The following is a 115343-nucleotide window of genomic DNA, read 5'->3' on the forward strand; positions in this document are numbered from 1 at the left end:
TTTCCCAGGAGCGCCAGAAAATGCCCCTCACCCGCCAATTTACTACAGTTTTGCAGGCTACCTTGGTCGCCTGCTTGAATATCTGTTCGCGCCGATTGGTTTTAACTGGCAGATTTGCATCGCTCTGGTACCTGGTTTGGCAGCACGTGAAGTGGCGGTTGCCGCTCTGGGAACTGTCTATGCACTATCCCAAACTGGTGAAGAATTAAGTCACTCACTAGAACCACTAATCTCGCACTCATGGAGCCTGCCAACCGCCCTCTCTCTATTAGCTTGGTATGTCTTTGCACCACAGTGCATCGCAACGCTCAGTGTAGTTAAACGAGAAACCAATACGCTACGTTACCCAGTTTTGATGGCAGCTTATTTATTTGGTCTGGCTTACTTTGCCTCACTAATTACTTACCAGGTAGCGAAGCTTTTTACAGGAGTTTAAATATGCAAACAGCCATCACCATTGCTATTCTATTGCTCGCAACAGCTTATCTATTTTTCAAATGGATCCCCGCCTCCTTACGCAAAAAAATACATGCGGGATTAGCAGAGCGCCACCCGCAATTAGCAAACCAGTTTGACAGCACTATAAAAAATTGTGCAAGTGGCTGCTCTTCGTCGTGCAACAGCTGTGAAACGTCAACAATTATTAAGTCCGATCTTGATGTAAAACCAATTAATTTCATTCGCAAATAGCAAGTAAAATACCAACAAGACTACGATTTAATACAAATTAAGCTATAGCTTACAATGATAAGCTCATGTATCCTTTTGCCGTATTAACAGAAGCCCATTCTGGCTCCGAGATCATTTTCAGGAACGCGCAAAAACATGCTTAGCTGTGCATATGATAAGACCGAAAAAGGCCGCGAAGAAATCGCAACCAGGAAACATCAATTAGCGAATCGATTACGCACTTTACTAGTGATGATTGATGGAAAAAAAAGTGCTGCGGATTTACTTAAAAAGTTGGCTGCAATAGGTTTAGATGAAAACAGTATTCAGGAGCTGATCGATCTGGAAATGATTGCTCCCACGCTTGAGCTCGAGCCTGAGCCTGCGTCTGCGCCTGCATCAGAAAGCGACGAGTCAGACGTGGCAGTCAAGGAGGAAAATCAGCCCCCCATCGCCCAATCAGATAACGTTTCCACTGAGGAAACAGAAGCCGAACAATTCCAGGCAATTTACAATTTCTTTAACGACACCATCAAGAGCGCTTTAGGATTTCGCGGCTTCACTTTACAGCTTAAAGTCGAGCGGGCAAAATCGATCGATGACTTTAAAAATCTGCGTCACGCATACCTTGAGGCAATACTAAAAGTCAAAGGCCGTGAGATGGCGCGCAGTTTGCGGGATAGGCTTGATCTCTTGCTGCATGAGAGTGAAAAAATTAAGCGAGATAGTCTGAGTACGGATACCATCTTCGATTACAAGTAAGTAGTGATTGATTAAAAAAGCCCGGAAAATTATCCGGGCTTTTTCGTATCACAAAAAGCTTATCACTCTTATTCGATGCCTTGGCTAGCCAGATATTCTTCATAGCTACCTCGGAAATCAATGATTTCGTTTTCTTTAATTTCCAGAATACGGTTCGCCAAAGAAGAAACGAATTCTCGGTCATGTGAAACGAAAATCAAAGTTCCAGCGTATTTTTCAAGCGCAATATTGAGAGACTCAATTGATTCCATATCCATGTGATTGGTTGGCTCATCCATTAACAATACATTGTGACGACCCAACATCAATTTACCGTACATCATGCGGCCTTTTTCACCACCAGATAATACTTTGACGGATTTTTTCACATCATCGCCGCCAAACAATAAACGACCCAGGATAGAACGTACCGCCTGATCATCATCACCTTCTTGCGTCCATTGACCGATCCAGTCCGTCAGATTTTTATCTGTTGCAAATTCTTCGGTCGGATCTTGCGGCATGTAGCCGACATTTGCGTTCTCCGCCCATTTAACGGTACCGCGATCCGCATCTAAGCCTGCGATTTCCTTGCCACCGATGCAGCGCAGCAAAGTGGTTTTACCGACACCATTGGAGCCGATAATTGCGATGCGCTCACCAGCCTCAACCATGAGCTCAACATTTTTGAACAAGGTACGATCGTAAGCTTTGGTAATTCCCTGCACTTCAACGGCAAGGCGATGCAATTTCTTCTCACCATCAAAACGCACAAATGGATTTTGGCGACTAGATGGTTTAAATTCTTCAATTTTGATCTTATCAATCTGTTTCGCGCGTGAAGTTGCTTGACGCGCCTTCGACTTGTTTGCAGAGAAGCGACGGACGAAGTCTTGTAATTCAGCGACTTTGTCTTTTGCCTTGGCATTATTGGCCAACTGTTGAGCGCGCGCTTGGGATGATGCGAGCATGTAATCATCGTAATTGCCTGGATAGATTTTCAACGTGCCGTAATCCATATCTGCCATGTGCGTACATACCTGATTCAGGAAGTGACGATCATGGGAAATGATAATCATGGTCGAATTACGCTGATTCAAAATATCTTCTAACCAGCGAATCGTGTTGATATCGAGGTTATTGGTCGGTTCATCAAGCAGCAAAATGTCTGGATTTGAGAACAGCGCCTGCGCCAATAAAACGCGCAATTTCCAGCCAGGTGCAACTGAACTCATCGTCCCCTGATGTTGGTCTGTCGGAATGCCCACGCCCAGCAATAACTCGCCTGCGCGAGCTTCCGCAGTATAGCCGTCATATTCAGCGAACTTCGCCTCTAAATCAGCCGCCTTCATGTAATCGTCATCAGTTGCTTCTGGGTTGGCGTAGATCGCGTCGCGTTCAGCCATAGCAGCCCACATTTCAGTATGGCCCATCATGACGACATCAAGCACACGCATATCTTCAAATGCAAACTGATCCTGGCGCAATTTACCGAGACGTTCGTTTTGATCCAGCATGACGGTACCAGAGGATTGCTCGAGGTCACCACCCAGAATTTTCATGAAAGTCGATTTGCCGCAACCATTGGCACCAATTAAGCCATAACGGTTGCCTTCGCCAAACTTGACGGAGATGTTTTCAAACAGCGGCTTAGGGCCGAACTGCATGGTAATGTTAGCGGTAGATAGCACAGAAAACCTTTTGCGATAAAGATATGAATTAACCTTAAATTATAACATCGCTTGCAGCCAGGATTTTAGTCCCCCAAAGGAGAGTGGCAAAATAAAGCCGTGATTTGAAATCACTCAACGTTTTATCTTAAGTGAAGTCGACTCAAATTCAAGTATCGACAGGAAAACACTGAGACCCTGCCGCAATGCTCAAGCAATCCGTGGATTTACTACAAAAATATTATCTAAATTGCAGTTAAAAACCTCATCACCAGTTTGATTCGAGCGTTGCCTGATGCTTTGCCTGAGCTTTTCTTTGAGCGCGATAAATTCCTGTATCGCCAGAAAATAAATAACTAACAACACAAGCCAAGGCGGCGTAAACGCCAATATCAGCACCAAATAGTTCTATCGCCATAAATGTGGATGCAATTGGCGTATTCGCAGCACCAGCAAAAACCGCCACAAACCCCAAACCAGCCAGTAAGGCAAACGGTAAATGCAGGAAAGGCGCCAGAATATTTCCCAAGCTAGCACCAATGTAGAATAAAGGCGTCACCTCACCACCTTTAAAACCGGTTCCAAGAGAGGCGATGGTAAATAAACCTTTAACCGCAAAATCGTACGAGGCAAGCGGATGCGCAAACGCATCAACAATGCCCGGTATTCCAAGACCAATAAACCGATCAGCGTTAAAAAAATAAGCTACGCTGGCAACAACGATACCGCCAAGAAACGGTCGCAATGGCGCATAACCGATTGAGTCTTTCATCAAGGTACTCAGACCATGCGTCAGCGTAGCAAACACGCGTCCAGTCAAACCAAACACCGCTCCGGCAAATAATATTGCCAAAACAATCCAGGCGTTAAAGCCAGGAATATTAGCGATATGATAATGCGTATGATGAACACCCCATAATAAACCTACCTGGTCGGCGACCACGGCAGCGATCAGACAAGGCAACAAAGAATCAAATCGCAATCTGCCAATCGCCAACACCTCAAGTCCGAAAATCGCACCGGCCAGTGGCGTACCGAAAACCGAAGCAAAACCTGCACTAATCCCAGCCATTAACAAAATTCGCCTGTCCTCGGACTTGAGCTTAAATACATGCGTCAGCTGATCTGCTAATGCGCCGCCCATTTGCACGGCGGTTCCCTCACGCCCAACTGATGCCCCAACCAAATGAGAAATCACGGTACCTGCGAGCACCAAGGGTGCCATGCGCAAAGGAATCACTTTTTTGGGGTCATGGATTTCATCGATCAATAAATTATTCCCTGCCTCCACTTGCTGACCAAAACGCAGATACAGCCAACCGACAAAAAAACCAGCAAGAGGCAAAGCCAGCATCAATTCACGATGCGCAATGCGCGTGGCAGTCGCCCATTCCAGCGCAAACAAGAAAAACGCAGAAGCTGTGCCCGCCAACAAGGCAACCAAGGCTGCCAATGGTAGCCATTTAACTAAATAAATCAATAAATGGTGACGCTCAAAAGCTTCTGAATTTTCCATGTAATTTCTACAGACGATAAGGACTCACTGGCAGCAGCCTTGGTAGCCATGATTAAGATTGAAGTATCACAGCCAAAGCTGTCGCAACAGATAAAAGCAACGCTAATTCCTTTTCAATAAACATATTTTTTGAAAAAGCTTCGGAATCAATAATGCCTATCACACTACCATCATCGGCCAATAGTGGCAAACAAGCTTCTGACTGCACTTTGGGATCGCAAGTGTAATACTCGCCCCCTGCAGCCAGATAAACGCCAACGTCGTTAATAATCCGTGCTTTTCCTGTCATACCAACTGTGCTGTTATTACTCATTGCTGCAAACTCTTGCGTCAAAGGAAATTCAGCACGTGAAGCTGCTCCGAAATAAGCCAGCTTCACCAAGACCGTGTCACCTTGTTGGTTCTGACGCTTCTGGTAAACACCAAACCATTGACTTGCACTTTGCTGCTGATAGAAATCGACGATACTTTGCAATTGACCAAGCATCTGGACGTTGGCTGCTGTTTTACCGCCGAGTATCACTGACAAATCATAAGGCTCCGCTGCCAATTGATCGAAGATAGAACAAGAACCGCCCTCACCCAATTCTGGCACCTGGTATTGCCATTTGATGTTCTCTGGCGACGCTTGAGCCAAGTTATTTAATTGACTCTGGTATCCGGCAAATAGCGTAGAAAAATCTGAAGGCAAGTCTTGTTTTTGAATCCCGCTCCGGGAGAGGTATTGGTCGATTAACATAGGGGTTCCGGCAACTAAAATGCGAGTCAGTTTAGCAGATAGACGCAACGCCGTCAGAACATCTCGCGCGATGCGTAGTTGGATAAAAAAACGCGGTACTAAGACCGCGCTTTTTAAGGCAACACATCAATATATCAGGGGGCGACTTGAAAAACTCGCTCATCTCGCCAGATCAGTTAAACGTTTTCCCTTCCTCCGCCAGCCTTGCCAGTAATGGCGCAGGCTTCCAGGCGTCACCATGGCGTCCTTTGGCATATTTCGCCATTGCCATCACCACATTTGGCAAGCCAACTGTATCGGCATAGAACATTGGACCACCAGTATGCAATGGGAAACCATAACCAGTCAGGTACACCATATCGATATCAGAAGCGCGTGTTGCAATACCCTCTTCCAATATATACGCAGCTTCATTAACGAGTGAATAAATCAAGCGTTCAACGATTTCCTGGTCAGAGATTTTTCTGCGCGTAATTCCCAGATCTGCTGAGTGTTTGACGATCATATCATTCACGACTGATGATGGATAAGCCTTACGGTCACCGGGTTTATAGTCATACCAACCGGCGCCAGTTTTTTGCCCGAAACGCCCCATCTCACACAATAAGTCGGCCGTTTTGGAATAAGTTATTTGTGGCTTTTCGACATAGCGACGTTTACGGATATACCAGCCGATATCGTTACCAGCCAGATCACCCATGCGGAAAGGACCCATAGCGAAACCGAGTTTTTCAACTGCCTTATCAACTTGTTCAGGCGTACATCCTTCTTCCAACAAGAAGCCCGCCTGGCGGCTGTACTGTTCTATCATGCGATTGCCAATGAAGCCGTCGCAGACACCAGACACCACCCCCGTTTTTTTGATTTTCTTGGAAATGCCCAAGATAGTCGCCAGAACGTCATTTGCAGTTTTTTTGCCGCGGACGATTTCCAGCAATTTCATCACATTCGCCGGACTGAAAAAGTGGGTGCCGATGACATCCTGAGGACGCTTAGTGAAATCAGCGATTTTATCCAGGTCCAAGGTTGATGTATTGGAGGCCAGAATCGCGCCCTGCTTCATAACTTCATCGAGTTTTTTAAAGACTTGCTCTTTGACGCCCATGTCTTCGAACACCGCTTCAATCACTAAATCGGCTTGAGCGATTTCTTCATACGAAAGCGTGCCGGTGATCAAGCCCACGCGCTGCTCGAATTTTTCCTGCGTGAGTTTGCCTTTTTTGAGGGTGTTTTCGTAATTCTTGCGTATCGTTGCCAGACCTTTATCCAAGGCCTCTTGCTTCATTTCCAAAATTTGTACCGGAATGCCCGCATTAGCGAAGTTCATTGCAATACCGCCGCCCATGGTACCAGCACCAATGACTGCGACTGATTTAATCGGGCGAACCGGTGTATCGTCCGGTACGTCAGGCAGCTTACTAGCGGCACGCTCACCAAAAAACGCGTGACGCAACGCCTTGGATTCCGTCGATTGCACCAGCTCCAGGAACAAATCACGTTCGAGCTTCATGCCATCGTCAAACCTCTTGGTAACGGCAGCGGCAACGGCTTCGACACATTTCAGAGGTGCGGGGAAAGGCCCTGACATGGCGCGCACGGTATTGCGAGAAAATTGCAAAAAGGCTTCGTAATTTGGATAATCGACTTTGATGTCGCGTACCTTCGGTAACGGGCGAACTGCCGCAACTTTATTCGCGAATGCAAAAGCGGCTTGCATCAGATCGCCCTCAACCACCTCATTAAAGAGCGCGGTTTTTGCCAGCTTCTCGGAAGCTATTGGCGTACCTGAAACAATCATATTGAGTGCCAGCTCCAAGCCAACAACCCGTGGCAAACGCTGCGTACCGCCAGCGCCCGGCAAAATACCTAATTTTACTTCTGGTAATGCGATTTGCGCACCCGGGCTGGCAAGCCGATAATGGCAACCCAACGCCAATTCCAGACCGCCGCCCATGCAAACGCTATGAATCGCCGCAATCACCGGCTTTTCGGATGATTCCAGCACGTTAATCACCGTGTGTAAACTTGGCTCAGCAAATGCTTTCGGAGAGTTAAATTCTTTGATATCAGCCCCGCCAGAGAAGGCTTTTCCAGCACCGGTAATAACGATCGCTGTAATCGCATCATCGTTCAATGCCAGCTTCATGCCTTCAACGATCGCATGTCTGGTCGCAAAACCTAGTCCGTTGACCGGAGGATTAGTTAGGGTAATGACGGCAATATTGCCTTCTGCTTTGTATTCTGCGCTCATGTCTCTTCCTAAATATATGCAGTTTGAATACCGTGTTTGTCAGTCTAAAAACACATAAAGACGGTGATCAAACATGGCGGTGTACGCAAATCAGGTTTTACTATAACTCAAAATAGTACGATCGTATTATTTTTATTTGAAATCTGTTAAAAACGGGCAAATCTCTACGCAAAGATCCACTAAACTTCCAGCCACTCCTGCCGGATTTTGTCATTCGCCATCAGATCTTCTGGAGTTCCTTCAAAGACAATAGAACCGTGCCCCATAACGTAGACGCGCTGAGAAATCTGTAAAGCGATTGCTAATTTTTGTTCCACCAGTAAAACAGAAATACCCCGGCGACGCAGTTCCTCAAGATATTCAGCCACCAATTTGACGATCATTGGCGCCAGGCCTTCGGTAGGCTCGTCGATCATGATCAAATCAGGATCTCCCATTAATGTGCGACACAAGGTCAACATTTGTTGCTCACCGCCAGACATGACCCCCGCCATCGTATTTCTACGCTCTTTAAGGCGTGGAAACATCTGGTACATATCGTCGATACACCACCGCGCCGGTGTATGGGCAAGCTTACCGCTCTTCTGTCCAAGTAACAGGTTCTGTTCTACCGTCAGTGTAGGGAAAATATCGCGATTTTCCGGTACATAGCCTATACCTTTATGCGCAATCTGAAATGCTTTAAAGCCGTTGATCTGCTGCGACTTAAAATGAATTGCACCTTGCGTTTGCACCTGTCCCATAATCGATTTAACGGTCGTCGAACGGCCGACACCATTACGCCCAAGCAAGCTAACGATTTCGTTTTCATTGACCCGTAAATTAACGCCATGCAAAACGTGACTTTTCCCATAGAACGCGTGTAAATCTTTGACTTCGAGCAGTGCACTCATGCGGCATTCTCCATCGGCGCGTGCCCGCCCAAATAAGCATCTTTCACTTGCTGATTTTGACGAATATTTTGCGGCGTATCGCAAGCAATGACCTCACCATAAACTACAACAGCGATTTTGTCGGCCAAGCCAAATACCACGCTCATGTCATGCTCTACCATTAATAATGTCTTGCCTGCTGTCATTTTACGGATCAACTCAACGGCGGCATCGGACTCTGAACGACTCATCCCAGCCGTTGGTTCATCAAGCAAAATAACTTCTGCGCCACCGGCGACAGTAATGCCGATTTCCAGCGCCCGCTGTTCGGCATACGTCAGCGATCCGGCAGTGACATTGCTGCGGGCTTGCAAACCAATTTGCGCCATCACATTCATTGCCAACTCGTGCACATCTTTCAAACCGTTTAAACGTTGCCAAAATGAGTACTTGTAGCCCAAAGACCATAAAACGGCACAGCGCAAATTTTCATACACACTGAGGCGATGGAAGATATTGGTGATCTGAAAGCTACGGGACAGGCCACGCCGATTTATTTGATATGGCGCTAAACCATCAATACTATTTCCATTGAGTAAAATCTCACCAGATGTAATGCCAAAACGCCCCGAAATCAAGTTAAACAAGGTCGATTTTCCGGCTCCGTTCGGACCTATTATCGCTACGCGTTCGCCTTTAACAACCTGCAAGCTTGCACCCCGAATAATTTCGGCTGAACCGAAGCTTTTGCGAACATCCTTTAATTCCAGCGCAAACTGACTCATTCATCCCCCTTTGAGGTAGTCACTTCTATTTCAGCGAGCGCGGTATTCCATGCAAACAGGAACCTGGATTGCGTATAGAGAAATCCCAGTCCTCCCATCAAACAAAAAAATGCAGCGATGAACCACGGTGTACTTTCAAATGCGTTAAATGCGACTCCTGCGATCTTCACAACTGGATCCTGATCGCCTCCGAGTGAGCGCTGATACAACATCTCAACCGCAAGAATGCTGCCTGCAGTAATCAATAGCACAGCAGAAAATATCTTCCAGAACGAAGGCCAGATTTGTCGAAACTTCCCAAATTTAAACATGCGATAGTAAGATGCGCAAATACCAGCAATACCGCCAGGGGCAAACATCACAATCAAAATAAAAAATATCCCCAAATAGAATTGCCAAGCTTTAGTAAAATCAGACAGCATCACCGTTAAGAAGACACCGACCACTGCGCCTATCATTGGCCCAAAAAAATAACCAATGCCGCCGATAAAGCTAAATAGCAAAACGGCACCAGAGCGTAGCGCGCTGACATTCTCAGCCGTCACTATTTCAAAATTAATCGCTGACAAACCACCTGCAATGCCAGCAAAAAAGGCGGAAAGTATCAAGGTCAGGTAACGCACCCATTGCGTGTCGTAGCCAATAAATTCAGCCCGTTCCGGGTTATCTCTGACCGCGTTAATCATTCTCCCCAATGGCGTCTGGGTAAACGCATACATTGCCACAGTACTGATGAAGAGCCAGAACGCGATTAAATAGTAGACCTCAATTTGTGGCCCGAAAGTAATCCCAAGAAAAGCATCGCCCATTACCCTATTCGTTGTGATTCCGCCTTCTCCTCCAAAAAATTTAGGGAACATCAAAGAACAGGCAAATACCAACTCCACCATGCCAAGCGTGATCATAGAAAATGTCGTACCAGATTTTTTGGTCGTAACGTAGCCAAATAACAGGCCAAAAAACAATCCCGCGATACCACCAATAAGAGGAATAATACTTACTGGAATAGTCACCACACCGGTGGCCGCGAAATTCATCGCATGAATAGCGAAGAAAGCGCCTAAACCAGAATACACGGCATGCCCGAACGACAGCATGCCGCCTTGCCCCAATAGCATATTGAAGGACAAACCAAAAATCATCAACGTACCCATCTGCGATAACAAGGACAGCGATGCCCCCTGATTAAAGATTTTTGGGGCAAGGACCAGCAAAACTGCGAAACTAAACCACACCAACAACGTCCCGCCTAAGCGAGAAAGTATGTGTTGTTTCATGATCTACCCCTCTCTCGTACCCAATAAACCACGTGGCCTGAAAATCAGGATCAGTACCAGCAACAGATAAGGCATTACTGGCGCTACCTGAGAAATGGTTAAACTTAAAAGGGAATACCATGGTGAATTCATTTGCACGGCGATACCAATAACTTTCAGGACACTAGCGAGAGAATAGTCAAGAGCGACGGCAAAGGTTTGCAATATGCCGATGAGCAGAGATGCAATAAAAGCGCCACCCAAGGAGCCCATCCCGCCAACGACGACCACGACAAAGATGATGCTACCCAGCGTTGCGGCCATGCCAGGTTCAGTCACAAACGCATTCCCGCCAACCACACCCGCCAGCCCCGCCAATGCGCAACCACCGCCGAACACCAGCATAAAAACGCGCGGGACGTTATGACCGAGCGCCTCAACTGCATCTGGATGCGTCAGGGCCGCTTGAATAATTAAACCGATTCGGGTTTTAGTCAGCAATAGATAGATCGCAAGTAGCATCACCATCGCAACCAACATCATAAATGCACGGTATTTAGGAAAGGTCGTTGTATAGAGCGTAAAAAGAGGACCATCGAGTTCAGCCGGAATCGCATAGGGGATACTAGCTCTACCCCAGATGAGCTGGACAACCTCAAGAATCACGTATGACAAACCAAAAGTAAATAAAAGCTCCGGAATGTGACCATATTGATGGACTTTACGTAATCCAAAACGCTCGACCAAACTCCCCAATATGCCGACGGCAACTGGCGCCAGGACTAATGCAGACCAGAACCCGAAATGCGCACTCAGCATTGCAGCAAAATAAGCACCCAGCATATAAAAACTGGCATGGGCAAAATTAAGCACCCCCATCATGCTAAAGATTAAAGTCAAACCCGAGGACAACATAAACAATAGCAGCCCATAGCTTACGCCGTTGAGCAAAGTAATCAGAGTAAATTCCAAGGTACACAATCCTCTTTAATGAACGTACCGCAAATCGTCCGGAAACCGTCTGCACAATTGCAGCATCGACTGACAAAAAAGAGCGGCATTTTACTTCTGACGCCACCCTTTTTTGAATTGGACTTAGCCAGGTCGCTTCATCTGACAAGACGAAGGCTGTGAGGCAACATAGGAATCGATTTTGATATCTGTCTTCCACCCGAGGCCGGTGTTTTCCTGATCAAAAAAAACGTCTTTGCCGTTGGTTTTCACCCAAGTTGCTATGTACAAAGGTTGCTGCAATTGGTGATCCATTTTGCGCATGCTGACATCGCCATTGAGGCTCTTGAAATTTGCTCCCTCCAAGGCAAATGCCACTTTCACCGGATCGATTGATTTTGCTTGCTTTACCGCTTGCGACATGGCGGTCAGGATTGAATAGGTTGCCATTGAATAGTAGTCGTCTTTGTATTTGGCTTTGAAACCTTGAACAATATCCTTACCTACAAAGCCTTCATTGTTGGTGTTCCAGTAGGCGACATATTTGACGCGATCAATACCCGCCGGACCCATTGCAGTAGGGACGCCGGTTGTGGATGCGTAATAAGTAAAAAAGTTCGCTTTTAGATCAGCATCTTTTGCAGCTTTAATCAGCAAAGCGAGATCTGCACCCCAGTTACCGGTAATAACGGTGTCAGCGCCAGAGGCTTTAATTTTGGCAATGTAAGGGGAAAAGTCTTTGACTTGACCGATAGGATGCAAATCGTCGCCAACTACTTGAATATCAGGGCGTTTGCGAGCCAAATATTCTTTTGCAGCACGACTCACTTGCTGTCCAAAAGAGTAATTCTGCCCAATAACATAGACTTTCTTTACGCTTTTATCGTTGACCAGATAACTGGTTAAGGCTTCCATCTTCATGTCAGAATTGGCATCAAAACGGAAATGCCAGAAACTACATTTGCTGTTTGTCATGTCAGGATCAACGGCGGCGTGATTCAGATACACAATTTCTTTACCAGGATTGCGCTCATTATATTTATTCACTGCGTCCATTAAAGCCAGCCCTGCGCCTGATCCATTGCCTTGAGTGATGTAGCGAAAGCCCTTGTCAATCACCGTTTTAAGTACGTTTAAGGATTCTTGCGGGCTAGCCTTATTGTCAAAGCCTACCACTTCAAATGTATTGTTACCAGCCCACTTTTCAGCATTCGCTTTATCAGCAACGTACTGGAATGAGTTCAGAATATTTTGACCAACTGGAGCAAACGGGCCAGATAAAGGATCGATATAAGCGATTTTGATCGTTTCCGCCATTGATAATGGGGCAAGCAAGGTCAATGAAACTGCAACAATTGAAACACGAAGTGGGAAGGCCATTTGTTTCTCTCCAATGATGGTATTGTGGAAAACGATATTCACCCTGCTGAACTACTGACATCTACGATCTTCTATTCGCTACACTCCTGAAACTGAACATCCAAACATACAAAAAAACAGGCGTTGCTGAAAAAAATGTGATTTTCTTGCAGCAACGCCTTTCAGCCTTATGCCGTGGGCAATCGATGATCTTTAAATTGTTCCCTGAGTTTATTTTTTAAAATCTTCCCTGTCGCCCCCATAGGCAAAGCGTCGATGAACACCACATCATCAGGTGTCCACCATTTCGCGACACGTCCCTCAAAAAATTCAAGTAAAGTTTCTTTTGTCAGTTCGGCACCAGGTTTTTTGACGACCAATAACAAAGGCCTCTCGTCCCATTTTGGATGAAACACACCAATACACGCCGCCTGCAATACGGCAGGATGTGAAACGGCCACATTCTCCAGATCAATTGTACCGATCCATTCGCCCCCGGATTTGATCACGTCTTTGCTTCTATCTGTGATTTGCATATAACCATCAACGTCGATGGTAGCGACATCCCCAGTCGGAAACCATCCGTCTTGCAATACATTTCCGCCCTCGCCTTTAAAATAAGAAGAAATAATCCACGGCCCCTTGACGAGCAAATTGCCGTAAGTCTTTCCATCCCAAGGCAATTCTTTACCGGCGTCGTCGACGATTTTCATATCTACGCCATACAGGACGTGCCCTTGCTTTGCCAATATTACTTCTTTTTCCTCTTCACTCAGATCATTGTGTCGGGAGAGTAAAGTACATGCGGTTCCCAGCGGCGACATCTCGGTCATTCCCCATGCATGCACAACTTCCACGCCATAAGTGTGGCGCAAAGTTTTCATCATGGCTGGCGGGCAAGCAGAGCCGCCAATAACGGTCCGTTTGAAACTGGAAAATTTCAAATCATTCTGACCGACATAGGTCAACAAGCCCAACCACACGGTTGGAACGCCTGCTGAAAAAGTAACCTGCTCTTGCTCGAATAATTCGTAGAGCGATTTACCGTCGAGATGCGGTCCGGGGAAAACAAGCTTAGCGCCTGTGAGTGGACCGGAATAAGGCAATCCCCATGCGTTAACATGGAACATTGGCACCACTGGCAAAATTGAATCACGCGCTGATACGTTAAGGCCATCTGGCAACGCCGAGGCATAAGAATGCAAGATCGTTGATCGGTGCGAGTACAAAGCTCCTTTTGGATGCCCCGTTGTTCCAGAGGTATAACAAAGACTGGATGCAGAATTTTCATCAAACATCGGCCAGACAAAATCATCATTATTGTCATTAATCAAGTCTTCATAGCACAAGAGATTCGCGATTTTGCCATCCGTTGGCATACGATCGCGATCACACATCATGACAAATGCTTTGACGTTTGGACAAAGCGGTGCGATGGCGTGAATAATGGGTAAAAAAGTGATGTCAAAAAACAGATACTGATCTTCTGCATGATTGACGATGTAAGAAATTTGTTCTGGATGCAGACGTGGATTCACGGTATGCAAAACCGCCCCAGAGCCAGAGACGGCATAATAAATTTCCAGGTGACGATAGCCATTCCAAGCCAAAGTTGCGATGCGATCGCCGAGTTGTACTTGTAATTTTTTTAGTGCATTAGCCAACTTTTTTGTACGCTGGTGACATTGCGTGTAGTTGTAGCGGTGCATGTCCCCTTCCACCCGCCGCGATACTATCTCATTTTTTCCAAAGTATCGATCTGCATGTTCGATAATGCTGGAGATCAGCATAGGTTTGTTCATCATCTGACCCAATACCGGACTCATTGCATGCACTGACATTTGCGCTCCTCAAAAAAAATGCTGCTGGTCTGTCACTCGTCTTTTTATCACGTTCCGTCATTGTTTAACCTGATCTCACACGATACTTACCACCAATGCACTATCCGCCATCGTGTAAGTCAGAACGGCCTACCGATTTTTGTACGACCGTTCTAATTCGTCAATCACTATTTTTGCCGCGCAGCAGCATTTCCAACTATAAAACACGCCACATACTGCAATTACCTCATTAAAACAGTGATGATAACGATATTGCAACGCGCAAAAAAGCGTCTCAAAAAGTGCTCAAAAATGTCACATTCAGTTTAACAAAAGGTAAAAAGGCGAGAATAAAACGATATCGTATCGCTCTACCTCGCCTTTCTTAACGCAAAGATGACTTCACGCCTTTATCTGAGTTTTAAGTGCGTTTCGGTCGCAAATTGGTACCAGCGCCAGTGACTGGTGCCCCGGACTCCAATACAAAATTCGCCTCCTTATCTGTTCCTAAAGCCGCAACCAAATATGGCATGACTTCTTTCAAAGTCGCCATCAAAGTCCATGGTGGATTCAAAATGAACATGCCACTACTATGCAAGCCAAAACCATCTGGCGTAGGACCACTGATGGATAAAGTAACGTTTAACCAATCCTTGCTTGGCAGGCGTTTTAATTTATCAGGCAATTGACGGGATTCCTGACGATTTAAGGATGGATACCAGATTGCATAAGTGCCCGATGGGAAACGCTTTAATGCGTCTTCAAGTGCTACCTTGACGCGGCGATAGTCATCTTTGACTTCATATGGCGGATCAATTAACACCAACCCGCGGCGCGATGGTGGTGGCAATAAAGCTTTCAGGCTCTCAAAACCATCTCCATCAGAAATAATCACACGTTTGCCACGCACCGTTGGACGGCGGCCCTGCTCTGCAGCGTGTGCATCAAGTTTTCTGAAATTTTCACTCAGAATTTTGATTTCACTCGGATGCAATTCAAATAAACGTAAGCGATCCTGTTCACGCATGACTTTGTCAGCGCAGTAAGGTGAACCCGGGTAATACCGCATCTTGCCACTAGGATTTAAGGCTTTCACTAAATCCATATAGTCAGCCAAAGCAGGTGGCAAATCTTTTTTATCCCATAGCGGGGCAATACCAGTTTCAAATTCCGCGTTTTTGCTTGCATACCCGCTGTCGAGGGCATACAAGCCTGCACCTGAATGCGTATCCACATAGGTATACGCTGCATCCTTCTGATTCATATATTGAAGTAGTTGGATCAACACAAAGTGTTTGAGCACGTCGGCATGATTGCCAGCATGAAACCCATGGCGATAGCTGAGCATGATGAAATTCCTATAAAAAAATGAAAGGCAACTTGCTGCTGCAAGTTGCCGTGATAATAACGACTAAGACTTTTAAGAACTCAAACAAAATTGCAGCAAAGAAAGCTAAAAGACATAAAAAAATCTAGCTCCGGACCTGCGTATTGGCGAGAGTTCTCCTTATTTTTATTGTTAAAAATGAAGTCAATCGACGCGTTTTCCAAGAATAATTAAATCTCGTTCTATACCATCCAGCGTTGCAACACGAGGCATATTTGCCCATGTGTCGAAGCCAAATGTTTCAAACAATTTAAGACTGGGAGTGTTGTGGCCAAAAATAAAGCCTAATAAAGTATGCACACCAATTGTGGGCGCATGAGCTATCGCCTGCGTCAGAAAGCGTCGCCCTAATCCCTGGCCACGCGCGTCCTCATGCAAATAGATCGATAACTCAGCCGTTCCTGCATACGCTGGACGACCATAAAAATTGGAAAAAGAAAGCCACCCGGTAATTTTACCATCTCGCTCGCTCACCCAGAGCGGACGTCGGTCTGGCGTATGTTCATAAAACCAGGTGTGCCGGGATTCGACAGACACAGGTTCAGTATCAGCAGTCACCTGCCGCGATGCAATCGTGGAGTTATAGATTGCAACAATTGCGGGTAAATCCTCGAATCTGGCGATCCGGTAAGCAAATTCTTCAGACATCATGCATTAAATGGTATGTGTGGCCCGACTGGAACGCAAAGCACCGCCAAGGGCATCCTCAACACGCAAGCGTATACGTTTACCACTTTCGTCATCCGGAAAGTGAACACCGATACCTTGTGACTTGTTATTACCAGCACCTGCCGGCGTAATCCAAGCGACCTTACCAGCAATCGGGTACTTGGCTGGATCATCCAGCAAAGTCAGAATAAGGTAAATTTCTTCACCAATTCTGTAATTCTTGTTGGTTGGCACGAAAATCCCACCATTTTTCAGGAAGGGCATGTACGCGGCAAACAAAGCAGCTTTTTCTTTAATCGCCAGCGATAACACCGATGGGCGATTGGGAGCATTGGGGATACCTGAATCTGATGATAAATCGGACATTTTGTGCTTCCGCGGGGTTTAAGCGAAGAGTGCAGAATACTCCAGCAACATATCTTCTAAAAATAACTTGGCTGACAAAGGATGACTAGCAATTGCCTGGCGTTCATTCGTATTCTTGATGATTTTCAATAAAGAATCCGTATCAATCCTTGCTGCCAAGGCCTTTAATTCTCTTTCATAGCGAGGATAATACCGGATTCTGCCACTTTGTTTAAAAGAAAATATATCGTAAAGCCAACGCTGCATCCAGGCAATCGTGATTGGCATCTCCATTTTTTGCATTTTATCAGCCAATTTAAGACTATTGTCTGCACCTGGTTTGCTCAGTTGCCGCAAAAACTCATCTAACTCTGCACGATTATCAGATTGCGACATCTCCAGCGCAGCAAGTGGTGCTCCACCTTGCTGTGCCAGCCACATATCTGCATCTTTTGCGCCTTGCGCTTGCATCCACCCCAGCGCCTCCTCACGCTCGGGCATGCCCAAGGCAAATTTATGACAGCGTGAAAGTATCGTCGGCAATAATTTATCCAGACTGTTGGTGACAAGAATAAAGACAGTATCCGCACTTGGTTCCTCAAGCGACTTCAGCAAAGCATTTGCGGCAGGAACATTCAATGCCTCAGCGGGATACAAGACAATGACGCGCTTACCTTGTCTATGTGTAGAAATATTCATAAAATCAGACAGCCCTCGTATCTGATTAATAACGATTTCCTTTGAGGGTGTTTTACTCGCCTTGGTAGTCTTACTCGTCGTTTCGGATTCAGCTTCGTTTGATGATGCTTCTTCTTCATCCATTAACTCGGGACGAACCCGTCTGTAATCTGGATGGCTATACTGGCTAAACCAGCCGCAAGACCCGCATGTTTGGCAAGCATGGCCGTCAGTATCAGGATGATCACACAATAAAGACTGCGCCATGTGCTCAGCGAACAAGGTCTTACCTATACCCTGCGGTCCATACAGCAAAAAAGCATGCGGCATACGTGCGCGTAAGGACTGGAAATAATCCCATGCCTGATTTTGCCAGGTAAATAACGGGTTACTCATGCGACCTTCATGGAAGAAGCTAACAGAACATCGATCAGCACATCTAGCTGCTGGCGAATCTCAGCTATCGTTTGCGTCGAATCAATAATACGAAAGCGATCAGGAAATTCTGCCGCACGGCGCAAATACTCATTGCGGGTATCTGCAAAGAAATCAGCCTTTTCTTGCTCAAATTTATCCAACTGACGCGTTGCATCCAAACGAGCACGCGCCACATCCAACGGCACATCAAACAACAAGGTTAAATCGGGCTGCAAATGCGGATGCACCCATTGCTCCAGCGCGTTGAGTTTATCAAGGGACAAATGTCGACCACCGCCTTGATAAGCAAAACTAGCATCGGTAAAACGATCAGAAATCACCCAATCGCCGCGGGACAATGCGGGCTCTATCAATTGCGCAATATGTTCACGGCGCACGGCAAACATCAATAAAGCTTCTGTTTCCAGATGCATTTTTTGTTGCAGTAAAACTTCGCGTAGAGTTTCGCCTAAAGGTGTGCCACCCGGTTCGCGAGAACTGAACACCTTAACATCATGCACTGCCAGGGCTTGTTGCAAACGTTCAGCGACGTAGGCAATATGAGTCGATTTTCCGGCACCGTCAATGCCTTCAAAGCTGATAAATTTTGCGGTAGGTTTCATTCTTGCATTCTATTTTTAGCGTTGATACTTGTTTACTGCCCGATTATGCTCACTCAGATTATCCGAAAATACGCTAGTGCCATCACCACGTGCGACAAAATATAGCGCTTCACTTTGTGCTGGATTTAAAGCAGCAGTTAAGGAAGCCAGCCCAGGCAAAGCAATTGGCGTCGGTGGCAAGCCAGCTCGTGTGTAAGTGTTATAAGGTGTATCAGTCAATAAATCTTTTTTGTAAATTTTACCTTGATAGCGCTCACCCATGCCGTAAATCACGGTGGGATCAGTTTGTAACAACATGCCGCTTTTCAGGCGATTAGCAAATACCGCGGAAATCATAGAACGTTCCGACTTTTGCCCGGTTTCTTTTTCTATAATGGAAGCCATGATCAAAGCTTCATATTTATTTTTATAAGGCAATCCAGCGGAACGTGCTTCCCATGCATCATCGAGGCGCTTCGATTGTGCCGCGTATGCTTGTTGATATACCTGAAGATCGCTCGTACCTTTTGCAAATAAATAGGTATCAGGAAAAAATAAGCCTTCGGGAAGAGCGTAGTCGGCGTTGAGCTTTTTCATCAGATCCCGGTCAGACCACGATTTGGTGTCATGCTTTAAATCTGGACTTGCATCAATCGCTTTTCGCATTTGCGCAAAAGTCCAACCTTCGATCACCGCTACTGCGCCCTGTGAAAACTCTCCATTGACGATTTTATCGAGCAGTTGCAGTGGTGTTTCTCCTGGATCCAATTCATACGAACCGGCCTTAAGTTTGCTTGCTTTACCACTCGCACGAGCTAACAACTCAAAAAAAATGGCAGGGACCGGAACGCCAGCTTCCTGTATTTGTCTCGATGCACTTCGCACACCGCTACCGGCTTTGATTGTAAATTCTACGGTTTTGCCATCTGTATCTAAGGCCTGACCTGACCAGTAGATCAAACCACCAACCATAGCCGCAAGCAACAACACCAGCAAAATAAAAAGATTTTTAATCAGACTCATAGAGCGTATTGAGGAGGGTTGTCGTTAATTATCGATATGTACGTTAATTTTTTACGAGCTGCGTACTAAATATTGCATATTTAAGCATCTTCTTTCGCGCTGACGGGATCAACTGTCCACGTTTAATTTTTTGAAAATAAACTAAAAGCAACGAAACATACTCACTAAATGATATATTTAAAAACAAAAGAAGCTGGCTTCAGCTAACTTTTCGGCTGGCTACTATAATTCACCTATCCTGGCGCGAGCGCTATTGTAAAGCCAACACATGATTAAGTTAAAGCACTTACGAAAAAGTGCACATTCTTATTATGGCCGTAAGTAATTATTATCTTGTTGGTCTTAAGTTAATTCGAAAGTACTGTATTTATGTCGCAAAATTTTTTTACCGAACAACAGATTGAGCTGATTAACGGCAAAATCACTGGATTGACATCGATCTGGAACACGCCAACGTTTGCTAGTGGATACATCACGATTGTGGCCGATTCAGGCCTCATACTCTCGACAGGAGACGATGCAGCGAGTTTTTTACATAATCAATTAAGCAATGACGTTGAACATCTGAACACAGAAATAGTGCGACGCGCAGCCTATTGCACGGCAAAAGGCCGGATGCTGGCAAGCCTGCTTTACTGGAAGACGGAAGACGGTATTACATTGCAATTACCAAAAGAATTGCAACCAGCGATTCAAAAGCGCCTGACCATGTTCATCCTTCGTGCGAAAGCGAAACTGGCAGATGTCAGCGATCAGTCGATTTGCTTCGGGATTGGTGGTGCGCAAGCTAACGCAAGTTTGCACAAATACTTCCCGACTTTACCAGCACTGCCTAATACAAAAATCAGCAATAAGTTTGGCACATTGATACGTTTTCACAATGACGGTCAAAATCCTCGTTACGAATGGATATGCGCAATTGCGCTCGCCTCAGGGATTTGGCTGGAATTAAAATCTCTTTTACAAGTCACCAATACCGACGATTGGTATCTGGCGGAAATTGAAGCGGGCGTTCCACACATTACAGCGCGCACACAAGAAAAATTTGTACCTCAAATGATCAATTTCGAATTGATTGGTGGTGTCAATTTCAGAAAAGGATGCTACCCAGGCCAGGAAATCGTCGCGCGTAGTCAATATCTCGGCAAACTGAAACGTCGCATGGCGCTGGCAGAAATTGCCAGTTCAGAGTTAGCAGAAGGCACTGAAGTATTCAACGAAACAGATTCAGAACAATCGTGCGGCCTAGTCGTCAATGTTGCCAGCATTGATGCACATCGTAGTCTTGCCTTGGTCGAGATGACATTAGCGGATCAGGAACAAGGAGGCATACATTACGGCACCCCTGATGGTCCTGTCGTCAAATTATTACCTTTGCCCTACGAAATAACAGACATTACACGCTAATCAGTCGATTATTTTCAACCGTGCCGTTGGCACGGAATTTTTGTGATGCTATTCGCATCCTGAATTTATCCAACGCCACAATCTTCACGATGAAGTTAAGCACATGAATTGTTACGTCTATTTCAAAGCAAAAATAGAGCACGAGGCTGCAATTATCATTGAAGAACGCAAGTTAAATGAAATTTTGCGTCAGCGTTTTAACTATATGCCGCGTTTAGAAAGAAGGCCGGATACCACGAATGGCTTACATACGTGGATGGAGGTTTATGAGGACATATCTGATACATTTGAGCAAGATCTGAAATTAGCTCTGATGCAAACAGATTTACCCAATTTGCAGTACAGTGAACGCCATGTAGAATTTTTTTTGAATGTAGATGTATGTGCCTGATTGTTTTTGCCTGGAAATTACTCCCTTGCAGCCCATTGGTCGTGGCGGCTAATCGTGACGAGTTCTACGACCGACCTGCAAGTCCTGCAGAATGGTGGTCAGATTCGCCGCAGATTTTTGCCGGCCGCGACCTGCGATCCGGTGGCACGTGGCTGGGGATTCAAAGCGACCAAGATGGCAATCCAGCGAAAAAATTTGCAGCAATAACGAATATACGTGCACCATCAGAAAAGCGCGATGATGCCCCTTCGCGAGGAGAGTTAGTGTCCAATTTTCTGCGCTCTGATTTATCAGCACAGGAATATATTGCAAGCCTTCAAGGCAAAGTCGACGACTACAATGGATTTAATCTTTTAGTTGGCGATCAGAATGATTTGATCTGGTTTTCCAATCGACATCTCGACAATCCAAAAAATGGCGTACCATTACCGCCTGGCATTTACGGCATCTCCAACGCGGCCTTGGATACCTGCTGGCATAAGGTAGTTCGTACCAAAGCAGAATTTGCCAGCCTTATTTGCCAGCTCGCGCCTGAAGACGCGTTCTTTGAAATGCTGGCCAATACGACCCAAGCGCCAGATTGCCGCTTACCGGACACGGGAATTTCATTTGAAATGGAGCGACTGCTCTCGTCGCCGTGTATCGTCTCAGATGGTTATGGCACCCGTGTATCTACACTGGTCAAAATTCACGCTCATCATCCGGCAGAATTTCACGAAAAAATCCTGCGTTAACTTTCTGTTTCAGATCAGTTTGTCAAAACGACCTGATCGGAGATCGCCATAAGTAAAAGGCGGCGAGGCATTTCAATGCGCATGGCAAGATTGCATAAGCAGAAGATAACGCGTGCAGTCCCTCGGGTGAGGTAGTTCCGGGCTGATAACCCAATACCTGCAAAAGTGGTAAAGCCAAACCTGCCGCTAATGCCAGATTCATTTTATTCGCCCAACTCCAGGCGCCGAAATAACTCCCCTCATAGCGCTCGCTGTGCCCTGCTCTATGAATTACCGCGGCCAACAAAGCGGGGGGCAACGCCAAATCAGCCCCCAGAGAAAAACCAGTAAAGACGCAAATCACCGCGAATGGGATTAAATCGTATGAGGACAGGTTATATGCCCAGATAAAACTCCCTATGGTGATCAGCATCGACAACAACCATGCATCTCGTTCATGTGTTCGCTTAGCAAACGCGCTCCAAAAAGGCATAGAAATCACCGCCGAAATGAAATAAATCAGCAGAAGATAGCCAGACTGCTCAGCAAGATGTAACTGATCTTTGGTATAAAACAAAAACAGTGTCGCGGGTATGGCAGCAGCGATACCGTTGAGGACAAAAACACTGAACAAACTACGAAAATCGGGATTTTTGAACATCACACGCCAGCTCAATGAGGCGCTCACCACATCCTGACGATGTACAACGGCAGGTATCCATCTGAACAAACTAGCCGCGCCTATCAACAAGCTCAGACCTAGCAACAAAGATAGCCAGGTGAAAGTGACCAGCTGCCCAAGCACAGCAACACTCAGAACTCCGAGCAAACCGCAGCATTCACGCACCGCACTCAAACGCATACGCTCGCCGGGCAACTGCGTCAAAGCCGCACCCCACGCCTGATAAGCAATACTAGCAAGGCTAAATCCAGCGTAGACGACAATTAAAGAAACAAAAAACCAACTAAATATTGCCACCCCCTGCTCTTCTGGTGGGTGAAATAAGGCAAAGAAGCCGATCAACAAAAGTGGAATCGCATACAAAATATAGCGTCCATAGCCCTGCCCTTGCGACCGCTTATCAATCAGCGAACCGATATACGGATCGAAAAAAGCGTCAGCAATACGCGAAATTAACAGCGCTGTTCCAACCGCACTTAAAGAAACACCAAAACGTTCCGCATAAAACTGCGGGACATACACATAAATGGGCAAAGCAATAAACGCCAGCGGATAAGCGAGCAAACCATAGGCTAATAGTCGTGAAAACGGCAAAGTCATCATTGGTCAGTGCTTTCTGAAAAGCCCTCAAATACATTGCACAAAAAAAACAAAAATTAAATGAAGGAGTAAATAATTGGCGATTATTTTTTTGTTGAGTGAACAGCCGTTGAATAAAAAAAGCGCGTTCATTATTTCATGAACACGCTTTTTTTGTCGCTAACCTATTTTTGAGAAAATCTACCGCATAAATATTGTAGCTTTAAGCGTTAACTAAGTTCTTCCAAGCGCAACTTAGTCACCTGTCCAAACACCGTCGATAACTGTTCAATCTTCTGTATCGCTGCAACGATATTTTTCTCTTTGGTCTGATGCGTCAGGATAATGATATCCGTGCGAGTTTCGCCATCACCTGGTTCTTTTTGCAGCATCGCATCGATAGAAATACTCAGGTCAGCCAGAATACGAGTCACGTCCGCCAGCACGCCGGGACGGTCTTCCACATGCATACGCAAATAGTAACTGGTCACGATTTCTGACATTGGCAAAATTGGCAGATTGCTGATAGAACCCGGCTGGAAAGCCATGTGGGGAACTCTGTGTTCAGGATCAGCCGTTGCCAGGCGCGTGATATCGACCAGATCGGCAATCACTGCAGAAGCGGTCGGTTCAGAACCAGCACCTTTACCAGAATACAACGTCGCACCGACAGCATCGCCTTGTACCAGCACGGCATTCATCGCACCTTCGACATTGGCAATCAAACGTTTTGCAGGAATCAAAGTTGGATGCGTACGCAGCTCAATGCCATCGACAGTACGCTTCGTAATACCCAACAGCTTGATACGGTAGCCCAATTCTTCCGCATAACGGATGTCAACCGCTTGTAAGTTCGAGATACCTTCAACATGCGTAGCATCAAACTGCATAGGCACGCCAAATGCAATCGAAGCCATAATACTTGCCTTATGTCCAGCGTCGATACCCTCGATATCAAAAGTCGGATCCGCCTCAGCGTAACCCAATGCCTGCGCTTGTTTTAACACGGTATCAAAATCCAGGCCTTTATCGCGCATTTCTGACAGGATAAAGTTAGTGGTGCCATTGATGATGCCAGCAATCCATTCAATACGATTGGCTGTCAAACCTTCGCGCAGCGCCTTGATGATAGGAATACCACCAGCAACAGCAGCTTCAAATGCCACCATTACACCCTTTTTATGAGCGGCTGAAAAAATTTCGTTACCGTGAATTGCAAGCAAAGCTTTATTGGCAGTAATAACGTGCTTACCGTTGGCAATCGCTTGCAGTACCAAATCTTTAGCAATACCGCAGCCGCCAATGACTTCAACGACGATATCAATATCCGGATGATTGACGACCAAAGCTGGATCATTCACTACCTCGACTCCATCGCCTACAATCGCGCGAGCGCGTTCAACGTTGCGGGCTGCCACCATAATAATTTCAATCGGACGTCCGGCGCGGCGAATAATTTCCTCTTGATTTCGCTTCAATACATGGAATGTGCCGGTACCGACGGTACCTATGCCTAGCAGACCTACTTTGATGGGTTTCATATAGTTTAAACAGTCGAGTTAAATTAATTTGTTCCGTGACGCTTTCGATACGTTTCGAGGAAGTGTTCGATACGTCCAAAGGCTTCAGTTAAATCATCCGTGTTCGGCAAGAATACCACCCGGAAGTGGTCAGGTCTGATCCAATTAAAACCTGTTCCTTGTACCAACAACACGCGCTGCTCGGTCAGCAGTTCGTGAATAAACTCCTGGTCGTCCTTGATCGGGTAAATCTCAGGATCCAGTTTCGGAAACATATACAACGCAGCTTTAGGTTTGACGCAAGTCACCCCGGGGATTGCAGTCAATAGTTTGTGGGCCAGATCGCGTTGTTTTAACAAGCGCCCGCCAGGCCCCACCAGATCCTGAATACTCTGGTAACCACCTAAAGCAGTTTGAATCGCAAATTGCCCCGGCGCGTTTGCGCACAAACGCATCGAAGCCAGCATATTTAAGCCTTCTATATAATCTTTGGCGTGGCGTTTTTCGCCGGAAATTACCATCCAACCTGCGCGATAACCGCAAGAACGGTAATTTTTTGATAGGCCATTCAAGGTCAAAAACAGCACATCATCTGCAAGCGAAGCGATAGAGACGTGTTCCGCTTCATCATACAGAGTCTTATCGTAGATTTCATCCGCAAATACAATTAATTGATGCTGGCGCGCCAGATCAACAATTTGCTGCAATACAGGCACAGGGTACAAGGCGCCGGTAGGATTGTTCGGGTTAATGACGACGATAGCCTTGGTATTCGGTGTGATTTTGCTCTTGATATCGTCAATATCAGGCATCCAGTCTGCGCTTTCATCACAGACGTAATGTACCGGCTTACCACCAGACAAACTGACCGCCGCAGTCCATAAAGGATAATCAGGCGCCGGGACTAGTACCTCATCGCCATTATTGAGTAAGGCGTTCATCCCCATCACGATCAGCTCAGAAGCGCCGTTACCGATATAAATATCTTCTATCGTTACGCCATGAATTTTCTTTTCCTGTGTGTAATGCATAATCGCTTTACGCGGTGCAAACATCCCCTTGGAATCGGTATAACCAGCGGCATTGTGCATATTGCGTATCATGTCCTGCACGATCTCGTCAGGCGGATCAAAGTTAAACACCGCCAGATTGCCGATATTTAATTTGATGATTTTGTGCCCTTCATCCTCCATCTGCTTGGCTTTTTCCAGCACCGGACCACGAATGTCATAACAAACGTCAGCTAATTTTTGTGATTTTTGTATAGGTCGCACTAGCAGATTCCTTTGTATCATTGAGCATGCATATTGCCAGCGAGCATGAGATAACACGACCATAAGCCACCGTGTTTGCTGCACTGCCGAACGAAGCATTTTGCACAAGGAATGCTGTTTAATCAAATTGTTTTAGGAAAATTTGTCTTTCGCTGACAAATTCGATGATTTGCCTGATATTTCCGATATAAGCTTATAACCATAAACCTACATATACTTATCCGGAATCGATGGAATGCAATAAATTTGTGCATTTCTTGGAATTCGGTGAAAAAAAGTTACAATGCCGCACTCACAAGGCAGATTAATTATCATAGAGCCATAATATGAAGTTGCATTCCACTCAAACCCAACAATATCAGACGATCACTGGTTACGAGCTTGATAGCGTAGAAATTAACGCTATCACTTATAAACATAGCCTGATCGTTTTACCTGAGACCAAGCCAGTTGAATGGCCTGTCAGTCATTTTGATTCCATTACCGTCGACAATTTCGCTCAGATTGAAGCCAACCAACCTGACGTGGTGATACTCGGCACGGGCAATAAACAGCGTTTTATTCATCCACGTCTGATTGCAGCACTGACAGCGCGCCGAATCGGGGTTGAATGCATGGACAATCAGGCAGCCTGCCGTACCTATAATATTTTAATGGCCGAAGGTCGCAAAGTCGCGTTGGCCTTAGTCATGGAAGACGCATGAGTCAAATCGATCAATCAGAAAAACTTCCCTTAGAATCGCCACGCGTAATGTGGGCGCTCGCGATTAGTTTTTTGTGCATCTGGTTTTACATGCTTGGTGCCAGAACACTGGTACCCACCGACGAAGGCCGCTATGCAGAAATGGCGCGCGAAATGCTGGCAACCGGTGATTGGATTACATTGCGTTTGAATGGCATCAAATACTTTGAAAAACCGCCTCTGCAAAACTGGATGAACGCGTTGACTTTTGCTGTGTTTGGAATTGGTGATTGGCAAGCGCGTTTATGGACGGGCATCAGTGCTCTGATTGGCATCGTAGCGGTCGGTTATACAGGACGTAAGATTTTTAGCCCACGCGTTGGTACGATTGCGGCAATCGTGCTGGGTTCAAGTTTCTATTGGGCGGGATTAGGACACATTAACTCACTGGATATGGGTTTGTCCGGGATGTTTGCCATTGCCATGTGTGGCCTGCTACTCGGTCAACACGAAGCATCAAGCAATAAAGAACGGCGCATTGCCATGCTCGCATGCTGGATAGGTATGGCATTAGCAACGATGTCAAAAGGTTTGATAGGCTTTATCCTGCCTGGTGCGGTCTTAGTCATCTACACCTTATTGACGCGCGATTGGGCTCTATGGACACGGTTGCACATTGGCAAAGGCTTGATTCTATTTTTTGCAATTACCGCACCGTGGTTTATCCTGATTGCCATACGTAATCCTGAACACCCTCACTTCTTTTTTATTCACGAACACTTTCAACGTTTTACCAGCGATGTACATAAACGCGAAGGCAGTTGGTATTACTTTTTCACTTTGCTCGCACTGGGAATTATTCCTTGGATAGGATTATTGATACAAGGGATGCGGACAGGTATTCAAGAGAAGAAGCGCGGCTTTCAGCCGTTGAAGATGTTATTGATATGGTCTGTGTTTTTCTTTTTCTTTTTCAGTATTTCACATTCCAAGCTACCGGGATATATATTGCCAATTTTTCCTGCACTTGCATTGATGATTGCTGTGTACCTTGAAGAATCCAAACCAGATGCATTGAAAATAGCCAGCGTTTTGTTTGGTCTGTTAGGCGTAGTCGGTCTTGCCTTTATCAATACCATTGCTCATTTAGGCAAAGACCCCTACGACGCTCCGTTATACGCAGACTATGCAAAATGGATTGCCGCAGCGAGTGCTATTGTTATCGTTGGCAGTGCCGCAGCGTGGGCTTTTGCTACCAAAGGCAAGCGCGGAAAAGATATCGCAATCATCTCATTCGCCAGCGCCGGTTTTATCGCAGGCCAAGTCGCATTCCTGGGGCACGATCCTTACGGTAAATATATGGCTGGCACGGCACATGTTGCGGCGATTGAGGCTGAATTAAAAACACCAACGACACCCATTTATGCGGTCGGTCGTTATGAACAGGCTCTGCCCTTCTATCTGCAACGCACAATGATACTAGTGGAGTTTCCTGACGAACTGGCGTTTGGGCTGGAACAGCAACCAGAATTATGGATTCCTAAGCGGGAAGAGTTCGTAAAACAATGGTTAAAACATGAACAAAATGACGAGCCAGCTGTTGCCATTTTGCGGACTGACATCTATGAAGATTTTCAGAAACAAAAAATCCCTATGCGAGTCATTGGTCAAGATCCAAGGCGGGTCATCATTGCAACCATCAATCTGCAAAAAACACCTAATTAGCAATAATAAATAAACTTTTAAATAAGCAAAAACTACTATGAATCTCGCAACTTTTGGCTTCATCATCACCGGCATCTTGCTTAATGCAGTGGCACAAATTCTGCTCAAAGCTGGCACAAAGGCAGTTGGGGCAATTCATCTGAATGCTGAAAACTGGTTTTCAATAGGCTTAAAATTGGCGACACAATTGCCCATCATTGGCGGCTTAACCTGCTATGTCGTTTCGGTGGTGGTCTGGATTATCGCTTTATCACGGGTAGATGTGTCGATTGCCTACCCAATGTTATCGATTGGCTATATCGTTGCTGCAGTCGGTGCATGGTACTTCTTAGGCGAAGTCATCTCCATGCAAAGAATTCTGGCGATTTGCGTCATCATTGCTGGCGTAGTGTTACTTGTAAAAAGTTAAATTGACAATAATTAGAGGGAGTATGTCAGTTGATTCCTGGTTAAATCAAGATCAATAAAGCATCTTCCAGATATACTTGACGATACTCGGGACAGTATATAAAAACACCAGATTAATAATTTTAATCAGTTTTAATCAGTTCAGACGGTGGCACCATCCCGTACTGAACCTCAGCAAAAAAAGGATAGTCATGAGCGATTCATTAGCATTTTTGCCGTTCACAAAACCAACCATGGATGAAGAAACCATCGCCGCCGTCGCCGATGTAATGCGCTCCGGTTGGATGACCAGCGGACCGAAGGTTCAGGCTCTCGAAGCACAGTTATCAGAGTATTTCGGCGGCCGTCCCGTTCGCACCTTTAACTCCGGCACTTGCACAATGGAGATCGCATTGCGCATCGCTGGCATCGGCGCAGGCGACGAAGTCATTACAACGCCAAACTCGTGGGTGGCAACCGCCAACGTCATTATTGAAACCGGTGCTACTCCAGTTTTCGCTGATATCGACCCTAAGACGCATAACATTGACCTAGCTAAGGTGGAAGCGGCCATTACGCCTCGCACCAAAGCCATCATTCCGGTTCACATGTGCGGCTTACCTTGCGACATGGACAAATTGTATGAAATTGCTGAGAAATACAAGCTGCGTGTAATTGAAGATGCGGCGCAAGCCATTGGCTCCAGCTGGAAAGGCAAACGCATTGGCTCTTTTGGCGATTTTGCATCGTTTAGTTTTCAGGTTAACAAAAACATCATGACTGGCGAAGGTGGCTGTCTGGTGTTGAACAATGCTGAAGAAGCACGTCTGGCTGAAAAATACCGACTACAAGGCGTCACCCGAAGTGGATTAGACGGCATTGACGTTGACGTATTGGGCGGCAAATTCAATATGACTGATATCGCAGGTGCGATCGGCTTGGGTCAAATGAAGCACCTGGCTGAGTTTAACGCCAAACGTTTAGACTTGGCGAAATACTATTTTGAGCAATTTGGCACTGATTTTGAAGCGCAAACTGGTGCCGAGTTACCGGTTGCCGATTTTGAAAACTCTAACTGGCACATGTTCCATCTGGTACTGCCAGAACGCATCGACCGTGCAACGTTCATGCAGCAAATGATGGATGTTAAAATCGGCCTCGGTTATCACTATCGCGCGATCCATTTGTTCACTTACTACCGTGAACGTGGCTTTACGGATGGCATGTTCCCGATCGCAGAACGTATAGGCAAACAGATCGTGACATTGCCTTTATTCCCGACGATGACAAAAGCTGATGTCGAAAGAGTCGTGTCTGCGGTAAAATCCCGCCTTCTTTGAAATTTGCACGTTCATATAATGAAACCTGAACTCTCCGTCGTCATTCCTGTCTACAACGAAGAAGCTGGCCTCGCCAAGCTTTTTGAGCGTCTTTATCCGGCCCTGGATACCTTAGCAGCGCGTGGTGTGAGCTATGAGGTGGTATTTGTTAATGATGGCAGCCGCGATAATACGGCCGTCATTTTATCAGACCAGTTCCGCTTACGTCCGGATGTCACCCGCGTCGTTCTGTTCAATGGCAATTACGGCCAACACATGGCGATTCTGGCTGGTTTTGAGGCTACGCGCGGCGACATCGTTGTAACACTCGATGCAGACTTGCAAAATCCGCCAGAAGAAATCGGTGCATTGGTAGACAAAATGCGTGAGGGCTATGATTACGTCGGCTCTATCCGTCGCAAACGCCAGGATAGCGCGTGGCGCACGTACGCATCGAAAGCAATGAATCGCTTCCGTGAAAAGATCACTCGTATCAAAATCACCGATCAGGGCAATATGTTGCGTGCCTATGGTCGCAATGTAATTGATCTGATAAATCAATGTAGCGAAGTCAACACCTTTGTTCCTGCCCTCGCCTACACATTTTCGCGAAAACCAACAGAAATCATTGTAGAGCACGAAGAACGTTCCGCAGGCGAATCAAAGTATTCGATTTATAGCTTGATCCGTCTGAATTTTGATCTGATGACCGGATTTTCTATCATGCCTCTGCAGTGGTTTTCTATGCTGGGTATGATCTTATCGGTATTATCTGGTGGCCTCGTTGGCTTACTCCTGATTCGCCGGTTTATATTCGGTGCTGAAGCTGAGGGTTTGTTCACGTTGTTTGCGATTGCCTTCTTTATGATGGGGGTAATCCTTTTCGGTATCGGACTTCTGGGCGAGTACGTTGGACGTATCTACCAGCAAGTGCGTGGTCGTCCGCGCTACGTCGTGCAAACCATATTGCAAGATGTCAGCATAGATCAACCACAAAGCGACTAACATTCGCAGGTTTGGTTCATGACCAGACCTTTTAAACGAGAATTCGACATGACTCAAACCCCAACCACCGCCGTTGTTTTTGCCTATCACAACGTCGGTGTACGCAGCATCAAAACCTTGCTTGCGCGTGGAGTGCAAATTAAATTAGTTGTCACCCACGAAGACAATCCGGCAGAAACGATCTGGTTTGATTCCGTCGCGGCTTTATGTAAAGAACATGGCATCGAAACAATAACGCCAGCGGATCCAAAAAATCCGGAACTAAGTGCGCGAATTGCAGAAATAGCACCTGATTTTATTTTCAGTTTCTATTATCGTCACATGTTGCCAGTCGACCTATTGGCACTAGCAAAGCGTGGCGCCTACAATTTACACGGTTCTTTGCTGCCTAAATATCGCGGCCGCGTTCCTGTGAATTGGGCTGTGTTGCACGGCGAAACAGAAACTGGTGCGACTTTGCATGAAATGGCAGCCAAGCCAGATGCGGGGGCCATCATTGCCCAAACAGCGGTACCGATTCTTCCAGATGACACGGCCTATGAAATTTTTGGCAAGCTCACAGTTGCTGCCGAGCAAACATTGTGGCATGCTCTGCCCCGTTTGATCGATGGTAGCTTTGTTGCGCTCCCGAATAATCTGGCGGCAGGCAGCTATTTTGGAGGTCGCAAACCCGAAGATGGTCGTATAGACTGGAATCAGACTGCAAATTTGGTCTACAACCTGCATCGCGCTGTTGCCCCACCCTATCCAGGCGCATTTTTTGAACAATTTGGGCATCATTTTATTATCGAAAAAGCACGTTTATCAGATTTATCCGCTGCAAATTTGCCGACAGGCTTACATGTAGTAGATAATGTCATTTTTGGCGTGTGCGGCGATGGTCGCGCACTGCGGATAATCGAATTACGCTGCGACGGCAAGATCGTCTCGGCAGAAGAATTGCGGCAGTTGACAGACACAGCCACTTAGAAGGTCGGCGATAGTAAGACGGTCAAAGCACAACAGCAATCAACATTTACTTAAGAAGAACTCACCATGAAAAAAGTCCTCATTCTCGGCGTGAACGGTTTTATCGGTCACCATTTGTCCAAACGCATCCTTGAAACCACTGACTGGGAAGTCTATGGCATGGACATGCAAACCGAGCGTTTAGGCGACATGATCAACCATCCACGTATGCACTTTTTTGAGGGTGACATCACCATCAATAAAGAATGGGTTGAGTACCATGTTAAGAAGTGCGACGTGATTTTGCCTTTGGTGGCAATTGCAACGCCATCTACTTACGTCAAACAACCATTGCGCGTGTTTGAACTCGATTTTGAAGCAAACCTGCCTATCGTTCGTTCCGCAGCAAAATATGGCAAACATCTGGTTTTCCCGTCCACCTCTGAAGTCTATGGCATGTGCCACGACGACGAATTCGACCCGGAAGAATCTGAATTGATCTGCGGCCCTATCAACAAACCCCGCTGGATCTACTCTTGCGCGAAGCAATTGATGGATCGCGTGATCTGGGGCTATGGCATGGAAGGCTTGAACTTCACTCTGTTCCGTCCATTCAACTGGATCGGCGCTGGTCTGGACAACATCAACACACCAAAAGAAGGCAGCTCACGTGTTGTGACGCAGTTCTTTGGTCACATCGTCCGTGGTGAGAACATCTCCCTCGTTGATGGCGGCGCACAAAAACGTGCCTTCACCTACATTGATGACGGCATTGACGCTCTGATGCGCATTATTGATAACAAAAATGGCGTTGCTTCCGGCAAAATCTACAACATCGGCAACCCAACCAACAATTACTCTATCCGTGAGTTGGCGCACATGATGCTGGACCTGGCGACAGAGTATCCAGAGTACGCAGAATCCGTCAAAAAAGTACAACTGACAGAAACAACTTCTGCTGCGTACTATGGCAAAGGCTACCAGGACGTTCAAAATCGCGTTCCAAAAATCACCAACACATGTGAAGAATTGGGCTGGAAACCAGTAACAACCATGAAAGACACCATGCGCAACATTTTTGATGCCTACCGCTCACAAGTAGCGGAAGCACGCGCACTGATGGATTAATTTGTAGCCAAGTCAAAAAGCAGCCAAAAAAGCATACATGCCTTCTCTTGTTCTTAAGATAGACGTTGATACATTCCGCGGCACTAAAGAAGGCGTACCAAATCTGGTGCGCCTTTTAAAGAAACACCAAGCCGGTGCGACATTTCTGTTTTCATTGGGTAAAGACCACACTGGCTGGGCACTCCGCCGCGCCTTCAGGCCTGGTTTTTTCCAAAAAGTTTCCCGTACCTCGGTCGTTGAGCATTATGGATTTAAAACCCTGATGTACGGCGTACTCTTGCCCGCACCAGACATCGGTGCTTGCAAGAGTGAGATGCGTGCTGTTCAGGAAGCGGGCTTTGAATGCGGGATTCATACCTGGGATCATGTGGTCTGGCAGGACAACGTACGTCAACGTGGCAAGGAATGGACGCAACACCAGTTGCAACAGGCTAACCATCGCTTTAAAGAAATTTTTGGCGTTGCTCCTGATACGCATGGTGCAGCTGGCTGGCAGATGAATGCTTATGCGTTCCAGCAATTGGATCAATTCGGCATGCGTTATGCTTCCGACGGACGAGCAATGCTCAACGAGGACGGTAGTCTGGCAAACACAGCATACGGTCCATATCGTCTGAAAATCGACAACGAGGTCGCCACCTGCGTACAGATGCCCACAACACTGCCAACTCTGGACGAATTATTGGGACGTACTATTAATGGTACAGAAATTACGACCTCCAATATTGCAAGTCACATTCTGAGTTTGAGTAAAGACCCTAGGGATCATGTGTTTACTCTCCATGCGGAGCTTGAAGGGCAAAAACTTGCCCCCATATTTGAGGAATTGCTGATTGGTTGGCAAAAGCAAGGCTATCACTGCGTTTCTATGGCCTCCTATTTTGCAACCCTTCAAAACACCGATTTACCTGTATACCCGCTGTCTTGGGCTAGCTTGCCAGGACGCTCCGGAGAACTGGTCGCTCAGGTTTAAACTGTCAGCGACTATTTCTTCTACCCTTAACCTAGGAGATCACAGTGGCTGACACCCCTTCTGCACTGAATTGCTTAGTACCTGATTTTTCTGCCGCGATGACGGGCGAAAAAGCGTTTCATTTACAAGATTACGCAGGCAAGAATATCGTTTTTTATTTTTACCCAAAAGACAACACTCCGGGCTGCACCACAGAAAGTATTGCATTCCGTGATTTGCATTCACAATTTCAGGCAAATAATACCGAGGTTTTCGGCATAAGCCGCGACAGCCTTCGCTCTCACGAGGGTTTCAAAAATAAACTGGCGCTGCCATTTCAGCTTATTTCTGATCCAGACGAGACACTTTGCACCATGTTTAACGTCATGAAAATGAAGAATATGTACGGAAAACAAGCAAGGGGCATAGAACGTAGTACTTTTGTGATTGACGCCAGTGGTAAATTAGTGAAAGAATGGAGAGGCGTCAAAGTAGCAGGACACGTCGATGATGTACTTGAATTTGTGAGCGCCCAAACCTAATTGAACTCGCCAGAATTTATATTGAATAAAGCCGCCCATGGCAAAGCCAGCTTCCCGCTGGCAATGCCACAGCGGCTTTTAATTTTTTTAGCTCTCACTTTTTGATTGAGGTTTTCATGCCATTGCCAAAAATGCCGACAAAACCAGCCGCTCTGCTATCACCTAAGGAATATCCAAAGGCAGATAACATTAAGCCCGCAAAAGCGCTGAAAGCTGCACCTGCAGAAAAAAACAAACCCGCAGTCGCTGTTACGCAGAATCGAAAGAAAGTCAGCGTTTCTGAGTCTGGCGGCGCATCTAAAGTCAGCAATATAGTTAGCCAGGTAACCAGCCCAGCAGTTAGTCCTGCTGTCGCAAAAAAAGCAACCCCAGCGCCACGCATTACTCCAGATCATCTCGTTGCGGCTAAAGCCAAAGCCGCCCAGAATCCCAACAAATCTGGTACCAGCCGTGCCGCCGATAAAGCCGGCGTTACCAAGCTCTTCGTTTTAGATACCAACGTATTGATGCACGACCCAACGTCCCTGTTCCGCTTTGAGGAACACGACGTCTATTTGCCAATGATCACGCTTGAAGAGCTTGATGACCATAAGAAGGGCATGTCTGAAGTCGCACGCAATGCGCGCCAGGTTTCACGCTCGCTCGACGCCTTGGTTGGTGATATCGATCACCACGAGATAGAAAAAGGTATTGCCCTTTCCAAATTAGGCAATAAAGACGCCGGTGGGCATTTGTACTTCCAGACAAAATTACAAATTGGCGCCCTGCCACCTGGTCTGCCACAAGGCAAAGCTGATAATCAGATCCTCGGCGTCGTACGTGCATTGGAACAAGAGTTTCCCGGACGCCCGATTGTATTGGTGTCAAAAGATATCAATATGCGCATTAAAGCCCGCGCTATGGGCTTGCCTGCCGAAGACTACTTCAATGATCACGTTTTAGAAGATTCCGACTTGCTGTACTCGGGCATCGTACAATTGCCTGATGATTTCTGGAATAAGCACGGCAAAGGTATAGAGACCTGGCAAGAAAACAAAAATGGCCTCAGCAGCACCTTTTATCGCATTACCGGCCCGGTCATCCCTAGCCTGCTGGTGAATCAATTTGTCTACCTGGAACCTAAGAACGGTGAAGCATCGTTCTACGGGCAAGTACGTCAGATCAATGGCAAAACCGCAGTTCTGCAAACGCTACGTGATTACGGTCACATTAAACACAGCGTCTGGGGCATTACATCGCGTAACCGCGAACAGAACTTCGCGCTCAATCTCTTAATGGATCCAGAATGCGATTTTGTCACTCTGCTTGGTCAGGCTGGTACTGGTAAAACCTTGCTGGCATTGGCCGCTGGGCTTGCGCAAGTGCTGGAAACCAAAACCTACAATGAAATTATCGTAACACGTGTAACAGTACCTGTAGGCGAGGATATTGGTTTCTTACCTGGTACGGAGGAAGAGAAAATGTCGCCATGGATGGGCGCGTTTGATGACAATCTGGAAGTGCTCAACAAGTCTGATAATGATGCCGGTGATTGGGGACGTGCGGCAACCCAGGATTTAATTCGCTCTAAAATCAAAATTAAATCATTGAATTTTATGCGCGGCCGTACGTTCGTGAATAAATTCCTGATCATCGACGAGGCGCAGAATCTGACGCCCAAACAGGTAAAGACTTTGGTAACACGAGCAGGTCCTGGCACCAAGATTATCTGCTTGGGCAACATTGCGCAGATCGATACGCCGTATCTGACTGAGGGTTCAAGTGGCTTGACCTACGTAGTTGATCGTTTCAAAGGATGGGCGCACAGCGGTCATGTTACTCTAGCAAGAGGAGAACGCTCCCGCCTTGCTGATCATGCGAGTGAAATTTTGTAATTGCCTTTTCACTACTCATCTATGCTCAAAGCGCTGCCAGGCAGCGCTTTTTTTATGCTCAGCAAAAAAATTTTACTTGTTGTAGACTATTGCCTAGGCAACGATTAATTGCAACTATGAACGACGAAATCCCCTCTCTACAATTCGATCCGACCCAAGTGGAAGATAGCGTTGGCTATCTATTAGCGAGGGCAAGAACGATGATATCAAGAGGCGTAGACGAATCTCTACGCTCTCTCGACATTACACATTCTCAGGGAAGCGTGTTTTTGATGCTTTTTATGGGTAAATGCAATACCGCTGCCGAGTTATCTCGTGATTTATTCATCGACTCTGCAGCGATGAAGCGAACGCTGGATAAGTTAGAGTCAAAAGGGTTAATCAAACGGGTTGCAGACCCCGATGACAAGCGTTTGTTTAAGCTTGAATTAACTGCCGAGGGAAATACTTTGGCGCAGAAGCTTCCACCAATTTATAAGGAGGTGCTCGACCTGGGATTTACTGGTTTTACCCAGGAAGAAATTGGTTTTCTTAAGTGTTTATTAAGAAAATTATTAGCAAATCGTCCGTTGTTAGAAACTCGTTAACATCATTGCCCCAACAATTAATTTAACTTCAACATTCAACATCTGAATGTAACGCTATGAAGCCCACACATAAATACAAACTTAATCCACGCGGCACGCTACGCCTTGCGGTCGCCAGCAGCATACTTTCGCTGCTTTCGGCTTGCGTTAGCTACTCGGGAATCGAAAGCCATTCCCAACTCAAAACCTTGTCCAGCAATACCAGCGTGGATATCTATGGTCAACAGAATGGACAATGGCCTGATACGAGTTGGGCAAAAAATATCGGCGGTCAAGAGTTGCAGGATCTGATTGACCAAGCACTAGTAAATAGCCCTACCCTACAAGTTGCAGCGGCGCGTATCAATGCTGCCAGAGCTGCAAGTGACTATGTTAGCGCCGATAGATTGCCAAAGGTGAATGGCGTTTTTGAGAACACCTACCAACGATTTACTGAAAATGGTATTTACCCGCCGCCGCTAGCAGGTAACTATTATTCAGCAAACGAGCTTGCTCTACGGACATTCTATGATGTTGACTTCTGGGGCAAGAACGAAGCAGAAATGCGTAGCGTGCTTTCTCAAGAACAAGTGGCAACCGCAGAACAACAATCTGCCAGATTAATGTTGAGCAGTTCTGTAGCACGCACATGGCTGCAACTCGCGCGCCAATATGCGCAACTTGATTTGAGTAAACGCCAACTGGAAATCCGCGAAAACTTCGACAAACTCATTGCACAACGCGTCCAAGCAGGACTCGACACGAAATCAGATATTCAACAAGGACTGGTTCAGGCTTCAGCACTCAAAAATGAGATCTCATCATGGGAATCTGCGATTGCCTTATCCCGAAACCAGTTAGCAGCACTGTTAGGCCAAGAACCTGTACGTGGTTTGCAAATTTCACGACCACAATATGAAATTAAACAAGGTTCCGGATTGCCAGGTAACCTGCCTTTGGAACTATTGAGTCGCCGCCCTGATATCGTCGCTGCGCGCTGGCGCGTGGAAGCCAGTCAAGGTGAAATTGATGCCGCTAAGACACAATTTTATCCAAATATCAACATTATCGGCTTTGCTGGCTTGTCAGATATCGGTTCTGGTGCTGGCCTAGACCGTTTATTCAAGAGCGGTAGTTTAGCTATTGGTGTTGGCCCTTCAATTCATTTGCCGGTTTTTGAAGGTGGACGTTTGCGCGCGCAATTAAAAAACAAGGTCGCAGGTTACGATATCGCTGTTGCAAGCTACAACCAAAGTCTGACCGATGCATTGCACGATGTTGCCGACCAAATTCAGACCATAAAGACCAGTGAAATCCAATTAAACGAACAAGCTAAAGCTGAACAAGCAACCAAGATTAGCTTGCAGCTTGCCCAACAACGTCAAAAAGCTGGAACAGCAAACATGTTGCCCGTCCTCACGGCAGAGAGCGCCTTACTGACGCAGCAAAAGCAATCATTGGACATCACCTTCCGTCAGGCTGAAAGTCAGATCAATCTGATTAAAGCGCTCGGTGGTGGCTATAACAGCAAAGCCGACTCAAGCAATTCCACAACATCTTCAGCAACCCAAGTATCTAACAAAGCGGAGGCAGCGTAATGAACGCTCCATCTCAAAACTCATCAAATACATCCCCTACTTCTCAATCAACCGTTGAAGTTGCTCCTGACTCTGGCAAACGTCGTGGTTTATTGATTATTGTAACAACCCTGCTAGTCCTTGCTATCGCCGCTTATGGCGTATGGTGGACATTGGTTGGTAGCCATTATGAGCATACTGAAGATGCATATGCTGCAGGCAATGTAGTTCAGGTCACGTCGCAAGTTGCAGGGACCGTCTTAGCCATCCATGCCGACGACACTGACTTGGTGCAAGCTGGCAAACCACTGGTAGAACTGGACAAGACCGATGCTAAAGTAGCACTTGATCAAGCGGAAGCGCAACTCGCACAAACAGTACGTGAAGTCAAAGTTCTGTTTGCGAACAATGCAAGTTTACAAGCCAATATTGATGTACGCAGCACCGATGTTGAACGCGCAAAATCCGATCTGGCGCGTCGTCAGCAATTAGTCAGCACTGGTGCTATTTCTACTGAAGAATTAGAACATGCACGCAATAGCCTCAAGACGGCGGAAGCAGCATTGATCGCGGCGCGTGAGCAATTGGCATCGAACCATGCGTTAACTGAAAATACCAATGTAACTCAACACCCGAATGTTTTACGTGCTGCATCAAAGGTTCGTGAAACGATGCTGGCCTACAGCCGCGCTACTTTACCAGCCCCGGTGACTGGCTATGTTGCAAAGCGTGCAGTACAAGTAGGGCAGCGTATTGCAGCCGGCGCACCATTGCTGTCTATTGTTCCTTTGAATTCTTTGTGGGTCGATGCGAACTTTAAAGAAGTCCAACTCGCCCATATGCGCATTGGTCAAGACGTCGTTTTACATTCCGACATTTACGGTAGCGATGTGGTGTTTCATGGCAAAGTTTTAGGCATGTCAGCTGGCACAGGTTCCGCTTTTGCTTTACTGCCGGCACAAAATGCCAGCGGCAATTGGATCAAGGTTGTTCAACGCGTTCCAGTCCGTATCTCATTGGATCCAAAAGAATTGGCAGAACATCCTTTGCGTATCGGCGTTTCTATGCAAGTCGAAGTCAATATCTCACAAGAGCAAGGTGCACCCATTGCGGCCAACCCGAACGTGAGTACAAAACCGGTCTATCAGACATCAGTGTTCGAACACGCTGCAAAAGATGCTGACGAGCGTATTACACAGATCATCAACGCGAATTTGGCGACGACAGCAACAAGTCAGACAAAATCAACCGTCACACCTAAGGCGAAGTAATGAGCTCGGCAACTAGCGCACCTCACGTGCCGCATCCGCCTTTGCAGGGTGCCAAGCTGGCGATGGGGACTTTGGTCCTCTCTCTGGCAACGTTTATGAACGTGCTGGACTCTTCCATTGCGAATGTTTCTATTCCGGCGATTTCAGGCAATCTGGGCGTCTCGCCACAACAAGGCACCTGGGTTATCACCTCGTTTGCGGTTGCCAATGCGATTTCTGTGCCTCTCACTGGATGGCTAACCACGCAATTTGGCCAGGTAAAACTGTTCATGACTTCGATCTTGCTCTTTGTGATTTCGTCGTGGTTATGTGGGATGGCTCCAAATATAGAGACGCTGATTGCAGCCCGAATTTTGCAAGGCGCAGTTGCAGGCCCCATGATTCCTTTATCTCAGGCGCTTTTATTAGGCAGTTATAAGCCGTCCAAAAGTTCTATGGCGCTCGCGCTGTGGGGCATGACAACGCTGGTTGCACCGATTATGGGGCCCCTGCTGGGCGGATGGATCTCGGATAATTATTCATGGCCATGGATCTTTTACATCAACGTTCCCGTCGGCTTGTTTACAGCGTATGCGACATGGTCACTATATAAAACCCGTGAATCACAAATCAAATCTTTGCCTATCGATAAAGTAGGTTTGTTCTTGCTGGTGGTTTGGGTCGGCGCCTTACAGATTATGTTAGATAAGGGTAAGGAGTTGGATTGGTTTAACTCTGGTGAAATTATTTTATTAACGGTAATCGCTGCGGTTGGTCTGATCTATTTCATTATTTGGGAGCGCGGACAACAACATCCTGTCGTTGATCTGACGCTCTTTGCTGGAAGAAATTTTTCTGCAGGTGTATTAGCAATTTCTATTGGCTACGGCTTGTTCTTCGGCAGTCTGGTGATTATGCCGCTTTGGTTGCAAACACAGCTGTCGTACACTGCTACAGAGGCTGGCAAGATCATGGCGCCGGTTGGAATTTTTGCGATTATTTTGTCACCGATTATTGGCAAAATTCTGCCAAAAGTTGATGCCAGAAGAGTCGCTTCCATCGCTTTTCTGTTATTCGCCTTAGTATTTTTCTTGCGTGCCAGGTTTACCACAGATGTCGATACAATGACCTTGCTGATTCCTACCCTGATTCAGGGCGCAGCGATGTCGATGTTCTTCATCCCGCTGACATCGATTATTTTATCAGGACTGAAGCCAGAAAAAATCCCTGCCGCGTCCGGCTTATCGAACTTTGTACGGATTATGTGCGGTGGCATGGGGGCCTCGATTATGACCACTCTATGGGATAGCCGCAGTACTTTGCACCACGCACAAATCGCTGAAAATACAGGCAGTAGTTTCCCAGTATTTATACAAAGCGTACAGTCACTGGGGCAACAGGGGATCCCTGAAACAGGCGCTTATGCTGTCATAGACCGGATCATTTCTATACAAGCCAGTACCATGGCAGCAACCGATCTTTTCTATCTTGCTGCATTTATGTTTTTAGGTCTGATTGGTTTTGTCTGGCTCACCAAGCCTAAAAAATCTTCGGCACCTATCGACGCAGGCGGTGCACACTAAACAAACAAGCAGTGATACATGGGCCAACCGATATTTAAGGTTGGCCTTTTTTTTCAACAGCGCCACGTACCTCAAAGCGGACCTGATCCAATAGTTCACCTTGGTAATTCAACAAACTCAAGGCATGTCTACCGGGCCATGGAAACCATTCGTACTTCAGATCACTAATATTATTTGATCTCTTGGTGATGAGCGCAGGAACAACATGACCATCCAACACCAAGAACGTCTTAGCCTGTACCCCGACAGCATTCAGGCGCATTCTTTGGCGTGGAAATGGTATATCTGGATCAAGTGCAACGACCATACCTGCTTTAGGGTAAACGATCGTCGGTAAAATTTGATCAGACTGTGCGGAGAAAATTTCAGTTTGCTCAGTACCTTTGAGGAACAACTCTGTTCGTCCGGGTTCGGCACCATCACGATAATGAATTTTACTTGCAACCACATTTGGCGGTAAAACATGTTTCGACAGTTTTTGCGAAAGGCGATCTCGGGTATCTAGATAGTGCATGATTTCTTGCCAGACAGGCGCCGCACCTGTCACGCCAGACACGTCCCACATCGGTGCTCCTGACGCATTGCCGACCCAGACACCTACCGTGTAACGGTCAGAAAAGCCTATGCACCAATTGTCGCGCATATCTTTGGATGTGCCTGTCTTTACCGCTGACCACATACGCGTTGATAGCGCATTTTCGAGGCCAAAAGTAACTGATCTTGCTGCCCGGTCGCTAAGTACATCATTCACAATGTAGCTAGCTCCGGAGTCCATTACTGACAAAGATTTTGGCACAGCATCATTTAAGCGAAATCTCGGAGGACTATATCGGCCAGCATTGGCGAGGCTACGATAAGCGTTGCTAAGATTGAGTAAACTCACATCGGCGCTACCAAGCGCCAAGCTGTAGCCATAGTAACCACCTGTCTCACGCAACTGAAACCCGAGGTTTTGCAAGCGCTGAAAGAAAACATCATCACTCACACCAACTAAAATTCTCACAGCAGGAATATTGAGCGAAGATGCAAGTGCTGTTCTGACACTGATCAAGCCTTTAAAATGCTTATCGTAATTCTGCGGTACATACAGCCCACCGGAAGTACTGATATTGACTGGCGTATCATCAAGCAAAGATGCCGCGGTAATCAATCTCTTTTCTAACGCCAATTCATACAAAAACGGTTTTAAGGTAGAGCCTGCCTGACGTAATGCGCTCACACCATCGACCTGAGCTGCATCCGATAAATTTCCACTTGAGCCTACCCACGCAAGAATATCGCCACTGGCATTATCTAATACAATAATTGCACCGTCTTCGACATTTCGATCGACCAGAGCAGACAATTGCCGGACCAGACTATCTTTGGCAAAGGCCTGGAGTTTGCCATCAATAGTGGAAGTTACTGCGCGGTTTTCAGTATTTAACAGCTTGCGGGCAAAATGCGGCGCGAGATGAACTGTCGAGCCACTGGGATTGCTCTCGCTCAAGGGCGTTGCTTTGGCGCTCAGGTGAGAAAAAGCCAATACCGTTTGCCCTTCCAGATTGGCACAAAACTCGGGTCTCTGTTGCTCTTTTAAAATACGACAAGCACGTTCGCTGACTTTCAACGCTGTTGCATTAGGGGCGCGGATCAGAGCAACTGCAATGGCGGCCTCTACCTGATCCAGACCGCTTGGGTGTTTGTTGAATATGACGCGGGAAAGTGCATGCACGCCGATCAATTCGCCACGAAAAGGCACCAAATTAAGATAGGCTTCTAAAATCTGATCTTTGCGCCAACCTTGTTCGAGTCGTTGCGCGATATAGGCCTGAGAAATTTTTTGGCTCAGGCTACGTCCACCAGAGCGGCGCTTGAGATCATCTTCCAACAAACCAGCCAACTGCATGGTGATGGTAGATGCGCCACGTGTTTTGGTATTCCAAAAATTACCCCATGCAGCGGCTGAAACGGCACTCCAGTCGATACCAGAATGTTGAAAAAAGTGCTTATCTTCTGAAGCAATTAAGGCATTGCGTAATGCAGGCGAGATATCTTCCAGATTCACCCATGGCAATTTTCGTTCTTTCAAATCAACTCGAAGTTGATCGATAACGGCACCATGACGATCAAATAAAATGGCATCCGAAGTAGCAAACTGCTGCTTTACTTCCTTAAAACTGGCAACCGCATAGGCCGGTTCAGCTATCAGAACTGCACCGGCAAATAAACCAAAAACACAAATCGAAAGTCTTCTCACTTGACGGTTATTTTCGCATTTGGTGCTTCGCCAAACATCTCTGGCGCATACATCGCTTCTACGCGCGTGGATGGCAAATGGAATTCACCAGGGTTGTTCAAGCGCATCGTATACGACATACTAAATTTACCTTTGGGAACAAATTGATAATAGCTGCGGAAAGCCTCGAAGCTTCTTTCTTCATAAGCGACCCAAGCCCCATCATTTTTGCGCTCAGAACTGGTCGCAATCAGCGAATCACGCCCTAAACCAGACCCCAACAAACTGGCGCCCGTCGGAATCGGATCAGTGACAACAACCCAGCTCATATCGGTTTGCGCATCGATATCGACATTGATTCGCAAGATGTCGCCGCGACTATAACTACCGGACACTTTTTGCTCTACTGGCGTAATTGTTTTGGAAATTCTATAACCGCTGGAAAACGCCTTTGTCAGAGGAACTGCCGCAAGACTCTGCAAACTAACCCAGGGTTTACCTTTGCCGTCGTGCGTGAGCTTTAAGGTCAATGGGTTAGTTGATTTATCTGACCATGGCAGCATCAAACTGGAACTACCAGGCGGCGTCCAGGTATAAGTCTGTTCGGCAATGGCACTACCAGTGGGTGTTTGTAACGCAGCTTTACTTATACCACTCACTTTTTCGGATTCGAATTTAGCGGCAAACTTTTCCAATGCAAGCATTCCCCAGACGTTAGCTGTCGTTGTCATCCAATGACCACGCACCTGCCGCTGAATAGAGCCATTCAAAATCTTTGGTAAATCGTCACGCCACTGAGGATTGTCCAACATGACCAGCAATAAGCGGTTGGCGTCAACATCACCATTTCCCATTAGCCACCACCAATAGTCATCACGCTCCGTCGAAAATCCCATCCGTGTACCTTGGTAATTCAAGCGACTTCTTAAGATTTGATCCGCTTCCTTAAGAGCACTATCCCGTTGCGGTAGACCTTGTGTGCGAGTCAAGACAGAATACCAATCCAACACTGCATTGGTAGGCCACAAGTTAGGATTAACCTGGATTGAACCCAACATGCGAGGCTGCACCAAATGGTACCGGGATAAGGCTTCAAGTGCGGCAAGCTTACGCACATCAAGATCTTTTCTCGGCGACCAAAAATCGCGGGTAATTTTTCCTTCGACGAATGCAGTAAGTCCCTGCAGCATTTTTTCACGGACCGTATCTGGAATGGCGTAACCCGCGTCTTGCGTTGCCGCCAATATATAGGCCGTCAACGTATCACTACCATAATTACCTCCACCGGAAGACGGTGGATAGTAATAGGCAAGGCCATCTGCATCGAGATAGGTAGGTAATTCAGTGACGATTGTTTTCCACATAGCTGGATCACGCAGACCAATCGCCCGCGATGTTTTTTGTTCCAGGCAAGAATACGGATACGTTTCAAAATAACGACGGATGCCGTCACTGCCGTTGAGCAGGCTGGAAACCAAAGAAACTTTAATGCCACCGCGACCCGGCAAACTTTCCGCAGGTTGATTGACAGCCAATGCATAAGTTTTATCCAATTGCAGCAGATTTGCTTGTTGCACGGTCACCGGAATGGCTGGGATTAATTTTTGACTCAGTTTGAGCCCGTCTTTGGCCACCGTTCCATTCACATTACCGGTCTCTTGTGCCTGTATTTCCCATTGCAATTGTTGACTTGGCAAATCACCATTGAGGTTAGGTACCTGGACAGCAATGTTTAACTCGCGCGATTCACCGGCGGGGATATGCACTTGTTGGTCAGACAGTTTATTGAGTGCACCGTTTGTTTTCAGTTGCACAGCAATATTCATGGCACGCGTAGATGTATTGCGCAAAGTGAACATCGCCGTATAGTTATCTCCCTCTCTGACCAGCGGCGGCAAACCTGAAACGATTTGTAAATCTTGCGCCGTTCTAATGCTGGTGCTGCCTGTGCCGAACAAGCTAGCGCCACTCTGCGCTACCGCAACGATTTTAAAACTGCTCAATGCATCATTGAGCGGCACCTCAATTTGAGCACGACCATTTGCGTCCAGCATCACGACTGGCTTCCACAACAACAAAGTATCGAGCAATTCACGTGTCGGCGACTTGCCACCGCCACCACCTGCTGCAACTGCCTTACGCCCATAGTGACGCTTACCGATCACTTGCATTTGCGCCGTGGCGGTATCAATGCCATATGAGCGTCTTTGTAACAATACTGGCAACACATTCCAGGTTTCATTTGGCTGGAGTTCTAACAGCGCTTCATCGACTGCGGCTACAGCAATCTCCGCACCAGCGGCAGGCTTACCGTCTGGTAAATTAACCTGGATATCGACCTTTGCCGTTCCGCGTATCGGGTAATTGGTTTTATCTGCACTAACCTTTACTGCCAATTGATTCCCAGCAGTGCCAACAGAAATCTCAGCAATGCCCAATTTATAAGCAGGCTTAGCCAAATCAACGGTAGCGGTTGGGGCCTGATATTCGCGGAATTCTGTCCACCAGTTGATAGGTTCGCGCCAACCCCAGGTAAAGAATGAATACCACGGCACTTCACGCATACGACCCCGTACCGCTAACACGGAAACGAAGACATTCGGACCATAGAAACTCTTGATCGGGACTCTGACGGTCGGATCACGTCCATTCAATTCCATCACCATGGTATCAATTACGCCCTCACGTTCGATAGAGACGAGTGCAGTTGCTGAACGGAATGGCATGCGTATCTGGAAGCTGGCAGTCTCACCAGCTTGATATTGCTTCTTCTCGGGCAAGACATCCATACGGTCTTGATTCTCACCATCAAACCAAATCTCGCCGCGTCCGGTAGACCAGAAAGAAGATTTAGCCAGTGCGCTTTTACCACTGCGATCTGTGGCACGTGCCGTCAATTCGATATTGCCGGACACCTTTATATCTATTTCGCAAATCAGTAAACCACGCGCATCAGATTTACCACTACAAACCTGCCCCAAATCTTGATTTAGTTCTTCGTTTTCATAGGCATAGAAACCCCCGACCAAGCGTTTTCTATGGGAATTGGTATTCTTTGCAACAGCACTCACAGACAAAGGAACATCTGCTAAGGGTTTACCATCGGTATCAAGACTGACTAGCGTAAAACTGGTTTTATCTTTTACCGAAACCCATCGCTCACTTTTAATACCAACCACGACTGCCGCTGGCCATAAGGGCGTGACATTACTTACAGTCTGAATTTCGCCATTTGGATCAGCAAAACTCATTTCGGTAACCAATTCTTTTGATCGTGTCACTGCAGGTAAATTGCTAATGATGGTCTTTCCGGAACCAGCTTTATCGAGAGTGACCGGAATTTTATTAGCAACGATTTTTTGATCATCATCGTCATTATCATTGATATAAAAACTAAACTGGTCGTAATTAGGAAAACTCAACTGACGATTTCTCATCATACTGGTGATTTGCACTGGCAAGCCTGATGCTCCACCACCATTGAGATAATTCAGTTGCACACTTACAGGTAGTTCTTTAGGCGTGATCTGCGCACCTTTAGGCGGTGTTATGCGGCCTTGCAACAGCGGCAAGCGGAACTCTTCAACCCGGAAACTACTGGTGTAATAAGTATGTTCGCCGTAGCGATCGTTCTCATTTACGTCGTTACCGTTCCCGTTATTGACATCGTTGGCATCGCTAGATGTTTTCTTCGCTTTGCCGCTATCTAGCACAATCTCATACCGCCCAAGCTTCGCCTGCTGTGGAATCGCGAAGGTACTCTCCGCAGCAATTTGCCCGCGCCATGTGAGAGGATATTGAAACTCTTGGTTACTACCCTGATGAATGATGCGCAAACGTGTAGGTAATTGATTTGGTTTTACCATCGCCAAACCGTGCATGGTTTCAAGACGTATCAAGTGCTTCATTGATACCGTCTCACCCGCTCTGAATAAGCTACGGTCTAACACTGTATGGGCACGTATCGTCGCCTGCTGGTTGTAATCCATGGGGAGATTGAAACGATACGACTCAATGCCTGCATTCCAGGAAGAAAGAGCAAACGCCATATCGGCTCTTCCCTTTTCGTCGGTTTTACGTGCGCTGACAAAATAACCATTGATTTTAGTCCGGCCATTCCTTTCATAACCGTAACCAGTGCAAACTCCTTTGAGATCACCGGGCAGATTTGCAATTCCAATCGCGTTTGTCTTGCCACTCCAAACTGGTTTTCCCATGCAGTCTGAGACATGGATTTCAGCATCAGCAACCGGCTTAGCGTTATCGAGTCTGGTCACCCACACGGCGCCGTTCTCGCGTCCCAATTTAATATGAACCGCTAGATTGGTGACCAACGCACTGGTGCGCACATACATAGGAACAGGCTTCCCTAACAAGGATGCACCAAGTTTTTGCGATTCCAGCTCTAATACGTAAAACCCTGGCGCCTTAAATGGGATCCCAATCACTTCAAACGGTCTGACCAAAGAATCGCTACTCGGGGGCAAATTGACCTTTTGCGCATTTGGTTCATGCTCCAGCAAACCAATGCTTCTTGTTTCAATAGCTTTACCACCCTCTTCTACGGTGGTCTCGTGATAGAGATTTAGCTTACTCAGCCACTCTATGATGGCACCGTCCTCTGAGACTCTTAAATTCGCTAACTGGGCGGGAACACGTTTCCCGTCCGCACTACGAATTAACATGGAATTTTCGACATTCCTTAAGGTCACTGGCAAAGTAGCATCTGCGTTCAGTTCGACTATCCCAAACGGTGCCGCCGGAAATTTAGCTAGTGGCGGATAAGCTGCCGTGACGAATTTCAGAGGAAATTGGGCTGCATTTGACAGCGTCCTCCCGCTTTCATCTGCGATCCCAGAAGGCAAACTAATGGTCAGTTCTGTTTTCTCGGCGAACGGTGGCTTGAAGCTGATATCGCTGATCCACTCAGCCTTTTCATCGTGCCCCAATTCAGGTTTGACACTGCCGTTATTACTTTTGAGGACGATTTTTTCCGCTTGTTTGCGACTAATTGGCGCCGTAAAAAAAAGGCGGACTGGTAAAATCGGGGTGCAGGCTGCATTGGCGTTTTCGCGCTCACAGCTCATCCTGGCGGTAAAGACGTCACGCGTCTTGAAGCTAAAACTCTGCACATGTTGATTAGGTACACCATTAAGCGTAGTGACGCCTTTTTCAAAGACGATCTTAACAGCAGCTTTAGGAGGGAATTTTTGCTGACATTGCAAAGTACTTACCTTGCTCTGATCAAAATTTTGAGCAAAATGCTTTATCAGCGCGTTACGCGCTTCACCATTAATTAAATGCACCGGCACCCGTTCGTGGATGCCTTCAATTTCGCAGTAAACATGCTGTACCAGAGTGGCTTGATTGACTGCTGCATTCTGGAAAAACATAAACGCCTGATCTTCTTCAATTTCTCCGGGTGAATACGGCATCACCTGAGTGACACTGGGCCCGCCAGTACTGAATTGGAAACTGGACTTTCCAGTTAGCGCTGCACCGGAGGGAGTTTTATAATCTGGTTTCAGACTAAAACTACATTGCTCCCCCGGGGCTAAATCCTGAGTGAAATCATACACCCAGGTTTTTTCATCCGCCCACCGTCCGCTACCGGTAGCCGAACACTTAATATCAAATGGCGCGGCGGCTTTGGGATCACCAAAAACCACCGCGGCTTCTGAAAACCTCGCTTTGACTTGTCTGACCTGTGCAATTTCGCCTTGAGGAGAAAATTGCACAACGTTGGCTGCCTTAGCTTCATTAGACGTATATGAAGTACTGATTGCAACAATAAAACCAAACAACCTAAGCGTAGTTTTCAAAGCAGACTTCATTTTTATCTCCAGTCGCCGCGCAATTCTTTCACTTTTTCTTGCAAAATAATTGGTGTTACCTGATCTGCTGACATTGCATCACCAACCACCAATTCCAATTTTGAAAACGGGCCACGACTAAACGCACGTTCAAACGGATTAGACCTGCCACGAGAAAAAATACTTCCCCACAGACCGCGTAATGCCATCGGGTAGACGGGAACTGGTGAGCGGTCAAGGATTTTCATTATGCCTCCTTTAAACTCATTCATATCACCAGTATTGGTCAACTTACCTTCAGGGAAAATACACAGTAACTCCCCTTCATGCAAAGCCTGGGCGATGTCAACGTAGGCTTTTTCCATAACCCACTGATCCTCTTTAGCAGGTGCGATGGGAATCGCTTTTGCCGTACGGAATATCCAGGACAAAAACGGAATTTTAAAAATACGATGGTCCATCACAAAACGAATTGGACGCGGACTACATGCCATTATCACGATCGCATCCATGTAACTGACATGATTACAAACCAAAACCCCCGCACCATTTTCCGGAATGATTGAGGCGTTCACCGTTTTCACTTTATAGACGGTCTGTATCAGCAACCACGCAATAAAGCGCATCAAAAACTCAGGAACAAGACTAAAAATGTAGATCGCAACAAAAGCGTTCAGCACCGCAGTCGCCATAAAAATTTGCGGGATAGTGAAGCCTTTGACCAGCATCGCAGACGCGGTTAAAGATGCCACCACCATAAACAAGGCATTCAGAATGTTCATTCCAGCGATCGTACGGGACAAATGTTGCGGATCACAGCGGGTTTGAATGACCGCAAATAATGGAACGATGTAGAAGCCGCCAAAAACGCCAAGCATCAGAATATCAAACAAAATTCGAAGACTTCCGGTTTGCTCAACAAAATGCCAGATATCAACTGCACCAGAATTTGTATAAGACGTGCTGGCAAGATATAACTCAAACCCAAATACGGAAAGACCAATAGCACCAAAAGGCACCAGACCAATTTCCACCTTATGGCCAGACAATTTTTCACACAGTAAAGAACCTGAGCCAATGCCAAAAGAGAACACCGTCAACAACAGCACGAAGACGCTGTGATCGCCGTGCAAGTAGTTTTTTGCATAGAGCGGAAATTGTGCCAATACAATCGCACCGTAAAACCAGAACCACGAATTTCCCAACAGAGACAAGAAAACCGGTCGGTTTTGTTTGCTGAATGCAATATTCCTTATCGTTTCGCTGATAGGATTTAAGTTGATCGGCAATTCAGGCGCAGGCGCAGGAGAATACGGAATGCTCAAACTAGTCAGATAGCCCAGAATCGCAATAGCGACAGTACCAAACGCGACGAGCTCGATGCCCCAAGATTGATGAACCACCAACATGGCACCTAAAATCTCACCTAACAAGATGCCGACGAACGTTCCCATCTCGATCAGACCATTACCACCAATGAGCTCATCGGTAGATAAATGTTGCGGCAAATACGCATACTTGACTGGACCAAATAATGTCGAGTGGATACCCATACCTGCGATACCCGCGATCAACACCCACAGACTATGAGTCATCCAACCATAAGCGGCTAGGCACATAATGAAAATTTCCAGCAATTTAACCTTACGCGCCATTCCGCCTTTTTCAAACTTATCCGCCAATTGACCGGAAGTCGCTGAAAATAAAACGAAAGGTAGAATAAATAACCCCGGAATTAATTGATTCAGTAAACCAACATCTAATTTGGTCCAATTTAATGCATCAAAGGTCAAAATGGTTAGCAAAGCCGTTTTAAATACATTGTCATTAAATGCACCTAAAAATTGGGTCCAGAAAAAAGGGGCGAAGCGGCGTTGCGTCAGCAGCGAAAACTGGCTATGTTGACTCATAATTTACCTAATCAAATGAAACTTAAAGTGAAACAAATTCTAACGTAACTCACATCTTATAGGGCAATTCAATTGCAATATAGCCAAGCTATAAAAACATGGAGAATTGGCGCATTAAAGCGTAGCGTGGAACGCACAGATACTCACGGGGACTGAAAAAACGCTATCGCATGCTGCACCGGTAAAATCTCACAGGACAACTGCTTTGCAATCCGAAGTGCAGATTCAAGTTGCTCAGGCGTGGTACCCCACGGCCCCGGATTTGTCGTCACTTCATGTGAATAGAAAATCAACCAACCACCTTTGGATGCGGTTTGTTGTATTAGTTCAAAAATAGTGTCGGCGTCAGTGCTTTGTGCGTAAAGTGCCTGAGCACGTAAGGCATTCAGATCCGCTATGCCGATTTGAGTGCCGCCGCCGGTGATACGACTATAAGAAAAACGACGAGAAGCAGCGATTTTGCTTGGCAAGTCATATGCACCAAACGGAAAAGCAAAACCTACTTTTGGTAACCGATGCTGAGAAAAAAATTCTTGATTGCGCTGCCAATCGGCTTCTAGCGCAGCCAAACCCGTATTGGCGCAATTTGTATGAGAAAACGTATGACAAGCAATTTCATGGCCTCTTACCACCAGGTTCTGCAAATCCTGGACGGTGTGACAGGCATGCGATTGCTCTACGCCATCGGTTAATCCACCACACACATAAAAAGTACCAGTTGCCTGATAACGCTCTAAGATTTCTGCGCCCAAATGACATGCACTCGCTGGGACGTCGTCAAAAGAAAAACTGACGACACCACGTGACTTACCTAAGTTCAGATAGCGCTTGGCAACGTGCCGAGCAGCAAAGCGACTCAACTTTTTATACAAGAGCATCATCTGGCAATGGCAGGCGACGAACTCAGGTAATCCTGATACCTTTGCAAATTCATGCGGGCAGCACTTCCTGGTAAATTTTCATAGGTGTATTCGACACCTATTTTGATGACCGACTGACTAACATTTAACGTAGCAACATCACCGCGATTTCGCTCAAAATAACTATCGGCAAACAGACGAAAACCACGATCTATTTGATAACTGGCACCCAACCCAACCCGTTTCATTCTGGCTACCTGCGACGCGTTGCCAGTCAAGTGCACAATACCAGGAATATACACCTGAGAGCTATTTTGCATGACAGCAGATGCGTTAAACTGCAATTTATCTGAATACAACCACAATGCATCGAAGCGTACACCTTTGGTTACCACGTAAGAAATCGTCGGATCAACAATCGGAAATGGTTGATCAAATATTTGCGCATCGAGTCGCAATTGCGGTGTGTAACGGTAAGTACCTCGAACAATCGCGTTGGATAAATTGGTGTCGAGATTGCTGTACGTACTATAGCGACGACGTATCACCCCGATATGAGCACTGGTCGTTGTTTTAACACTGTACTGCCACTCGCCATCAAGATACAACTCAGTTTCTTTAAATTGTGTATCGTATTCAGGCTTGATCGCGCTGTTCACATAAGGAATATCGTAGATTTTCTCTATTTGATCCTGACTGCGATCAGTGTAGTTTGTAGTGGAGAAACGCATTCCCCCCTCAACGCTTGAACCTGTCGGTGACATATAGCGTAAGCCTAATTGACGTCCGTCCTGCTTGTAATCATAAAGCTTATTGATAGGCAAATCGTAATACAGTTGAGTATAGAAAAGCTTAGGCATCAACCACCAGCTATCCGTCACTTTGATATTGACATCAAAACCAGCGATTCTATCGTGCTCGATATCTTTCTGCGACAAACTACCGTTGATGTAGTTAAACAAATGCTGGCCAGCACCCGCATTAATGCGACCGCTCAATAATTTACTCGCGACCCACTGAAAATCAGCATCTGCGCCACCTTGCAAGTGGTTGAGTGTGTCATCATGGATGTAGCGTCTGCCACCTAAGGAGCCGGTAAGCATCAATTTGGTATCGTTCGACAAGACCGGGATAATCACTCCGACTCGGATGTCCGCGCCCTCGACTGTATCGGTCTGATGGTGAATGATTTGCGCGCCATCCGACTGTCCGTCATAGTAACGAAACGGATTTTGGCTCTGGCTCAGCGAGGTCTCCATCTGCAACACTAATTCGTTGGTCGCATGTGCACTCAGACTAAACAAAGCCACCAAGAGTAATGCAGCACTCTTTTTAAGCTCGAATTTATTTTGATGATGAACCAAAAGTTTCAATGCGCGCATCTGGCGATTCCTATTCCGCTTGAACTACTGCGTTCTGGACTTGATTAGGAGCTAGACCTTGCGGGGTAAGACGAAATACCCTATCACAGCGTTTCGCTAATTCCGCATCATGTGTAACGATCACAAAGGCGGTACCTAGCGTCTCTGAAAGCTCCAACATCAATTTAAAAACCTGATTTGCCGTACTGCCATCAAGATTACCTGTAGGCTCATCAGCGAGCACACAGGCAGGTTGCGTCACCAATGCGCGCGCCAAAGCAACACGTTGGCGTTCACCACCTGACAATTCGCCTGGCACATGCTTAACGCGATGCCCTAGTCCTACTCTGTTTAAAATCGCCAGTGCTTGCTGTTGCGCTTCCTGGCGTGGTATCCGGCGGATCATCAATGGCATTGCAACATTATCAAGCGCAGAGAATTCTGGCAACAGATGATGAAATTGATAAACAAAACCCAAAGAACGATTACGCATCGTACCCCTTACGGACTCACTCATCGCGGCCAGATTTTCACCCAATAAATTGACCGTTCCAGCCGTTGGCGTATCAAGCCCACCCAACAAATGCAGCAAGGTTGACTTACCCGATCCCGAAGCGCCAATAATCGCTACCCGTTCGCCTTCATGCACACTAAGTTCAATATTCTTGAGCACTTGTACGGCTTCTACCCCTTCATTGAAGGTTTTACCTAAATTCGAACAACTTAAAACCGCTTTGCGATTTTGCAGATTGAAATTATTCATAACGCAAAGCCTCCACTGGTTTTACACGCGCCGCACGCCAGCTAGGATAAATCGTCGCAGCAAATGCCAGGACGATCGCCATGACACTGATTTGTATCACATCATTCCAGCGTAAATCAGATGGCAAGGCGCTAATAAAATATAAGTCTTTAGGCAATAAGTCGACCCCAAGCATGCGCTCAATGAAAGGAACGATCACGTCAATATTAAGGGATACCAACACGCCAAAACCGATACCCAGAGCCGTTCCGACTAAACCAACTATGCCACCCTGTATCATAAAAATTTTCATGATTGAAGACGGCGATGCACCCAACGTACGGAGGATAGCGATATCCGCTTGCTTATCCGTCACTGTCATCACCAAGGTTGACACCAGGTTAAATGCGGCAACGGCGACGATCAAAGTAAGAATAATGAACATCATGGTTTTCTCAGTTTTGACGGCGGTAAAATAATTGCGATTCTGTTGCGACCAATCACGGATCAACAAGTCGCCAGTCAAAGTACGCGACAATTCCAGCGCGACCTTCGGTGCTGTCAACATATCTCTAATTTTCAGGCGCAAACCCGATGGTGAAGCGAGGCGGAAAAATTTTTGCGCATCGTCGATCTGCAAAAATGCCATACCCGAATCATATTCGTAATGACCAGCTTCAAATATACCCACCACGTTGAATGCCTTGATCCTTGGCAGCGTGCCAGCTGGCGTTATTTGTCCGTCAGGAGCTGCGAGACGTATTTTATCGCCGACATTGACGTGTAAGGCTGCGGCCAAAGCTGAACCTAAAATAATATTAAATTTACCCGCTTGCAGGTCAGACCATTTACCAAGTTTGATCTTCTCAGCGACTTCAGATACTTTCGATTCCTGATCGGGCAAAACCCCGCGCAAGATAACGCCACGCATTGCATCGTCACCGATAATCATCGCCTGACCATCAACATAGGGTGCAGAAGCCAGTACGGATGGATTTTTCTGCGCTTGCAAAGCCGTTGCTTTCCAATCAGGAATAGCACCACTTGCATCAAAAACTTCTATATGCGCTAAAACAGATAACATCCGGTCGCGTACTTCTTTTTGAAAGCCGTTCATCACCGATAGGACGATAATCAACGCTGCCACGCCTAAAGCGATTCCAGCCATGGAGATCATGGAAATAAACGAGATAAAACTGTTTCGGCCACTACGTCGCCCCGCACGGGTATAGCGCAGGCCAACCAACCATTCAAAAGAGAGATTTTTCACTACAAGTTTCATTTCAAAAATTAAAGCAGCCAGCAGTTTGCCACACAAAAGTTGATCATGATAGACATTTATTCAATGAAATCATGAGCTTAAACACTGCCTTTTTTACACCAGTAAAATGAGTGCCTCGTTTAAAGAGTAATCTCTATTTAACACAAATGCATCCGCAGCCCGGCTATCAACCTTGATTACTGAACTGCGGCAACGAAGCTTGTGGCATCGCTCTCAAGAAACGGAAGAAGGATTAAATCATCTTATTCAAATAACTTTTGAACGCTCATTCAAATTGCATCTTTTTTTATCTTTGAAAAATCGAATCTGACTGATTCGACATATTCAGGCAAGAGTGTCACATTGCCGACGTCTCCACTGGTCGACAACATCACCCATACTTTTAATTTGATCGTTTCGTATCCAAAGCATAAAAGGACGATCAAACTTAAATTCCGCCCCACATTCGGAAAGTAAAAAACGCCGGACGTTTTGCGTGTTTCTATAGTCCTGATCTACCATAGTTTCTCTGCTAATTTGACCGCCATGCCAATCGAATTTCATTTGCGACTCCTTGACAATTTTGAAAAACACAAACAATCAGCTCACCCCCATCCTCATTATGATGGCACAACAACATAGCATAATAGCAAGCCAGTCATTTGACCACAGCAAAATACTCACCTGCAAGCAAAAGCCATGGAAACCCCGCATAAATCAAGGCGCTCCCCTTGCTTGCCGGTTTACCCTACAATGGCGGATATGAATACTTTAGAACTCATTTTACCCTTTAGCATCCCTCCAGCCGGACTAGAGAAAGATTTATTAAAAGCCATGCACGCACCAGCCCTGGCAAAACTGATCGCACGCTCACGATCGAAAGTACTGCTCACTGGCGAAGAATTTTCTAAAGCATTGGCACACGAATATTTGTTAGCTGGCGATCTGGATACAATTGATTTCTCCAGCAGCCCGGCAACCGCATGGGACACTATGCAGACCAACGGCGTAGCACCGCGAACAGGTTTCTGGTTTAGTTTACAGCCAGTCCACATCCATTTTGCACGTGATCATTTGGTTTTGATGGATCAGCGGCGACTGCAAATAACGGAAGATGAATCACGCCAGCTGTTTGACCTTGCAAAAACGGTTTGTGATGAATTTGAGATGGAACTAGTGTTTGGCGATAGTCATACCTGGTTTTTAAGAAATGATGCCTGGTCCGGTTTAAAAACTGCGACGGTTGATGCCACATGTGGCCACAACATTGAAATCTGGATGGCGCAAGGCGAACATGCCCGGGCATGGCGTAAGCTGCAAAATGAAATACAAATGCTGTGGTTCTCACACCCTATCAATCAGCAACGCGAAGAAAATGGCCAAAACACGGTGAATTCGGTCTGGCTTTCGTGCGGCGCAGATAAGCCATCTAGCCAAGCAAAAGCAATTACGCGTCATGCAAACATGGGGGAGCTCAACAGACATTTATCTTCATCAAATGCCTCTGAAGCAGTCATGATTGATGCACTCACTGGACCGGCAATGAACAGCGATTGGTCGTATTGGCTAGAGCAAATGCACGAATTGGAGAAAAAATATTTCATTCCCTTACTCGACGCCTTACAGAAAAATGAGTTACAAGAATTCAAGCTCATCTGCAGTGATGCCAGACAAATCGTGCAATTTAAGTTGACACCTTGGTCGTTGCGTAAGTTTTGGATTAAGCCATCGTTGAGTAAATTATTTGCGGTGAAAAACGTATGACGCGAATTGCAACCCGCCCCTACAATCAACGCGAAGCCGAGCGTCTCAAACAAAATGGTATGCACCCCGTGCTGGCAAGACTATACGCCTCTCGTGGTGCAATCTCAGATAGCGATCTTAATACGGATTTGGCATCTTTATTAGCACCGTCCGGCTTACATCAATTAGATCTGGCAGCATGTTTTTTGGCAGATGCCATTGCGCAAAAAAAGAAATTAGTCATTGTCGCTGATTACGACTGCGATGGCGCAACTGCCTGCGCCGTCGGTATCCGTGGATTAAGTATGATGGGTGGACATGTTGATTACATCGTCCCTAACCGTTTTGAATATGGCTATGGCTTGACGCCAGAAATCGTTGCTCTGACCGTCAAAGAGAAATCCCCTGACGTCATTATTACTGTCGATAACGGCATCGCAAGTGTTGATGGCGTAGCGGCAGCAAAAGCGATGGGTATCCCTGTCGTTGTCACAGATCACCATTTACCGGGTGATCAACTGCCAGACGCAGCAGTTATCGTCAATCCTAATCAGCCTGACTGCGGTTTTTCAAGCAAAAATCTGGCGGGCGTCGGCGTGATTTTCTATGTCTTATTGGCTTTGCGAGCTGAAATGCGACGTAGAGGCATATTTGACCAACATAGCCAACCGAAACTCGATAATCTGTTAGATCTGGTTGCATTAGGCACAGTCGCTGACGTGGTCAAACTGGACGGCAATAATCGCATCCTTGTGGCGCAAGGTCTCAAGCGCATGCGCTTAGGACGCATGTGCCCCGGTCTTGCCGCCTTGTTTCGGGTTTCTGGTCGGGAACCGCGAACAGCAAATCCCTTTGATCTTGGCTTTGCTTTAGGTCCGCGCTTAAACGCCGCCGGTCGTTTGGCGGATATGTCTTTGGGCATAGAATGCCTGACCACCGATGATGAGTCACTCGCCTGGGAAATTGCGCAAGAACTCAATGGCATCAATGCAGACCGCAAAGACATAGAACGCGAAATGCAGGATGTAGCACTACTCCACCTGGATACTTTTGAACCAAACGCCAGCCATACTATTACTGTCTATGACGAAAACTGGCATCAGGGCGTCATTGGCATCGTCGCGTCCAGATTGAAAGATAAATTTTACCGCCCCACCATTACGTTTGCACCCGGAGACGATGGACTGATCAAGGGTTCCGGACGTTCTATACCAGGCTTCCATTTACGCGACGCCCTCGATCTAGTCTCAAAACAAGCTCCTGGTCTGATCCAAAAGTTCGGCGGCCACGCAATGGCGGCGGGTCTCACCATGCGGCACGAAGATCTTTCTGCATTTCAACAGGCGTTTGAGGCAGTCGGCCAACAATGGCTATCGCAACTCCAACTCGAGCGCATTATAGAAACCGATGGGCATCTGGAAGAAGCTTACTTCACCACCGATTTTATCCAACTCCTGGCTACCCAGGTGTGGGGGCAAGGTTTCCCGCCGCCAGTTTTCTGTGATGAATTTAAGCTGGTCTCACAGCGTATTTTAAAAGAACGCCATCTTAAGTTAGTGCTTGAGAAACAAGGTGTCCGTTACGATGCTATCTGGTTCGGCCATACAGACGCACTGCCGGAGCGGGTGAATGTTGCGTTCAGATTGGATGCAAATGAATATAATGGTATTACGAAGGTTCAGCTACTCGTTGAACACATTGACTTATAAGCAATTTAAAAAATTTTGGAATGGTTGTTTAGCCGCAACCATTTCACGTAATTTAAAGCATTTTCCTCGGGGCTGTTTTACACTAAGTACAGCTTGCAGCCAGTCAACCTCATCGCTTTACGCATCATTTTATTTTTTGTATCTGATTTTTTGGCAGACCTACCTTAGATTTTCGAAACGGCTTTACAGCACAGCTTCTACGTCAAACATATTTGGCTATTTATCTAAAGGATTGCATCATGACTTCAGTCAAAATCCCGTTGCGGTACAAGTTTTTTGCTTCCCTGCTTGGCGTGCTTAGTTTTTCAGTTAGTAATGCCTATGCAGACGATGCAGACAAAACTTCCAATCTTAAAGTAAGCGGCTTTCTTTCTATTGTCGGTGGTCGGACATTTAGCGGCGAATTACCGGCAAACTACGCTGGCTCGCCTGTAATCAATGGCACAAGCTGCCCATGCTACACCGCTGACTGGTCAAACGCAGGTGTATACAACAATAGTTTTTCACTGCAACAAGAGTCGCGTGCAGGCATACAAGCAAGCTATGCACTCACCAAAGATTTTATTGTAACTGGTCAGGTCGTTGTTCGGGGTACCGACTCCACGCCGAATGTACAATGGGCCTACGCCAGCTATAAATTAAATAATGAATGGGAAATTCAGGTAGGCCGCAAACGCATTCCCCTTTATTTCTATTCCGACTTTCAGGATATTGGTGTTTCTTATCCATGGGTTAGCCCACCGCCGGAGCTATATGGCTGGGAGGTCACCAATTACAACGGCGCCAGTATCCGTTACCGGACCAGTGTAGGGGATAACAACCTCGCCTTTACTGCGTTTGGAGGTCGCGAAAAAGCTAACGACTCTTTATATGAAAAGCTAAATTACACTGGAAGAACCGATGTAACATGGAGCAATATACTCGGCGCCGATGCACAGCTTGAACGTGGCCCTTTGACCGTTCGCGGCGTCTACGTGCAAGCCGATGTCCATGTGGTCAATGCACTCAATGCACTCGATAGCAGCGCTAAGCTAGAGGCATATGGGGTTGCCGCGAATTTAGATCTGGATGACTGGTTTATTTTAAGCGAACTGACGCAGTTGAAAAGAACCTTTACTAATGCTGGTTACACTGTTACGGCCCCAGCCTACACGATAGGAGTTGGCTATCGCTATGGCTCCTGGACACCGTTCATCAACTATGCCAGTTACAAAGAAAAATCCTCCGACCTCACTCAATACCAGCCACAATCTTACAAACGTACTTCCGCCACTCTTCGATATGACATCGACGCCAAAAGTGCCGTCAAAGTGCAGTTAGATAAAAATCAGGATGTCACCAATAACTATGGCGGCAACGTCAACGTATTCCGCATCTCTTACGATCGACTGTTTTAACAAGCGCACATCAACACCATCAAGTAATGAAAAATGGAAAACAGAGTGCAAGGCTTGTCCAACATTTGGTAACGAAGGAAAAATGATGAAAACGCGACTATTGGTTTTATTGACATTAACGTTGACAGCTCTGCCCTCTCTGGGGGAAATTGTGGTTATCACTAACCCAGCGAATCCTGCAACCCGAATGCTACCAGATCAGGTTGCCCAGTTTTATTTAGGAAGCTCAACCATTTTTACACCGCTCGATCATGCAAAAGATTCCTCTCTGCATAAAGAGTTTTATGAAAAAGTCATAAAGAAAACGCCAGCACAAGTTGAGGCGATCTGGGCAAAAGCCTCGTTTTCAGGCAAAGGAAGTGCGCCAAAAGAATTTGCGAACGACGCAGCAATAAAAAAAGCAGTAGCCGCAGAGCCGACATCTCTTGCATATATCGACAAGGCTTCTGTTGACTCTAGCGTAAAAGTCCTACTGACGATCCCTTAAGCCATAAATTCGTCAAACTAGCATCGATCCAGGCGTAAATACTCATTGCCAATGCACTGATTTTACGCCTGAATGCTATATCAACATCTTCGATGCTTTGACCATTTTGCTGACACATCGCTCCTGACAATTCCAAGTTATGATTTCCTGCAACCAGCTTTAGCGCTGTCTTGTCTCCCAACCCAATGCCTAATTGATTCACCAAAGCAAGTTTGCAATGAGGATCATTATCCCCTGCAATTAATAATACCGGACGCGCTTCCGTAGCCAGCAATGGATAATGTTTTTCCTCTTCTGTGGCGCACAAAGGGGTAACAAAATCGCGCCCAATAAATCCTTATCAGAAAGGCCCTGAGCCCAATGGATAATCGAATAAAAACTGGTTTTTCATGTATTTTTTCGAATAATGATTTACTTGATTTAAATTTCGATCAACTGACAACACTTTATGAAAATATTTGTCGCATCAGAGGAACCAAAGTAACATAATATTTGTCAATTGTAGCTATGCAAATAATGTTTCTGTTTGCACTAGTTAAAATTTGTTCGCTTCGATTGCAGAGTAATTTGATTATTGGTAAGAGCTCGACTTCTGTGCTTAAACGCTCGCAATCGAATACAAGATACCGTCGATTTTTATTTTCGCCGTGATGGTAAAAATAGTGATCATGCCATTAACATTCAGGAGACCCCAACAAGTGAAAGCTAAAGTATTGAGCGCGATCGCGCTAATGATCGCTGGTACTGCCAGCACAACCCACGTCTATGCCGCAGAAACAGCAAAAGCTGCTGCACCTTCTGTTCTACTGTCCGGGATTGACAGTCAATATGGAGATAAATCTGTTAAAGCACAGGATGATTTCTATCGCCATGTCAATGGTGGTTGGTTAAAAACCGCACAAATTCCAGCTGACCGTTCGTCGGCTGGCGCATTTATGGACTTACGCGAAGCGGTTGTACCAAGACTGCACACAATCATCGAAGGTCTTTCTAAAGCAAAAAATGCAAATGGTACTGATGCTCAGAAAATCAGTGATTTGTATGCGAGCTTCATGGATACTAAGCATATTGAATCTTTGGGTTTGAAGCCACTTCAGTCAGATTTTGCAAAAATCGATGCATTTAACGATAAAAAGCAATTGCCAGCGTTAATGGCTTGGATGAATCTGAATAGCATTAACGTCCCATACGACATTCAAGTTCATCAAGACAATAAAGATTCGACCAAATACGTCTTAGATATCTCGCAATCCGGTCTCAGCCTGCCTGATCGCGACTATTACCTGAAAGATGATGATGCAAAATTAAAAGATACGCGCGAGAAATATCTCAAGCATATTGAAAAAATGTTGACAATGGCTGGCGACAAAGATGCAGGTAAAAATGCGAGTGCTATTCTTGCTTTGGAAACTGAATTAGCTAAAATTCAATGGACCAAAGTAGAATTACGCGACCCAATCAAGGCTTACAATAAAGTTGAACTCAGCAAATTAAACGAAGTTACTCCGGGCTACGACTGGGATGCCTACCTGAGCGATTTAGGGGTTAAAGGCAAGATTGATTATCTGATCATCGGGCAACCAAGCTACCTCACAGCAATGAATAAAGTGCTGATTGCAACGCCGATTGACACTTTAAAAGCCTATTTCAAATGGAACCTGCTGTCTTCTGCATCGGGTCAATTACCTAAACAGTTCAGTGAAGAAAGCTTTGCATTTTTCGGCAAAATTCTGCGCGGTGTTCCTGAACAAGAAATTCGCTGGAAACGCGGTGTACGCCTCGTTGATGCAGGTATGGGCGAAAGCTTGGGGAAAATGTACGTAGATAAATATTTCCCGGCAGATAGTAAAGCAAAGATGGAGACGCTGGTCAACAACTTGCTTCTGGCATACAAAAACAGCGTTGGCACTCTGGATTGGATGAGTCCGGAAACCAAAAAAGAAGCTTTGTCTAAACTGTCTACTTTCATGCCAAAAATTGGCTATCCAAATAAGTGGAAAGACTACACCTCCCTGCAAATCACCAAGGGTGACGCAGTTGGCAATTTACGTGCAATTCGTAGTTTTGCTGCAAAGACAGAGCTTAATAAATTAGGTAAGCCTGTCGATCGCGAAGAATGGGGAATGACGCCACAAACAGTTAATGCGTATTACAACCCTGAAATGAACGAAATCGTCTTCCCGGCAGCGATTTTGCAAGCACCATTCTTCAACCCAAAAGCGGATGATGCAGTGAACTATGGTGGGATTGGCGCTGTTATTGGTCATGAAATCAGCCATGGCTTTGACGACCAAGGGGCACAATACGACGGCTTAGGTAATTTACGTGACTGGTGGACAAAAGAAGATCACGAAAAATTTGCCACCAAAACCGCTGCATTGGTTAAACAGTACAGCAAATTTAGTCCAGTACCGGGTTATAACGTCAATGGTGAATTGACTCTGGGCGAAAACATTGCCGACAACTCCGGCATTTCGATCGCTTACAAAGCATATCAATTGTCCTTGGGCGGCAAACCAGCACCGGTTATCAATGGCATGACTGGCGATCAACGCTTCTTCATGGGCTTTGCACAAGTATGGCGCGGAAAAATACGTGAACAAGAAGCGATTATTCGTATCAAAACGGATCCTCACTCGCCAGGTGAATTCCGTGCAAATGGTGCATTACAAAACATGACGCCTTTCTACAAAGCGTTTGATCTTAAAGAAGGCGATAAAATGTACCTACCGGCATCTGAGCGCGTATCGATTTGGTAATAAATTAATCTTCAGTAGTGAGTTTACTCAATCTCTGAAGATCAATTGAATGACAAATAAAGCCGGTGCGTATTTTGTAAATACGCACCGGCTTTTTCCTTTCATCAAACAATCCCATCGAATTACCGGATTTGGGTGTTCAGAAGAACCACCACTACACCGCGCATAAAACAACTTCAGCTCACAATAAACACTTCCACACTGATCAGTTCTTCTTTGCCGAACTCTTTTTCGGTACTACACTGAATCTGACTTCAAATTATAAAATTATTGAAAAAAACTTCGATCCAAGCTTGGATGCATGAATTTACCTTTTCAAACACCGATTCTAATGAGAGCCTGGAGAAAGATGGCACGCGCTCGCGCATCTTAAATGAAGATTAAAACACAACTGCAGTTCGTAGAATACAATGCTTATATTCAGGAGATGTTTTACCGAAACTAAACTCTTTAAAAGTGATAGGGACGTAATCTATGTCAGTGAATATGCTTCTTATACTATTTTTTTTAAATTGTAGCCTGGCTCACGCTGAGCGACTGCTTATCTACATTGAGGATACTCAACCGTATGCGTACGCTAAAAATAGCAACACTCCTACCCCTATCGCTGACTTTGTAAAAACTATCGCCATACGCGCTGGCTATCAACCGGAGATTCGACCGTTAAGCTGGATCGGTATTATGCACTTGGTCAATGGTTCGCAACCTGTGATTTTTTTCCCAGTTGCACGGACGCCGTTTAGAGAAGATAAATATATTTGGCTTGGAGGATTAGCTCATGTTCGAGGCTATTATCTGTACAAGAAAAAAGATCGAATAGATATACAAATTAACAAACTCGAGGACGCAAAAGAATATCGTATCGGCGTGATTGAAGATGATGCCAGAGAACAATTTTTAAAATCAAAGAATTTCAAAGCGAGCAACAATAGTGGCCTTATAAATATTAGCGACAATAACGAGGGCATACGTCTTTTATCGGTTGGCCGACTGGATTTGCTACCCTTATCACAAGATAATTTTGATCACAATTGTGCCACGTTCTGCCAAGACTTCGTCACTACAATCAATCTTGGCTTAGAACTAGACCTACAACTTGGTGCTAATAAAGCGACCTCAAAAGATGTAGTTGATAGACTTAGAAATGCTTACACCAGCTTGCAAAAGGATGGCACGCGTCAACGTATGCTAGGGAACAATTAAAGGAAGAGGAGAACACTAATTACCCGCGTGTTCTTCCTGTCAAACAATGTAAATTTCAGCCAAACTGGAGATTAATTCAGAATTCCCGGTCAACTCAGGCCGCAAAGTGCCGTTATAGAGTCACGGGTTTATTAATCAACCAAATATGGTGGCATCATGAACAAGACACAGCATCCTTCAAAAGAACAAGTCAGGGATTTTTTGAAGCAGAGACAAATCGGGCACACACCACCACCTGACGTGAAAGAAATACGCCGACAATTAGGTTGGGATTTAATTGAGGCGCAACGTCAATGCACTAATAAGTGAAGCGCTAAGGCTGAGAATACAACTAAATAACGCCGAGATTTGTGCGTAAATTTTCGCTAAAAATGATTATCAAGATTTTTAGCGATGTTGTTTTCATAAGCTTATTTATTCAAGTATTTACCCGTCAAAAAAAATCTAGCGTTCCTCGTTTATTGTTTCGTTGCGTATGCGTTCAAAAAAACTTACCACATCAGCCTCTATACGTGTTCGTGCAAAACCGGGCAGGCTTTGCCAGATACGCTTTCCATAGGGCTTAGAGATTAACCTAGGGTCGCAAATCATCAAAACACCGCGATCAGTCTCATCACGAATTAAGCGCCCCGCCCCTTGCTTGAGGTTGATAATTGCCTCAGGTAACTGATGATGCACAAAACCATTCAATCCCTTTTTTTCCATCGCCGCAATGCGTGCTGCAAGCACAGGATCATCGGGAGGCGAAAATGGTAGCTTATCGATAATCACTAAAGATAAAGCATCCCCGCGGACGTCGACACCTTCCCAAAAGCTTTGACTACCAATTAAGACGCCATTGCCAGATGCCCGGAATCGATCGAGTAATTCAGTACGACCAGCATCTCCTTGCACAAACAAAGGAAATGCCAAGCCGCGCTTTTCAAATTCATCTTTGAGTTTTTCAGCACAAAATTTAACCGCCTTTAAGGTGGTACATAGTAGAAATGTCCTCCCCCCGGCCGCAGCAATAACCGGTAAAGCCGCGTCCACAACTGCTTCAGTGTAGTCTCTGGAATTTGGATCTGGCATTCCATTGGGCACGTAGAGAAATCCTTGATTCTGATAATCAAACGGACTAGGCCATGTATGAGCTGGTTCATTCCATAAACCCATCTGAGAAACAAAGTGAGCAAAATCATTTTTTACTGCCATGGTAGCGGAAGTAAATATCCAAGCCCGCGGCACTCCCTCTCTTTGTTTGTTAAAAATTGGGGCGATCGATAAAGGTGTTCGATGCAGTTGCAAAGAAACTGAAAATGCCTCAACCCATAAAACGTAATCTCCTTGCTTCTCTTTACCGGAGGGTTCGGCGTTCCAGGCGTCGATCTGATCACTAAGCATAATCGCTCTCGCCCTGCACTGCTCAATGGTTTCCGCACGCTCTGCCTGCTTCTCTAATACACCAATCAAGTCGCTCATACTAGATTTAAGTGCTTCAAGTGCTTCAAAAAACGGACTCGAAGGTGCGATTTGATCGATAGACAGACGAACAATATCCTGCGGAAATGCTAAACGCAGATCACGTGCAGCCCGCTCAACCGGCGCAACCAATTTAGCCCACTCGGCACCGTCTCGGGCATGCGACAAACCCTCTGCTAACGTATCGCGGCAAAGCTCAAGTACTTGAGAAGTCGAAATAGTATCGCCAAAAAACAATGTCGCAGTCTCAGGGAGTTGATGTGCTTCATCAAAGATGACGGTATTTGCAGACGGCAACAGCTCAGCGATGCCAGTATCTTTTAAAGCGACATCGGCAAAAAAGAGATGATGATTGACCACGACTACATCGGCCTGTTGCGCTTCTTTACGCGCCTTCATTACAAAACAATCTTGATAATACTGACACTCAGACCCCATACAAGTATCTTTGGTCGAGGTCACCAGATTCCAGACACTCGCATTTTCCGGAACACGCGAGAGTTCAGCCTTATCACCACTGTTTGTTGTTTTTATAAAACGAGAGATATCACGAAGATATCCTACGTCTTCACGCGAACTTAAACGTCCGTTTTGCAAAGTGCGTTCAAGGTGATAATGGCAAAGATAATTCGACCGCCCTTTAAGCAACGCGACAGATACAGGTGCTTTCAAGACCTTTTTTATTGTCGGAATATCTCTTAAAAACAACTGATCTTGAAGATTTTTGGTACCAGTTGAAACAATGACCTTCCCACCCCAGAGCAAAGCGGGCGCAAGATAGGCATAGGTTTTACCGGTTCCGGTTCCGGCTTCAGCCAGCAATGTACTTTGACCTGCAATCGCACTGGCAATTGCTTTCGCCATCTCCGTTTGCGAATTGCGAGGGCGATACCCCGCAATTGTTGCGCTTAGCGGACCCGAAAGCCCAAAAATATGATCAACTTCTGCGTCATGTACGCCAGCGGGTGTTTCTTTGGTCGGAATTTCAATCAAAATGAGAGCATTCAAAAACTAAAAGCAAATAAAAAGGCATGCGCGCAACAATAAATCACGCCGGCACATCTGGAGTTAATTGAATCTTGAGCAAAGTGATATGATCTTTCAATTGCAATTTCCGCTTCTTTAAGCGTCGCAATTGTAACTCATCATGATCTGGATCCTTTGTCAGCGCATTTATTACCACATCAAGATCCCTATGCTCAACTTCTAACTCAATAATTCGTTGTCGTACTTGTTCAGGATGGCTCATAGCCTTCAGCTTAAAGTAAAATAGTGTTAATTAGTATCAAAACATGGAAAGCCAAATAATTGACTTCCCACTAGTGTAATCTACCAAGACGTATGAGCCAATATAAGATAGAAGCTGGCACCGGGCAACATATCGGTGACCGACAGGAACAACAGGACAGGGTCGCCCTTTTTGCGGCTCCGCACGCCCCAGGCTATATGATGGCCGTGGTTGCTGATGGCATGGGTGGCAAAAGCGGCGGCGCTCTCGCGGCCGAGCAAGTTATTCGTACTAGCAAACAGTTATTTGACGAATTTTATCCTGGCAATGACGTTAAGGCATTACTGGAAAATATTCTTAATGAGGCCCACACGGTTATTAAATTAACTGCGGTATCAGCAGAAAAAGAGCCCCATAGTACTTTTGTAGCACTGGTAATTACTCCTCAACAAGAAGCAATATGGGCTCATGCTGGTGATTCCAGGTTATACCGTTTTAACGGCCCCAATTTTGGTGATAAAACTCGCGACCATTCATATGTCGAAAAACTAGTAGAAGAAGGGAAAATTCTCCCTGAGGAGGCTAAAACACACAAGCTATCAAATATCTTAGTTAACGTTTTGGGCTCGACGAACACACACCCCTTCATCACATTTGGACAGCACGACGATTTAAAAATTGGTGACAGTTTCTTATTATGTTCTGACGGACTGTGGCATTACTTTGAAGATAATGAGCTTTCAGCCGCCGTAGCCGCAAATACACCAAGACAAGCTGCAGAACTGTTAATTCGTAAAGCCCGTGAACGCGGTACGCCACGAGGAGATAATTGCACATTTGCAATTATCAAACTCATAGAGCCACCTGAAGAAATCAGAAATTATACTGTTCAAAAAATGCGTCGAGCGATTTAAACTAGTTTTACTAGTCCAAAAAAATGCGGCACGATAATCTCTGTGCCGCATTTTTTTTCTAAATTCATGTAGATATAAATTAACTAGAACTGGATTTCTTCTCAAAATCGATCGCTTCAAAATTAATCACATTACTATCTTCTTCAGGCAATTTAGGAGCAACGCTAGAACCCGTGGAAGCAACAAAAGAATTACGCTCACGGGCTACTTCTCCCATCGATTTTTGACGCTCCAGTTCATTCGCGATAGAAATCAGCAAGAGAATGTCTCTATACACAGGCAACTCAAACCCCATACGTTTTCCATCACGGTCGTCGATAAGCAAACTTTCAAGGAACGGCAAGATATCATTCGTGTTCCACATCGAACAGATTTTTCTAGATAAGTGCTCAAAATCGTCGAGGTGTCTGGTCGGTAATGTTGATGGATCAATTTCAAATTCCGGAACATTTGCATTGAAAAAAACGACAAACCGATCGCGCAAATGATCATATTTTTCTTTACTTCCCACAACTCTGTACAAATCCATCAGATAAAGCCATGGAACCGGCGATTCAGGATGCTCCAGTTCCGCCTGAGGCTCCAGTATTTCTATCGCTCGCTCAGGATCATTCACGGACATCCAGAACTCAGCTTCTTGAGTAACATCCGAGATTTCTTCTACTTTGACTGAGCTTGTCCGAGACGAGAAGAAATTGAAGGTACTACTGTTGGTGTCTTCCAACGATGGAGTGTAATTTCGTCCAAACACAGACGGCGCCTCTAATCCACCTAAAGAAGCTTCAGCTGCTGACAGAGTTTTAGAATGGGATGAATTACCACCTAGTGCTGGACGTGAATAAGACTCAGAGGAGTCGGTTGATACACTCGTCGTTGTCGGACCATAACTGGCTTGCACACTATTGACCAAATCTTCAATGTTCAGCTTAGTTTCCGGGGCAGGCTTAATTTCTTTTTGCTCCCACCAGGTAGATGAAGTCTTTTTGTGTATGCGTTTTACATACGCAACCAACATTACTACAATTGCAATTGTGCCAGCGACAAGTAAAACTAAAAGGTAGAACCAGGTTTTGGGAATCGAGCTTTCTTTTAATTCGTCAATAGTTGACTTATCTTGCTGAATTTGACGTTTTAACTGTGCCGATTCTTTTAATAATAACTGATTCTTTTGTTCAGTCGACTCGAGTTTCCCGGGAGCAATCTGCGGGATATCCTCACCACGCATCATCGCAGCATATTGCGCTTGCGCAAGGCGTAGCTCGGCAGACGCATCGCTCTCTTTGCCATCAGTTCGTACTGATATTGTGTCCGCCATCTTCAAGCCTTGAGGTACCAGTTCAGGCTCATCCGACAATTTTAAAGCGTATCTTACAGGCAAAGATCCCGATCGTTGACTTACCGGCTTTAAATTTTTATCATTTTTTTTTACCGTCGCTGGTTCAGAGACAATTTCAGATTTCTGCTTAAGTGAAGTTTGCTTAGGTTTAAATCGCACAGGAAGTTTATCTATTTTCCCTTCTGTGCCGGGGGGGATGTTTACTTTCTGTTCCAGTAAAGGCAAAGCTATGTTTGGTGCCGATCCCGAAATTTCAGGCGGATCGAGCAGAATCATATACTCGCGGTGCAACTGTACTTCGCACGCAACATGAACAATAACTTTAACCGCTGGTTCTTGTATATTTTTACGGGTTACCAAGTGCAAAAATTTAGTATTTCCCTGGGAGCTTAGTCTTAAATCAACATTGGATAATAAAATTCCCTCGGCAGATTCAATAGTTGCACGAAAACACCCAGCATCAATGTCTTGCGCATCAAAGCCGGTCACGTCTAACTGTGCCCTCAGTTGCTGCCCAAGCGAAGACTGAACACGAAGACCACCCATACCGAGAGCATGGGCGTCGTCGATCGTGCCAGCTAAAAGAGCGCTCAGACACAAAAGATAAAGAGAGGATCTTTGGTATGGAACAAAAATAATAATGTCCTCAAGTGATAAAATAAAAACAATTTTCTTTCTTGCAATCGTACCCAATCGCAATCTTACTGTGGTTATAACAAAACTATCACACTATGAAAATGCTAAAGAAGAAACAAAATGCTTTGCCTATGAGAAATTTCATAATATTTATCAATTTAAACAACAAATGTATTTATTTCAATCATACGCTGCAGCCATTTAGTTACTAATTATTTCTTCCGAAAATCAAGAATTTTTTTCGATATTCCGCGCAAAATATTTACTTCTTCAACCTCTAATTGAGCACGAGAAAATAATCGTTTTAAACGTGGCATCAGCTTCTTTGGGCTCTTCGGATCCAGAAAATCAATCGCGACCAAAGCTTGTTCAAGATGTTCATACATCCCTTCAACTTCCTCAATAGAAGCAGCTTGGCCGTGAAAGCCGACGTTACTTCTTGTTTCAGTTTCAGTCGCTAGTCTGCATTCGTATGCCAACAATTGAATTGCCTGGGCCAGATTTAAGGATGAATAGTCCGGGTTAGCAGGAATATTGATCAAGCCCTGACAATTCATGACGATTTGATTAGGCAATCCGTAGCGCTCGCTTCCAAACACCAAGGCAACCTCCCCCTCCTGTGCTGGAGAAATGCGCTCCGCCACTGCTCTAGGTGTAAAAATTGGCGGCGAGAACTCTCGCAGCCGTGCGCTGACCGCCGCAACAAATTTACATCCTGACAAAGCGTCTTCAATCGACGTTACGATTTTTGCTTTTTCCAGCACATCCAATGCTCCACTCGCAAAGGCAATTGCATCAGGATGCGTTAATGCATCACCAAAACGAGGATTAACCAGAATTAACTGTCCAAAACCCATAGTTTTAATAGCACGTGCTGCAGCCCCAATATTGCCAGGATGGCTAGTTTCTACCAGTACAAAGCGCAGTCTTTGAAAAAGAGATGTGTCAGTTTCTGTCAAGTTCATTTAAAATAGCAAGATTAAGCGTTAATTGTTATGTGGTTGAGCGGCCTTTTTTGCCCGACGAAAGACAGTAGCGCACGCTCTTTATCATTTTTGTGTAGCAAACCTCACTCTTTCACTCTTAGGTGATTGAGCTACGTTTGCCGTCATTTTATCGGAAACCTTATGCACCCAATGCTCAATACGGCTATCAAAGCCGCTCGTCGCGGCGCGACAGTAATTAATCGCGCTTCTTTTGATCTCGATCGCGTCAGCGTAACAGAAAAACATTTCAATGACTTTGTCACTGAAGTGGATCAAGCCGCGGAAGCCGCAATTATCGAAGTGTTGAAGACAGCATATCCCGACCACGCAATTCTTGCTGAAGAATCGGGTGCATCCACTAATTTGCACGACGAAAGTGAATATGTCTGGATCATTGATCCACTCGATGGTACGACTAACTTTATCCACGGTTTTCCGCAATATTGCGTTTCCATCGCTTTGCAACACCGTGGCATCATTACCCAAGCCGTTGTCTACGACCCAACACGCAATGAAATGTTCACCGCAACTAAAGGCGGCGGCGCATTTCTGAACGATAAACGTATCCGCGTTACTCGTTGCGACAAAATTGCTGATGCGTTGATTGGAACTGGCTTCCCGTCACGCGACCTGTCCGGGCTCGACCAATACATGGAAATGTTTAAAGTCATGACAAGTAAATGCCAAGGCCTGAGAAGACCAGGTTCTGCGGCACTAGACTTAGCCTACGTAGCAAACGGTCGCCTCGATGGCTTCTTTGAAAAAGGTCTGGCGCCATGGGATATCGCTGCGGGCTCATTGTTGATCACAGAAGCAGGCGGCATCGTTGGTAATTTTGTTGGCGATTCTGATTACCTGTACAAAGGCGATGTATTGGCAGGAACACCAAAAGTATTCGGGCAAATGGTTAATTTGCTTCAACCATTTGCAGCATCAGTAAAAAAATAGATTTATCTCTTTTACATTCAGCATTTTTTTGCTGAATGCCCTTTTCACAAGACTGGCGAAAGCCAGTCTGTGCGTTCATCAGATCAGTAGAAACACATGCCCTCATTTATTGAACTCGGCTTATCCGAGGACATTGTTCGCGCCGTTAGCGAACAAGGTTACACATCACCAACCCCTATCCAGCTACAAGCTATTCCAGCTGTCATCAAGGGTGGGGACTTATTGGCTGGCGCGCAAACCGGTACCGGAAAAACTGCGGGATTTACCCTCCCGGTACTGCAGCGTCTATCGACTTCGCCAAACGCACCAAAAGACAAAGTTTCCAAACGCCCTATCCGTGCACTAGTACTGACACCGACACGCGAACTCGCCGCTCAGGTTCAGGAAAGCGTTGAAACCTACGGCAAATATGTTCCATTGACCTCTGGCGTGATTTTTGGTGGCGTTGGCATCAACCCACAAATCAAGTTACTTAAACACGGGGTCGATATTTTAGTTGCAACGCCTGGCCGCTTACTCGACCATCATCAACAAGGCACTATCGATTTACGTAACATTGAAATTCTGATCCTGGACGAAGCAGATCGCATGCTAGACATGGGCTTCATTCACGACATCAAAAAAGTGTTAGCGATATTGCCGCCTAAACGTCAGAATTTATTGTTCTCGGCCACTTTCTCTGACGACATCAAAGTTCTGGCTGACCGGCTGCTGAATAATCCGGAAATGATCGAAGTTGCTCGCCGCAACTCGACCGTGGAAGTGATAGCACAGAAGATTCATCCAGTTGACCGCGATAAAAAGCACCCACTGCTGGCGCATCTGATCAAGACACATCAATGGTCGCAAGTACTGGTGTTCACACGCACCAAACACGGTGCTAACAAATTGGTTGAACAGTTAGCTAAAGACGGTGTGGCAGCCATGGCGATTCATGGCAACAAGAGCCAGTCTGCACGCACCAAAGCGCTGGCTGAGTTTAAAGATGGCAGTCTGCCAGTGTTGGTTGCGACTGACATCGCTGCACGCGGCATTGACATTGACCAATTGCCACACGTGGTCAACTACGATTTGCCTAACGTACCAGAAGACTACGTACACCGCATCGGTCGTACCGGTCGCGCCGGTGCGACAGGTGAGGCAGTATCGCTAGTTTGTGTTGACGAATTTAAATTGTTGGCAGACATTGAGAAATTCATCAAGCGTCAGATTCCACAAGAGATCATTGATGGATTTATCCCCGACCCACACGCCAAAGCGCAACCTATCCAATTACGCAGTTTTGACGGTCGCGGCGGCAATCCAGGCGGGAGAAGCCCACGTCCACAGTCTGGCAATAAACCTGCTCAGGCACGCACGCCAAATCGCAGCGCACCCGCTGGCGCAGTACCTGCGCGCGAAGGCGGCAACAAGCCACGACCACAGGGAAATCGCCCAGCCGTAAAGCAATCGACCCCAAGACGCTCCGGCGGTCGCGGTAACGGTTAATCAGCCTTTCTCCAGGCAATAATTTCAGGGTAATAAATCAGGTAAGTTCTATCTGAGTTTATTACCCTGTTTTTATTTGGGCAGCGAAATTTATCAATACCTCCCGATCAGTGCTGCATTGCCAGATAAACGCCTGACGCCATCAAGCGAGGGCTTTGGTCGTTTATAATGTGCACTCAATGATGCTCTAGCGCATTTGCACATTACACATATCGCCAATAGCTAAACGCAGTATGAGCAAATTCAAAGCACAAAGCACACAGGCAGAGAAGCTTCACCTCAAAAAAACATCACCTGATTACAGTACAAAATAAGAACAATCACATGGTTACGAATGACAAAGCAGTAAGCCACACCCCAATGATGCAGCAATACCTGAACATCAAAGCGGAGCACCCAGATACCTTGGTGTTTTATCGCATGGGAGACTTTTATGAATTATTTTTCGGCGATGCGGAAAAAGTTTCGAGGATACTAGGCATTACGCTGACGCAGCGCGGCAGCTCAGGCGGCAATCCGATCAAGATGGCAGGCATTCCCTTTCACTCACTCGAACCGTATCTCGCCAAACTGGTAAAAATGGGAGAATCAGCGGCCATTTGCGAACAAGTCGGCGATCCGGCAACCAGCAAAGGACCTGTCGAGCGCAAAGTCATGCGCGTGATCACTCCTGGCACCTTGACTGATACCGATTTATTGCCGGAAAAGTCTGAACGCTCCCTACTCTCACTATGCTTACTGCAGCATCGTAAAACAGTCACCGTTGGCTTATCATGGTTGTCATTAGCAAGTGGTGCGCTGAAATTAATGGAATTCGCCACCGATGAAAAATCATTACTTCAACGCCTGCAACAAGAATTAGAACGCATCTCCCCGGCTGAGATTTTGATTTCCGCAGGCACACTATTACTGGACGAACATTATCAGGCATTACCAGGTAAATTTTCTGAAGTACCGGATTGGCATTTTGATGTCAAACAAGGGCAAAAATCTCTGCAAGATCAGCTAGGAACAAGCTCTTTGACTGGATTTGGCGCTGAAAATTTAAGCGCCGCAATTGGTGCATCAGGAGCGTTGTTACGGTATGCCGAAAGCACACAGGGGCGTGGTTTAAAACACGTCAACAGCTTGGCAGTTGAAAGTGAGCATGAATTTATTGGCCTTGATACCGCCACGCGCCGTAATTTAGAGATCACAGAAACCTTACGCGGACAAGAATCACCGACCTTATTCTCTTTGCTTGACCATTGCCGCACTGCGATGGGAGCTCGTTTATTGCGCCACTGGCTGCACCATGCTAAACGTGATCAGAGTATCGCACGTGCCCGACATGATGCAATCAAAGCGTTAATCAATGCTGATTCAGCCGATGGCCTTGCCACCACCCTGAACTCAGTTCCCGATATTGAACGGATTACTACCCGCATCGCTTTGCAATCAGCGCGACCACGTGATTTGTCCGGTTTGCGCGATGGTTTGCAACACTTACCCAATTTGCGCAATTACGTCAGCATGTGCATTGCTGACAATCAAACTAGCGTTCTGACTAAGATACTCGCGGACCTGGCAACGCCAGCGGACTGCCTTGACTTGCTAGAACGAGGCTTAATGCCTTTGCCTGCGACCATGGTCAGAGATGGCGGCGTGATTGCGACCGGCTTTGATAGCGAACTCGATGAGCTGCGTTCACTATCAGAAAATGCCGGACAGTTTTTGGTCGATTTGGAAGCATCGGAACGTGAACGTACCGGCATCGCCAATCTGCGCGTTGAATACAACCGCGTGCATGGCTTTTATATCGAAGTCACCAATGGTCAAACGGATAAAGTCCCTGAGAACTATCGCCGCCGTCAGACGCTGAAAAATGCCGAGCGCTATATCACGCCAGAATTAAAAGCATTTGAAGACAAAGCCTTGTCTGCGCAAGAACGCGCACTGGTGCGTGAAAAAATGCTGTATGAAAAATTACTGCAAGATTTATTGCCACACATCAGCCTGCTGCAAGCGATTGCTCATGCCATTGCAGAGCTTGATGCGTTAGTGAGCCTGACCGAACACGCAACTAAAAACAATTGGTGCGCACCACAATTGGTTGCCGAACCTGTCCTACAAATTCGTCAGGGCCGACATCCGGTGGTTGAAAATCAGATTGAACGCTTTATCGCGAATGATTGTGAGTTGTCACAGGAGCGTAAATTGCTGTTGATTACTGGCCCGAATATGGGCGGTAAATCAACCTTTATGCGTCAAGTGGCGCTAATCACCTTACTCGCCTACGTCGGCAGTTATGTGCCCGCCAATTCCGCCACAATCGGGCCTATCGACCGTATTTTCACTCGTATAGGCGCCGCTGATGATCTGGCAGGTGGACGTTCTACATTTATGGTGGAAATGACAGAATCAGCAGCCATTTTAAATGGCGCAACCGAAAACTCTCTAGTGCTAATGGATGAAGTTGGACGAGGCACCTCAACGTTTGACGGGCTGGCACTGGCGTGGGCGATTTCCAAGCATCTCATTCAGGTCTCGAAGAGTTTTACGCTCTTCGCGACGCATTATTTTGAGTTAACGCAATTACCAGATGTGCATCCAAGCGCAGAAAACGTACATCTTTCTGCGGTTGAGCACAAAGAAAACATCGTCTTCTTACATGCGGTACAAGCGGGGCCTGCCTCACAAAGTTATGGTCTGCAAGTCGCTCAATTAGCCGGTATACCGCAGACCGTAATACGCTCGGCACGCAAGCACCTGGCCGAACTCGAAGCACATTCTTTGCAATCAACACCGCAGTTTGATTTATTTTCAGCTACACCTGGCGTTGCAGCAATAGAGCAAGAAGTCGCTGAAGCGGAACCAGTCAATACGGAATTGGATGACGCCCTGACTTCACTGGATCCGGATACCATGACACCGAGAGAGGCTTTAGATGCCTTGTATGAGTTAAAAGTATTGCACAAACAAACACGCAAAGCCTAAAAAAGTAAAAAAGTAAAAAGTAAAAAGTAAAAAGTAAAAAGTAAAAAAAGCCGCATCTTGCGGCTTTTTACTTAAACAGCGAGCTACACGAAATTAGTGGATTGGATGGCTACGATATTCATTACCAGCGTCGTCATCTTCATCGTCGTCATGATGATGACCATGCGCACCGTGTACATGTCCATGAGCAATTTCCTCATCCGTTGCCGCACGCACGTCGTCAACTGTCAGGGAAAAGCGTAAAGCAATGCCCGCCAATGGATGATTTCCATCCAACACAACTTTATCATCGGCAATATCGGTCACAGTGAAAATATGCGCTTCTTCCTCTGAGGACTCGTCTGAATCTTCATCATCTTCAGGCATACCTTCAAATTGCATGCCTACTTCCAAAGGAGATGGGAAACGTGAACGAGGCTCAACTTTGACCAGTGCAGCATCATAATCACCAAATGCGTCTTCTGGATTTAATTGTAAAGTTGTCTCAAACCCAACTTCTTGACCTTCTAAGGCTTCTTCAATTTTTGGAAAAATATTGTCGTAGCCACCATGAAGATAAACCATAGGCTCTTGCCCCTCTTCAATCAGGTTATCTTGCGCATCTGTTAATTTATAACGCGCGGTAACCACTGAGTTTTTGACAATCTTCATACAAAGTCCTTAAAAAAATATTCATCCTTGATTATACCCGTCTGGAACAAGCATGAAGGCAAGCCTATAATGCTGATATGAAAAAAAATTCCACACCTCTACCGCTTCTGGGCGGACTCAGCGCCGATCAATTCTTCAGCGAGTACTGGCATAAAAAGCCGCTCGTGATCCGACAGGCAATTCCAGCATTCGCTCCTCTTTTGACACCAGCAGAGTTATTTGAACTCGCCGCACAAGACGATGTTGAATCACGCTTGATCAGTTTCTTCAAAAAACACTGGGAAATGAAAAACGGCCCAATTAATAAGCTGCCACTCAAAGAAAAAAAAGACTGGACGCTGTTAGTACAAGGCGTCAATCTGCATCACGAAGCTGCTGATAATTTACTGCGCCAATTCCGCTTCATCCCTGATGCAAGATTAGATGACCTGATGATCAGCTATGCCGCCGATGGCGGAGGCGTAGGTCCACACTTTGATTCCTATGACGTATTTTTGTTGCAAGCGCATGGCCAACGTCGCTGGCAAATCGGAGCGCAAAAGGATTTATCCCTCATCGAAGGCATGCCGCTAAAGATACTCAGCAATTTCACGCCAGAACAAGAATTCGTATTAGAACCTGGTGATATGCTGTATTTGCCACCGCAATATGCGCACGATGGCGTAGCGATTGGTGAGTGCATGACATATTCAATCGGATTCCGCGCGCCCTCCCATCAGGAGCTCGGTCAATCATTTCTCAATTTCATGTCCGACACTATTGAGTTACCAGGTCGTTATCAAGATCCGGAATTGCAGGCGACCAGCCACCCGGCTGAAATAAGCCAAGAGATGGTCGAAAAAATTGCCGCAGAAATTGCAAAAATTAAATTTTCTGAGGAAGATATTACGATTTTTATTGGCGAATATTTGTCCGAACCAAAATCAAATGTGTTTTTTGATTCACCAGAAAAACCACTAAGCCCTAAACGCTTTGCGCAAAACGCGCAAAAACGTGGTCTCAAACTCGCGCTAAAAACATCCATGCTCTACAAAGGCAAACATGTTTTCATTAATGGTGAATCTTTTGCAGTGCAAAAAGAAGACGCAAAATTATTAACCAAACTCGCCAACGACAGATGTTTAAGTGGCGAGGATCTAAGCGAGACAACCGAAGATGTCTTAGAGGCATTTTGTCTTTGGTATGAAGATGGCTGGTTGCAATTAGCATAAGAATTGTTGCTTTTCCGCACTTGCACAAAGACGAAAAACAACCAATTTCTGCAAAAATCCGGTAATTTCAGATTTAGATGCTTTCTTCAGTGCAAATTTTTAACAAAATAGAGGCAATTCGGCATCAATATCTATTCCATTGCCTGAAAAATCATTATAATCATGGGCTAGGAAACTTTCGGAGGTGCCGGTGCGATATTTTGCATTCGCATTCTTCGAGTAAGCCTATAGAGCGATAATTACCGGTAATTATTCATCGCAAAATTTTGATCTTATTTTTTTGATCTACTTATTGAAAGTACAAACATGAAAAAATCACTCTTGCTCGTATCCCTGTTGGCAATCGCTTTGGCAGCTTGTGGCAAAAAAGAAGAAGCACCTGCAGCATCCGCAGTTGCTCCAGCTCCAGCTTCAGCAGCAGTAGAAACACCAGCAGCAGCTCCAGCACCAGCTGCAGCATCTGACGCAGCTCCAGCTTCTGACGCAGCTCCAGCTGCTTCCGCAACAGCGGCACCAGCTTCCAAGTAATTTTTTATTGCTTGTAAAAAGCCGGCCAATTGGTCGGCTTTTTTTACGCCCTTTTACACCCTTTTACGCCCATATGCTGCGATTTTCAAAAACTAGATGATGGCAACATGAATTAGGCAAAAAAAAGCACGGCAGTTTTTGCCGTGCTTTTTCTATGAAACAATTGACTTAGAACGAATTATTTCAACTGATCCTGTAACAACTTCAGTATTTTCTCAGCAACCGCAGAAGAATCAGGTTTACCATCCACATCCTGAACAGATACATTACTCAGATCACCGCTCGCTGCGTTTTTAACGTAAACGCGATATTTTTGTGCATTTTTTGAAGCATCACTAGACGATCCAAACAATTTAGAGAAGAAGCCTTCGCTCGCGCCTTTGGTTTTAGCATCGATATCCTGATCAATATAACGAACAAAATATAAACCCTTAGAGCGATCCCTGTCTTCGACAGTAAATCCAACACGATCAAGCGCCAATCCTACGCGACGCCATGCACGATCAAAACCCTCGTCCACGGAAATATAGCTGACATCACCTTCTTTCAGCAATTGCGCATGCGGTTTAGCAGTTGGTGCAGCGGAAGCACTCACAGCAACCTTAGCCCCTTCGGCATCAGCGCCTAAACGCACCATCAAACGCGTCAGGAATTCAGCCTCAAGACCGGTATCCACGGGACGTGGCGTCCAGGCAGTACCGTCCTTTTGCGCTCCAGTCAACACCTCTTGTGCACCGCGATGGCTAATGTAGATTTCTACTTCGCCATTCGAACCACGCTCAAGGCGAGTCCGGAACTTATCACGCTCACCTGTCGAATACAATGAATCCAGCACCTTACCCAAGGTATCACGAATAATATCCTGAGGAATTTTTGCACGGTTTTCCGCCCAATCCGTCTCCATCACACCAGCCTCTTGATTTTCGACGTTGATTAAGAAACCCAAGTCTTGCCAAAAGTCTTTAATTTGCGGCCATAATGCTTCAGTCGAAGCACTTTTTATGACCAGATAACGTTGATTGCCATCGCGAACGATGCGCATATCTTTGACTTGGTTTGGTGCAATAACTGCACTGGAGACAGTCGCCTTATCACCTTTTTCGAGATTATACCCAGAGGCGGTTGCAGTTGATTTATTTGCTTCAGGAATTGCAAAACGACTATCACGGCGTATCTGCGTCAAATCTGGTGGAACTTCCAAAGAAACCGTCGTCGCTTTACCAGCGCTTTTGTAATCAATCTTGTTGGGTTCAACCAAATTACTGATTGAAGAACAACCAGACAATCCCACTAACGCTACCGCGCCGATGATCCCGTTTTTAGCAACAAAGCTTTTTGCCATGTGAAAGTCCCTACGAATTATTATCAATTAAAACGACTTAGAGCAAACGACTTGGTACCTGGTAACAAGTCGTTCAAGATGATGCTTATTGTAATACACCTGCCTCACGTAACGCAGCACGAACTACCTCATGATATTGCTCCGCCATAGGAACGAGCGGCAAACGAATACCTGAAGGAATCAATCCCATCTCCATCATTGCCCATTTTACAGGCAGTGGATTTGGCTCGATAAACAACTTATTATGCAAAGACAAGACGCGATTGTTAATCGCAATCGCTGCGTGCGTATCACCGCGCATTGCCGCCACACACATTTCATGCATAGCACGTGGTGCGACGTTGGCCGTCACGGAAATATTTCCCTTACCACCACAGAACATCAATGCCATTGCAGTCGCGTCATCCCCTGAGTAAACGGCAAAGTCGGCTGGCGCAAGACGAATCAGGTCAATGCCGCGCGCGATATTGCCAGTCGCATCTTTAACACCAATAATGCCTGGCACTTGCGCTAAGCGCAAAATCGTTTCATTGGACATGTCCGCGACAGTGCGTCCAGGGACATTGTACAAAATCACTGGGATATCAACGGATTCAGCAATTTTCTTGAAATGCTGATACATACCTTCCTGAGTCGGGCGGTTGTAGTACGGCACCACCTGCAAAGATGCATCTGCACCGATTTCTTTGGCAAACTTCGTTAAAGCGATCGCTTCAGCAGTTGAGTTACCACCAGAGCCAGCAATCACCGGTACGCGCTTATTCACATGCTCGACTGCAACACGAATTAATTCACAATGTTCTTCTGGCGAAACCGTTGGCGATTCGCCAGTGGTACCGACGATGACAATACCGTCCGTACCTTCAGCAATATGCCAATCAATCAGTTTGCGCAAGCAAGGCAAATCAAGACTGCCATCAGCATGCATAGGGGTCACAATAGCAACCAGACTTCCCTGTATCTTTGTCATGTTAGTGCACGAAAAAAGTAAAACCCCGATTGTAGCGGATAGACTGCAAATCGGGGCGTAAATAGCTGGAATTCAGATTCAAACTTTTCAACTAAATTGATCCAACAGGCCTATAGATGATCAAACACAGATGAAAATGCTGCTTTACGCGCACAAATGCGCTGCACCATGGCGTCTTTCGGCTTAGAAACAAACCCCTCTTCATAAGCAATGACCTGCATTTGCACCTGAGCATTAGAACGCATTTGCTCCAAAAGTTCACCCGGACTTAATAAAAAAGCCGGGTTGGATGGCTTACCAAACTCTGCATTTCCTTGTGCAAAGGTCTCGTAGATGAGCACACCATCTGGTTTTAAGCTTGCCAACAAATACGGAAATAATGGGCGATGCAAATAATTACAAACAATGATCGCTGAAAACATGTCGTCGGAAAATGGCCAATTCGCAGTTTCAGCATCTGGTTCAAGATCATGCTGAATGACATTTGCACCTCGCGCTGATAAGGCCGGCAGCATCGCGGGATTTTTATCCAACGCTATTACAGCATACCCCGAAGCCAACAACCAATGCGTATGACGTCCACTACCGCACGCCACATCCAACACCTGTCCCGTGGGCAGTAAATGAGCAAAGCGCTGCACCCACGGTGACACCAGCACATCTGCCGCCGCAGCACGCTCTACCGAACTATGAGTAGAAATGGCAGTCATCTTTTAGACGGGAATGCCCAATAGCAATGCAAACGGCGTGATCAACAGCTTCAATATGAAGTTGGATAACATCATCACAGGCAACAGCCAGAATTGCAGCCAATGTATCATCACCAAGCCCATCACGATAAAAAAACCGTAAGGCTCAATCTGGGCAAATTTATAGGCGAGCTTGTTCGGCAAGAGACTCACGAGAATACGACCACCATCGAGGGGCGGAATAGGAAACAAGTTAAATGCAAGCATGACCAGGTTGGTTAGTACGCCAGCATTTGCCATCTTGATGAAAAAGATCTCCTCGATGTTTGCAGCCTGCAGAACAACGCCAAACAACAGCCAGAAAAACGCCATCACGAAATTAGCGCCAGGACCCGCCAACGCAACCCAAGCCATATCGCGCTTAGGATTTTTTAAGCGGGAAAAATTAATAGGTACAGGTTTCGCGTAACCAAACAGAAATGCACCACCTGTCGCCACATAAAGCACAGCAGGGATGATAATCGTGCCAAACGGATCAATATGCACTAAAGGATTAAGGCTGACCCGCCCCTGACTAAACGCTGTGGTATCGCCAAAATATTTCGCTGCAAAGCCATGCGCCGCTTCATGCAAGGTAATCGCAAATATTACTGGCAAAGCGTAGATCAGAACCGTTCTGATCAACTCACTAAAATCATTCATAAAGTACTTTTAAAATTTTTATAAAAAAAGGAAGCTTAGCTTACCTCATCCTAGCTTACAGACCAAACATACTGACATCTCCCCTGCCCTGACGAATTAACTCCGGCACGTCTCCTGTCATGTCAATCACTGTTGTCGGTGTGAGGCTACAAGGGCCACCATCGATAATAAGATCAATTTGCTTCTCAAGGCGTTCGCGAATGATTTCGGGATCGGTAATGGGTTCATCATCGTCTGGCAAAATCAAAGTTGTTGCCAATAAAGGTTGGCGCAACTCTTCCAACAGAGCATGGGTAATTTTATTTTCCGGCACACGCAAGCCTATCGTTTTACGAGAAGGATGGCTTAACCGCCGCGGGACTTCTTTGGTCGCCTCCAGAATCATCGTGTAAGGGCCAGGCGTTGCCGTTTTTAACATACGATATTGACGATTATCGACCTTCGCATACAAAGCAATCTCGGATAAGTCGCGACACAACAGTGTTAAATGATGCTTCTCATCTACACCTCGGATACGTCGCAGTCGGGTCACCGCCTCTTTATCATCCAGATGACAAACCAGGGCATAGCACGAGTCAGTAGGCACGGCAACGATGCCGCCACCATCAATAATTTGTACCGCCTGCTTAATCAAGCGCAACTGCGGATTATCAGGATGAATTTGGAAAAATTGGCTCATAAAAGAATAAAGGCGGTAGCAATCGCTACCGCCATGAAAGTGAATGCAAGATTACTTTAGACTTTGCAATGCGGCAATACGTGCTTCCATCGGTGGATGGGAGGAAAACAATTCCGACCAACCCGCTTTATCACTAATGCCAGCAGCTGCAATCGATTTTGGCAACTCGCCTGGCTGCATGCCACCCAGCCGCGCTAACGCATGAATCATCGGCTGACGATTACCAAGCAAGCGCGCAGACCCAGCATCGGCACGGAACTCACGTTGACGTGAGAACCAGGCAACGATCACCGATGCACCAATACCAAAAATGATTTCGCACACAAACACAGTAATCATGTATCCAATACCTGGGCGGTCATCATCACCATTACGGAAAAATGTTTTATCGACCAAATAACCGACAACGCGAGCCAAAAATACCACAAACGTGTTGACGACACCTTGAATCAAAGTCATTGTCACCATATCGCCGTTGGCAATATGCGCAACTTCATGACCAAGAACAGCCTCAACTTCTTCCTTAGTCATACTTTGCAGCAGTCCAGTCGATACCGCTACTAAAGCGGAATTTTTGAAAGCACCGGTCGCAAATGCGTTTGGTTCACCTTCATAGATTGCCACTTCTGGCATTTGGATTTCTGCACGCTCGGCCAGCATACGAACGGTATTCACTAACCACAGTTCGGTAGAAGACGATGGCGAATCAATAACACGCGCTCCAGTTGACCACTTGGCCATTGGTTTGCTGATTAATAAGGAAAAAATAGCGCCGGTAAAACCTACCACCAGTGAAAATGCCATTAAGGTACCCATCTGCAAACCATTGGCAGTCAGAAATCGATTAACTCCCAATACAGATAAGACAATAGACATCACTGCCATCACGGCAAGGTTAGTCAATAAAAATAAGACGATGCGCTTCATATAGTTTCTCCAGTGCAGGAAAAATAAAAATCCTGCCAGAAAGATATGGTCAAAACAAGAAAATTCAAGCGTGCTCAAACCAAATCAAGCGGAAAACCAGTTTTCCCATACGGGCTTGGATGACTTTGGCATTGCTGGCAACTTGCCAATATCGACCTCTGCATCGTCCGGAGAATGAAAATCCGAGCCCCGCGACACCAAAAAGCCGTATTGATTGGCGATTTTCGTATATTCCTCGTATTGATCAACGCTATGACTTCCGGTAACAGTTTCTATCGCCACACCACCAAGAGTTTTAAATTCTTTGAAGAAACTATCATAAGCAATGGGCGTCAAATCGTAACGCCCAGGATGAGCAACAATTGCCACGCCACCTGCTCCACGTATCCAAGACACCGCCTCCTCTAACGTAGCCCAGCGGTGTGGGACGTAACCAGGCTTACCTTCAGACAGATATTTCTTAAATGCATCAGATACTGAAGAACAGGCGCCGATTTCTAAGAGATAACGGGCAAAATGGGAGCGAGAGATCAGATTGGGATTGCCAACATATTTAAGCGCCCCTTCGTAGACACCTTCAATGCCAGCGCGCTTAGCCAGATCCGCTGACATATCACGCGCACGACGCTCGCGCCCTGAACGGGTTTTTGCCAGACCTTGGTTCAGGTCATGATTATTTTCATCAATATTCAGACCAACGATGTGGATGGTCTTCCCGGCCCAAGTAATGGATATCTCGACGCCAGTGACAAACCGCAAGTTCAATGCGGCAGCCGCCGCGCGCGCCTCGGGAATACCACCGAGCTCATCGTGATCCGTCAAGGCCCAGACATCTACGCCATTTGCCTTTGCTCGGGCGGCAAGCATTGACGGTGACAACATTCCATCAGAAACGGTCGAATGACTATGGAAATCAACATTGAGGCTTAAAGCGGACATAATGGGTATCGGCAAAAACAAAGTTCAAGCTCCCATTGTACTCCTGCGTTAGCTTCTATGCTGCATTGCAGGATTGACCGCTTATATTTTCATTTCAAGACGCAAACTAAACGTTGTGTAGGTTTTATTCGTCACGTAATCAAGGCGATTAACCCCGCCCAAGCTCACGTCGGAACTCGATACATAATCATTTGCACGCAAATTATTTGCTGATAAGCGCAATTGAACATCAGGATTAAATTTCCATAAACCATAAATATCAATCTGTCGCTTTAAACCAATAAAATTGGTTTGAGTCACCGTACTTTGTACATCGTAACCTGGGGTAAGATTCAAATTCCCGCCTAAAGTCAAAGGAATCCCGGCAACTCTGTAATCCAGACCCACATTCGCTGTGTAAGGTGGTTGCTGGTCAATTGTATTATTCGGCCCCTGAATCCCATCCACACTCGACCAAAACCGGCTGTAATTGCTTCGGAAATCTATTGCAGGACCATCGGAGAAAAACTCCTGCAATTGAAATTTCGCCTCCAACTCTATCCCTTTGGTTGTCGCCTGACCAATATTCATCGGTGAGGACACCCAACGCGCCCCACCAGGTTCGCTGACCAATTGCGTCGCTCTACGGATTAAGTCATTAATATTTCTAACAAAGAAATTGGCACTCAGCAAACCGGCACGAGTCATATAATGCTCGAATGCAATGTCAATTCCTTTTGACAGTTCAGGCTTCAATAACGGATTACCAATACGATCGGGGCGCGTCGGACTATTCAAGTTGGAGATACTTGGAATGGCAATTAGATCATTTAATGCTGGTGCCCGGTAGGTCGTCGCATAGCTCATCCTGATTTGATTCTTGGACTCACCCGGAATGCGCCAAACCACATGCGCTATCGGACTCCAGACGCTACTACTATTACCAACATTGATGCCCGATAAAGAACTGGTAGTTTTAATGCCCTCCCAGCGCAAGCCAGCATAGGCTGACACATCTGCGTTGATATCCATCTCATCCTGCGCGAAGACAGCGAAACGCCTGGTACTCGCAGACAGCGGGTCACCTGAGTCCTGAAATTGAGGCTTACCGTTACTCAAAGAAACGCTCGTTTGATCACGCTTACCCAATTCAAGCTCCCAACCCGCAGAGAAAGTTTGCCCCTCGCCAATCGGTTTGGTATATTTACCACCATTGTTTAAGGTTTTATCAATAACATTATTAGCTACCGTAACGACAGCGACTGGATTATTATTCGCATCGTATTGGTTGCTGATCGAAGAGTTTTCCATCTTCCCGTAACCGCCACCAAACCTCACAGCTAACTTGGCATTATCATCAAACTTATGTTGCCAGTTGCCAAAACTTCGTATAAACGTCGTGTCTGCTGAACCGCTATTGTTCGAAATAGCGTATGCGGGGGGCTCAATGGCTATTGGTGATCGAAAGAGTTGATCGACGAGTCCAATACCATCAGAGACACTATGCGAGCGCATGATAAAAGGTTGAAACATCAGCGTATCGCCGTTCTCAAACTTATAGTTAAAGCGTGGCGTAAAATGAATGCCAGTGGTCTGCCGGTGAACTTCATCATATTCGTTCTGGTGTAAATTGAGCGTTCCATCTGCAGCTGATTCTACGGAGTTAGTCGCACTCTGATCACGCTGCTTATTTTGGAAAACCGATCCACTTAATGCGTAACTTAACCCACCAATTTCTCCCGGATAGGAAATAGATACATTGGGCGCAAGGCGATTTTGCTCTGAACTTAAACTGACTTTGAGCTCAGCGTTCTTTTGTTTGTAATCTTCACGCAAAACAATATTGATCGTACCAGCGATTGCCTGGGTGCTATATTCAGCGACTGCACCACGGATCACCTCAATTCGCTCCACTTGATCCGGCGACAGAGAATCCATAGAAAAACCGCGTGGAGCACGTTCACCATTGATCAAAATTTGCGTGTAGCCACTTCCCATGCCACGCATACGGATATCCCCCCCGCGACCAGGGCGCCCTCCTATAGTTACACCAGGCAAACGCTTTAGCACGTCACCTAAACTTGTATCACCATTTCTATCTAACTCTTCTCGACCAAATATCAATTTAGCCGCAGTCGATTGCCGTCGTACATCATCCGTGCGTCCACCATCAATTACGACTTTTTGAACCGTGTCGTTTTTCGTCGCATCATTCTCTTTGATCGGAATTATTTTTTTTGAGCTTTGATCTGCGCCGGAATTCGACTCGTCTTTCTTGATGTCGGTCGCTGATATAGATACCGAAATTTGATCCAATTGAGCGACCTGGGCATGAGCATTTTCCAAACAAGAAAAAGCACTCAGGATGCTCATCGATAAAGTAGAAATTTGAAATGGAATACGCATGGATTAGGGTTACAAAGTGATAAACAAGTCAGCAAGACAATAAGCGAATTAGCAGCAGCATTGTATTTTTAATTCCAATCACACACTAGGACGAATCTTGGTGTTTTTGTATGAAAATGAAACATCACTCGATGCACGTTACTTTCCGATACGGACTGCATCACAAGGCACCAATATATGACTCATGATCAATAACTAAGTTACAAAAAAAGAGCCCGCTACTCTGAAGTTAGCGGGCTCTTTTTTTAATGGCTAGCTGAGACAAATTTTAACAACTCAAAATTTTAGTCTCTGGTACTGGCAAGATTTAAGTTCAATTGCGAGCGCAATAAATCCTCAGATTCCGCGCGAGGATTATTTCGCGCAGCTTCCAGCTTATCAAGATAAGACGCGGACACATCACCGGTCACATAAAAGCCATCAAAGCAAGATGCCTCGATATTTTGAAGACGTGGATTCACATCCGAAATAGAACGCTTCATTGCTGACACGTCTTGATATACTAAAGCGTCCGCTGTAATCTCACGACACACCTCTTCATCTGAGCGACCAAAAGCAATCAACTCACTGCGAGTCGGCATATCGATACCGTATACGTTAGGGAATTTAACTGGTGGCGCAGCAGAAGCAAAGATAACGCGTTTAGCACCAGACTCACGCGCCATCTGAACAATCTCACGGCTCGTGGTACCACGCACAATAGAATCATCCACCAGCAAGACACTTTTGCCTTTGAATTCCGAACCAATTGCATTCAATTTCTGACGCACTGATTTACGACGAACGGCCTGACCTGGCATCATAAACGTACGACCGATATAGCGATTTTTGATAAAGCCTTCGCGATAATCGAGATTCAGCTTCAACGCTAATTCCATCGCGGAAGGACGAGAAGAGTCCGGAATTGGCATGACCACATCGATCTCACCGTCACGGAATTGATTGCGTACTTTCTCAGCCAGATATTCACCCATCTTCAAACGTGTCAGATAAACCGAAGCACCATCAATAATGGAATCAGGACGAGCAAGATAAACATATTCAAATGCACAAGGATTGAGACTAGGATTATCTGCGCACTGTTGATTGTACAGATTGCCTTCAAGGTCAATAAACAAGGCTTCGCCCGGCTCTACATCACGCAAGAATTTAAAGCCCAGACCTTCCAGCGCAACTGATTCGCTGGCAACCATGTATTCAGTGCCATTCTCGTTTTGAGATACACCGATACACAATGGACGAATACCAAATGGATCACGGAATGCGAGCAGACCATAACCAGCGATTTGCGCCACTACCGCGTATGAACCGCGAACACGACGGTGCAACATGGACACAGCACGGAATAAGCATTCAGGATCGAGCGAATACCCACTTGTCACTTCTTGAATCTGATGCGCAAGAATATTCAGCAACACTTCTGAGTCTGAATCCGTATTCAAATGACGGCGGTCATTTTTAAATAATTCGATTTTGAGTTCGACTGCATTCGTCAAGTTGCCATTATGAGCAAGCACAATACCAAATGGCGCATTGACGTAGAACGGTTGCGCCTCTTCTTCGCTGGTAGAACCAGCAGTAGGATAGCGAACCTGACCTATACCAATGTTACCGGGCAATGAGCGCATGTTGCGCGTGCGGAACACGTCACGCACCAGACCATTGGCTTTATGCATTGCAAATTTACTGCCGTGACTGGTGGCGATACCAGCAGCATCCTGACCGCGATGCTGCAATAACAACAATGCGTCATACAGTAATTGATTGACGGGACCATTTGAAACTACACCGACGATGCCACACATGGTGGACTCCTAAAAAGACAAGTTAAAACCGGACATGACTGGAAATAGACGCTGGCAAAAATGGGATCACTGTCTGAGCCGCTGTTTCTGCCATGGGACTAAATAATGCATCTTTCCAAAAAGCTTGTTGCGGCATCGTGGTCATTCCACACACTAAAACGCCAGCTAACACCAACACGCATCCGCGTGCCAAACCAAATAATCCTCCCAGTCCGCGATCTGCCAGCGACAAACCCGCTGCATTAATCACCGCGTTGACTGCCATCATCACCAAGGCCATCAACAACCTTACGCCGATAAACAAAGCGATAAACGCCACAATCAAACGGATGATTTGTCCCGGAAACACCGCCGGCAACCAACCTGCCAGCAATTCGCTGTAAGCGTTTGCCACAACGAAGGCAACGACCCAACTGACTAATGACAAAATTTCTTTGATCAAACCACGCATCATGCTAATAACTACTGAACACACTAAGATCAAAATAACAATGTAATCAAATAAGGTCACGACACAGCATCCAGTTTAGTTCGGTACCAAGCTACCGTTCAAGCCTAACTTCACCAATTTTGCACGCATTTTATCGGCCTCTTCTTTCGACTCAAATGGGCCTACCCGGATACGGATTTTGTCACCTGAGGATGTCGCCACCTTTTGGGTATACGACTTAATACTTGCTGCCTTCAATTTAGATTGCAACTCATCAACTTTTTCTTGAGTTGCCAGTGCAGCAACCTGCACTACGTAGGAAGAATGTTCAACATCTGTTGTCTTAGCAGCCGTTTTTGCTGGGCTTTTACCTTCCAGGATTGCCATGGCACGAGCTGCATCATCATCACCCGCTGCAGTCTTATTGGATTTGGTGGTATCTGCTTTATTTTCAAGCTTTACTTCAGCTTTGACCTCAACTTTGGGGTCAGCCTTAACATCAAGCTTAGAAGGCAACTTGGCATCTGCTTTAGCTTCTATCTTAGTTTCTGGTTTGGCATCGTTTTTGGAGTCAGTCAACTTATTAACTGCCTTCACTTCAGTCTTCGGCAGCGTGACTGTATCTGCTTTATCCGTCTTATGCACTGATACATCTTGGGTACTGAGCTTCTTTTCAGGTACCGACGTCTTCTGATCAGCTTTTAAAGAAGATTTTTCAGTCGCTGGACTGATGGGGTCAATGATTTCTTCGTTTGGATCAACGTCAACCAGATTGGGCTTGCGCGGCGGCGCAGGTTCTGCGGGCTTAGTCGCATCAGCAAGCTGCATTTTGTCTTTGGAGGGAATACGAATGTCAATATCATCTGGCAAAGGTTTAGGCTCAGAATCAAACAACATCGGCAAACCGATGATCGCTGCCAACGCTAAAGCAACTGCACCAATCAAACGTCTTCTGGCACGCTTCTTTTCAGGCAAAACAGGGTCATCAACCTTGCTTTTCCGTGTATTTTCAGATTTTTTGCCACGCGAGCGTGATGCAATACTATCCTCTTCAGAACGAGAACGGAATTCACCGCTGTCGTGGCTGTCGGACGTTTCCTTCTTTTGTTTAAAACGCGAGAGCAAACCCATGTGCAAATATCTGGTTGGTTGGCGTTATTCACCGCCGGATACTTCTGAATGATGATGAGTAACCGAAGCAAATAACGCAAAATCACATCAATGCAGTGCAGACCTTCTGGCGCGTAAAACACCGGCGACCGTCAGGAAAGAACCAAAGACTACTATTCTATCATTTTCACCGGCTTTGCTCATGGCATCTGCATAGGCTTCTTCAGGAGAATTGTAGGTTGCGACCGTTTTTTCCAGATCAACCAGAGCACCTGCAGCGATTACCTTCTCTTTTAACTGCTCAGCACTAGCAGCACGAGGCAACGGTAAATCGCACACATGCCAATGATCAACCTTACCTTTGAGTTGCTCAACCACACCCTCGATATCTTTATCGAGCATCGAGCCAAACACGGCATAGGTATATGCATGAAAACCCATGTTATCCAGGTTTTGCGATAACGTTGCCGCGGCATGCGGATTATGCGCAACATCCAGCACCACTGTCGGACGGCCCGGCATCACCTGGAAACGACCTGGCAAATCGACCATCACTAAACCAGTCCGCACTTCCTGCGCACTGACTGGCAAGACATCACGTAACGCCTCCAGTGCAGCCAAGACTGCTGAAGCATTCAGTAATTGATTTGCTCCACGCAAGCTTGGATATGCCAAAGAATTACGACGCTGAGTACGTCCCGCAAAATTCCATTGCTGCTTATCACCGTTGTAATTAAAATCGCGCCCAAACAGCCATAAATCAGCGCCAACAGCGTTAGCGTGATCGATTAAGGACTGTGGTGGAAGTGGATCACCGCAAATTGCCGATTTGCCAGGGCGGAAAATACCAGCTTTTTCAAAGCCAATCTTTTCACGGGTGTCACCAAGATATTCGATATGATCAATATCAATACTGGTCACGATAGAGACGTCTGCATCAATGACATTGACAGCATCAAGACGACCGCCCAAGCCAACTTCAAGTATCACGACATCCAGATTGGCGTCAGCCAGTAACTTGCAAATCGCCAGTGTAGTGAATTCAAAATACGTCAAAGACGTTTGTTCACGCTTCACTTCTACTTCTGCAAAGGTATCAATAAAAACCTGATCGCTGACGTTTTCACCATTGATACGGGCACGCTCATTGAAATCAAGGAAGTGCGGCTTGCTATACAACCCAACGCGATAACCAGCCTTTAACAAGACAGCCTCGAGCATGGCGCAGGTAGAACCTTTGCCATTGGTGCCCGCAACCATGATGACCGGACATTTAAATTCAATATCCAGGCGTTTTTTGACGGAAGCGACGCGCTCCAGCCCCATATCAATTTCTTTTGAATGACGTGTTTCTAGAAGTGCCAACCATTCTGGCAGTGTTGCTGGTATTTTGGACATAGGATAAAAAAAGCCCGAAATAAACTAGTTCGGGCTTTTGGAAAATAAATAAATAAATTAAGAAACAGCTTCAGCAGGCTGATTCTGCAACAAGGCCAACAAACGTGCGATTTCTTCACGCATTTTACGACGATCAACGATCATATCAATTGCACCTTTTTGCAACAGGAATTCAGAACGCTGGAAGCCTTCAGGCAATTTTTCACGCACAGTGTTTTCGATCACACGCGGGCCAGCAAAACCGATCAAGGCTTTTGGCTCACCAATAACAACGTCACCAAGAAACGCAAACGATGCAGAAACACCACCCATCGTCGGATCAGTCAATACTGAAATAAATGGCAGACGTTTTTCTGACAATTTAGTCAGCATTGCCGTAGTTTTCGCCATTTGCATCAAGGACAACAAGCCCTCTTGCATGCGTGCGCCACCGGTCGCTGTGAAACAGATGAACGGTACTTTTTGTTCCAAAGCGGCCTGAACACCACGCGCAAAGCGCTCGCCGACCACAGAACCCATAGAACCGCCCATGAATTCGAACTCAAAACAAGCAGCAACCACAGGCACAGACATGATAGAACCACCCATGACGATCAACGCATCCGTCTCGCCAGTGGTCTCCAACGCGTCTTTCAGACGATCTGGGTATTTTTTACTGTCTTTGAATTTGAGCGTATCAATCGGCATGACTTCTTGCCCAATTTCATAACGGCCGCCAGCATCAAGCAAAGCATCCAGACGTTCACGTGCACCGATGCGCATGTGATGACTGCACTTTGGACAGACATGGATATTCGCTTCCAGATCCGAACGATACAGCACTGCTTCGCAAGACGGGCATTTCACCCACAACCCCTCAGGGATGGATTTACGATTTGCGGATTCTGAGCGCTGTATGCGCGGTGGTAACAACTTTTCTAACCAACTCATGTTTTCTCCTCTTTGCAGCCAACGTACCTATTGCACATCGACAACTGATTCAATCTGGCTCAACAACCCACCAGGTGACTATGGCGCGTATTTTACCCGTCCAAAGCCTGTCTGACACCAGAAATAAAACTTTTAACTGCGGCAACGCCATTTTCTGGCGCCGAATTTTCTAATTCCTGAATAATCCGCGAACCGATCACTACCGCATCAGACACACTGGCAATCGCCTTGGCCGTAGCCCCGTCACGAATACCAAAACCCACGCCCACCGGCACTTTGACGTGCTTTTTGATACGCGGAATCATATCTGCAACAGCGTCTAAATCCAGATTACCTGAACCTGTAACACCTTTCAATGATACATAGTACACGTAACCACTGGCAATTTTACCAACCAGCTCGATTCGTTCTTCGGTCGACGTTGGTGCCAGCAAAAAGATGGTATCCATCCCATTTTTTTGCATTTTGGCAGCAAATTCCTCACATTCTTCAGGAGGATAATCAACGACCAGCACACCATCTACGCCAGCTTCTGCGGCTTCAGCAATAAACAAATCTTGCCCCATGCGCTCGATAGTATTGGCATACCCCATCAGCACAACCGGGGTTTTTCGATTGTTTACTCTAAATTCGCGGACGAATTGTAATACATGACGCAAACCAACTCCAAATTTCAATGCACGTTCGGATGCGCGTTGGATGACCGGACCATCCGCCATTGGGTCAGAAAATGGCACGCCAAGCTCAATAATATCGGCGCCGCCTTCGACCAGTGCATGCATTAAGGGCACTGTCATTTGAGGAGACGGATCACCGGCAGTGATAAATGGGATCAAGCCTTTTTTTTGTTGTGCAGCTAAGCTAGCCAGCGTATTTTGTATTTTTGACATAAACGTATCGCTTTAGGATGTAATTCAGACAAGCATAAGGAACGTAGCAAGTCCCATTCCAATATTGACACCTCATAAGATACTCCCCTCCTGTATATTTTTTCACCCCTTACACCGCATAGACATATAAGGTAAAAATAAAATAAGATTGGGGAGTATCTAAAAATCACAGTAGAAGTGCGAATAATGGTGCAAGAATTTAAAGTTTTAAACCTGCCCGCTCGGCAACGGTATGCATATCCTTGTCGCCACGACCAGATAAATTCGCCAAAATGATCTTATCTTTCGGCAACGTAGCTGCAAGTTTGCACGCATAGGCGAGCGCATGACTCGACTCTAAGGCGGGGATAATGCCCTCGATACGACAGCAATCGTGAAATGCCTTTAGTGCCTCGTCATCGGTAATGCCGACATATTGCGCCCTGCCGCTATCCTTCAACCACGCATGTTCAGGACCGACACCCGGATAATCCAGGCCAGCAGAAACAGAATGAGTTTCAATGACCTGCCCGTTTTCATCTTGCAGTAAATAAGTGCGATTGCCATGCAAAACGCCAGGTGAGCCCGCAGTCAAAGAGGCGGAATGGCGACCAGTTTCCATCCCTTCACCCGCCGCTTCTACGCCAACCAATTGGGTTTGCGTCTGGTCAATGTAAGGATAAAAAATTCCCATTGCATTAGAGCCGCCGCCAACGCAAGCAATGACATAATCAGGCTGGCGTCCGGTTTGCTCCGGCATTTGCCATAAACATTCCTCGCCGATCACTGCCTGAAAATCACGCACCATCATAGGATAAGGATGCGGCCCTGCTACGGTACCAATGATGTAAAAGGTATTTTCGACATTCGTCACCCAATCGCGCATCGCTTCGTTGAGGGCGTCTTTGAGGGTTTTTGAACCAGATTCCACAGGCACAACCGTCGCGCCTAGCAATTTCATCCGGTATACGTTTTGTGCCTGACGCTTAACGTCTTCCGACCCCATGTAGACCACGCATTCCAGCCCAAAACGTGCGCAAATGGTTGCCGTGGCAACGCCATGCTGACCGGCGCCGGTCTCAGCAATCACACGCGGCTTACCCATACGCTTGGCCAACAAAGCCTGACCGATTACATTGTTGATTTTGTGCGCACCGGTGTGATTTAAATCTTCACGTTTGAAATAAATTTGCGCACCGCCCATCATTTCTGACCAGCGTTTTGCGTGGTAGACCGGTGACGGACGACCCACGAAATATTTCAATTCACTTCGATACTCTTCCAAAAACGCCGGATCGTGTTGATAACGGGCGTAAGCGTCTTTAAGCTCAGTCAACGCATGCGTCAACGTCTCAGACACAAACGTTCCGCCATATTGACCAAAATGTCCACGAGCGTCAGGCAAGTGATAGCCTGAAGATTGGTATAACTCTTGTGGAGCGGCGCTTGTATTTGCCAATGCGCTCAGGCCAGAAATGCCTGCGCTTGATAAGTTTTTCATACTATTCCTTTGGCGAAGCCAATCAGGACAGCGCCTGACCGCTTACAGATAATTGATCCGCCTCACGTACCGCGTTGATAAACGCGTGTACTTTCGATTCATCCTTGATACCTTTTGCCAATTCGACACCACTACTGATGTCCACGGCAAAAGGCCGCACCTGACTAACTGCGCCAGTCGCGTTGTGTACGCTCAAGCCACCACTTAAAACGACCCGAGGCGCGAGCTCTTTTGGGATGAGAGACCAATCAAAAACCTTTCCACTACCGCCGTAACCTTCTACAAAGGTGTCGAGCAATAAACCATGAAACAAAGGACTTGCAGCACGATATGCTGCCTCCCATTCTAACAAATCATTGGCGTTTGTGTCAGGCTTGACGCGAAATGCTTTTAAAAATGGCCGATTAACGGCTGCGGCCAGGCTGGCGCACTGCTGCGGCGTCTCATCACCATGAAACTGCAAAAGTTGCACTGGAGCTTGAGCCACTATCTCCCGCAATTCAGTTTCAGACACATTGACGAACAATCCAACACTAATCACAAACGGCGGCATTGCACGCAACAACTCCGCCGCCTGCATCGGATTTACATAGCGCGGACTCGGCGGATAAAACACAAAACCCAGTGCATCCACCCCGGCCACCGTCACCATTTTCACATCCGCCACGGTAGTAATCCCACATACTTTTATTCTGGTTCTGTGCTGCATGAGAAAGAAACCCCCAAAAATTAAATTCATCTGCCACAACTTTACGCAACCCGACAAAAATTGCATACAAAAGCTCAACTATTTACCATTTATCACAATGCAAAGACATCAAGTTCTGCGACAATCTCAGACACATTCATGACAATTCTGAAGCAGGCTTATGACAACGATTTCCTCGCATCAAGATCACAGCAAGAACATCACGCATTTATTCGGACTCAATATTCATCGCATGCGATTTGATGAGGCTAGTCAGCATTTGCTTGACGTCGCGACGCAACGCGACCATCTGAGTCGCATCGTCGTCACGCCGAACGTCGATCACATCGTCAAACTCGAACCCCAAGCCGAGTTCAAAGCACTATACGCCACTTCGGATTATATCTTCGCAGACGGCATGCCAATCGTGTGGGCCAGCAAAATGTGTCCGCAAGCTCTGCCAGAACGGGTCACAGGTGCCGATTTATTCGTTTCTCTTTGCAAAGGAAGCATCGCTAAAGGCGCGTCCATTTTTATTCTTGGCGGCATGCCTGGCCAGGAATCGGAGTTACTAAACTCTTTTGCCAGAGTTTATCCCGGCCTGAAAGTCAATATTTTTTGCCCTTCTATGCAATTCACACCGGATGGCGCTGAGGCTGACCAGGCGATAAAGCTGATACAAGAAACTCAACCTAATATTTTATTTGTTTGCCTCGGCATGCCCAAGCAGGAGTATTTTGCATTCAGATACAAGCGTGAACAAACCAGCAATAACGTACCTTTAATTCTATGCGTTGGCGCTGCGATGGAATTTGCACTAGGCCAAAAAAAGCGCGCCCCGCTATGGATGCAAAAAATCGGCATGGAATGGTTTTGGCGACTCGCCAGCGAGCCACGCCGACTATGGCAACGTTATACGATACAGGGATCAAAATTTTTCGGCATATTGCTCAGAGAACGAAAAAAACACAAATAAAATGCTCCCAACAAGCAACAACAAGACCCACACTTACGCTCACACCCATCGTCAATGCTTCACAGGATCAGTGCTTGTCATTTCGCAGCGCTGATCTTGTGAGATGCCCTTTTCTACAAAATTTTTGGCATGCTGTATAAAACAGGATGGCGCGACCCACAGAGTGAAATGCGGCGCACCAATCACACTGACTATACTGATCGCGCTGGCTTGCACTGTTTTCCTGATTGCATCAACATGATTTAGCGCACCTTCATAGGAAGTTTTTGGATCGAGAGTGCCACTAAAAACCAACATCGGCGGCAATTGTTGAGGTAGTTTGCCAAAGTATTTATCGTGCGAATACGTTGGCAAAGCTGGTTCAATCAGCATTTCTGGCAGACGGCTTGTAAACAATAGCCCTTGCTCTTCTTGCCTGAGTTCAGGAAGGCTCAACTTTGGTCGCAAATTATTTTCCGAAGTACTGATAATGCTAACTAAAGGAATAGAAGGAGTAAGCTGAGGAAAATCACCCAATGATGAACCTGCTTGTTTCATAATGCTAATAACGGACTGCAATTCAACATTTCCTCCGTGCGCCAAATCCTTTATCAAAAATGGTATTCGCGCTCGCGCCTTTGGTATATCAAGCAAACTCCCAAAAAAATGCTTGAGGTTCTTGCCTGGCACTTGAGTGACTAACTCCGGTTGTTTCTGCGCCGCAGCCAAGAGATGAACATAGCTTTGCTCTGCACTCTCCCCTAGTATTGAATGACATTCGGGCTGGACATCGCATTCAGCCAAGACTTTGCGTCCAACTTCATCTACTAAATGTGAACGATGGCTTAAATCCCACTTAAGATCAGTTTGCATCGGCACGAGTGAATCAAGTATCATGCCATTGACAGCAAGCGGCCCAATTTGCAGCGCACGCAAAATTAATTGCGTACCGTAGGAAACACCGTACAAATACACTGGCTTATGCTTATCTGACTCAGCGATCAGATGACGCAAATCGTAAGCTGCGTTGGTGATGGTAAATACTTTGGCCAAATCAGGATGCGTCAGTATCCGCTTAAAACACGTCCCCCACTCTGCACCAACCAATGACATACCACCTGGACTTTCACTCCCCTCTTCAAGCGGACAAAGCCGGGTTGAATATCCAGTTCCACGATGATCAGGCAAGATCAGATAGAAGTCAGGAAAGCTCTGGCGCAACACACTTACCATCGCGTACAAGGATGCACCAGACTCACCAGGACCGCCCGACACCAACCAGACAGTACCCTTTGATTGACCGGGAGCCGGGAATTTACGCACAAATATGCTGATTTCCTTTGTTGAATCAATGTCCAGAGATGCCGGCACCTCCGTATATGAAAGCGGTAATGACATTGTTTTACACAAGCTACCCGCCAGTCCAGCAATGCTTGTCGCATCCTGATAGGGGGTAAACTCAGTAGCATAAACGGGACTCAACATCATCATGCTCGCAAATCCGATCACGAGCATCTTCACGAGATTTTTCATTACCTACCCTTCGCTAGTATTTATTTTTTAGACAATTATAAACTTTGCAAAGTTACTTCAGTAATTGATATTTTCAGGCAACATGCATCAGCCTTCATCACACACAACAACTCGGTCTATCGATCACGACAACGGATTAGTGTCCAGATAGACAAAAGCCGCACTTCATAAAAAGAGCGGCTTTCGCTTTACTACGGGAGATATTTGCAATCGCAAGGCATTAACTAAAATACCTTGCGTTAGCTTCAACAAAAATTAAGCAACTTTTTTCGCATCGAAGAATTGTTCATCTTCTGTCGAGCCGTGCAACGCTGTCGTTGAAGATTGACCTTGTTGAATCACTTGCGTAACGGCATCAAAGTAACCTGTACCTACTTCGCGTTGGTGTTTCACTGCTGTAAAGCCTTTTTCTGCTGCTGCGAATTCAGCTTCTTGCAATTCAACGAAAGCAGACATTTGGTTACGAGCATAGCCATGAGCCAGGTTGAACATGCCGTAGTTCAATGCATGGAAACCAGCCAACGTGATGAATTGGAATTTGTAACCCAATTTACCCAATTCTTTCTGGAATTTAGCAATCGTTGCATCGTCCAGATTTTTCTTCCAGTTGAAAGATGGTGAGCAGTTGTAGGACAACAATTTACCCGGGAACTTAGCATGGATTGCATCAGCAAATGCTTTAGCAAATTCCAAATCAGGCTTACCAGTTTCACACCAGATCATGTCTGCGTATTCTGCATAGGCCAAACCACGGGAGATCGCTTGTTCCAGACCTGGTTTAGTTTTGTAGAAACCTTCCACTGTACGTTCACCAGTCAGGAATGGTTTGTCGTTGTCATCTACGTCAGAAGTCAACAAATCTGCGGCTTCAGCATCGGTACGTGCCAACAACACAGTTGGTGTACCCATGACGTCAGCAGCCAGACGTGCTGCATTGAGCTTCTCAACCGCTTCACGTGTCGGAACCAATACTTTACCGCCCATGTGACCGCATTTTTTTACGGAAGCTAATTGATCTTCAAAGTGAACGCCAGATGCGCCCGCTTCGATCATGGCTTTCATCAATTCAAATGCATTCAGTACGCCACCAAAACCCGCTTCAGCATCAGCAACGATAGGCGCAAAGTAATCGATATCGCCCTTGCCTTCGGACCATTGAATCTGATCTGCACGTGTCAATGTATTGTTGATGCGTTTAACAACCAGTGGCACTGAATTCGCTGGATACAAGGATTGATCTGGATACATTTCGCCAGCAACGTTAGCGTCGCCAGCCACTTGCCAACCAGACAGATAAATCGCCTTCAAACCAGCTTTTACCTGTTGCATCGCTTGGTTACCGGTCAAAGCGCCCAGCGCATTAATGAATGGTTCGTTGTTAACCAGATCCCATAATTTGATCGAACCATTTTTAGCGAGCGTGTGCTCAACTTTGATGGAACCACGCAGACGAACGACGTCTTCTGCCGTGTAATTACGTTTAATACCTTTCCAGCGTGGATTGGTATCCCAGTCTTTTTGCAATTCAGCTACTTGTTGTGCGCGTGTTGTCATGCTTCTCTCCTGTGGTCAAAACGAATGAAATGTGTGTTCCGTTGAGATCAATAATAGGAGATTTTTTGCATAGCAACAAGGTCTTATATAAGACATATAACTTTTTTTAAATCGTTTAAAAACAAATACTTAAATATACTTTTTTGCGATACGAAATGCTTTTTCTTAGAATGAGAAAAATAAATTGTGCATCAAAGGATCAATTTTTCACAATGCGATAAGCTGTTTTCACATTACAAGATTTTGCGTAAAAAGAGCTACTTAAGCCTGACGTAAATCTATTTCTTAGCTAAAAAACTTTAAATAACCTGATTAATCCACAAGCAAAACTTCATACCAAGGCGAAGATTTATTTAAAGAAACTTTAAATCCGCGATCAGTTTTCAAAATATCACTACCAGCAACTGGAGCGAGCCGTTGCCCATCCTGATCCAGTGGATAGATCACCATACGCTTAGCATTAGAAGGATAGAAAAAACTCACATTAATCCGCTCCAGCCACACTGGCCCTGTCGCATCACGCGGACCAGAAGGCTTCGATGCACTAGAAGCATCAGGTTCAAGAGTCCACCAACCACGATCGCCAGGGTAAGCAATCAGATTTTTAGGGCGGGCCGGAAATACATCGGGCTGACTACCCGTCGTCGCTCCGCTTACCGTGAGCAATAAACGACGCGACTTATTCAACGGCTTGGCGTCGCGCGTTACCAGCATCATCACGCCAAATTGCCGCCCTTCTTTGGAAAATACCGGGGAGATTAGTTCGCTCGAACCAGCCAGGCTCGTGGCTTGAGAAAATCCGGCAAACATTGCACTATAAGCTCCGGATGCACGTAGATTAGGTGCATCGCGATCACTGACCAAGTGACCATCGTTGGCGGACCAAAACGCGCCAGCCAACTCCTTGTCCGTTGAATTTTTATTTTGATGCGACGACACTGCACTATTCAGAGCACCATTACCAGTGCCGCTGTTTTGCAGCAAATATGCGCCAACACGTTTGGTAAAGGCATCCCTCACATCAAGATCGAAGGTGCGCCTGATGTATTCGATATATGCATCTGACGTTGCCCCCTCGCCCATCGCACCTACCATCAGACGCGCATCGGGCGTCATAGTGACCACAGATTGCTCACGCAAAACAGGAATTTGAAACTGTCTGAACATCGCCGCAGAAACGCCCGTCGTTGCAATTTGCCCGCCCATACCAGACAAGCTAAAACTATCGGGCAACGCTCTCCAGGTATTTCCATCTGCATACTGAAACAAAAACAAACCATCCCAATCCTGGGCGCTGGCAATTGCCGTGACGACGGGCATAATTTCGGCGCTTTGACGATTTGGGTAGGCTTGATTAAATTCACTAATCACAAAAGGCTTTTGGATGTCACGATAAAAAGCCTGTTTTAATAAAGGCGCCCAGCCTTCACGTACAGCGGAATGATCACGAATGCGCCAATCATTTCTATCCCAGGATTGATGCGGAAAATCGTAGTGATCCACATAAAAATGCTGGTCCAGATAATCCATATTCTTTTGCGAATCTGCATTAATGATGCCGCCGTAGTACATTTGCGTTCCGGTGAGAGGTACCAGATCACCCACTTCCGAACGAACCGCCTGCCGGATCGTCTCGAAATATTGCTTATCCATTTCCGATAAAAAACGGACAAAGTCAAGAACACGGCGCCCCGCCCCCTCCTCCTGCACTTCAAATTTTGGCTCAAGAATCGATGGAGATTTTACATCAATTTTGGCCAGCGCCCGCTTCGCCAGTTGCTGGCCATGCGCCAACCAACCATCGCCAAATGCCAATACCCGCGCCTCATCCTGTCTGACCAACAATGCACCTTGCTTAGTCAGTCCGCAACTACCCCAGACGCGACAAGCTTTATCAAGACTACCGTATTGCCGTACAGCCCAGCGTTGCCATTGTTGCTGCAAGAGGCGCTGATATTCTCCTTGTAAGCCATCTACATCTTTTCTTTGCCAGGCGCCGACCAAAGAAGATTCATTATTAATTTCTATCATCGCCAAAGCAGGATCATTGTTCAAATCCAGACGTCGTATCAATTGTTTTGCATATTCAACCTGTAAAGCGATCATGCGTGGTTCAAACAAATGCAGAGGACTGCTGGCAAACGGCATATTTTCACCTGGCACCAAGGGCGTCAGTTGATCGACAACGTATCTGAATGAATAACCGACGTGCAGATTCAAATTAACGTAAATACCCTCACGCCTGAGTGCATCGATGAATGTTTTCAATCTTTGCACTGCAGATTGATTGAAACTTGGAAAAGCACCCGTGGTCAGGATACCTTGCGGCTTGTCTTCGCTATCGTTCAGTACCGTATCAAGATGATGCAGGCGGACTGCATTGAAGCCCAGACTACGTAAGCGTCTGGAAATTTTTGGTGCGTCTTCTTCTTTTGGAAAATTCGCAGCACCAGTAAGACTGATGCCAAATAAACGCACACGTTGATCATCTTTTGTTTGTGGCTGGCAATCACCACCAACTCTGTAGAAATGCGCCCCTTTAACGAATAAACGATCTGCTGGACCTAAGGGATGATTCAGTCCACTAAAATCAGTAATGCTCGCCATCTGATCTTCGTTAATCGTAAATGGGTACCACTCTATATTCGATGCCTGCGCGTTGCACGGCGCCACGCTGACCATGAACAGCAAAGCAAAAAAGAGAACGCGCGGGAATTTTCTTGGAAAATAGTTCATGAAATAAGTCGCAGTAGCCAAGCAAGCCATTAGAATATCGTACAAACAATCATCCAACATAGATGTCAATGAAGAATACTGCAATCGCTCTGGAAGATCGCACCATGAATGACTACGAAATGATACTAATTCGTCTCATGGTCGTGTTATTTGCAGTGTTTTCGTTATTGCCTTACGGAATCTCTTGGGACTACACGGGGTCATCCGCCTTGACGATGGAAGGCTCTATCACCACCAAACTCGAATGGGGTGGATTAATCAGTCTCTCGATGATTGTGCTATACCGGCATTTACCTGAGGCGCTGGCTGATGCGCGTAACCTCAATCCCTTTCTTGTCACCATCTTGCTATGGTGTTTATTATCAAGTCTTTGGTCACCTTTGCCTGGCGTAACATTTAAAAGAGCAATTCAATTGTACGGCCTCGTCATGATCGCCATCGCAATCAATATGGCGCCGCGCCCTTTGGCATTGCTGCTTAAATATTTGCTCTATCCATTAATGGGGATTTTATTATTGTCACTCTTTATGGTAATCACATCACCGAGTTTGGGTATCGATTACGCATTAGGTGGCGCTTGGCGTGGGGCCTTATCCCAAAAAAATGAATTAGGTCAGGTTGCGGCAGTGTCGATTCTTTTGTGGCAAGCACGCGCATGCACAGAGAAGCTTGATATACGGGTTCTTTTAACTGCAATAGGGTTTAGCTTTTTTATGCTGGTGATGAGTAAAAGCTCAACCAGCTTACTCATCACGCTGATTACCAGTGCCATTTTTCATGTACTCAGAAAACGCCATTTAAGTTCGGATTACCCACTAACCCGGATAGCGCTGGTGTTTTGTTGTTTGATTCTCATCGCACTTTATTTGTTTTTCATGCAGGAATCGCGCTTCCCGACCTGGTCTGAGATTTCATCACCGATTGCACATATCTTCGGCAAAGGTTCTGACCTCACTGGACGGACAGATATTTGGGAATTAGTTATATTAGAAATTCGTAAGCATTGGGTAATGGGTCTGGGCTATGGCGCATTCTGGTTGGGGCCGGATAGCCTCTCTCAATTCATCATTACAGCGCTTAACTGGATTCCCTTACAGTCACATAATGGCTATCTGGATATTTTGAACGAACAAGGTATGGTCGGCCTCACTTTATGCGTTTTATGCCTGTTCGCGCAAGTCGTCAGTCTGGTGATCATGGGACGTAAAGACAGAACACAGGCCGCTTTCTGGGCTGCAATGCTATTTGTCACAGTGGTGACTAATTTTACCGAAAGCAGCTTATTCCGCGGATTTGGATTTCAGAATGTATTCTTTATTTTCGCTTTGGTGGCCTGCACATCGGCGAATCGAAGACTAAAAGAAAGCTAGAGCAAAGCAAAAGCCAAAAAAACCAAAGAAACCGAAGCGTAATTTGAAAATTATAAGTCAAGCCAGGTCATTCACATATCGATGCCCAATGACAAGAAAGCGCTTTTCAATCAGGCGATAAGAAACATCGGCCAACAATAAAGAACTCGTCATCATGACAATAATTTTAACTGGCAATGACCACGAAGGCATCCATAGCGCCATTAAGCAATAGACCAACCAGTGATACAGATAAAGGGAATAGCTTATTTTCCCGATGTAGACTAACGGGTATGAACTCAGGATTCGACTAATCAAACCATCAACCAGTACCAGATTGACGAACATAAGAAACAAAGCCACGCCTTGCAGCGAATATCGATATGATTCCCGAAAATTTTCATCCCGCAAAAACAACGAGATCAACATCAACAGTACGCCAAACACAAAAACGCTTTTTTGCTTAAGCAAATCAAACACAAATTCCTTACGCACCAACAGAAGCGCAAGTGCAGTTCCGTACAAAATCGAATCAGCACGCGTATCCGTTGCTTTATAAATCCGGCTATCTGGCAAGTTCGCCAATCCTAACCCATAAACCAGATAAATACGCCAGCCCAAAAACAACACCAACAAAAACACAACCAGCGATAGAAATCGCTTCGGTACGGCAATTAGCGCAGCAAACATCACAGGAAAGATCATATAAAAATGTTCTTCCACTGCGAGTGACCAGGTAATAGACAAGGGTGAAGGTAATGCGTTTTCGGAAAAACCTACAAAAATCCCGAAATAGTTTGCGAAATAAAAGAATACTGATCCCAGCTCCACCCAGCGCCAATTCACCGATGCCATTTGCATGACAGTCAATGCACACAAAATAAAAATCAGTAGTGCTGGCATCAAGCGAAAAAAACGGCGTATGTAAAATTTTCTGATACTGACATAACCAACCCTATCCCATTCAGAAACCATAAGACGGGTAATAATAAATCCGCTAATAAAGAAAAATATAGTCACGCCTAAACCGCCGGGAACAATGTACCCAAGTCCAGCGTGCGACAAGATTACCAATAAAATCGAGATGGCTCGCAGACCATCAAGCGCAAGCAACCGGTCCTGCATTTGCGCTGGGAATGGTGAGGACTGGCCGTCTAAGATTTTCAATTTCATTTCTTTCTATGATTTTTCAATCACCATAGACGTGCAAATGTGCACCAAGAAAATGATTGAGTTTGCCGAACTGGGAAGCACAAATCCTGGCCCAGGAAAATCCTTTCAACGGAGACAAGGGCAACAAAACTATGGCCAGCACAAAAGAAATACATAACTGAATAATGGCACGCAGTCCCAACCAGAGTCCACGGTGCCAGCGCTGATTTTTGGGAAACATCGCCAACTCAGTTCGCATAAATAATTGCCCGGTTCTGAAAGACCGTTGCAACAACCAAGATGCGGTTGCACGATCGACGGGTACAATTTCAGTCACTGGTGCCTCATCACACCAGACCATACAAGCACCACGTGCGTGCAATTGGCGGAACAGCATACTGTCCTCGCCACCCGTTTTTCCAAATGACGGATCAAACGGTCCTGCCCCACTCGATGTTCGCAATTGATCCAGAAAAGATTTACGAACCAGAACATTTCCACTACGCGCATCCTTGTCATCGATCGGCGTCCCAGAGACCGGACGACGTCGATCAAAAAACTGACCTTTAATAATCCAAGGAGGCACACCTTCTGCGTATTCGGGGAGAACCGGTGCAAACACGACATCGGCGTTGAAGCTTGCCTGTGTAGCCAAGAGATAATGTAACCAGTCTTGTGCTGGGCACTCATCATCATCCACCATGACTACCCATTCCCCGCGCGCCACGCCAATAGCTGCATTGCGTGCCAAAGAAATATTGGATTCACCAAGTTCGAGAACAGTCAATCTGTCATGAAATTGCTTTTTAAACTCGTTGAGAACGGGAATTGCCGAACGGTGAACATCATTATCCACCACGATGACTTCAAGACACTCTTGATTATAGTTTTGCGCAAAAACCGCAGTCAATAAACGTTGCAATAATAGCGGACGACGGAAAGTGCAAATGCAAATACTGATATCAATCATGGGTCTAACCCCGTGAAGATGCAGTTCGTTTTGAGCCGTAAGGTAATCGTTTTTTCACCCAACTCAGCCACTTCCGGGACAACCTGCCAGTCCCATCACCGCTAGAATTCTCATTAAAAATCGTTCCTATGACCTCAGCACCAGCGGCCTGCATATCGCTCTTAGCTTCGCGCAAATCACTCAGTAAAGTCACATCTTTCATCGCCATCAAGAGCACAGAACCAACTTGATGAGCTACCATTTGCGCATCAGACGCTAGCGAAGAAGTGTAGGTATCAAGAACAAAAGCATCAAATTGATTATCACAAGATGCCAGCAACTCGCGAATTCGGGGCGCCCGCAATATCTCGAGCGGATTAGGTGGACGTGGTCCACTTGGAAGAATATGCAGGTTATCCATTAAAGGAATCAATGCATTCTGAGCCGCTATCCTTCCCGCAAGAACAGACGACAACCCGTCTGGATTTCCAAGTGAAAACAAATTATGCAAATTCCCGCTACGCAAATCAGCATCGATGAGCAAGGTGCGTCGCCCTACCTGCGATAGCGCGATCGCCAGGCTTGCCGCCATATACGATTTACCTTCTTGTGGACTGGCACTGACCAGAGCAATTTTTATTTTATCCTGAGAACTGAACTTCAACAGCAATTCGCTACGCAAACGCCGGATTTCTTCCGCTTCTTTGGAGAAAGGATAATGAAAAAATCGCAGACCAGAATCTGCCTTACCATTGATCAAATCTTTACTACCAAATCCAAACTGCTCGCCTAACGCAGAGTCGATTTGAATCTGGCTTAAAAAACCAAGATTTAAAGCGGCATCGCCAAAGCGTAATTTTTTTTGTCTTTGCTCGGCAGCAATCAACTCTACCTGACTCTCAGTAAGGAGACCTTTTTGCAAAAACAAATCACCCAACCGCCCGACTTTCGCGGACGAACTGTGATCAGTCTTTTCAGTTTCTTTTTCTTGAAAGATCATTTCCATTCCCTTTTGCTTTGTCCGCTAGCTTATCTGGCAACAGAAACAGCTTCTTCAAACCCTATATGTGCCATCACAGGAACGTCAAATTCTCGCTCCAGATCTTCCATGCAACGTACTCTTCTTTGCAGCAGTTCAAGCAAGAAAGCGACGCACAGACCAAACAAAAAGCCGCCAATCAGGCCAAATATAAGGTTATTACGTAGCAAAGGTTTTGCATGCTTTTCGGGTACTTCGGCCCATTGCATGACCGTTGCATCTGAAATCGCTACGTTACTGGTCATTAAAAGTTCGTCGAACTTCTGGATCGCGGCATTGTAAATTTTCTGGACGCTATCTAACTGACGCTGATACGAGCTGATCACATCGCGATGTTTTTTATTTTCAAAGGTCTTTTTCTGGTAATTCGCTAATTCAGCCTCGATCACTTTTTCTTGTTGTGCCAGACGCCCTTCCACTGATTGCAAGGAGTCAAATGCAGTCGATGATTCACGCTTGAGCTTATCCAGCAGTGCCTGACGTTCCTGCATTATCGCGATATAGCGAGGGTGATTTACGCCTAATGTCGTTTGAGCATTGGCTAACTGTGCGTCAACAGCAATCAGGGCCGCTTTCACACCAGATACATTGCCTACACCCGCAATTTCCGGCAAGTCAGAATTCAGATTACCACGCTTCATTAAGCCATCCAGAGATTGCTTCTTGGCTTGTGCTTCGACCCTTTGCAGTTGCACGTCCATCAAACGAGCACTTAATGCATTCATCTGACGCGAATCCAGATCAGTACGCTCATCCGCATCAACGATTTGATATTCTTGCTGATAGCTGGTTAATTTCTTTTGAATATCGTCAATTTGTCTGCTCATGGTTTCTAACTGAGCGTTGTATTGATCTTTCCGTGCACGCGCGGGTGCATTCATCATTTCAAGAGAAAGATCAATATACGATTTGACGATGGCATTGGTAATATCTTTTGCCATTTGCGGACTATTCGAAGAATATTGAACTTCAACTACCCGGCTATTTTTATGTGGTGCCACCTCAACATGCTCAGTGATGGACTCAGCCAATAATCGAAGCCCACGACGCTCACCATATTTGGCAATCAGCTTGCGACATTCGTCTGTATCTTGTAATCGCAATGCCTCAATAACGCGCTCCGCAACTTGTACACTGCGAATAACATCAAATTGCGTTTCAAGATAACTCTCATCCTGCATAGGATTAAATTGCCGGCCATTAATCGGATCGTTAATACGATAATCAATATAAATATTTGCTGAGGCAATATACGTTTTCGGTAACAACACGCTAACAACACCCGCAACCACCAAGGCAGCAAAAGTGATGTTTAAGATTAATTTTTTCCTGGCACGCAGCATCGCGCCTATCTGCGTAAATGAGAGAATTAACTCGGTCGGAGAACTTCGCATTGGCAGTCTTAAAAAATGCGTTCGTTAATAAACACAACATCGCCTGGCAGCACGACGTCAGAAATACGGGCTGGAATTTCTTTTAACCCGCCATCACTGGACTTGCGGTGGATGATGATACGAGAAGTACTACCACGGTCTGTAACACCTCCGCCGATTGATAAAACGCGCATGACGTTCATATCATCTTCCATCGGATAGGCGCCTGGGCGTCGCACTTCACCGTACACATAAAAATTCTTTTGCTGTCCCACTATCAATACGTCATTAGCGAGAACTTTCTGGCCGAATTGCGCATTATTCTTTTCATCCTCAAAATCAAGACGAACTGTCGCGTATTCTGTCAATTCAGCTTTTGCATCCTGGCTGTTACGGCGCAAAATTCGTAAATTTTTATCTGCTCGCGGTGTTACACCACCTGCCAGACTCAAGGCATCAAGTACACTGAGGTTACCTTGCAATATAAAACGTCCCGGACGCACCACTTCTCCGAGTACCGAAAAGCTCCGACTGACTTGCGCTGCAACTTTGACCGACACTTTAGGTTTAATAAGGTATTGTCCCGCCTCAAGTTTCTTCGCAAAAATTCCTGCAATTTCGGAACCGGTTTTACCACGCACGTCAACGGTACCGACCAAAGGCAGAGTTACGATACCATTTGCGCCAACGACAATGTCGGCGCTCAGATCAGGCTGACCAAACACTGTAACCAATAATTGATCACCTTCGCCGACTACGTCAGCGTTTGCATCAGAAGGGTCGAAATTGTTTGCAGCGATTGATGGTGCTACTTTGGTAGTAACAGATGTCGCAACTGAGGTCGCGCTTGGAATCGGAACTAAGGACTTCGCCGGAACAATAACTGAAGTATTTACTGCGGTCGGAGCCTGAGGAGTACCCTGGGGCATAACTGGCGTAATAACTGGAGCAGCGATCGTAGCAGTAATTGAAGTTGAAACTGAGGGCTTGTCTTGCGTTACAACTTGCGGAACTGACCGAATATTGACTGGTGCGGCAGTTGAAGTAATGACTGGTGCAGCAACTGCAGGAGAATCCGGAGCAGAAGCTACCATGGAAACGACTTCAGCTTTCTTCGCTGCGACCGGAACCATCGTTATCCGTTGATCTATCTTAAGTTGCGATACCGAGTCACTAACAACTTCCTGTGCGGAAAGAGTTGCAGAAAATAACAACGACATCGCACCCGCCACAAAAAAAACGGGCAATTTCAACTTAGACATAGTGGTAAAAACCATTGAAAACCAAGGATGTGAGGAAAACATCTTATTTTATCTTGCAACAATCGAAAAGGTAGATTTTTTTTGTCATACATACAAAAAAATGCAACTATATCGAAATAAAAAAAATAAAGTAGCAATCCATAACAATAATTAACCATTATTAAATTGTCACCCTTGTTAAGCTACGTTAACATTGCTCAAAATGAACGAAAGTGGCGCTATGGCAAATAAGCAAGTTGAACAAGCAAAAATAATAACCTCCCCCGTTGGCACAAATCCGATGAAAAAAATTGTTCCTCTTGTGATCATCGCCCCCGTCCGGGATGAAGCTGATTTAATCCGGCTCACGCTCGAGTCGATCACGCAACAAACTGTACACCCTGTCGAGTGGATCATTGTCGATGATGGATCTAAAGACAATACTGCAGAGATCGTTGAGGAGTACGCAGCGAAATATCCGTTTATCCGTTTGGTTCAGCGGCCAGATCGCGGTTTTCGCAAAGTTGGCGGCGGTGTCGTCGCTGCATTCAAATACGGCATCACACAAATTCAGCATACTGAATACCAATACATTGCCAAACTTGATGGCGATATGTCGTTTGGCCCTCAATACCTCGAAATCATGTTTAAGCAATTTGCCAGCGACCCCAAATTAGCAGCAGTCTCTGGCAAAGTTTTTCGCGAAGAAGATGGAAAGCGCGTAGAAGAAATCATCATCGATGAACATGTCGCTGGCCAATTCAAACTTTACCGAAGGAATGCTTTCGAAGAAATTGGCGGCTTTGTCGAAGAAGTACTTTGGGATGGTATAGACGTTCATACAGCACGCATGAAAGGCTGGAATACCAAGAGCTTCTATCATCCTGACGCTATTCTCATGCACCATCGACTGATGGGGTCATCAGACAAAAATGTATATCGCGGCCGCTTACGATGGGGACGCGGTATCTGGTTTATGGGATACCACCCTTTGTACGCGCTGGCATCGGGTGTATTCAGAATGCGCGAGAAACCATTTGTTATCGGCGGGTTGTTAATTATCGCCGGTTATCTGGGGGCTGCTTTAAAACAAGCACCGCGCTATGATAATCCAGAGTTCAGGGAACATCTGCACAAGTGGCAATTGGCGCAGATTAAAGGCTTATTCTTCAAAACAAAAACAAAATAATTCCACCTGACAAACGAAAGATTATGTTCAGCTCCCACTCTACATCCAGTGCATCACAGCCTGCGCACTTATTATCTGTGCTCACCGGAGTGGCTTTTGGTGCAGCCATATGCCTGACTTTGCTTGCGATTATCCTCAATGTCGAGCGCGTTGACGCCGACGTTTTTTTTATCCGCTTCCTGATCGCTGCAATGACGAGCATCATTGTCTTTTCCAGCCATCGCCTTTTAAATTCCTTGCAAGATAGAAATCCATTCTCACTTTTCCCAAAGCTCACGTGGCGTTGGTTTATCGTCTTTATGGTGGTCTTACTGACTGCATATGTCGATAAGATGTCCGAGCAGTTGTCGAGAAAAGTGATGTTACTTTGGTTGGTCATCACCCCTTTCTCTTTGATGGCGATGGCAATAATTATACGAAGAATCGCTACGTTCTATTACTCGAACCCCGCAAGAAGAAGAAAAGCAGTTCTGATTTGGTCTAATTCTGCTTGCGCTGATCTGATCGACTCCTTACGCAACTCTCCATTAGCCGCAGTCGATGTCATCGGCTTCTTCGACAATCGCAGTGCATCTCGACCACCAAGCAAATTAGAAAGATTGGGAGATTTAGGCGATGCAATTGAATGGATCATCGATCCTGAGACCGGCAAGGTCAAGGTAGATGTGGTCTTCATTGGTATGAATACAAAAGAACCGGAAGAATTAGCGGAGATTTTAGAGATACTATATGACAGCACTGCCACAACCTATTTCGTCCCAGAGTCTTTGATTTTCGGTATGCCTGGAATACAACTGCGCGAATTAGCAGGCAAACCTGTCTTGGCATCCGTCGAGACGCCGTTTATTGGACTAGCTGCACTACCGAAAAGAATTGTCGATTTTGTTGGTGCATTCATCGGCATAATCCTTTTATCGCCAATCATGATAGCCATTGGCGTGGGCGTCAAACTAAGCTCCCCAGGCCCAATATTTTTCAAACAAAATCGTTACGGCATCGCTGGCAAAGCAATCAAAGTCTACAAGTTTCGTAGCATGAAAATAGCTCCGAAAGACTCGCCCGTGATTCAAGCGAAAGTAGGCGATGCTCGCGTTACTAAATTTGGCAGTTTCATTAGAAAAACGTCTTTAGATGAATTGCCGCAGCTATTTAATGTACTCACCGGCGACATGAGCTTGGTCGGCCCCCGCCCGCATGCGGTCGCCCACAATGAGCTTTACCGAAAATTGGTTACCGGTTATATGTTCCGCCACAAAATCAAACCCGGCATCACCGGCTGGGCACAAGTTAACGGTTTACGCGGAGAAACCGATACCCTGGAAAAAATGCAAGCACGCGTTGACTACGACCTGTATTACTTACAGCACTGGTCTATCTGGCTTGACTTCGTCATTTTATGGCGCACCGTCAAAGTCGTTTTTGGCGACAAGAACGCCTACTAAATCGGTAACCCAGGGCATCAGATCAACCCTTCTAAGCACGTATTGGCCGACGTGCCACGCTGTCGAGGTATTCTGAAGTACCGGCAATTACTGTCGCGGCTTTGATCTGGTCGCTTGGTGTACGGTAGCTAAATACATCAGATCTCAACTGGCAAATGCCAATCTCAGGACGAGTTATTTGTTCAGAATTGCAAATTAAATATAATAACGATGGATGCATAAGCCTAAGTTAACTTGTTAGCCTATACCATCATAATATCAACGCTCTTTTTTTGCCCTTTTAAAATTCCGCAGATAATTTCCCAGAAGCGAATTTTTCAAATCACTACGCAAAGCAAAATAGGTCGATTTTGCCTTAGCAATCAACATGGGAGAAGAAATTGCACCTTCGCACAAATCAATCTGACCCGTTGCAAAGCGCAGCTTGTAGGGTTGCTCGCCGCGCCCAAGATCTATACATGTGATTCCGGTCGCAGGAGCCTCGCGTGCGCAGCCAGCAAGCAAAATCAGGCCAGGTGAAAATTCTGAATAGGCTGTCGCATACCAAGGAAACCAGTAATGCAAAACGCCGGAAGAACGCATACCAAAATGGGCTGCAATAAGGGTATCGCCTGCGTATAACGTCGATAAAACGCCAGAAAAACCTGCCTGCTTTTGTTGACTTATTTCTTCAATAACGGCACGTATCCAGGGCACCGCAAAAATATCATGCTCGACACCCAGTGTACGAATAAACTGATCTGATTTGCCAGCGAGCAAAGCAGCAAATTCTGCCGGGTCTCGGGCATCAAAATGAAATCTCAGGGGACCAAATTTTTTGCTTAATTTCCGCTCGTTGGTTTCTATCTTTTTAAATAAAGAAGCATCGCGCTTTTCAGTCAAGCGCTGCACATAGACATTAAAACCACCTTCCAGATTTAACGTAAGCGAACGACTATGATGCCATGCATATGCTGCGAACTCAGTACGGTCTGTGGGCATATGATTGAAGCCCATATAGCGCACGTTCATCGCTGCCAGCATCTGCTTTAAGGGAAGTCTATGGTTCGTCGAAGTTATCGGACCTTGATAATCTGTCAGCCCTCCTCCGATTACTTCAGCGAGAACATTATTTTTCTTATGATGAGGAAAGAAGCCGATGACCTCACCGGCATCTTCAATTACTAAAATTCGCGTGTCAGTGCGTGCCGCGCCGATAATCGCCGTGTATTGGGGGTGATAATAAGGGCTTTGCAAAATTTCCGAATTATTGAGCATTTGCAACCAGGCATTATGTAGCCCAGCATCCAGCTCCCCGCCGCTGATCAGACTAAACTTCATTGTATCTCTTGCTCATGATTGAGAAAATATTGCTGTAAATTTTCTTGCAATTCAGCCTCCATTGCCTGCTCGACGACTGTCGATAATCGGCTACCGCGTACCGGCTCAAACACAAATACCCGGTAAACGTCCGCCAGTTTCAACATCGTTGGATTGGCGATCAATGTCCACAAGTCACCACCTTCATTTCGAGTTGCCCACCATACATTTTTACTCTGTGGCGTATTGATTGAAGCAATCTGTGCAACCCACCCTGCATCCTGCATACGCTGCAACAAGCCTTCAATCTCATCCATACCAAACCTGGTGGTGGTACGGATTTGTGCAACGCTAACAACGGCATCTTCTTTGGTATTTCTCGCGGCAGTCAATACTTGCAGAATACGCATCGCATCTTCAAAGGCACTGCCAGGCGTAGGAACATGCCACCAACGTTCAAATTTCACTATTGGTAAAGCCGCTGCAAT

At 46.0% G+C, this 115343-nt stretch carries 96 protein-coding genes (2 of these 96 cut by a window edge); 37 read left to right on the forward strand and 59 right to left on the reverse strand.

From position 1 onward, the window contains the following. From feoB to H8K32_RS08995, 3 genes are all read left to right on the forward strand, one after another. Nucleotides 1-436, forward strand: partial view of a ferrous iron transport protein B gene (gene feoB, locus H8K32_RS08985; protein ID WP_186912154.1) — the end only. The gene continues 1451 nt to the left of window position 1, outside the view; the window shows 436 of its 1887 coding nt (coding positions 1452-1887); its start codon lies off the left edge, out of view; the stop codon is at nt 434-436. A gap of 2 nt (nt 437-438) precedes the next feature. Then, the gene (locus tag H8K32_RS08990; RefSeq protein WP_186912155.1) at nt 439-690 is read left to right on the forward strand and encodes a hypothetical protein; all 252 of its coding nucleotides are present in this window, start codon (nt 439-441) and stop codon (nt 688-690) included. A 231-nt stretch (nt 691-921) separates the two neighbouring features. Then, entirely contained in the window at nt 922-1431 is a 510-nt protein-coding gene (locus tag H8K32_RS08995) for a hypothetical protein (RefSeq protein ID WP_246447244.1), read from the forward strand. A 68-nt stretch (nt 1432-1499) separates the two neighbouring features. Here H8K32_RS08995 and H8K32_RS09000 read toward each other — a convergent pair whose 3' ends face one another. The 16 genes from H8K32_RS09000 to mltG all read right to left on the reverse strand — a co-directional run bounded on the left by H8K32_RS09000 (nt 1500) and on the right by mltG (nt 19750). Further along, nucleotides 1500-3101: an ABC-F family ATPase gene (locus H8K32_RS09000; protein ID WP_186912157.1), complete on the reverse strand. Its 1602-nt coding sequence runs from the start codon at nt 3099-3101 to the stop codon at nt 1500-1502. A gap of 247 nt (nt 3102-3348) precedes the next feature. Continuing rightward, nucleotides 3349-4596 (reverse strand): voltage-gated chloride channel family protein, encoded by a 1248-nt coding sequence (locus tag H8K32_RS09005; protein WP_186912158.1) that lies wholly within the window; start codon nt 4594-4596, stop codon nt 3349-3351. Nucleotides 4597-4648: 52 nt separating this feature from the next. Then, complete coding sequence (locus H8K32_RS09010; protein WP_186912159.1) at nt 4649-5335, reverse strand: GAF domain-containing protein; 687 nt, start codon at nt 5333-5335, stop codon at nt 4649-4651. 172 nt (nt 5336-5507) lie between these two features. Beyond that, nucleotides 5508-7586 (reverse strand): 3-hydroxyacyl-CoA dehydrogenase NAD-binding domain-containing protein, encoded by a 2079-nt coding sequence (locus tag H8K32_RS09015; RefSeq protein ID WP_186912160.1) that lies wholly within the window; start codon nt 7584-7586, stop codon nt 5508-5510. Between the two features lie 179 nt (nt 7587-7765). Next, on the reverse strand, nt 7766-8479 hold the full coding sequence (locus H8K32_RS09020; protein WP_186912161.1) for an ABC transporter ATP-binding protein: 714 nt from the start codon (nt 8477-8479) through the stop codon (nt 7766-7768). Beyond that, nucleotides 8476-9243, reverse strand: a complete 768-nt coding sequence (locus H8K32_RS09025; protein ID WP_186912162.1) for an ABC transporter ATP-binding protein — start codon at nt 9241-9243, stop codon at nt 8476-8478. Before H8K32_RS09025 ends, H8K32_RS09020 begins: the two co-directional genes overlap by 4 nt. Next, on the reverse strand, nt 9240-10520 hold the full coding sequence (locus H8K32_RS09030; protein WP_186912163.1) for a branched-chain amino acid ABC transporter permease: 1281 nt from the start codon (nt 10518-10520) through the stop codon (nt 9240-9242). Before H8K32_RS09030 ends, H8K32_RS09025 begins: the two co-directional genes overlap by 4 nt. 3 nt (nt 10521-10523) lie before the next feature. Next, nucleotides 10524-11471, reverse strand: a complete 948-nt coding sequence (locus H8K32_RS09035; protein WP_186912164.1) for a branched-chain amino acid ABC transporter permease — start codon at nt 11469-11471, stop codon at nt 10524-10526. A 123-nt stretch (nt 11472-11594) separates the two neighbouring features. Next, on the reverse strand, nt 11595-12830 hold the full coding sequence (locus tag H8K32_RS09040; protein WP_186912165.1) for a branched-chain amino acid ABC transporter substrate-binding protein: 1236 nt from the start codon (nt 12828-12830) through the stop codon (nt 11595-11597). Between the two features lie 167 nt (nt 12831-12997). Further along, a complete protein-coding gene (locus H8K32_RS09045; protein ID WP_186912166.1) occupies nt 12998-14650 on the reverse strand; it encodes a 3-(methylthio)propionyl-CoA ligase in 1653 nt (550 codons plus the stop codon). A gap of 400 nt (nt 14651-15050) precedes the next feature. Continuing rightward, complete coding sequence (locus tag H8K32_RS09050; protein ID WP_186912167.1) at nt 15051-15977, reverse strand: 23S rRNA (adenine(2030)-N(6))-methyltransferase RlmJ; 927 nt, start codon at nt 15975-15977, stop codon at nt 15051-15053. A 183-nt stretch (nt 15978-16160) separates the two neighbouring features. Beyond that, on the reverse strand, nt 16161-16664 hold the full coding sequence (locus H8K32_RS09055) for a GNAT family N-acetyltransferase (protein WP_186912168.1): 504 nt from the start codon (nt 16662-16664) through the stop codon (nt 16161-16163). Between the two features lie 6 nt (nt 16665-16670). Continuing rightward, a complete protein-coding gene (locus tag H8K32_RS09060) occupies nt 16671-17051 on the reverse strand; it encodes a PilZ domain-containing protein (protein ID WP_186912169.1) in 381 nt (126 codons plus the stop codon). An 18-nt stretch (nt 17052-17069) separates the two neighbouring features. Next, nucleotides 17070-18104 (reverse strand): DNA polymerase III subunit delta', encoded by a 1035-nt coding sequence (holB, locus tag H8K32_RS09065; protein ID WP_186912170.1) that lies wholly within the window; start codon nt 18102-18104, stop codon nt 17070-17072. Beyond that, on the reverse strand, nt 18101-18748 hold the full coding sequence (gene tmk / locus H8K32_RS09070) for a dTMP kinase (RefSeq protein WP_186912171.1): 648 nt from the start codon (nt 18746-18748) through the stop codon (nt 18101-18103). Before tmk ends, holB begins: the two co-directional genes overlap by 4 nt. A 15-nt stretch (nt 18749-18763) precedes the next feature. Next, nucleotides 18764-19750 carry an endolytic transglycosylase MltG gene (gene mltG / locus H8K32_RS09075; protein ID WP_186912172.1) on the reverse strand — a complete coding sequence of 329 codons (987 nt, stop codon included), beginning with the start codon at nt 19748-19750 and terminating at the stop codon, nt 18764-18766. A gap of 369 nt (nt 19751-20119) precedes the next feature. Here mltG and ygfZ point away from each other — a divergent pair, with 369 nt between their 5' ends. The 3 genes from ygfZ (at nt 20120) to H8K32_RS09090 (ending at nt 22282) form a co-directional block, all read left to right on the forward strand. Next, nucleotides 20120-21157, forward strand: coding sequence for a CAF17-like 4Fe-4S cluster assembly/insertion protein YgfZ (gene ygfZ, locus H8K32_RS09080; protein ID WP_186912173.1), 1038 nt, complete (start codon nt 20120-20122; stop codon nt 21155-21157). A gap of 103 nt (nt 21158-21260) precedes the next feature. Then, complete coding sequence (locus H8K32_RS09085) at nt 21261-21548, forward strand: DUF4936 family protein (RefSeq protein ID WP_186912174.1); 288 nt, start codon at nt 21261-21263, stop codon at nt 21546-21548. Then, nucleotides 21539-22282: an NRDE family protein gene (locus H8K32_RS09090; RefSeq protein ID WP_186912175.1), complete on the forward strand. Its 744-nt coding sequence runs from the start codon at nt 21539-21541 to the stop codon at nt 22280-22282. The genes H8K32_RS09085 and H8K32_RS09090 overlap by 10 nt, the downstream gene beginning before the upstream one ends. 22 nt (nt 22283-22304) lie before the next feature. Here the strand turns inward: H8K32_RS09090 and H8K32_RS09095 are convergent, their stop codons facing one another. The 3 genes from H8K32_RS09095 to H8K32_RS09105 all read right to left on the reverse strand — a co-directional run bounded on the left by H8K32_RS09095 (nt 22305) and on the right by H8K32_RS09105 (nt 26316). Then, complete coding sequence (locus tag H8K32_RS09095) at nt 22305-23546, reverse strand: MFS transporter (protein ID WP_186912176.1); 1242 nt, start codon at nt 23544-23546, stop codon at nt 22305-22307. 206 nt (nt 23547-23752) lie between these two features. Next, entirely contained in the window at nt 23753-25063 is a 1311-nt protein-coding gene (locus tag H8K32_RS09100) for a homoserine dehydrogenase (protein ID WP_186912177.1), read from the reverse strand. A 23-nt stretch (nt 25064-25086) separates the two neighbouring features. Next, nucleotides 25087-26316, reverse strand: coding sequence for an aminotransferase class I/II-fold pyridoxal phosphate-dependent enzyme (locus tag H8K32_RS09105; protein ID WP_186912178.1), 1230 nt, complete (start codon nt 26314-26316; stop codon nt 25087-25089). A gap of 326 nt (nt 26317-26642) precedes the next feature. On the opposite strand from H8K32_RS09105, the gene H8K32_RS09110 reads away from it, so the two are divergent. The 14 genes from H8K32_RS09110 (at nt 26643) to H8K32_RS09175 (ending at nt 41854) form a co-directional block, all read left to right on the forward strand. Further along, a complete protein-coding gene (locus H8K32_RS09110) occupies nt 26643-27020 on the forward strand; it encodes an Mth938-like domain-containing protein (protein WP_186912179.1) in 378 nt (125 codons plus the stop codon). Next, nucleotides 27017-28723: a glycosyltransferase family 39 protein gene (locus H8K32_RS09115; protein WP_246447234.1), complete on the forward strand. Its 1707-nt coding sequence runs from the start codon at nt 27017-27019 to the stop codon at nt 28721-28723. The genes H8K32_RS09110 and H8K32_RS09115 overlap by 4 nt, the downstream gene beginning before the upstream one ends. Nucleotides 28724-28760: 37 nt before the next feature. After that, on the forward strand, nt 28761-29132 hold the full coding sequence (locus H8K32_RS09120; protein ID WP_186912180.1) for a DMT family transporter: 372 nt from the start codon (nt 28761-28763) through the stop codon (nt 29130-29132). Between the two features lie 190 nt (nt 29133-29322). Beyond that, nucleotides 29323-30450 (forward strand): DegT/DnrJ/EryC1/StrS family aminotransferase, encoded by a 1128-nt coding sequence (locus tag H8K32_RS09125; protein WP_186912181.1) that lies wholly within the window; start codon nt 29323-29325, stop codon nt 30448-30450. Between the two features lie 18 nt (nt 30451-30468). After that, nucleotides 30469-31434, forward strand: a complete 966-nt coding sequence (locus tag H8K32_RS09130; protein WP_186912182.1) for a glycosyltransferase — start codon at nt 30469-30471, stop codon at nt 31432-31434. Between the two features lie 48 nt (nt 31435-31482). After that, nucleotides 31483-32403, forward strand: coding sequence for a formyltransferase (locus H8K32_RS09135; RefSeq protein WP_186912183.1), 921 nt, complete (start codon nt 31483-31485; stop codon nt 32401-32403). A gap of 66 nt (nt 32404-32469) precedes the next feature. Continuing rightward, nucleotides 32470-33510, forward strand: coding sequence for a bifunctional UDP-4-keto-pentose/UDP-xylose synthase (locus tag H8K32_RS09140; RefSeq protein WP_186912184.1), 1041 nt, complete (start codon nt 32470-32472; stop codon nt 33508-33510). Between the two features lie 37 nt (nt 33511-33547). Beyond that, a complete protein-coding gene (locus H8K32_RS09145; protein WP_186912185.1) occupies nt 33548-34483 on the forward strand; it encodes a polysaccharide deacetylase family protein in 936 nt (311 codons plus the stop codon). 44 nt (nt 34484-34527) lie between these two features. Next, nucleotides 34528-35004, forward strand: coding sequence for a redoxin domain-containing protein (locus H8K32_RS09150; protein WP_186912186.1), 477 nt, complete (start codon nt 34528-34530; stop codon nt 35002-35004). Nucleotides 35005-35120: 116 nt separating this feature from the next. Further along, complete coding sequence (locus H8K32_RS09155; RefSeq protein WP_186912187.1) at nt 35121-36878, forward strand: PhoH family protein; 1758 nt, start codon at nt 35121-35123, stop codon at nt 36876-36878. A gap of 116 nt (nt 36879-36994) precedes the next feature. Further along, nucleotides 36995-37465, forward strand: coding sequence for a MarR family winged helix-turn-helix transcriptional regulator (locus H8K32_RS09160; RefSeq protein WP_186912188.1), 471 nt, complete (start codon nt 36995-36997; stop codon nt 37463-37465). 56 nt (nt 37466-37521) lie between these two features. Further along, nucleotides 37522-39042: an efflux transporter outer membrane subunit gene (locus tag H8K32_RS09165; RefSeq protein ID WP_186912189.1), complete on the forward strand. Its 1521-nt coding sequence runs from the start codon at nt 37522-37524 to the stop codon at nt 39040-39042. Next, the gene (locus H8K32_RS09170; RefSeq protein WP_186912190.1) at nt 39042-40292 is read left to right on the forward strand and encodes an HlyD family secretion protein; all 1251 of its coding nucleotides are present in this window, start codon (nt 39042-39044) and stop codon (nt 40290-40292) included. Before H8K32_RS09165 ends, H8K32_RS09170 begins: the two co-directional genes overlap by 1 nt. Next, nucleotides 40292-41854 (forward strand): DHA2 family efflux MFS transporter permease subunit, encoded by a 1563-nt coding sequence (locus H8K32_RS09175; protein WP_186912191.1) that lies wholly within the window; start codon nt 40292-40294, stop codon nt 41852-41854. The genes H8K32_RS09170 and H8K32_RS09175 overlap by 1 nt, the downstream gene beginning before the upstream one ends. Nucleotides 41855-41888: 34 nt before the next feature. Here H8K32_RS09175 and pbpC read toward each other — a convergent pair whose 3' ends face one another. The 8 genes from pbpC to H8K32_RS09215 form a co-directional block, all read right to left on the reverse strand. Next, the gene (gene pbpC / locus H8K32_RS09180; protein ID WP_343067963.1) at nt 41889-44093 is read right to left on the reverse strand and encodes a penicillin-binding protein 1C; all 2205 of its coding nucleotides are present in this window, start codon (nt 44091-44093) and stop codon (nt 41889-41891) included. Continuing rightward, entirely contained in the window at nt 44090-49906 is a 5817-nt protein-coding gene (locus tag H8K32_RS09185) for an alpha-2-macroglobulin family protein (RefSeq protein ID WP_186912192.1), read from the reverse strand. The genes pbpC and H8K32_RS09185 overlap by 4 nt, the downstream gene beginning before the upstream one ends. Before the next feature lie 2 nt (nt 49907-49908). Next, complete coding sequence (locus tag H8K32_RS09190; protein WP_186912193.1) at nt 49909-51795, reverse strand: MFS transporter; 1887 nt, start codon at nt 51793-51795, stop codon at nt 49909-49911. A gap of 143 nt (nt 51796-51938) precedes the next feature. Beyond that, nucleotides 51939-52667, reverse strand: a complete 729-nt coding sequence (locus H8K32_RS09195; RefSeq protein WP_222613064.1) for a polysaccharide deacetylase family protein — start codon at nt 52665-52667, stop codon at nt 51939-51941. 5 nt (nt 52668-52672) lie between these two features. Beyond that, the gene (locus tag H8K32_RS09200; RefSeq protein WP_186912195.1) at nt 52673-54037 is read right to left on the reverse strand and encodes a hypothetical protein; all 1365 of its coding nucleotides are present in this window, start codon (nt 54035-54037) and stop codon (nt 52673-52675) included. Between the two features lie 10 nt (nt 54038-54047). Continuing rightward, nucleotides 54048-54779 (reverse strand): lipoprotein-releasing ABC transporter ATP-binding protein LolD, encoded by a 732-nt coding sequence (gene lolD / locus H8K32_RS09205; RefSeq protein ID WP_186912196.1) that lies wholly within the window; start codon nt 54777-54779, stop codon nt 54048-54050. Then, a complete protein-coding gene (locus H8K32_RS09210) occupies nt 54772-56040 on the reverse strand; it encodes a lipoprotein-releasing ABC transporter permease subunit (RefSeq protein ID WP_186912197.1) in 1269 nt (422 codons plus the stop codon). Before H8K32_RS09210 ends, lolD begins: the two co-directional genes overlap by 8 nt. Before the next feature lie 324 nt (nt 56041-56364). Next, nucleotides 56365-56583: a DUF6434 domain-containing protein gene (locus H8K32_RS09215; RefSeq protein WP_186912198.1), complete on the reverse strand. Its 219-nt coding sequence runs from the start codon at nt 56581-56583 to the stop codon at nt 56365-56367. A 198-nt stretch (nt 56584-56781) separates the two neighbouring features. Here H8K32_RS09215 and H8K32_RS09220 point away from each other — a divergent pair, with 198 nt between their 5' ends. From H8K32_RS09220 to H8K32_RS09235, 4 genes are all read left to right on the forward strand, one after another. Further along, nucleotides 56782-57783: a hypothetical protein gene (locus H8K32_RS09220; RefSeq protein ID WP_186912199.1), complete on the forward strand. Its 1002-nt coding sequence runs from the start codon at nt 56782-56784 to the stop codon at nt 57781-57783. Next, nucleotides 57780-59471 carry a single-stranded-DNA-specific exonuclease RecJ gene (gene recJ / locus H8K32_RS09225; RefSeq protein WP_186912200.1) on the forward strand — a complete coding sequence of 564 codons (1692 nt, stop codon included), beginning with the start codon at nt 57780-57782 and terminating at the stop codon, nt 59469-59471. Before H8K32_RS09220 ends, recJ begins: the two co-directional genes overlap by 4 nt. Nucleotides 59472-59710: 239 nt before the next feature. After that, on the forward strand, nt 59711-60868 hold the full coding sequence (locus H8K32_RS09230) for a hypothetical protein (RefSeq protein ID WP_186912201.1): 1158 nt from the start codon (nt 59711-59713) through the stop codon (nt 60866-60868). Further along, a complete protein-coding gene (locus tag H8K32_RS09235) occupies nt 60819-61355 on the forward strand; it encodes a type 2 periplasmic-binding domain-containing protein (RefSeq protein ID WP_343067964.1) in 537 nt (178 codons plus the stop codon). Before H8K32_RS09230 ends, H8K32_RS09235 begins: the two co-directional genes overlap by 50 nt. Here H8K32_RS09235 and H8K32_RS09240 read toward each other — a convergent pair. Next, complete coding sequence (locus H8K32_RS09240) at nt 61324-61662, reverse strand: hypothetical protein (RefSeq protein ID WP_186912203.1); 339 nt, start codon at nt 61660-61662, stop codon at nt 61324-61326. The two genes, H8K32_RS09235 and H8K32_RS09240, sit on opposite strands and share 32 nt — an antisense overlap. 391 nt (nt 61663-62053) lie before the next feature. On the opposite strand from H8K32_RS09240, the gene H8K32_RS09245 reads away from it, so the two are divergent. The 3 genes from H8K32_RS09245 to H8K32_RS09255 all read left to right on the forward strand — a co-directional run bounded on the left by H8K32_RS09245 (nt 62054) and on the right by H8K32_RS09255 (nt 65626). After that, complete coding sequence (locus tag H8K32_RS09245; protein ID WP_390312001.1) at nt 62054-64114, forward strand: M13 family metallopeptidase; 2061 nt, start codon at nt 62054-62056, stop codon at nt 64112-64114. Between the two features lie 474 nt (nt 64115-64588). Beyond that, nucleotides 64589-65317, forward strand: a complete 729-nt coding sequence (locus H8K32_RS09250; RefSeq protein ID WP_186912205.1) for a substrate-binding periplasmic protein — start codon at nt 64589-64591, stop codon at nt 65315-65317. 156 nt (nt 65318-65473) lie between these two features. After that, nucleotides 65474-65626 (forward strand): hypothetical protein, encoded by a 153-nt coding sequence (locus tag H8K32_RS09255; protein ID WP_186912206.1) that lies wholly within the window; start codon nt 65474-65476, stop codon nt 65624-65626. A 135-nt stretch (nt 65627-65761) separates the two neighbouring features. Here the strand turns inward: H8K32_RS09255 and H8K32_RS09260 are convergent, their stop codons facing one another. Together H8K32_RS09260 and H8K32_RS09265 are read right to left on the reverse strand one after the other, a co-directional pair. Continuing rightward, nucleotides 65762-67786 (reverse strand): ATP-dependent DNA helicase, encoded by a 2025-nt coding sequence (locus H8K32_RS09260; protein ID WP_246447235.1) that lies wholly within the window; start codon nt 67784-67786, stop codon nt 65762-65764. A 40-nt stretch (nt 67787-67826) separates the two neighbouring features. Then, a complete protein-coding gene (locus H8K32_RS09265; protein WP_186912208.1) occupies nt 67827-68027 on the reverse strand; it encodes a YdcH family protein in 201 nt (66 codons plus the stop codon). 92 nt (nt 68028-68119) lie between these two features. On the opposite strand from H8K32_RS09265, the gene H8K32_RS09270 reads away from it, so the two are divergent. Next, on the forward strand, nt 68120-68920 hold the full coding sequence (locus H8K32_RS09270; RefSeq protein ID WP_186912209.1) for a PP2C family protein-serine/threonine phosphatase: 801 nt from the start codon (nt 68120-68122) through the stop codon (nt 68918-68920). Between the two features lie 79 nt (nt 68921-68999). Here the strand turns inward: H8K32_RS09270 and H8K32_RS09275 are convergent, their stop codons facing one another. Continuing rightward, entirely contained in the window at nt 69000-70949 is a 1950-nt protein-coding gene (locus tag H8K32_RS09275) for a type IV pilus assembly protein FimV (protein ID WP_186912210.1), read from the reverse strand. Nucleotides 70950-71104: 155 nt separating this feature from the next. Further along, nucleotides 71105-71857, reverse strand: coding sequence for an RNA methyltransferase (locus tag H8K32_RS09280; RefSeq protein ID WP_186912211.1), 753 nt, complete (start codon nt 71855-71857; stop codon nt 71105-71107). 171 nt (nt 71858-72028) lie between these two features. On the opposite strand from H8K32_RS09280, the gene H8K32_RS09285 reads away from it, so the two are divergent. The 3 genes from H8K32_RS09285 to mutS all read left to right on the forward strand — a co-directional run bounded on the left by H8K32_RS09285 (nt 72029) and on the right by mutS (nt 77290). Further along, on the forward strand, nt 72029-72826 hold the full coding sequence (locus H8K32_RS09285) for an inositol monophosphatase family protein (RefSeq protein ID WP_186912279.1): 798 nt from the start codon (nt 72029-72031) through the stop codon (nt 72824-72826). A gap of 96 nt (nt 72827-72922) precedes the next feature. Further along, the gene (locus H8K32_RS09290; protein ID WP_186912212.1) at nt 72923-74314 is read left to right on the forward strand and encodes a DEAD/DEAH box helicase; all 1392 of its coding nucleotides are present in this window, start codon (nt 72923-72925) and stop codon (nt 74312-74314) included. Between the two features lie 324 nt (nt 74315-74638). Then, a complete protein-coding gene (gene mutS, locus H8K32_RS09295) occupies nt 74639-77290 on the forward strand; it encodes a DNA mismatch repair protein MutS (protein ID WP_246447236.1) in 2652 nt (883 codons plus the stop codon). 93 nt (nt 77291-77383) lie between these two features. Here the strand turns inward: mutS and H8K32_RS09300 are convergent, their stop codons facing one another. Continuing rightward, nucleotides 77384-77941 carry an FKBP-type peptidyl-prolyl cis-trans isomerase gene (locus H8K32_RS09300; RefSeq protein WP_186912213.1) on the reverse strand — a complete coding sequence of 186 codons (558 nt, stop codon included), beginning with the start codon at nt 77939-77941 and terminating at the stop codon, nt 77384-77386. A 77-nt stretch (nt 77942-78018) separates the two neighbouring features. On the opposite strand from H8K32_RS09300, the gene H8K32_RS09305 reads away from it, so the two are divergent. Together H8K32_RS09305 and H8K32_RS09310 are read left to right on the forward strand one after the other, a co-directional pair. Next, entirely contained in the window at nt 78019-79152 is a 1134-nt protein-coding gene (locus tag H8K32_RS09305; RefSeq protein WP_186912214.1) for a cupin domain-containing protein, read from the forward strand. 306 nt (nt 79153-79458) lie between these two features. Continuing rightward, complete coding sequence (locus H8K32_RS09310) at nt 79459-79680, forward strand: hypothetical protein (RefSeq protein ID WP_186912215.1); 222 nt, start codon at nt 79459-79461, stop codon at nt 79678-79680. Nucleotides 79681-79858: 178 nt separating this feature from the next. On the opposite strand, the gene bamC is transcribed toward H8K32_RS09310, so the two are convergent. The 16 genes from bamC to H8K32_RS09390 all read right to left on the reverse strand — a co-directional run bounded on the left by bamC (nt 79859) and on the right by H8K32_RS09390 (nt 97065). Further along, entirely contained in the window at nt 79859-81022 is a 1164-nt protein-coding gene (bamC, locus tag H8K32_RS09315) for an outer membrane protein assembly factor BamC (protein ID WP_186912216.1), read from the reverse strand. An 85-nt stretch (nt 81023-81107) separates the two neighbouring features. Next, complete coding sequence (gene dapA / locus H8K32_RS09320; RefSeq protein ID WP_186912217.1) at nt 81108-81992, reverse strand: 4-hydroxy-tetrahydrodipicolinate synthase; 885 nt, start codon at nt 81990-81992, stop codon at nt 81108-81110. Between the two features lie 110 nt (nt 81993-82102). Then, on the reverse strand, nt 82103-82702 hold the full coding sequence (locus tag H8K32_RS09325) for a class I SAM-dependent methyltransferase (RefSeq protein WP_186912218.1): 600 nt from the start codon (nt 82700-82702) through the stop codon (nt 82103-82105). 3 nt (nt 82703-82705) lie between these two features. After that, the gene (locus H8K32_RS09330) at nt 82706-83383 is read right to left on the reverse strand and encodes a site-2 protease family protein (RefSeq protein ID WP_186912219.1); all 678 of its coding nucleotides are present in this window, start codon (nt 83381-83383) and stop codon (nt 82706-82708) included. A gap of 55 nt (nt 83384-83438) precedes the next feature. Beyond that, nucleotides 83439-84062, reverse strand: coding sequence for an L-threonylcarbamoyladenylate synthase (locus H8K32_RS09335; protein ID WP_186912220.1), 624 nt, complete (start codon nt 84060-84062; stop codon nt 83439-83441). Between the two features lie 51 nt (nt 84063-84113). Further along, on the reverse strand, nt 84114-84989 hold the full coding sequence (gene htpX, locus H8K32_RS09340) for a protease HtpX (RefSeq protein WP_186912221.1): 876 nt from the start codon (nt 84987-84989) through the stop codon (nt 84114-84116). Nucleotides 84990-85073: 84 nt separating this feature from the next. Beyond that, the gene (locus H8K32_RS09345) at nt 85074-85928 is read right to left on the reverse strand and encodes a 3',5'-nucleoside bisphosphate phosphatase (protein WP_186912222.1); all 855 of its coding nucleotides are present in this window, start codon (nt 85926-85928) and stop codon (nt 85074-85076) included. 81 nt (nt 85929-86009) lie between these two features. After that, the gene (locus H8K32_RS09350; RefSeq protein WP_246447237.1) at nt 86010-88313 is read right to left on the reverse strand and encodes a TonB-dependent receptor plug domain-containing protein; all 2304 of its coding nucleotides are present in this window, start codon (nt 88311-88313) and stop codon (nt 86010-86012) included. Nucleotides 88314-88597: 284 nt separating this feature from the next. After that, nucleotides 88598-90118: an amidophosphoribosyltransferase gene (purF, locus tag H8K32_RS09355; protein ID WP_186912223.1), complete on the reverse strand. Its 1521-nt coding sequence runs from the start codon at nt 90116-90118 to the stop codon at nt 88598-88600. A 22-nt stretch (nt 90119-90140) separates the two neighbouring features. Beyond that, entirely contained in the window at nt 90141-90629 is a 489-nt protein-coding gene (locus tag H8K32_RS09360) for a CvpA family protein (RefSeq protein ID WP_186912224.1), read from the reverse strand. A 15-nt stretch (nt 90630-90644) separates the two neighbouring features. Continuing rightward, nucleotides 90645-91679 carry an SPOR domain-containing protein gene (locus H8K32_RS09365; protein ID WP_186912225.1) on the reverse strand — a complete coding sequence of 345 codons (1035 nt, stop codon included), beginning with the start codon at nt 91677-91679 and terminating at the stop codon, nt 90645-90647. A gap of 87 nt (nt 91680-91766) precedes the next feature. Continuing rightward, entirely contained in the window at nt 91767-93056 is a 1290-nt protein-coding gene (gene folC, locus H8K32_RS09370; RefSeq protein ID WP_186912226.1) for a bifunctional tetrahydrofolate synthase/dihydrofolate synthase, read from the reverse strand. Between the two features lie 57 nt (nt 93057-93113). Then, nucleotides 93114-93986 (reverse strand): acetyl-CoA carboxylase, carboxyltransferase subunit beta, encoded by an 873-nt coding sequence (gene accD / locus H8K32_RS09375; RefSeq protein WP_186912227.1) that lies wholly within the window; start codon nt 93984-93986, stop codon nt 93114-93116. A gap of 92 nt (nt 93987-94078) precedes the next feature. After that, a complete protein-coding gene (trpA, locus tag H8K32_RS09380; RefSeq protein ID WP_186912228.1) occupies nt 94079-94876 on the reverse strand; it encodes a tryptophan synthase subunit alpha in 798 nt (265 codons plus the stop codon). A 199-nt stretch (nt 94877-95075) separates the two neighbouring features. Further along, nucleotides 95076-96356, reverse strand: coding sequence for a tryptophan synthase subunit beta (trpB, locus tag H8K32_RS09385; RefSeq protein WP_186912229.1), 1281 nt, complete (start codon nt 96354-96356; stop codon nt 95076-95078). 22 nt (nt 96357-96378) lie between these two features. Further along, nucleotides 96379-97065 carry a phosphoribosylanthranilate isomerase gene (locus tag H8K32_RS09390; RefSeq protein WP_186912230.1) on the reverse strand — a complete coding sequence of 229 codons (687 nt, stop codon included), beginning with the start codon at nt 97063-97065 and terminating at the stop codon, nt 96379-96381. Nucleotides 97066-97225: 160 nt separating this feature from the next. Between H8K32_RS09390 and H8K32_RS09395 the strand changes: the two genes are divergently transcribed. Next, nucleotides 97226-98020: a WecB/TagA/CpsF family glycosyltransferase gene (locus tag H8K32_RS09395; protein WP_246447238.1), complete on the forward strand. Its 795-nt coding sequence runs from the start codon at nt 97226-97228 to the stop codon at nt 98018-98020. A gap of 51 nt (nt 98021-98071) precedes the next feature. Here H8K32_RS09395 and H8K32_RS09400 read toward each other — a convergent pair whose 3' ends face one another. The 3 genes from H8K32_RS09400 to H8K32_RS09410 form a co-directional block, all read right to left on the reverse strand. After that, entirely contained in the window at nt 98072-99532 is a 1461-nt protein-coding gene (locus H8K32_RS09400; protein ID WP_186912231.1) for an alpha/beta hydrolase, read from the reverse strand. Between the two features lie 255 nt (nt 99533-99787). Beyond that, nucleotides 99788-101086: an isocitrate lyase gene (gene aceA / locus H8K32_RS09405; protein ID WP_186912232.1), complete on the reverse strand. Its 1299-nt coding sequence runs from the start codon at nt 101084-101086 to the stop codon at nt 99788-99790. Between the two features lie 312 nt (nt 101087-101398). Continuing rightward, nucleotides 101399-103822: a cellulase family glycosylhydrolase gene (locus H8K32_RS09410; RefSeq protein ID WP_186912233.1), complete on the reverse strand. Its 2424-nt coding sequence runs from the start codon at nt 103820-103822 to the stop codon at nt 101399-101401. 68 nt (nt 103823-103890) lie between these two features. Here H8K32_RS09410 and H8K32_RS09415 point away from each other — a divergent pair, with 68 nt between their 5' ends. Continuing rightward, on the forward strand, nt 103891-105192 hold the full coding sequence (locus tag H8K32_RS09415) for an O-antigen ligase family protein (protein ID WP_186912234.1): 1302 nt from the start codon (nt 103891-103893) through the stop codon (nt 105190-105192). A gap of 57 nt (nt 105193-105249) precedes the next feature. Here the strand turns inward: H8K32_RS09415 and H8K32_RS09420 are convergent, their stop codons facing one another. The 5 genes from H8K32_RS09420 to H8K32_RS09440 are packed head-to-tail and all read right to left on the reverse strand — an operon-like array spanning nt 105250 to nt 110946. Beyond that, nucleotides 105250-106344, reverse strand: coding sequence for an acyltransferase family protein (locus tag H8K32_RS09420; protein ID WP_186912235.1), 1095 nt, complete (start codon nt 106342-106344; stop codon nt 105250-105252). A 16-nt stretch (nt 106345-106360) separates the two neighbouring features. Beyond that, nucleotides 106361-107293, reverse strand: a complete 933-nt coding sequence (locus H8K32_RS09425; protein ID WP_186912236.1) for a glycosyltransferase family 2 protein — start codon at nt 107291-107293, stop codon at nt 106361-106363. A 4-nt stretch (nt 107294-107297) separates the two neighbouring features. Further along, nucleotides 107298-108272 (reverse strand): CpsD/CapB family tyrosine-protein kinase, encoded by a 975-nt coding sequence (locus H8K32_RS09430; RefSeq protein ID WP_186912237.1) that lies wholly within the window; start codon nt 108270-108272, stop codon nt 107298-107300. Between the two features lie 29 nt (nt 108273-108301). After that, nucleotides 108302-109705 carry a Wzz/FepE/Etk N-terminal domain-containing protein gene (locus H8K32_RS09435; protein ID WP_186912238.1) on the reverse strand — a complete coding sequence of 468 codons (1404 nt, stop codon included), beginning with the start codon at nt 109703-109705 and terminating at the stop codon, nt 108302-108304. 8 nt (nt 109706-109713) lie between these two features. Continuing rightward, a complete protein-coding gene (locus H8K32_RS09440; protein ID WP_186912239.1) occupies nt 109714-110946 on the reverse strand; it encodes an SLBB domain-containing protein in 1233 nt (410 codons plus the stop codon). 220 nt (nt 110947-111166) lie between these two features. Between H8K32_RS09440 and H8K32_RS09445 the strand changes: the two genes are divergently transcribed. Both H8K32_RS09445 and H8K32_RS09450 read left to right on the forward strand, forming a co-directional pair. Next, nucleotides 111167-112114, forward strand: coding sequence for a glycosyltransferase family 2 protein (locus H8K32_RS09445; RefSeq protein WP_222613065.1), 948 nt, complete (start codon nt 111167-111169; stop codon nt 112112-112114). Between the two features lie 23 nt (nt 112115-112137). After that, nucleotides 112138-113556 (forward strand): undecaprenyl-phosphate glucose phosphotransferase, encoded by a 1419-nt coding sequence (locus tag H8K32_RS09450; RefSeq protein WP_186912240.1) that lies wholly within the window; start codon nt 112138-112140, stop codon nt 113554-113556. Nucleotides 113557-113814: 258 nt separating this feature from the next. Here the strand turns inward: H8K32_RS09450 and H8K32_RS09455 are convergent, their stop codons facing one another. Both H8K32_RS09455 and H8K32_RS09460 read right to left on the reverse strand, forming a co-directional pair. Next, entirely contained in the window at nt 113815-114876 is a 1062-nt protein-coding gene (locus tag H8K32_RS09455) for a GNAT family N-acetyltransferase (RefSeq protein WP_186912241.1), read from the reverse strand. Next, nucleotides 114873-115343, reverse strand: partial view of a YihY family inner membrane protein gene (locus H8K32_RS09460; RefSeq protein WP_186912242.1) — the end only. 789 nt of this gene lie beyond the right edge of the window; 471 of the gene's 1260 nt are visible here — the last part of the coding sequence; its start codon lies off the right edge, out of view — the gene reads right to left on this strand; the stop codon is at nt 114873-114875. The genes H8K32_RS09455 and H8K32_RS09460 overlap by 4 nt, the downstream gene beginning before the upstream one ends.

It is taken from the genome of Cognatundibacterium jejuense (genome assembly GCF_014284255.1).
In the GTDB taxonomy this organism is placed as follows: domain Bacteria; phylum Pseudomonadota; class Gammaproteobacteria; order Burkholderiales; family Burkholderiaceae_D; genus Undibacterium; species Undibacterium jejuense.

Bases quoted from the DNA above. Each gene is read 5' to 3' on its own strand.
- H8K32_RS09120 (WP_186912180.1), top strand. From the start codon at position 28,761: ATGAATCTCGCAACTTTTGGCTTCATCATCACCGGCATCTTGCTTAAT.
- H8K32_RS09330 (WP_186912219.1), bottom strand. From the start codon at position 83,383: ATGAATGATTTTAGTGAGTTGATCAGAACGGTTCTGATCTACGCTTTG.
- lolD (WP_186912196.1), bottom strand. From the start codon at position 54,779: ATGAATAATTTCAATCTGCAAAATCGCAAAGCGGTTTTAAGTTGTTCG.
- H8K32_RS09455 (WP_186912241.1), bottom strand. From the start codon at position 114,876: ATGAAGTTTAGTCTGATCAGCGGCGGGGAGCTGGATGCTGGGCTACAT.
- H8K32_RS09185 (WP_186912192.1), bottom strand. From the start codon at position 49,906: ATGAAGTCTGCTTTGAAAACTACGCTTAGGTTGTTTGGTTTTATTGTT.
- H8K32_RS08995 (WP_246447244.1), top strand. From the start codon at position 922: ATGATTGATGGAAAAAAAAGTGCTGCGGATTTACTTAAAAAGTTGGCT.
- H8K32_RS09415 (WP_186912234.1), top strand. From the start codon at position 103,891: ATGAAGAATACTGCAATCGCTCTGGAAGATCGCACCATGAATGACTAC.
- H8K32_RS09435 (WP_186912238.1), bottom strand. From the start codon at position 109,705: ATGCGAAGTTCTCCGACCGAGTTAATTCTCTCATTTACGCAGATAGGC.
- H8K32_RS09345 (WP_186912222.1), bottom strand. From the start codon at position 85,928: ATGTCCGCTTTAAGCCTCAATGTTGATTTCCATAGTCATTCGACCGTT.
- recJ (WP_186912200.1), top strand. From the start codon at position 57,780: ATGACGCGAATTGCAACCCGCCCCTACAATCAACGCGAAGCCGAGCGT.
- H8K32_RS09215 (WP_186912198.1), bottom strand. From the start codon at position 56,583: ATGAAATTCGATTGGCATGGCGGTCAAATTAGCAGAGAAACTATGGTA.
- H8K32_RS09430 (WP_186912237.1), bottom strand. From the start codon at position 108,272: ATGATCTTTCAAGAAAAAGAAACTGAAAAGACTGATCACAGTTCGTCC.
- H8K32_RS09155 (WP_186912187.1), top strand. From the start codon at position 35,121: ATGCCATTGCCAAAAATGCCGACAAAACCAGCCGCTCTGCTATCACCT.
- H8K32_RS09230 (WP_186912201.1), top strand. From the start codon at position 59,711: ATGACTTCAGTCAAAATCCCGTTGCGGTACAAGTTTTTTGCTTCCCTG.
- H8K32_RS09305 (WP_186912214.1), top strand. From the start codon at position 78,019: ATGAAAAAAAATTCCACACCTCTACCGCTTCTGGGCGGACTCAGCGCC.
- H8K32_RS09400 (WP_186912231.1), bottom strand. From the start codon at position 99,532: ATGAAAAATCTCGTGAAGATGCTCGTGATCGGATTTGCGAGCATGATG.
- H8K32_RS09235 (WP_343067964.1), top strand. From the start codon at position 60,819: ATGGCGGCAACGTCAACGTATTCCGCATCTCTTACGATCGACTGTTTT.
- H8K32_RS09095 (WP_186912176.1), bottom strand. From the start codon at position 23,546: ATGATGACTTTGCCGTTTTCACGACTATTAGCCTATGGTTTGCTCGCT.
- H8K32_RS09135 (WP_186912183.1), top strand. From the start codon at position 31,483: ATGACTCAAACCCCAACCACCGCCGTTGTTTTTGCCTATCACAACGTC.
- H8K32_RS09085 (WP_186912174.1), top strand. From the start codon at position 21,261: ATGAATTGTTACGTCTATTTCAAAGCAAAAATAGAGCACGAGGCTGCA.
- H8K32_RS09010 (WP_186912159.1), bottom strand. From the start codon at position 5,335: ATGTTAATCGACCAATACCTCTCCCGGAGCGGGATTCAAAAACAAGAC.
- folC (WP_186912226.1), bottom strand. From the start codon at position 93,056: ATGTCCAAAATACCAGCAACACTGCCAGAATGGTTGGCACTTCTAGAA.
- H8K32_RS09055 (WP_186912168.1), bottom strand. From the start codon at position 16,664: ATGTCTGAAGAATTTGCTTACCGGATCGCCAGATTCGAGGATTTACCC.
- htpX (WP_186912221.1), bottom strand. From the start codon at position 84,989: ATGAAGCGCATCGTCTTATTTTTATTGACTAACCTTGCCGTGATGGCA.
- H8K32_RS09060 (WP_186912169.1), bottom strand. From the start codon at position 17,051: ATGTCCGATTTATCATCAGATTCAGGTATCCCCAATGCTCCCAATCGC.
- H8K32_RS09145 (WP_186912185.1), top strand. From the start codon at position 33,548: ATGCCTTCTCTTGTTCTTAAGATAGACGTTGATACATTCCGCGGCACT.
- H8K32_RS09015 (WP_186912160.1), bottom strand. From the start codon at position 7,586: ATGAGCGCAGAATACAAAGCAGAAGGCAATATTGCCGTCATTACCCTA.
- H8K32_RS09210 (WP_186912197.1), bottom strand. From the start codon at position 56,040: ATGAAACTTGTAGTGAAAAATCTCTCTTTTGAATGGTTGGTTGGCCTG.
- H8K32_RS09450 (WP_186912240.1), top strand. From the start codon at position 112,138: ATGTTCAGCTCCCACTCTACATCCAGTGCATCACAGCCTGCGCACTTA.
- H8K32_RS09420 (WP_186912235.1), bottom strand. From the start codon at position 106,344: ATGAAATTGAAAATCTTAGACGGCCAGTCCTCACCATTCCCAGCGCAA.
- H8K32_RS09280 (WP_186912211.1), bottom strand. From the start codon at position 71,857: ATGAACTTGACAGAAACTGACACATCTCTTTTTCAAAGACTGCGCTTT.
- H8K32_RS09390 (WP_186912230.1), bottom strand. From the start codon at position 97,065: ATGCAGCACAGAACCAGAATAAAAGTATGTGGGATTACTACCGTGGCG.
- H8K32_RS09005 (WP_186912158.1), bottom strand. From the start codon at position 4,596: ATGGAAAATTCAGAAGCTTTTGAGCGTCACCATTTATTGATTTATTTA.
- H8K32_RS09190 (WP_186912193.1), bottom strand. From the start codon at position 51,795: ATGAGTCAACATAGCCAGTTTTCGCTGCTGACGCAACGCCGCTTCGCC.
- H8K32_RS09310 (WP_186912215.1), top strand. From the start codon at position 79,459: ATGAAAAAATCACTCTTGCTCGTATCCCTGTTGGCAATCGCTTTGGCA.
- H8K32_RS09285 (WP_186912279.1), top strand. From the start codon at position 72,029: ATGCTCAATACGGCTATCAAAGCCGCTCGTCGCGGCGCGACAGTAATT.
- H8K32_RS08990 (WP_186912155.1), top strand. From the start codon at position 439: ATGCAAACAGCCATCACCATTGCTATTCTATTGCTCGCAACAGCTTAT.
- H8K32_RS09300 (WP_186912213.1), bottom strand. From the start codon at position 77,941: ATGAAGATTGTCAAAAACTCAGTGGTTACCGCGCGTTATAAATTAACA.
- H8K32_RS09445 (WP_222613065.1), top strand. From the start codon at position 111,167: ATGGCAAATAAGCAAGTTGAACAAGCAAAAATAATAACCTCCCCCGTT.
- trpA (WP_186912228.1), bottom strand. From the start codon at position 94,876: ATGTCAAAAATACAAAATACGCTGGCTAGCTTAGCTGCACAACAAAAA.
- trpB (WP_186912229.1), bottom strand. From the start codon at position 96,356: ATGAAAAACTTATCAAGCGCAGGCATTTCTGGCCTGAGCGCATTGGCA.
- H8K32_RS09130 (WP_186912182.1), top strand. From the start codon at position 30,469: ATGAAACCTGAACTCTCCGTCGTCATTCCTGTCTACAACGAAGAAGCT.
- H8K32_RS09410 (WP_186912233.1), bottom strand. From the start codon at position 103,822: ATGAACTATTTTCCAAGAAAATTCCCGCGCGTTCTCTTTTTTGCTTTG.
- H8K32_RS09040 (WP_186912165.1), bottom strand. From the start codon at position 12,830: ATGGCCTTCCCACTTCGTGTTTCAATTGTTGCAGTTTCATTGACCTTG.
- H8K32_RS09115 (WP_246447234.1), top strand. From the start codon at position 27,017: ATGAGTCAAATCGATCAATCAGAAAAACTTCCCTTAGAATCGCCACGC.
- H8K32_RS09440 (WP_186912239.1), bottom strand. From the start codon at position 110,946: ATGTCTAAGTTGAAATTGCCCGTTTTTTTTGTGGCGGGTGCGATGTCG.
- H8K32_RS09165 (WP_186912189.1), top strand. From the start codon at position 37,522: ATGAAGCCCACACATAAATACAAACTTAATCCACGCGGCACGCTACGC.
- H8K32_RS09265 (WP_186912208.1), bottom strand. From the start codon at position 68,027: ATGAGCCATCCTGAACAAGTACGACAACGAATTATTGAGTTAGAAGTT.
- H8K32_RS09160 (WP_186912188.1), top strand. From the start codon at position 36,995: ATGAACGACGAAATCCCCTCTCTACAATTCGATCCGACCCAAGTGGAA.
- H8K32_RS09395 (WP_246447238.1), top strand. From the start codon at position 97,226: ATGACAACGATTTCCTCGCATCAAGATCACAGCAAGAACATCACGCAT.
- dapA (WP_186912217.1), bottom strand. From the start codon at position 81,992: ATGACAAAGATACAGGGAAGTCTGGTTGCTATTGTGACCCCTATGCAT.
- mutS (WP_246447236.1), top strand. From the start codon at position 74,639: ATGGTTACGAATGACAAAGCAGTAAGCCACACCCCAATGATGCAGCAA.
- H8K32_RS09090 (WP_186912175.1), top strand. From the start codon at position 21,539: ATGTGCCTGATTGTTTTTGCCTGGAAATTACTCCCTTGCAGCCCATTG.
- mltG (WP_186912172.1), bottom strand. From the start codon at position 19,750: ATGAGTCTGATTAAAAATCTTTTTATTTTGCTGGTGTTGTTGCTTGCG.
- accD (WP_186912227.1), bottom strand. From the start codon at position 93,986: ATGAGTTGGTTAGAAAAGTTGTTACCACCGCGCATACAGCGCTCAGAA.
- holB (WP_186912170.1), bottom strand. From the start codon at position 18,104: ATGAGTAACCCGTTATTTACCTGGCAAAATCAGGCATGGGATTATTTC.
- H8K32_RS09200 (WP_186912195.1), bottom strand. From the start codon at position 54,037: ATGCGCGCATTGAAACTTTTGGTTCATCATCAAAATAAATTCGAGCTT.
- H8K32_RS09045 (WP_186912166.1), bottom strand. From the start codon at position 14,650: ATGTCAGTGCATGCAATGAGTCCGGTATTGGGTCAGATGATGAACAAA.
- ygfZ (WP_186912173.1), top strand. From the start codon at position 20,120: ATGTCGCAAAATTTTTTTACCGAACAACAGATTGAGCTGATTAACGGC.
- H8K32_RS09325 (WP_186912218.1), bottom strand. From the start codon at position 82,702: ATGACTGCCATTTCTACTCATAGTTCGGTAGAGCGTGCTGCGGCGGCA.
- H8K32_RS09100 (WP_186912177.1), bottom strand. From the start codon at position 25,063: ATGAAACCCATCAAAGTAGGTCTGCTAGGCATAGGTACCGTCGGTACC.
- H8K32_RS09250 (WP_186912205.1), top strand. From the start codon at position 64,589: ATGTCAGTGAATATGCTTCTTATACTATTTTTTTTAAATTGTAGCCTG.
- H8K32_RS09365 (WP_186912225.1), bottom strand. From the start codon at position 91,679: ATGGGTTTGCTCTCGCGTTTTAAACAAAAGAAGGAAACGTCCGACAGC.
- H8K32_RS09290 (WP_186912212.1), top strand. From the start codon at position 72,923: ATGCCCTCATTTATTGAACTCGGCTTATCCGAGGACATTGTTCGCGCC.
- tmk (WP_186912171.1), bottom strand. From the start codon at position 18,748: ATGAAACCTACCGCAAAATTTATCAGCTTTGAAGGCATTGACGGTGCC.
- H8K32_RS09425 (WP_186912236.1), bottom strand. From the start codon at position 107,293: ATGATTGATATCAGTATTTGCATTTGCACTTTCCGTCGTCCGCTATTA.
- H8K32_RS09025 (WP_186912162.1), bottom strand. From the start codon at position 9,243: ATGAGTCAGTTTGCGCTGGAATTAAAGGATGTTCGCAAAAGCTTCGGT.
- bamC (WP_186912216.1), bottom strand. From the start codon at position 81,022: ATGGCAAAAAGCTTTGTTGCTAAAAACGGGATCATCGGCGCGGTAGCG.
- H8K32_RS09255 (WP_186912206.1), top strand. From the start codon at position 65,474: ATGAACAAGACACAGCATCCTTCAAAAGAACAAGTCAGGGATTTTTTG.
- H8K32_RS09220 (WP_186912199.1), top strand. From the start codon at position 56,782: ATGAATACTTTAGAACTCATTTTACCCTTTAGCATCCCTCCAGCCGGA.
- H8K32_RS09335 (WP_186912220.1), bottom strand. From the start codon at position 84,062: ATGAGCCAATTTTTCCAAATTCATCCTGATAATCCGCAGTTGCGCTTG.
- H8K32_RS09050 (WP_186912167.1), bottom strand. From the start codon at position 15,977: ATGCTCAGCTATCGCCATGGGTTTCATGCTGGCAATCATGCCGACGTG.
- H8K32_RS09110 (WP_186912179.1), top strand. From the start codon at position 26,643: ATGAAGTTGCATTCCACTCAAACCCAACAATATCAGACGATCACTGGT.
- H8K32_RS09140 (WP_186912184.1), top strand. From the start codon at position 32,470: ATGAAAAAAGTCCTCATTCTCGGCGTGAACGGTTTTATCGGTCACCAT.
- H8K32_RS09350 (WP_246447237.1), bottom strand. From the start codon at position 88,313: ATGCGTATTCCATTTCAAATTTCTACTTTATCGATGAGCATCCTGAGT.
- purF (WP_186912223.1), bottom strand. From the start codon at position 90,118: ATGTGTGGCATCGTCGGTGTAGTTTCAAATGGTCCCGTCAATCAATTA.
- H8K32_RS09270 (WP_186912209.1), top strand. From the start codon at position 68,120: ATGAGCCAATATAAGATAGAAGCTGGCACCGGGCAACATATCGGTGAC.
- aceA (WP_186912232.1), bottom strand. From the start codon at position 101,086: ATGACAACACGCGCACAACAAGTAGCTGAATTGCAAAAAGACTGGGAT.
- H8K32_RS09125 (WP_186912181.1), top strand. From the start codon at position 29,323: ATGAGCGATTCATTAGCATTTTTGCCGTTCACAAAACCAACCATGGAT.
- H8K32_RS09020 (WP_186912161.1), bottom strand. From the start codon at position 8,479: ATGAGTGCACTGCTCGAAGTCAAAGATTTACACGCGTTCTATGGGAAA.
- H8K32_RS09175 (WP_186912191.1), top strand. From the start codon at position 40,292: ATGAGCTCGGCAACTAGCGCACCTCACGTGCCGCATCCGCCTTTGCAG.
- H8K32_RS09170 (WP_186912190.1), top strand. From the start codon at position 39,042: ATGAACGCTCCATCTCAAAACTCATCAAATACATCCCCTACTTCTCAA.
- H8K32_RS09030 (WP_186912163.1), bottom strand. From the start codon at position 10,520: ATGAAACAACACATACTTTCTCGCTTAGGCGGGACGTTGTTGGTGTGG.